Source organism: Marinifilum flexuosum (genome assembly GCF_003610555.1).
GTDB classification, from domain to species: Bacteria; Bacteroidota; Bacteroidia; order Bacteroidales; family Marinifilaceae; genus Marinifilum; species Marinifilum flexuosum.
Window position 1 is genome coordinate 634,384 of the sequence record NZ_RAPQ01000010.1, and the last position, 92,733, is coordinate 727,116.

74 protein-coding genes, 1 tRNA gene, 1 rRNA gene and 1 riboswitch (1 of these 77 only partly in view) are annotated in these 92,733 nt (G+C 35.2%); of the genes, 36 read left to right on the forward strand and 40 right to left on the reverse strand.

Annotated features, from left to right (window positions below; translation table 11 throughout):
* Both BXY64_RS15860 and BXY64_RS15865 read left to right on the forward strand, forming a co-directional pair.
* Positions 1-2,291 carry the end of a tandem-95 repeat protein gene (locus BXY64_RS15860; RefSeq protein ID WP_120240951.1) on the forward strand. Its footprint begins 2,728 nt before the window's first position, so only the last 2,291 of its 5,019 coding nucleotides appear in the window; its start codon lies beyond the left edge, outside the window; its stop codon occupies positions 2,289-2,291.
* Positions 2,292-2,423: 132 nt separating this feature from the next.
* Complete coding sequence (locus tag BXY64_RS15865; RefSeq protein ID WP_120240952.1) at positions 2,424-3,407, forward strand: LuxE/PaaK family acyltransferase; 984 nt, start codon at positions 2,424-2,426, stop codon at positions 3,405-3,407.
* A gap of 511 nt (positions 3,408-3,918) precedes the next feature.
* On the opposite strand, the gene BXY64_RS15875 is transcribed toward BXY64_RS15865, so the two are convergent.
* The 13 genes from BXY64_RS15875 to BXY64_RS15935 all read right to left on the reverse strand — a co-directional run bounded on the left by BXY64_RS15875 (position 3,919) and on the right by BXY64_RS15935 (position 20,883).
* The gene (locus BXY64_RS15875; protein ID WP_120240954.1) at positions 3,919-4,926 is read right to left on the reverse strand and encodes an aldose epimerase family protein; all 1,008 of its coding nucleotides are present in this window, start codon (positions 4,924-4,926) and stop codon (positions 3,919-3,921) included.
* Positions 4,927-4,951: 25 nt separating this feature from the next.
* On the reverse strand, positions 4,952-5,968 hold the full coding sequence (gene galE, locus BXY64_RS15880; RefSeq protein WP_120240955.1) for a UDP-glucose 4-epimerase GalE: 1,017 nt from the start codon (positions 5,966-5,968) through the stop codon (positions 4,952-4,954).
* Positions 5,969-6,046: 78 nt separating this feature from the next.
* Positions 6,047-7,708, reverse strand: a complete 1,662-nt coding sequence (locus BXY64_RS15885; protein WP_120240956.1) for a sodium/sugar symporter — start codon at positions 7,706-7,708, stop codon at positions 6,047-6,049.
* Positions 7,709-7,795: 87 nt separating this feature from the next.
* Complete coding sequence (locus BXY64_RS15890) at positions 7,796-8,842, reverse strand: UDP-glucose--hexose-1-phosphate uridylyltransferase (protein WP_120241041.1); 1,047 nt, start codon at positions 8,840-8,842, stop codon at positions 7,796-7,798.
* Between the two features lie 17 nt (positions 8,843-8,859).
* Positions 8,860-10,023: a galactokinase gene (locus BXY64_RS15895; RefSeq protein ID WP_120240957.1), complete on the reverse strand. Its 1,164-nt coding sequence runs from the start codon at positions 10,021-10,023 to the stop codon at positions 8,860-8,862.
* A 129-nt stretch (positions 10,024-10,152) separates the two neighbouring features.
* Positions 10,153-11,166, reverse strand: coding sequence for a GntR family transcriptional regulator (locus BXY64_RS15900; RefSeq protein ID WP_120240958.1), 1,014 nt, complete (start codon positions 11,164-11,166; stop codon positions 10,153-10,155).
* An 89-nt stretch (positions 11,167-11,255) separates the two neighbouring features.
* On the reverse strand, positions 11,256-12,164 hold the full coding sequence (locus BXY64_RS15905) for a substrate import-associated zinc metallohydrolase lipoprotein (RefSeq protein ID WP_120240959.1): 909 nt from the start codon (positions 12,162-12,164) through the stop codon (positions 11,256-11,258).
* A 2-nt stretch (positions 12,165-12,166) separates the two neighbouring features.
* A complete protein-coding gene (locus BXY64_RS15910; protein WP_120240960.1) occupies positions 12,167-13,588 on the reverse strand; it encodes a RagB/SusD family nutrient uptake outer membrane protein in 1,422 nt (473 codons plus the stop codon).
* A 21-nt stretch (positions 13,589-13,609) separates the two neighbouring features.
* Positions 13,610-17,239, reverse strand: a complete 3,630-nt coding sequence (locus tag BXY64_RS15915; RefSeq protein WP_120240961.1) for a SusC/RagA family TonB-linked outer membrane protein — start codon at positions 17,237-17,239, stop codon at positions 13,610-13,612.
* A gap of 122 nt (positions 17,240-17,361) precedes the next feature.
* Positions 17,362-18,522 carry a FecR family protein gene (locus tag BXY64_RS15920; protein ID WP_170150685.1) on the reverse strand — a complete coding sequence of 387 codons (1,161 nt, stop codon included), beginning with the start codon at positions 18,520-18,522 and terminating at the stop codon, positions 17,362-17,364.
* Between the two features lie 97 nt (positions 18,523-18,619).
* A complete protein-coding gene (locus BXY64_RS15925; RefSeq protein ID WP_120240963.1) occupies positions 18,620-19,174 on the reverse strand; it encodes an RNA polymerase sigma-70 factor in 555 nt (184 codons plus the stop codon).
* Between the two features lie 152 nt (positions 19,175-19,326).
* Complete coding sequence (locus BXY64_RS15930) at positions 19,327-20,499, reverse strand: C1 family peptidase (protein WP_120240964.1); 1,173 nt, start codon at positions 20,497-20,499, stop codon at positions 19,327-19,329.
* 30 nt (positions 20,500-20,529) lie between these two features.
* Complete coding sequence (locus tag BXY64_RS15935) at positions 20,530-20,883, reverse strand: MmcQ/YjbR family DNA-binding protein (RefSeq protein ID WP_120240965.1); 354 nt, start codon at positions 20,881-20,883, stop codon at positions 20,530-20,532.
* A gap of 432 nt (positions 20,884-21,315) precedes the next feature.
* On the opposite strand from BXY64_RS15935, the gene BXY64_RS15940 reads away from it, so the two are divergent.
* A complete protein-coding gene (locus tag BXY64_RS15940; RefSeq protein ID WP_120240966.1) occupies positions 21,316-21,717 on the forward strand; it encodes a response regulator in 402 nt (133 codons plus the stop codon).
* On the opposite strand, the gene BXY64_RS15945 is transcribed toward BXY64_RS15940, so the two are convergent.
* Together BXY64_RS15945 and BXY64_RS15950 are read right to left on the reverse strand one after the other, a co-directional pair.
* The gene (locus BXY64_RS15945) at positions 21,714-22,079 is read right to left on the reverse strand and encodes a YraN family protein (RefSeq protein WP_120240967.1); all 366 of its coding nucleotides are present in this window, start codon (positions 22,077-22,079) and stop codon (positions 21,714-21,716) included. The two genes, BXY64_RS15940 and BXY64_RS15945, sit on opposite strands and share 4 nt — an antisense overlap.
* 7 nt (positions 22,080-22,086) lie before the next feature.
* Positions 22,087-22,995, reverse strand: coding sequence for a S66 peptidase family protein (locus BXY64_RS15950; RefSeq protein WP_120240968.1), 909 nt, complete (start codon positions 22,993-22,995; stop codon positions 22,087-22,089).
* A gap of 193 nt (positions 22,996-23,188) precedes the next feature.
* Between BXY64_RS15950 and metG the strand changes: the two genes are divergently transcribed.
* Positions 23,189-25,219, forward strand: coding sequence for a methionine--tRNA ligase (gene metG / locus BXY64_RS15955; protein WP_120240969.1), 2,031 nt, complete (start codon positions 23,189-23,191; stop codon positions 25,217-25,219).
* Between the two features lie 69 nt (positions 25,220-25,288).
* Here the strand turns inward: metG and BXY64_RS15960 are convergent, their stop codons facing one another.
* Entirely contained in the window at positions 25,289-26,236 is a 948-nt protein-coding gene (locus BXY64_RS15960) for an HU domain-containing protein (RefSeq protein ID WP_120240970.1), read from the reverse strand.
* Positions 26,237-26,410: 174 nt separating this feature from the next.
* Between BXY64_RS15960 and galE (BXY64_RS15965) the strand changes: the two genes are divergently transcribed.
* Together galE (BXY64_RS15965) and rfbB are read left to right on the forward strand one after the other, a co-directional pair.
* Positions 26,411-27,445, forward strand: coding sequence for a UDP-glucose 4-epimerase GalE (gene galE / locus BXY64_RS15965; protein WP_120240971.1), 1,035 nt, complete (start codon positions 26,411-26,413; stop codon positions 27,443-27,445).
* A gap of 23 nt (positions 27,446-27,468) precedes the next feature.
* A complete protein-coding gene (gene rfbB / locus BXY64_RS15970) occupies positions 27,469-28,524 on the forward strand; it encodes a dTDP-glucose 4,6-dehydratase (RefSeq protein WP_120240972.1) in 1,056 nt (351 codons plus the stop codon).
* Between the two features lie 54 nt (positions 28,525-28,578).
* On the opposite strand, the gene glmS is transcribed toward rfbB, so the two are convergent.
* Both glmS and BXY64_RS15980 read right to left on the reverse strand, forming a co-directional pair.
* Positions 28,579-30,414, reverse strand: a complete 1,836-nt coding sequence (gene glmS, locus BXY64_RS15975) for a glutamine--fructose-6-phosphate transaminase (isomerizing) (protein ID WP_120240973.1) — start codon at positions 30,412-30,414, stop codon at positions 28,579-28,581.
* A gap of 259 nt (positions 30,415-30,673) precedes the next feature.
* Positions 30,674-31,483 (reverse strand): glycogen/starch synthase, encoded by an 810-nt coding sequence (locus tag BXY64_RS15980; protein WP_120240974.1) that lies wholly within the window; start codon positions 31,481-31,483, stop codon positions 30,674-30,676.
* A gap of 193 nt (positions 31,484-31,676) precedes the next feature.
* Here BXY64_RS15980 and panC point away from each other — a divergent pair, with 193 nt between their 5' ends.
* From panC to BXY64_RS16005, 5 genes are all read left to right on the forward strand, one after another.
* The gene (panC, locus tag BXY64_RS15985; protein WP_120240975.1) at positions 31,677-32,516 is read left to right on the forward strand and encodes a pantoate--beta-alanine ligase; all 840 of its coding nucleotides are present in this window, start codon (positions 31,677-31,679) and stop codon (positions 32,514-32,516) included.
* Positions 32,517-32,534: 18 nt separating this feature from the next.
* Entirely contained in the window at positions 32,535-32,885 is a 351-nt protein-coding gene (panD, locus tag BXY64_RS15990; protein WP_054723000.1) for an aspartate 1-decarboxylase, read from the forward strand.
* 144 nt (positions 32,886-33,029) lie between these two features.
* Positions 33,030-33,527 carry a D-glycero-beta-D-manno-heptose 1-phosphate adenylyltransferase gene (gene rfaE2 / locus BXY64_RS15995; protein ID WP_120240976.1) on the forward strand — a complete coding sequence of 166 codons (498 nt, stop codon included), beginning with the start codon at positions 33,030-33,032 and terminating at the stop codon, positions 33,525-33,527.
* A gap of 92 nt (positions 33,528-33,619) precedes the next feature.
* Positions 33,620-34,996, forward strand: a complete 1,377-nt coding sequence (gene radA, locus BXY64_RS16000; protein WP_120240977.1) for a DNA repair protein RadA — start codon at positions 33,620-33,622, stop codon at positions 34,994-34,996.
* Positions 34,997-35,216: 220 nt separating this feature from the next.
* Positions 35,217-35,612, forward strand: coding sequence for an HU family DNA-binding protein (locus tag BXY64_RS16005; protein WP_120240978.1), 396 nt, complete (start codon positions 35,217-35,219; stop codon positions 35,610-35,612).
* 200 nt (positions 35,613-35,812) lie between these two features.
* Positions 35,813-36,014: riboswitch (cobalamin riboswitch) on the reverse strand.
* Between the two features lie 148 nt (positions 36,015-36,162).
* On the opposite strand, the gene BXY64_RS16010 is transcribed toward BXY64_RS16005, so the two are convergent.
* On the reverse strand, positions 36,163-38,577 hold the full coding sequence (locus BXY64_RS16010) for a transglycosylase domain-containing protein (protein WP_120240979.1): 2,415 nt from the start codon (positions 38,575-38,577) through the stop codon (positions 36,163-36,165).
* Positions 38,578-38,780: 203 nt separating this feature from the next.
* Here BXY64_RS16010 and topA point away from each other — a divergent pair, with 203 nt between their 5' ends.
* The 6 genes from topA to porN all read left to right on the forward strand — a co-directional run bounded on the left by topA (position 38,781) and on the right by porN (position 47,328).
* Entirely contained in the window at positions 38,781-41,204 is a 2,424-nt protein-coding gene (gene topA, locus BXY64_RS16015; protein WP_120241042.1) for a type I DNA topoisomerase, read from the forward strand.
* Between the two features lie 375 nt (positions 41,205-41,579).
* Positions 41,580-42,512 carry a PorP/SprF family type IX secretion system membrane protein gene (locus BXY64_RS16020; RefSeq protein WP_120240980.1) on the forward strand — a complete coding sequence of 311 codons (933 nt, stop codon included), beginning with the start codon at positions 41,580-41,582 and terminating at the stop codon, positions 42,510-42,512.
* A gap of 45 nt (positions 42,513-42,557) precedes the next feature.
* The gene (porK, locus tag BXY64_RS16025) at positions 42,558-43,892 is read left to right on the forward strand and encodes a T9SS ring complex lipoprotein PorK/GldK (RefSeq protein ID WP_120240981.1); all 1,335 of its coding nucleotides are present in this window, start codon (positions 42,558-42,560) and stop codon (positions 43,890-43,892) included.
* A gap of 46 nt (positions 43,893-43,938) precedes the next feature.
* Positions 43,939-44,892, forward strand: coding sequence for a type IX secretion system motor protein PorL/GldL (gene porL / locus BXY64_RS16030; RefSeq protein ID WP_120240982.1), 954 nt, complete (start codon positions 43,939-43,941; stop codon positions 44,890-44,892).
* A 24-nt stretch (positions 44,893-44,916) separates the two neighbouring features.
* Positions 44,917-46,467, forward strand: coding sequence for a type IX secretion system motor protein PorM/GldM (gene porM, locus BXY64_RS16035; RefSeq protein ID WP_120240983.1), 1,551 nt, complete (start codon positions 44,917-44,919; stop codon positions 46,465-46,467).
* Positions 46,468-46,482: 15 nt separating this feature from the next.
* On the forward strand, positions 46,483-47,328 hold the full coding sequence (porN, locus tag BXY64_RS16040; protein WP_120240984.1) for a type IX secretion system ring subunit PorN/GldN: 846 nt from the start codon (positions 46,483-46,485) through the stop codon (positions 47,326-47,328).
* Positions 47,329-47,397: 69 nt separating this feature from the next.
* On the opposite strand, the gene BXY64_RS16045 is transcribed toward porN, so the two are convergent.
* Positions 47,398-48,486: a mannose-1-phosphate guanylyltransferase gene (locus BXY64_RS16045; protein ID WP_120240985.1), complete on the reverse strand. Its 1,089-nt coding sequence runs from the start codon at positions 48,484-48,486 to the stop codon at positions 47,398-47,400.
* A gap of 155 nt (positions 48,487-48,641) precedes the next feature.
* Here BXY64_RS16045 and BXY64_RS16050 point away from each other — a divergent pair, with 155 nt between their 5' ends.
* From BXY64_RS16050 to BXY64_RS16065, 4 genes are all read left to right on the forward strand, one after another.
* Positions 48,642-49,382: an MlaE family ABC transporter permease gene (locus BXY64_RS16050; protein WP_120240986.1), complete on the forward strand. Its 741-nt coding sequence runs from the start codon at positions 48,642-48,644 to the stop codon at positions 49,380-49,382.
* Positions 49,379-50,131, forward strand: coding sequence for an ABC transporter ATP-binding protein (locus BXY64_RS16055; RefSeq protein ID WP_120240987.1), 753 nt, complete (start codon positions 49,379-49,381; stop codon positions 50,129-50,131). Before BXY64_RS16050 ends, BXY64_RS16055 begins: the two co-directional genes overlap by 4 nt.
* A 67-nt stretch (positions 50,132-50,198) precedes the next feature.
* On the forward strand, positions 50,199-51,032 hold the full coding sequence (locus BXY64_RS16060) for a DUF4296 domain-containing protein (protein ID WP_120240988.1): 834 nt from the start codon (positions 50,199-50,201) through the stop codon (positions 51,030-51,032).
* Complete coding sequence (locus BXY64_RS16065) at positions 51,029-51,823, forward strand: amidohydrolase family protein (RefSeq protein ID WP_120240989.1); 795 nt, start codon at positions 51,029-51,031, stop codon at positions 51,821-51,823. Before BXY64_RS16060 ends, BXY64_RS16065 begins: the two co-directional genes overlap by 4 nt.
* On the opposite strand, the gene BXY64_RS16070 is transcribed toward BXY64_RS16065, so the two are convergent.
* Positions 51,820-53,109 carry a glycosyltransferase family 4 protein gene (locus BXY64_RS16070; RefSeq protein WP_120240990.1) on the reverse strand — a complete coding sequence of 430 codons (1,290 nt, stop codon included), beginning with the start codon at positions 53,107-53,109 and terminating at the stop codon, positions 51,820-51,822. The two genes, BXY64_RS16065 and BXY64_RS16070, sit on opposite strands and share 4 nt — an antisense overlap.
* 172 nt (positions 53,110-53,281) lie before the next feature.
* On the opposite strand from BXY64_RS16070, the gene BXY64_RS16075 reads away from it, so the two are divergent.
* Positions 53,282-54,178, forward strand: coding sequence for a hypothetical protein (locus BXY64_RS16075; RefSeq protein ID WP_120240991.1), 897 nt, complete (start codon positions 53,282-53,284; stop codon positions 54,176-54,178).
* A 22-nt stretch (positions 54,179-54,200) separates the two neighbouring features.
* Positions 54,201-54,659, forward strand: a complete 459-nt coding sequence (locus tag BXY64_RS16080) for a hypothetical protein (RefSeq protein ID WP_147376016.1) — start codon at positions 54,201-54,203, stop codon at positions 54,657-54,659.
* An 87-nt stretch (positions 54,660-54,746) separates the two neighbouring features.
* On the opposite strand, the gene BXY64_RS16085 is transcribed toward BXY64_RS16080, so the two are convergent.
* The 4 genes from BXY64_RS16085 to BXY64_RS16100 all read right to left on the reverse strand — a co-directional run bounded on the left by BXY64_RS16085 (position 54,747) and on the right by BXY64_RS16100 (position 60,242).
* The gene (locus tag BXY64_RS16085) at positions 54,747-55,622 is read right to left on the reverse strand and encodes a hypothetical protein (protein WP_120240993.1); all 876 of its coding nucleotides are present in this window, start codon (positions 55,620-55,622) and stop codon (positions 54,747-54,749) included.
* A gap of 248 nt (positions 55,623-55,870) precedes the next feature.
* Entirely contained in the window at positions 55,871-58,306 is a 2,436-nt protein-coding gene (locus tag BXY64_RS16090; RefSeq protein WP_120240994.1) for a TonB-dependent receptor, read from the reverse strand.
* 147 nt (positions 58,307-58,453) lie between these two features.
* Complete coding sequence (locus BXY64_RS16095; RefSeq protein ID WP_120240995.1) at positions 58,454-58,819, reverse strand: hypothetical protein; 366 nt, start codon at positions 58,817-58,819, stop codon at positions 58,454-58,456.
* 118 nt (positions 58,820-58,937) lie between these two features.
* Complete coding sequence (locus tag BXY64_RS16100) at positions 58,938-60,242, reverse strand: hypothetical protein (RefSeq protein ID WP_120240996.1); 1,305 nt, start codon at positions 60,240-60,242, stop codon at positions 58,938-58,940.
* Between the two features lie 76 nt (positions 60,243-60,318).
* Between BXY64_RS16100 and BXY64_RS16105 the strand changes: the two genes are divergently transcribed.
* The 4 genes from BXY64_RS16105 to BXY64_RS16120 all read left to right on the forward strand — a co-directional run bounded on the left by BXY64_RS16105 (position 60,319) and on the right by BXY64_RS16120 (position 64,948).
* Complete coding sequence (locus BXY64_RS16105) at positions 60,319-62,184, forward strand: Ig-like domain-containing domain (RefSeq protein WP_170150686.1); 1,866 nt, start codon at positions 60,319-60,321, stop codon at positions 62,182-62,184.
* Positions 62,185-62,295: 111 nt separating this feature from the next.
* Positions 62,296-62,607 (forward strand): MTH1187 family thiamine-binding protein, encoded by a 312-nt coding sequence (locus BXY64_RS16110; RefSeq protein ID WP_110362038.1) that lies wholly within the window; start codon positions 62,296-62,298, stop codon positions 62,605-62,607.
* Between the two features lie 467 nt (positions 62,608-63,074).
* Complete coding sequence (locus tag BXY64_RS16115; RefSeq protein WP_120240998.1) at positions 63,075-63,944, forward strand: DUF3108 domain-containing protein; 870 nt, start codon at positions 63,075-63,077, stop codon at positions 63,942-63,944.
* A gap of 440 nt (positions 63,945-64,384) precedes the next feature.
* Entirely contained in the window at positions 64,385-64,948 is a 564-nt protein-coding gene (locus tag BXY64_RS16120) for a hypothetical protein (RefSeq protein WP_120240999.1), read from the forward strand.
* A 44-nt stretch (positions 64,949-64,992) separates the two neighbouring features.
* On the opposite strand, the gene BXY64_RS16125 is transcribed toward BXY64_RS16120, so the two are convergent.
* Together BXY64_RS16125 and cysS are read right to left on the reverse strand one after the other, a co-directional pair.
* Positions 64,993-66,114 carry a glutaminyl-peptide cyclotransferase gene (locus BXY64_RS16125; protein WP_170150687.1) on the reverse strand — a complete coding sequence of 374 codons (1,122 nt, stop codon included), beginning with the start codon at positions 66,112-66,114 and terminating at the stop codon, positions 64,993-64,995.
* Between the two features lie 74 nt (positions 66,115-66,188).
* Entirely contained in the window at positions 66,189-67,664 is a 1,476-nt protein-coding gene (gene cysS / locus BXY64_RS16130; protein WP_120241001.1) for a cysteine--tRNA ligase, read from the reverse strand.
* 438 nt (positions 67,665-68,102) lie between these two features.
* Between cysS and rnr the strand changes: the two genes are divergently transcribed.
* Complete coding sequence (rnr, locus tag BXY64_RS16135; protein ID WP_120241002.1) at positions 68,103-70,256, forward strand: ribonuclease R; 2,154 nt, start codon at positions 68,103-68,105, stop codon at positions 70,254-70,256.
* A 153-nt stretch (positions 70,257-70,409) separates the two neighbouring features.
* Positions 70,410-71,762: a sigma-54-dependent transcriptional regulator gene (locus BXY64_RS16140; protein WP_120241003.1), complete on the forward strand. Its 1,353-nt coding sequence runs from the start codon at positions 70,410-70,412 to the stop codon at positions 71,760-71,762.
* 1 nt (position 71,763) lies between these two features.
* Here BXY64_RS16140 and BXY64_RS16145 read toward each other — a convergent pair whose 3' ends face one another.
* Positions 71,764-74,301, reverse strand: coding sequence for a hybrid sensor histidine kinase/response regulator (locus BXY64_RS16145; RefSeq protein WP_120241004.1), 2,538 nt, complete (start codon positions 74,299-74,301; stop codon positions 71,764-71,766).
* A 318-nt stretch (positions 74,302-74,619) separates the two neighbouring features.
* Between BXY64_RS16145 and BXY64_RS16150 the strand changes: the two genes are divergently transcribed.
* Together BXY64_RS16150 and BXY64_RS16155 are read left to right on the forward strand one after the other, a co-directional pair.
* Positions 74,620-75,483 carry a Cbp1 family collagen-binding glycoprotein adhesin gene (locus BXY64_RS16150; RefSeq protein ID WP_120241005.1) on the forward strand — a complete coding sequence of 288 codons (864 nt, stop codon included), beginning with the start codon at positions 74,620-74,622 and terminating at the stop codon, positions 75,481-75,483.
* Between the two features lie 276 nt (positions 75,484-75,759).
* On the forward strand, positions 75,760-76,146 hold the full coding sequence (locus BXY64_RS16155) for a hypothetical protein (protein ID WP_120241006.1): 387 nt from the start codon (positions 75,760-75,762) through the stop codon (positions 76,144-76,146).
* A gap of 43 nt (positions 76,147-76,189) precedes the next feature.
* Here the strand turns inward: BXY64_RS16155 and BXY64_RS16160 are convergent, their stop codons facing one another.
* The 4 genes from BXY64_RS16160 to BXY64_RS16175 form a co-directional block, all read right to left on the reverse strand.
* Entirely contained in the window at positions 76,190-76,804 is a 615-nt protein-coding gene (locus BXY64_RS16160) for a lipoprotein signal peptidase (protein ID WP_120241007.1), read from the reverse strand.
* Between the two features lie 126 nt (positions 76,805-76,930).
* A complete protein-coding gene (locus tag BXY64_RS16165; protein ID WP_120241008.1) occupies positions 76,931-77,305 on the reverse strand; it encodes a TraR/DksA family transcriptional regulator in 375 nt (124 codons plus the stop codon).
* Positions 77,306-77,350: 45 nt separating this feature from the next.
* Positions 77,351-80,791 (reverse strand): isoleucine--tRNA ligase, encoded by a 3,441-nt coding sequence (gene ileS, locus BXY64_RS16170; RefSeq protein ID WP_120241009.1) that lies wholly within the window; start codon positions 80,789-80,791, stop codon positions 77,351-77,353.
* A gap of 273 nt (positions 80,792-81,064) precedes the next feature.
* On the reverse strand, positions 81,065-81,265 hold the full coding sequence (locus BXY64_RS16175) for a hypothetical protein (protein WP_120241010.1): 201 nt from the start codon (positions 81,263-81,265) through the stop codon (positions 81,065-81,067).
* 158 nt (positions 81,266-81,423) lie between these two features.
* Here BXY64_RS16175 and BXY64_RS16180 point away from each other — a divergent pair, with 158 nt between their 5' ends.
* Both BXY64_RS16180 and BXY64_RS16185 read left to right on the forward strand, forming a co-directional pair.
* On the forward strand, positions 81,424-81,834 hold the full coding sequence (locus BXY64_RS16180) for an OsmC family protein (protein ID WP_120241011.1): 411 nt from the start codon (positions 81,424-81,426) through the stop codon (positions 81,832-81,834).
* Between the two features lie 124 nt (positions 81,835-81,958).
* On the forward strand, positions 81,959-82,981 hold the full coding sequence (locus BXY64_RS16185) for an NAD-dependent epimerase/dehydratase family protein (RefSeq protein WP_120241012.1): 1,023 nt from the start codon (positions 81,959-81,961) through the stop codon (positions 82,979-82,981).
* Between the two features lie 83 nt (positions 82,982-83,064).
* On the opposite strand, the gene BXY64_RS16190 is transcribed toward BXY64_RS16185, so the two are convergent.
* The 6 genes from BXY64_RS16190 to gldA form a co-directional block, all read right to left on the reverse strand.
* Positions 83,065-83,376 carry a helix-turn-helix domain-containing protein gene (locus BXY64_RS16190; RefSeq protein WP_120241013.1) on the reverse strand — a complete coding sequence of 104 codons (312 nt, stop codon included), beginning with the start codon at positions 83,374-83,376 and terminating at the stop codon, positions 83,065-83,067.
* A gap of 311 nt (positions 83,377-83,687) precedes the next feature.
* Complete coding sequence (locus BXY64_RS16195) at positions 83,688-84,263, reverse strand: hypothetical protein (protein ID WP_120241014.1); 576 nt, start codon at positions 84,261-84,263, stop codon at positions 83,688-83,690.
* An 11-nt stretch (positions 84,264-84,274) separates the two neighbouring features.
* Positions 84,275-84,772 (reverse strand): RNA polymerase sigma factor, encoded by a 498-nt coding sequence (locus BXY64_RS16200; RefSeq protein ID WP_120241015.1) that lies wholly within the window; start codon positions 84,770-84,772, stop codon positions 84,275-84,277.
* A complete protein-coding gene (locus BXY64_RS16205) occupies positions 84,772-85,608 on the reverse strand; it encodes an alpha/beta fold hydrolase (protein ID WP_120241016.1) in 837 nt (278 codons plus the stop codon). The genes BXY64_RS16200 and BXY64_RS16205 overlap by 1 nt, the downstream gene beginning before the upstream one ends.
* A 161-nt stretch (positions 85,609-85,769) precedes the next feature.
* Positions 85,770-87,026: a methionine adenosyltransferase gene (metK, locus tag BXY64_RS16210; protein ID WP_120241017.1), complete on the reverse strand. Its 1,257-nt coding sequence runs from the start codon at positions 87,024-87,026 to the stop codon at positions 85,770-85,772.
* Between the two features lie 448 nt (positions 87,027-87,474).
* The gene (gene gldA, locus BXY64_RS16215) at positions 87,475-88,386 is read right to left on the reverse strand and encodes a gliding motility-associated ABC transporter ATP-binding subunit GldA (protein WP_120241018.1); all 912 of its coding nucleotides are present in this window, start codon (positions 88,384-88,386) and stop codon (positions 87,475-87,477) included.
* Between the two features lie 178 nt (positions 88,387-88,564).
* On the opposite strand from gldA, the gene ispG reads away from it, so the two are divergent.
* Complete coding sequence (gene ispG / locus BXY64_RS16220) at positions 88,565-90,526, forward strand: (E)-4-hydroxy-3-methylbut-2-enyl-diphosphate synthase (protein ID WP_120241019.1); 1,962 nt, start codon at positions 88,565-88,567, stop codon at positions 90,524-90,526.
* Positions 90,527-90,598: 72 nt separating this feature from the next.
* Complete coding sequence (locus BXY64_RS16225) at positions 90,599-91,384, forward strand: hypothetical protein (protein ID WP_120241020.1); 786 nt, start codon at positions 90,599-90,601, stop codon at positions 91,382-91,384.
* Positions 91,385-91,386: 2 nt separating this feature from the next.
* On the opposite strand, the gene BXY64_RS16230 is transcribed toward BXY64_RS16225, so the two are convergent.
* Positions 91,387-92,016, reverse strand: a complete 630-nt coding sequence (locus tag BXY64_RS16230; RefSeq protein WP_120241021.1) for an HAD family hydrolase — start codon at positions 92,014-92,016, stop codon at positions 91,387-91,389.
* A gap of 100 nt (positions 92,017-92,116) precedes the next feature.
* On the opposite strand from BXY64_RS16230, the gene BXY64_RS16235 reads away from it, so the two are divergent.
* A tRNA-Ile gene (locus BXY64_RS16235) sits at positions 92,117-92,190 on the forward strand.
* 278 nt (positions 92,191-92,468) lie between these two features.
* Here the strand turns inward: BXY64_RS16235 and rrf are convergent.
* Positions 92,469-92,579: ribosomal RNA gene (rrf, locus tag BXY64_RS16240) — 5S ribosomal RNA — on the reverse strand.
* Positions 92,580-92,733: the final 154 nt, after the last annotated feature.

A 92,733-nucleotide genomic window follows, 5' to 3' on the forward strand; every position in this document is an offset into this window, starting at 1 on the left:
TAGGAAATACTTCGGCTACTGGAACAATACTAGATAATGAAGGAAACCCAACATTATCGATATCCGATGCATCAGCAACGGAAGGAAATTCAATCGATTTTACAATCACCGTAAGTCCGGTAAGAAGTACTAATATTAACTTTCAATATCGAACAATTAATGGAAGTGCTGCGTCACCTGGCGATTTTAATGGCACTGGATGGACTTCTATTACACTTCCAGCCAACCAAACTAATGTAAATCTTAGTATTAATACAGTTCAGGATACCGACGAAGAAGGCAATGAAGATTTTACAGTTGAAATCGGTAATCCTCCATCAAAAGTTGATATTGGAATTAGCTCAGCTACAGGAACCATTATTGATGATGATGATACTCCTGATGCAAGAGACGATAATTTTTCAGTAGATGAAGATGACTCTTTAAGTGAAAATGTGATGACAAATGATCTAGGACTTGGTGATCCACCTGTTACTGTTGTTAGTAATACAAATCCAGCAAATGGAAGTTTAACCATTAACAATGATGGTAGCTTTTCGTATACACCAAATCCAAATTTTAACGGCTCAGACACATTTAACTATACCATTCAGGATATTGATGGTGATCAATCAAACGCAACAGTTACAATTACTGTAAATCCAATTAACGACTTACCAATTGCTATCAATGATACATATTCAACTCCAGAAGACACTCAACTAGATGATGATGTAAGTTCTAATGACAATAACCTTTTCGATTTACCAATAGCATACAGCGTTGTGAGCGATGTAAGTAACGGAACATTAACTCTGAATGCTAACGGAACTTTTTCTTACATGCCAAATTCTGAATTTTTTGGAACTGATGGATTTACCTATGAAATTACAGATGGAAATGGCGATGCAGTTCAGGCAAGTGCAAGCATAACAGTTATTTTTAATAACGATGCAGCTCCTGTAGCTGTTGATGATAACACATCAACAAACGAAGATACAGCTGTTACCATAGATGTCTTGGCAAATGATTCCGACATTGATGGAAATCACACAATCGACAAGGCAAGTGTTCTAATCAAAACCAGTCCTTCGAATGGTACTCTATCACAAAACTTTATTACCGGTGAGGTTACCTACACTCCAAACAATAACTATACAGGAGCAGACAGTTTTACATACACAATCAAAGATAATTCTGGTGCAGAATCAAATCAGGCAACAGTTTCCATTAATATTACTGTTGATAATGATCCTCCGGTTGCAATTTGCAAGAGTGGTGTTACAGTTTTTTTGGATGCAACAGGGAATTACACACTTGATCCTACAGAAATTGACAATGGCTCAAACGATGATAATGATGGTGGAACCGTAAAATTATCGGTTGCTCCTAATACTTTTGATTGCTCGGATAAAGGAACTGTTTCCGTGACATTAACAGTAACAGATGAAGATTTATCGAGTACTACATGTTCAACAAATATTACTGTAGTTGATAACAGCGCACCTACTGTAAAAACCGCACAAGATAATATTATCATTACAGCAGAATCAGGAATTTGCGGTGCTAAAGTAAATTATACTGGTCCTGTTTTCACCGATAATTGTGATGGAGATCAAAGTGGAACTTTAATTTCTGGTTTGTCAAGCGGTTCGAATTTTCCGGTTGGAATTACTACGGTAACTTATGAATATACTGATGCTTCAGGAAATACTCCCGTTCAATCCAGTTTTTCAGTTACAGTAACAGATGATGAAAAGCCAGCTTTGAATAACACTTTAAATCGTAACTTAAATCCTAACACCACAGGATGTGAATATCTGGTTAGCGGTACAGCCTTTGATGTTACAGCAACAGATAATTGTGGAATTCAATCACTTACACACAACTACGATGGTGGAGGGACAAGCCTTAATGGAAAATCATTCCCCATAGGAATTACAAATGTAACTTGGACTGCTGAAGATATTCACAACAATATTACTACTCACATTGTACAAATAAGTGTCACATCAAATTTAAGTGCTACAATTTCAGGACCTTCGGGAAGTCAGGCATGTGAAGGAAACGAACTTATCTTTACTGCCAATGCATCAAATGGCAATCCAAATTACACCTACAAATTCTATGTAAACAATGTAGAACAAAGTTCAGGTGTTACAGGAAATACATTTACTATAAACACTCTTGTTAATGGTGATAAAGTAAAAGTTGAAGCATTTGATAATTTAGGTTGCTCTGCACAAAGTAGTGAAATTACAATGACAATATTTGCCACTCCACTTCCAATCGGAATATTTTTCCAGGAATAAATAACAAATATGCTTTTTTTGAGAAGTAATATTACTACTACTCGGAAAGAGCATATTAGTTTTGAATAAGAACAAAAAGCCAAATAAAAATGAATTAAATTTGCAGCTTTAACATTTTAGAAAAAAGATTAAATGAACTGGAAGAACAAGATATTTTCGATAAACAATGAACTTGAATTTAAACAAGTAGCACTGGAAATTTTTCGTTATCAAGCGGAAAATAATGAGGTGTATCGTGAATATCTTCAATATTTGAAAAAGGATTTTAATCAAATCACTAAGCTTACAGAGATTCCTTTTCTTCCCATAGAGTTTTTTAAATCGAGAAAGGTGGTTTCTTCCAACAATCCTGCTAAAGAAATCTTTACCAGTAGTGGAACAACTGGCAACTTAACCAGCAGACACTTTGTTCCAGATATCAGTATTTATGAAAAGAGCTTTAAGAAAGGTTTCGAGGATTTTTATGGGCCAATAACAGATTATTGTGTTCTAGCTTTGCTTCCTTCTTATTTGGAGCGCGAAGGTTCATCCTTAATCTACATGATGGAACACCTGATTAAAGATAGCAAGCATGCTAAAAGTGGATTCTACCTGCACAATCATGAAGAATTGATTGAATGCATTGCTGATTTGAAGAAATCAAATCAAAAAATTCTGCTTCTTGGGGTTAGCTTTGCTTTACTTGATTTGGCTGAAAAATATACCCTAGACCTTTCCGATGTAATCATCATGGAGACTGGTGGCATGAAAGGAAGAAGAAAAGAAATTACCCGTGAAGAGTTGCATGCATTTCTTTGTTCCCGATTAGGTGTGAATGAAATCCATTCTGAGTATGGAATGACAGAATTGCTTTCGCAGGCATACTCAAAAGGTCAGAGCCTATTCCAGACTCCCAATTGGATGAAAATCATGATTCGTGATGCTTACGATCCATTCAGCTATGAAAAAACAGGTAGAACTGGGGGTGTGAATGTGATCGATTTGGCCAATGTTCATTCTTGCTCGTTTATCGAAACTCAAGATCTTGGTAAAATCCACGAAGATGGAAAATTTGAAATTCTTGGTCGATTCGATCATTCTGATATTCGTGGTTGCAATCTTCTTGTAAACGAATAAATCAGATTTTCACACCACAGAAGACTTGATCTATTTTACTCAAAGATCGAAAAACAATACTTAAAGCTTGATCAGCATCCTTTTACCTATGATTTTCTCTCCTTTAGGATAGAATTTCACAGCTAAAAGCTCATTTTTCATGCTTCTAAGATTGAAAATCAAAGCTAAATTGATCAAATTCAAAACTAAAGGTTTGATTGTCGATGATAAACCCATCAAATTCAAACTTCAAGACTTGAAAATCAATATTAAACTCATGCTATTTTCCAAAAAAGGCATGAATTTCAATCCTCAACCCATTAAAAACTCAAAAATACCCCTTCCTAAAGCAAAAAATTATAGTTAATCTATTAACCCTTAAAATCAGTAAATAAAAAAACACCAAACAGAGGTTAAAATGAATGTAAACCAACTCTGTTTGATGTTAAAAGTATCCTTTACAAAAGGAATCTAGTCTGTTATAACTACTTTTTATCTTTAAGCAACATCAGATTTTATCTGATGCAAATCTTTAGCAAAACTTATAAATACATACATGCTTATACTTCTCCCCTGGCCTTAAAATTGCATTCGGGAAGTGCTCATAGTTTGGAGAATTTGGAAAAATCTGCGTTTCCATAGCAAGCCCTGCACACTGTATAATTGGTGCTCCTTTTTTACCTATTTCCGAGCCATCGAAATGAGCACCTGTGTAAATTTGAATACCTGGCTGATCGGTATAAACTTCCATTTTTCGTCCCGATTCCGGATCTGAAAGCACTCCTGCCAGCTTTATCGTTCCATCGAAATCATCCAAAACAAAATTGTGATCAATACCATCAAACATCCTGATTTGCTCATGATCTGTTTTGCATGCTGATTCTACTGTTTTTGTATTTGTAAAATCGAATGGCGTATCCTTTACCAATACGATATCTCCAGATGTAGTTCCCAATTCCGCAGAAATAGGTGTATAGTTTGAGGCATTTAATAGCAACTCATGATTCATTGCCGATCCATTGCCTGCACCATTCAAATTGAAATAAGGATGACTTGTTAAATTAATTACTGTTGACTTTGATGTTTGTGCTTCATAAGCAATAACGAATTGATTATCATCTGTCAATCCGTATATTACTGAAACCTCCAATTTGCCCGGATAATTCTGATCGCCATCTTCACTAACTAGGCTTAATTGATAGGCCTGTACATATCTATCAATTTCAACAGCACTTACCTTCCAATTTCTTCGATTGAATCCATCAACACCTCCATGCAAATGGTTGGTTTCATTATTACAATCCAATTGAAATTTTTCTCCCTCAATTTCAAATTCGCCATTTACAATGCGGTTGGCATAACGACCACAAAGGGCGCCAAAATACGCATCGCCATTAAGGGTTTCCTCAATGGTATCGTACCCCACCACAACATCGGCAACATTGCCTTTTGCATCAGGAACTTTAATTGAAATGATTTGACCGCCACGAGCAATAAAATCAATCTCTATACTTTTATTTTTGAGTGTATAAACCTGCATGATTATCTTTTAATATTGCGAAACCTTACAATGTTTTTTGCCAATTCCAGGCCGAAAGCAAAGTTTCATCAAGACTTTTTTCCGATTGCCATCCCAACTCTCTATTAGAATATGAAGTATCTGCATAAATCTGCTCTATATCTCCAGCTCTTCTTCCAACTATTTTATGAGGAACTTTCTCACCTGTTGATCTTTCGAATGATTCTATAATTTCAAGTACAGAAACACCAGATCCTGTTCCAACATTAAAATATTCGTAGTTCGATGTATTCTTATCTTGCAACAAACGCTCAATGGCTACCACATGTGCTTTAGCCAAATCTACCACATTAATGTAATCTCTTATGCACGATCCGTCAGTTGTGTTGTAATCATTTCCGAAAACACTAAGTTCTGGGCGAATGCCTGCCACTGTTTGTGTTAAGAAAGGAATAAGGTTATTAGGAACACCCAATGGCAATTCCCCAATTTTTGAGCTTGGATGTGCTCCAATTGGATTAAAATATCTTAGAGCAATTCCCTTCAGTTCAGGATGAGCTTTTGTTGTGTCTCGAATAATATCTTCACAAATTGACTTTGTATTTCCATAAGGAGACTCAGCCTCTTTTCGTGGAGTCGATTCAGTTACGGGCAGTTTATCAGGTTGTCCATAAACTGTACATGATGATGAGAAAACCAAATTTTGAATATTATTCTCTTTCATCCCTTCCAAAATATTCATCAACGAGTTAAGGTTGTTGCGATAATACAACAAAGGTTTTTCAACCGATTCGCCAACAGCTTTTGATGCTGCAAAGTGAATAATGGCATCAATTCCACTATGCTTTTTAAAGAACTCATTACATTCACTCTCTACACTTAAATCGATTTGCTCGAATACTGGACGAATGCCAGAAATAGCTTCGATTCCATCCAAAACTTCAATCTTTGAATTTGAGAGATTATCAGCAATTACAACTTCGAATCCGCTATTTTGCAATTCTACAACAGTGTGAGAACCTATATAACCAGTTCCTCCAGTAACTAAAACCTTTTTTTTCATCCTTATAGTTTGATACTTTACAACAATGACACACTTAATTGAGCAAGTGTGTCATCGCAATATTTTGTTTTATTTTCTCTACCAGAAGATTGCGTACAAAGCAACCAATAAAATGCAAATGGTGTAAGCAACAATATTAAATACCTTACCTGTTGCAAATGTTTTTCTGCTAATCTCTATACCTTTTTCATCATCAGCACCCTTATTCTGTAGGTGGCTAACCAAAATGATAACCAATGCTGAAAGAACTGCTGTATAACCCATTTGATCCATAAATGGAACATTAACAAATATAGATTCGAGACTTGTACCAGCTACCCATCCATTAGGAGCCACTTTAAAATACATGGCAATTGGAATAGATGCCAACACCCCTGCAATAGCACCTTTGTTTGTTGATTTTTTCCAGAATAATCCCAACATAAATACGGCCAGGATACCTGGACTAACTACTCCTGTGTATTCCTGAATAAATTGGAAAGCCTGATCCAAACCTGCTAATTGAGGAGCAATACATCCTGCAATTAATAATGCAACTGCCGCAGAAATTCTACCAGTATTTACCGTTTGTTTATCACTTGCATTAGGATTAAAATACGGTTTGTAAATATCCATTGTAAAAATGGTTGATGTAGAGTTTAGCATAGATGCTAATGACGATACAATAGCCGCTGCCAATGCTGCAAACGCCACACCTTTTAAACCTGTTGGTAAAAATTGCAACAACCATGGATACGCTTTATCTGCAGATTCCATTGTTGGAATATTATTTTGAGCTGCATCTCCTAAAGATGTCATAATTGTTCCATCATTCACCATTACATATGCAGCAATTCCAGGTATTACAACAATCAAAGGAATGATTAACTTCAAGAATCCGGCAAATACAATCCCTCTTTGAGATTCTTGCAATGACTTAGCTGCTAAAGTTCTTTGAATAATATACTGGTTGAAGCCCCAATAATAAAGGTTAGCAACCCACATTCCACCAACAATTACTCCAAGTCCCGGAAGGTTTTTATATTGATCGTGAGCTTTATCTAAAATCATATGGAAAGAATCTGGAGCAGCTTCATAGATGTGCTTAAACCCGGCAAGTACACCTTCTCCTCCTGAAACAGTATCTAATGCAAGATAAGTAGTTACCAATCCTCCTAAAATCAAGAAAACAACCTGAATTACATCAGTCCATGCAACTGCAGAAAGACCACCATAAAGCGAATAACTAGCTGCAAACAAAGCCAATCCTAATACACCATAAATCATTGGAATACCCATGATGGTTTCTAAAGCCAAAGCTCCCAAATACAATACGGAGGTAAGATTTACAAATACATACAATGCAATCCAGAAAACAGCCAAAATGGTTTTAAGGTTTTTTGAATAACGTTTCTCTACAAATTCAGGAATCGTATATAATCCTTTCTCAATGAAAATTGGCAGAAAGTATTTACCTACAATAATTAAAGTTAAAGCAGCCATCCACTCATAAGAAGCAATTGCCAACCCAATTGCAAAACCAGATCCGGACATTCCTATGAATTGCTCTGCGGAAATATTTGCAGCAATTAATGAAGCCCCAATTGCCCACCAAGGCAAAGATTTTGAAGCTAAAAAATAATCATCTGCATTTTTTTGATGCCCTTCTTTATCACGCGACACCCATAAACCTACTCCAACGATTACAATACCGTAAACGATAAAAATCACATAATCGAGAAAAGAAAATGTATTAGCCATTGTATTTGATTTTAGTTGAGGTTAAAGTTATTTGGAAGCTTTAGGCAGAGTAAATATTTTCTCCCTATATCCATTTCAACCTGATTATTACCTCAATTTATAATGTATTTTTGATAGTTCTCTCAATCTTTTCGCTGCACCTTCGGCAGTAATATCGCGTTGTGGCGTACCCAGCATTTCGTATCCTACCATAAATTTCTTAACACTAGCCGAGCGTAACAAAGGTGGATAGAAATGCATGTGTAAATGCCACTCAGGATGTTCTTCTCCATCTGTTGGAGCTTGATGTAATCCTGCAGAATATGCAAACGACACCTCAAACAAGTTGTCATACATAGTCGTTAATTTCTTGTAAACATCAGCCAAATCTGTTTTTTCCTCATCAGTCAATTCCAATAGATTCGACACCTCTCGTTTACTTATAATCATTGTTTCGAAAGGCCAAACTGCCCAAAACGGTACTAAAGCTACAAAAGAATTATTCTCAACCAAAATTCTTTCTTTTTTCTCGAGTTCCGATTTTAAATAATCAGACAACATGGTTCTTCCATGTTTTTCGAAATAGGCCAATTGATTTTCAGATTCTTTTGAAGTCTCCAGAGGCACCAGTTTAGAAGCCCAAATTTGCCCGTGAGGATGTGGATTAGAGCATCCCATAATGGAACCTTTGTTCTCAAATATCTGCACATAGCCAATATCCTCTCTGTCTCCCAATTCCTTATACTCCTTGCTCCAAAGATCAACTACCTTACGGATATTTTCTACTTTCATTTCAGGAACTGTAAGGCTATGGTTTGGACTAAAGCAAATTACCTTACAAATTCCGGATTCACTTTCGGCTTTAAACAAATCACCATCTGAGAATTCTCCCTCAGGAGTATCTTGCAATAAAGCACTAAAATCATTCTGAAATGAATAAACATCCTCATAGTTTGGATTCTTTTCTCCGCCAACTCTTTCGTTAGTCGGGCACAAATAACATTGTGAATCATATTCAGGTCTTTTCTCCTCAACTACTTTTTCAACCTGACCTTGCCATGGTCTTTTCGACCTGTGAGGTGATACTAATATCCACTCCCCCGTTAATGGATTATATCTACGATGTGGATTTTCAATGTAATCAAATTTCGCCATCTGGAACATTTTCTTGATTATTCTATTCTTTTTCCTCCGTCACCGATTTCAGCAACATAAAACTCTCCAACAATACCTGTCTTCTCGGTATATTCCTTTCCTACTCTCTCAATAAACTCTTCAACATACTCATCTTTTACCAGGCTAACAGTTGATCCTCCAAAACCACCTCCTGTCATTCTGGAACCAATAGTTCCTTCAATCTTTCTTGCTGCTTCAACCATAGTATCCAATTCATGACCTGTTACCTCATAATCATCACGAAGTGAATCGTGAGAACCATTCATTAACTGACCAAACTCTTTTAGGTTTCCTTTTTTAAGTTCTACTACAGCTTTCTTTGTTCTTTCAATTTCGCTAACCACATGATGCGCTCTTCTTCTGATCACCTTATCATCTATCAGGTTTTCTAATGAGTTGAATTCTGTCAGGCACAATTCACCTAAATTAGCAATCTTTCTGGAGGGGTTGATTGCCTCAACAGCTGCCTGACATTCAGCAACTCGTTCATTGTATTTTCCTTCATCCAAACTATGTGGACTATTGGTGTTTCCAATAACTATTTTAGTACCATCTAAATTTACAGGCACTAATTCGTACTCAAGATTATCACAATTCAAATATATGGCGTGATCTTTCTGTCCCATTCCAGATGCAAATTGATCCATTATACCACACATTACACCAGCAAATTCATGCTCAGCTTTTTGACTATATTTCACAATACTCAACTGATCTTTGCCAAAATTATATTCTTCGTTAATTGCTACTCCTGTAACAACCTCTAAAGAAGCCGAAGATGATAAACCTGCACCATTGGGCACATTTCCCCAAAAGAGAACATCGGCACCACAATTTGGTTCCAAACCGTCTTTTTTAAATTGAGCAATTACTCCTATTACGTAATTTACCCAATTGCCTTTTTCAAGAGGTTCTGTTAATTTATCAAATCCAATTTTGTAGACCTTATCCTGATTCAAAGATCTAAATTGAAAATAATTATTTTTTGATTTACGAATTAAACAATAGGTTCCAAATGATAATGCACATGGAAAAACAAATCCGCCATTATAATCTGTGTGCTCACCAATTAGGTTCACACGACCTGGAGAAAAATACACATGACAATCTCCCTTCCCGTAAAATTTCTCAAACGCTATTTTTAATTCATTAATTTGCATATTATTTTACTTACTGGTTGGTACTGGTCGGTAAAGTTATTCTTTTTTTATTTAAATGCAAAAGATCTAAAAAATAAAAGCTCTGACTCAATAGAATCAAAGCTTTAATTTTAAGTTATATCTTTTCTTTTACAGGGAGTTTCTCCTTATTAATTTTGACTGATTTTCAATCAGTTCTTTCTTAGAATGCAGTACCATATCTGCCAGAATCTGCCCCATTTCTTTAAAATCTGTACTAATTGTAGTAATCCCATCGGCGACTACTTCTTTTAATGGTGTATCATTATAAGAAATTATACCTAGATCTGAACCTATTTTTAATTTCTCAGATTTTGCTTCCTTTACAAGTGTAACCAAATCATTATCATTAGGAACTATATAAACCTCACCTTTTTTAATTTTATGACTTTCTAGAGTTTCAATTACTTCAAATTCCCACTGTTCCTGATAATGAGTAGCAAACTTTTTAAAACCTTTTAATTGTCCTATTGGTTCTTTTCCTCCAGGATAAACAAAATAGATTTTTTTATATTTTTCCAACAGGTTCAGTCCTGATTCCAATGCGCAAAATACATCCTCTTCAAAATTCTGATAAACAGCAGGGTAATGTTTTTTTAACGCAGCATTAGTCTGATCGAGTATATAAACTTCATTTTCAGGCAACTGTTGCAACACATTATACGCATCATTAAACTTTGCAGGCATAATTATATATGATGTGTACTTGCCATTATTATTATCAATTAATTCTTTAAAAACTTTACGATTAAAGTGATGGAAATAAATATCAACATTTGCCTTATCACCTAAATTCTCAATAAAGGAATTGTATAATATCTCTTTAAAGACATTAAATTCTTCGAAAAGAAGAAAGATGTTCTTTTTGAAACGAGTTGAAGTACTTGCCAGGTAGTAACCCTTACCAGGAACTGAAGATATAACACCACGAATTTTTAACTCATTATATGCAACAAGAACAGTATCTCTGGATAAACCAAATTCTTTACAAATTGCATTAATCGAAGGTATCTTATCCCCAACATTTACAAGCCCTTTATCAATAGATTGCAGCAATGAGTTAATAAGTTGTTTATATTTCGGAATGCCCGAATCAGTAGTTACATTAAATATTTTAGAAGGCATCTTAAGTGTATTTATTTACATGCGTATAAATACAAAGGTAACAAATTCCCAACTGATACGCACCAGTATGGTGACTGAAAGATTCTATATTAATTTTTGTAAGCTGACATTCTACTTTGAATTGTATCTCTTAACACATCAATATCAATACTAAAATCTTCTGAATAAAACTTCCTAATCAATTCCAACTTTCTTCTAATTAATTCCTTCCCATTATTTAATTCCATACATGAATTAGGATCGGAAAAATCCTCACAATTCCAATCTTTTAGGTAGGTTGAATTAAAATATACTGTATCCTGAACTAAAAAGTGAGAGGTTAGTTGAGCAAAATCTTCAAATTGATTTTTCGTACCGTAAGCACTCACCATCCCTCGCCTAATTGCATCTGATAATGATACTCCATTTCTCCAACCTTCTCCAATATATCCTAAAGGTGAAATGCTATTGAACCCATTGGGTAATCCTTTCTTTTGATGAACAATATGGGAAAATTCATGATGCATTGTTATCAATTGATTTTCTAACCAAATTCGATCATCCAAATCAAAAGCATTTAAATTTATTAAAATTACCCTGGCACCATTTTCGGCATACCCCAACATTCTTTCGCCTTCGCTTTCATAAATATATGATCCTATGTATACCAACTCTTTAGGCATATATTCCTGTATAAATAATTTTGATTCATCAGACAATACAAGAAAAGGTTTTACCCAAAGCTCATCTATCAATTTAGTAACTGGAATCACCAAATCTTCTTTAATCGGATCTGCATTTTGATCTTTATTTAAAAACCGCGGATCCCACTCCCACCTTATTGCAGTTCCATATTTTTCAAGAATATTCTCCCTGATATAAACATCATTTGGATGATCAGACAATTTTATATCAGGTCCTTTATATTCGACATCCTCTGATTTATTGCAGGCTATAATTAATATTGCCATTACAATACCAATTAAAAAAAGTGCAATATTAAAGTTCTTGTATTTCATCACTATCTTGGGTTAGGCTTTAAACCATTTACTATGGCAGATTGTGGTATTTGTATTGCAGTTCTTATATCATTTGGGATAAGTTGAAAAGTATTGCCCTGAATATCTTTATGCTTAATCGAAAGTTCGAATCTTTTAATATCAAACCATCTCAATCCTTCATCTAAAAACTCCTTTCTTCTTTCATCCAATAAAAAAAGTTTCATAGCATTTTGTGCATCAGACAAAGAATAATGCTCTTTAATCTTATTCAAATCCAATTTTCCTCCTTCCATATATCTCTTTGCCGCCAGGATATGATAATCATGTAATGCAATTTCATATTCTCCTTGCATAATGTAACACTCCATTCTATTCAAAAGCACCTCTTCTCCTTTTAGTTCACTTTGAATAAAATAGGGAAATCCTGTATTAGAAGTTGTATAGCGGAACAGTTCATGGTACTTTGGAACAACAATAGCTCCAGTTCTATAACTCCATCTCTGATCCCTAACATCTAATTCTTCCTGAATATTATCATTAAAAAGTTCAATAAAAATCTTTTTATCACTCCTGTAACCATAATTAGCCCTGGCATAGAATGATTCTTTTCTTATTGCAATTAAATTGGATTTTTCTTTTACATTGGAATTTTTAGCTGCCATTTCATCAAAAGTAGTCCCTTGATAAATTTTAAATAAGTCCCTCACATAATCATTGGGATTATCATCGAGAACCAAATTACAATACTTTAAACTATTTGAATAATCTTTCTTATAAAGATAAAATCTTGCAGCAAATGCATAAGCTGCTTTTCTTGTGAAATGATATTTTTTTGATCCAATAAAATAATCATCCTTTAACAATGAAAGTCCTGTAATTAAATCTCTTTCGATTTTATCGTAAACCTGTTTAACCGATCCCCTTGAGTAATTCTCAAACAGTCCATCCTCTACTACTTCTACATACGGAATACCAAGATCATCTTCCGATGTTTCACCTCTATAATGTTTTGAAAAAACATTCACGAGTAAAAAATGATTATAAGCTCTAGAAATTAATGCTTCAGCTCTCACAACAGATCTATGATCATCATCTCCTGAAACTTTATCTATAACAGCCAATGCTTCATTGCAATGAGCTATTGCATAATATGTATTTTCCCAAAAATAAGTGGTAGACTCCTGAGCTTCATAAGAATCCATTGAAATCCATTGAAAAGCTTCAGTCATATGGTCTTTTTGGGTATTATCAGGAATGGCCGACACATTGTCCGTCATCCATTCAATAAAAAGATATGTGCTCTCATTATACGAATTAGCAACTAACTTGGCAATATCTTTAACTGTTTGCAACTCCTTTCTATCATCTGGGTTTTCATCGAGATAGGAATCACAAGAAATCGAAAGTACAGTTATAAGTAATATGCCAAAAAGTCTGTTCATGATAGAGCAATCAGTTTAAACTTAGAAAGCTAAGTTAACAGAAAAACTATAAGTTCTGGACATTGGAAGTGAAATTCCTCCTGATTGAAAAAACTCAGGATCAACTCCATTTAACTTTTTATCCGAATAAAGCAAGGCAATATTATAGGCCTGAAATTTTAAACTTGCCGAACTCAAATTCATTGAATTTAACCAAGTTTGAGGCAATTGGTATACTACGCCAATATTTTTAAGTCTTACAAAACTTCCATCTGCAACACGAGCAGTACTTTTATTATAAAGTTGATATGGATTTAATCCATTATCATTTAATTCTTCAGATTTCCATCTTGTTAATATTACCGGAATATTAGTTCTATTCTCATCACCGGCTTTTTTCCAACGATTCTTAAGCCTTCCTGGTAGGCTTGAATAATCATCATATCTGTCACTGAATGCATCTTCAAGCCTGATTTTATTTCCAAATCGATAATTTAAGCCAATTGAAAATGTCCAATTTTTGTAATGAAAAATGTTCTCCAAACCTCCAAAACCTTTAGGTGTCGTTGGTCCTTCATATTTCAGATATTTTAAAATATCTATTCTCTTCTGTAAATTAAGCTTTTGAATATTTTTACCATTGGGCCCAAAAAACTGAGGAACTCCATTGTCATCTAATCCTGCAAATGGGATAGAAAATAAACTATTGGAAGAATAACCTTCAAAATTTGTTCCCAGCGATTGAATGGCATCAGCAATTCTAGGTTCATCATAGTATTTGGTAATTTTATCCTTGGCATAACTAAAAGTAAAACGTGTATCCCAATTGAAGTTTTTAGTTTTAACATTTTGAGAGCTAAGTGTAAATTCAATTCCATTAATTCTCATTTCGCCAACATTACCATACTTCTTTCTTATTCCTCCAACACCAGTTGTTGTCACAAAACCAAGTAAATCTTTAGATCTTCTTCTGAAATACTCGATATCAGTATAAAATCTTCCATTTAATACTTCTAACTCAATACCTAAATTAAATTCATATAGTTTTTCCCAGGTAAGGTTTTTATTGGCCAGCTCATCTATATATAACACACCTTCTCCATCCTCATCATTCGGTCTCAATGGTTCTCCTGCTTTTAAAATTAGAGAGGGACTCGCTCCAATTCCATTATCTCCAGACAATCCATATGTTGCCTTTAACTTTAAGCGATCTACAAAACCAATTGACTTCATAAAATTCTCACCATGAACATTCCAAGCCCCACTAACATTCCATGTAGGCAGATACCTTGAATCACTATTTTTCCCTTGTCGATTATCTCCATCGAACCTAAAAGTAGAGTTCAAAATGTATTTCCCTTTGAAAGAATATGCTCCAGTTAAAAATACTCCTGCAAACCTGTACTTTTCTTTCCTTCTGTAATAATCTGTTTGATCACGAAATTTTAGATATTTTACAACCATTGGATCGGTAATACTAATCCCTCCCTTATCGTATAAATACCCCCAAATCTCATGGTGGGTTTCCTTTCTATTTGTATATCTTATTTCTTGTCCAAACAACAAGTTAACAATATGATCCTGGTCTGATTTTAAATTCCAATCCACTATATTTCTGATAAAATAACCTGTTAATGAATTTTTAGTGGTGTTATAAAACCCTCCCTGCTTTAAAACCGAATACGGCTCTTTTTCCGGATGATCAGGATCATCAAAAAGAAAACTATTTCTATTTACAAACAAGGGAGCATCAGCTCTATATGCTTCAGCATGATTTGATGTTTCATGAATCTTTTGCTCACGTAAGGTATTTACCCAGCGCCCTTGAAAAGTAGATCTAAATCTCAATTTAGAAGTAATTGCAAACTGCACCTCGCCCTGAAATAAAATATCATCCACATCTACATTCACATAATTGTGATCCAACTCATACAAAATATTGAAAGGGGCATAATTCCTTCTAAAATACTCTAAATTACCATTCTCATTATAAGGCCTAATACTTCTACTGGTATATAGTGCATAGTTATAGGGGTTTACATCAAAATTACGCTCATAAAGTCCATCAATTGGTTCAAATTTTCTATCCTGAGATCCTGGCAATTTTTGATCTCTAATATTCCCTGATACTTTAAATCCCAATTTCAGTCGCTTCGAAACATCAAAATCTCCTTTTACCAATGTAGTATAGTTCTTAACCTCATCAGCTAAAGTTTGTCCTTCATCATTATAATATCCGATAGAGGTATAAAACCTTGATTTATCTGATCCTCCAGAAATACTAAATGAATGTTGTTGCGATAAGGAATTTCGAAACAAAACATCAAACCAATCGGTATTTGAATTGGCATACTTTGATAAAAACTGATAATTCAACCCCCCATCGGGTCCCCAGCTTACATTATTGTTAGCAATCTCATAAAACATTTTACTCATGGCTCCATGATTTGCTGCTGATGAAGCTTTGGCAATATCAATCCAACCTTTATCATACAACTCTTCATAAACTTCCATTTCCTCATCAGAAGATAATATATCGAATTGTGAATAATTAGGCTTTTGTCTTATAATAGCACTTCCTGAATATGTAACTTTTAATTTTCCTGTTTTTCCTTTTTTGGTAGTGATTACAATTACTCCATTCATTGCTTTTGCACCATACAATGCTGTAGCCGAAGCATCTTTCAATATCTGAAATGATTCAATATCATCAGGATTTAAACCTACAACACCTGAACTCAAAACCGTAGAAAGATTACCTGAAGTTAAGTCATTATTGGTCAACTCTATAATATCTTCCTGAACTACACCATCAACAACCCAAAGAGGCTTGTTACTACCATTAATGGAGGCTTTTCCTCTAATTCGAACAATAGGAGATATCCCAAAGGTTCCAGAAATATTATCTACTTGCACTCCAGATATATGCCCCTGCAGAGATCGGCTAACATCTGAAATTCCATTTAAAGCAATATCAATTTGATTTAATTTATTGGCAGATCCGGTAAATAAATTTCTGTCAATTTTCTGAAAACCTGTAGTAACCAACACTTCTCTAAGTCTTTCATCAGACGGAAACAACTCAACATTGATTTTTTCCAATTCACCAACACTTACCTCCTTGGTTTTCATCCCAATAAACGAAAATACCAATATTATATTAGGATCATTAGCTATAATAAGAGAGTAATTACCATTAATATCAGTCGATGTACCAAAATAAGTTCCTTTTATCAGAACAGATACTCCTGGTAACATCGTTCCCTTATTATCGGTAACATACCCATAAAGGTTTTTTACTTTTTTAATCGTTTTATGAAGTTCAGAATCCGCACCATTTACATTGGGATCAGGCTTAATTATAATTACCTTATCGCGTATTTCATATGCCAACCCAGATCCGATTAGACATTCTTGTAGAATTTCCCTTACACTTTTAGGAATGCCAGTAAGATTAATATTGCGAACTTTCTTAATATCATCAACATTATACAAAAATGTATAATTTGTTTTTTCTTTGATCTCAGACATTACTTCAATCAAACTTACACCTTTCATTCGCAACTCTAACCTTTCCTCTTGTGGAAATGCTTTAGATTTTAGTCCAAAACACACAAATAGAAAGAAGAAAAACAGGAGTCTTATTGCAAAAAACTCTTTTCTTTTCTGCATAAACCTCTAATTCCGATTTTTTTTAATATTTTTGAGTTGTGATTTGGTTAGTATTACACTTCTAGCGATAGTGGTGTTTATTGGCTTTAACCGAGATTTGTAGCAGCAAATCTCGGTTTTTTTTACACTTCTTCAACCCAAAGGGCTCTATCCTTAATTGTGAACTTCACTTTTTGTGTAACCTCAATTAACTCTAATATTTGATCGATATTATCGTATCTTGTCAGATCTCCCGAAAATCTTAATTCTTTAACAGATTCGTTTAAAAAGGACACCTCTACATTGTACCACCTTGAAAGTCTAATCATTATATCTTCCAAACTTTCATTTTCAAAAACAAACCTACCATCTTTCCAAGCAGTATAAATTTCAGTATCAACTACCTGCTTTAATGTTTTCCCATTCGATTTATTAAAGCGATATTGTTCGTTTGGCAACAATTTCACCTTGTTTCCAAATAAAGTATCACTAACTTCAACTTTACCTTCAACTAAAGTGGTTACAATTTCATTTAAATCTAAATAGGCGTTAACATTAAATGATGTACCAAGTACTTTAACCTGTGCTTTATTAGCGTTGACGACAAATGGATGAACAGAATCCTTAGCAACTTCAAAGAAGGCTTCCCCTTTAAGCTCAACTTTTCTTATCCCCGATCCAAATTCTGATGGAAACCGTAGTTTCGAATTGGAATTAAGCCATATTCTGGTTCCATCCATTAGTGTCAACTTATATTCCCCCCCTTTGGGAATAATAATTGTATTATAGGTTAATTGTGATTTGGTAATATTTGATTTTTTCTGATAAATTAATTCCTGAGTTTTATTTGAAATAAATACATCACCTTCTTTAATTATAACTTCTTCATCCAGCTGATATCTTTCACCATCACTAGTTATCAATATAGCTTGTTGTTTTCCCGGGTTTATAACACTTGAAACGTTATTATCCAATAAATTTGAAAAGAAGAGAGTAGAACCTATTGTAAGAATAAGTACTGCAGCAATTTTTAGAAAGTTCATATTTAACTTTCTAACTTTTCCTTTTTTAATTTTAGCCTGAATTTTATCCCAATTTGCTTTTTTATTGGATTTCTCCAATTTTGATTCTCTTTCCAAATATTGCTTTTCGGGATTCATTGAAAGCTTTTGGAATAGAATCGAATTTTCTTCATTAGCTTGCTTCCATTCCTCCAGGTACTGACATTCCTCATCAGTTAATCGATCCTCCAACCGTTTAACGATTAAATCAGCAATTTTAAATCCTGAATTTAAATCCTTCATCTTCATTTTTGCATTTACATGTACTATAACAGTTTCTCTCAAAAAAAGGGTGACAAACATTTTAAATTTTGTCACCGTCGTAATTACTAGATATATTTTACAAAAACATCAGTATCGTAAATAAATCTTTTAAATTTTCTTTCAAAAACTTACTAGCTCTTTGTTTTTGAGTTTTCACCGTATTTATAGAAATATTCAGGTCTTCTGCAATTTCTGCATTTTTAAGCCCTTTTAAACCCAATAAGTAAATAGCTCTCGCCGATTCTGGAAGTTTTCCAACTGTATCTGCAATGATTCTTTTCACTTCCTCTTCAATAACATTGTTTAAAAAATAATCCTCACTCAAAACATCAGTCTTCGTCTGAGCTTCATAATTTCTTTCAACTTTCTGGTGATCTAGATAGTTTAAACAAGAATTACGAACTGTTTTATATAAAAAGGCTTTGAGTGGTGCTTCATGATAAAAGGAAGATTTTTTTTCCCATACCTTTATAAAACTCTCTTGGACTAAATCTTCAACAACATCGCTATTGGTCACATATTTCTGACCAAATAAAAATAATGCCTCATAATATTTATCGTACAAATTCTTAAAAGCAGATTGGCTTCCACTCCTGAATTTTTCGATGGATATGTTGGCAGTTGTTGGCATAGGTTCTTTTTACAAATGGACAGACAATATTATAAAATAATTTCAGATTTCAATAATTGTATATTTTAGATTAGATAAATCAATTAAATAGCATGTTATACAATGAAAAAAGGGTGTCTAAAACAGACACCCTTTTAACGATAAGACATCTTTTATAAGTTTAATTTTTTCTTTAAATGCTTTGGTAAAGCATCTTTATGTACCATAATAGCAACTGTTTTCAATTTAACGTATGCTTCACTCATGTTCAAATATCCGCCAAATTTATTACTATCATCGGCCCAAGAATTTTTTGTCTTATAATAAAGCGTTCCATTTTGATCCTTTACAATACCCGTTAAATGCATCAAATGATCATCAGTTGTCTGGAAATTATCAAAAGTTTTCTGGCGCAACCCTTGCGTTACTTTAGGCTCATTGGTGTTTCCTTTAGGCTTTTCAGTATTATTCTCAACTCCATCTTCCCATTTTGCTATTTCAGAATTACTCATATCAGTTTCTTTAACAGCAGGCAAAACAGCATATCCTTTTCTATGTGAAAATCCTTTTTCACTCACATCACCATCCCAACAAACAGAATATCCATTCTCTAAGGCGTGATTCATAACCTCCATCAATTCACCGATTGGCAGATTATAATATAAATCATCTGACCAATTGTCTGGAATTTCAAGATTAATTTTTGAATAAAAAGGATGGTGATTGTAAGATGTAAGCTCTACATAATCCGAAGAGTTAAATCCAACTTCTTTGGCAAATTCTTGCGGAGTATACTCTTTTCCGTTGTACTCGAAAGACTCCGGTAGTTTTCCCATATAAGTATCCAAAACCCCATTTACCGTTGCAAACCAAACCGGTGTTATTTTTTTATTAGGGTTCTTTACAATTTCATCCAACATTGCCTTTGTAGATTTTACCATTTCTCTATGAATGTGAAAATCTCCCTCATATTGATTGCCTGAATAGATTGTTTCCGGTACAAATCCATGAGTTTTTACAACATTAATTACATCATGAGCTTGTCCACCCTCACTAAAGTTACCTTTTCCATGCAATCTAAAATATCGTTTTGCTTTTTTTGAATAAGCTTCACGTACAATATACATTTCAGATAAATCCATTTCGGGAGCTCCCATTCTTAACAATTCCGTTTCAATAAACGAAGTAGTTGCAAAGCTCCAACAAGTACCAGTACTTTGTTGGTTTTTAACTGGTGTCGTTTTTACTTCTGCAACAGTAGTAAATTTCTTTTCATCTTGTTGCTCCTGTGCATTTGTCACATGCAAACCACTAACCAACAATAGTGTAAGAAGTAATTTATTCATTTGTTTGTGTTTAAGTTTAAAGGTGTATTTTTACAAATTCTCTAATTCTGACTGTTTCTTTTTTGGCATTTTTTCAACAACCAACTTATACGATTTATCAATCCATTCTTTTAATAAATCATCGCATACACTTCCATCAATCCTAACAGTATTCCAATACCTCTTATTCATATGGTAGCCTGGTAAAACTGCAGCATATCTTTCTCTTAATTCAATTGCCAGATCTTCTTCACACTTTACATTCATGCTCAGTTCATTATTGATATTCGTAAGCAAGAACATCTTATCTAAAACCTTAAATACCAAAGTTTCTTCATCAAAAGGGAAACTCTCAGTAACTGCTTTTTTCGACAGACAATACAGTCTTAGTTCTTCAATATTCATGATTTAATCGTTTATTAAAATCTTAGCAAATGAAGATTCAAATATAAAGAGTTTTAAAGATATCTTTGATTGTAAGTAAAAATTATAATGGCAAAATTCATTCTATTTATTAGTGAGTTACTTTCCAAAACGGAAAATATCTATTCCAATTCCTTCAATTTTGACAAAACATTAACATTTAGATACAAAGAAATGATATTTGTTTATCAACATAAAACAAAGCTCCACTCAAACTCTTTTTTTATTTACATTATGATTCATTAACTCTTATTTAAGAATTCATATACCAAAGCACAAAACCTCCCAATTTACTGAGTTTTACCACATACCACTACAATTACGAATAAGAGCTCTGAAAATGATTTTTTTTTAACTAGTCTTGATTTCGTATATTTATAGCACCAAAAACGCTTTTAAAAAGTAGATTTAGTTATGAATCAAGTTAGCTATACTCAAAAATATAACTGGAAGGACAAACGAATCCTCATTGTTGAAGACGAGGAAATTAATAACATGTTCTTTGATGCTGCATTAAGCAGAACCGAGTCTGAATTGCTTTGGGCCAAAAATGGCAAAGAGGCTGTGGATATTGTAGATGTTACCGAGGATGTTGATGTGATATTAATGGATATTCGCTTACCAATAATGGATGGTTGTGAAGCAACCAGAAGAATTAAAAAACGTCATAGCGAAATTCCTATTATTGCTCAAACTGCTTATGCATTGGAAGGTGATCGTGAACGAATTTTAGATGCAGGATGTGACGATTATCTTGCTAAACCAATTCGTTTTGAAGAGTTACTAGCTACAATCGATAAATATCTTGCCGACTAATCTACTGGCGCAATAAATGCATCTTCGATGTGTTCTATTACGTACTTCTCTCCTTTTTTAATTACGCTAACAACATCAAATCTGACTTCTTGTTTAATTTCTTTTAAATCTACATATGCCTGTGTAGCCTTTACCAGAAGTTTAATTTTGGATAAAGTTATTGCATCAGCCGGATGTTCAAAATAATCTGTTGATCGGGATTTTACTTCAACAACAACCAAAAAGTCGTCTTTTAAGGCAACAACATCCAGCTCTTTTTTTTGATAAATCCAATTCCTATTCAAGATCTGGTAACCTAATCCGATCAGGTGTTTTACAGCCAAATCTTCTCCTAATTTACCTAATTCGTTGTGCTTTGCCATTATTGAATTATCGTTTGTCCCAATTAAAACTAACCTCCTTCTCGTCTACCGACATTTTTACATACCTTCCCAAGGGCAGTGTCCAATTATCATTAATATGACCAGCTGGGAAATTATAAACAACCGGGTAAGTATAGCTTTCCACAGCTTCATTAATGATTTCATAAGCCGCTTTTCCAAATTTAGGATCTCCTTCTTTCATGCCACTAAAACCACCAACCACAAGAGCTTGAAGTTCAGATAATTTCCCTCCCATTCTTAAATTATACATCATTCTATCTAAATGATATAACTCCTCGCCAACATCCTCTATGAATAAAACTTTACCATGAGTTTCAAAATCCATATTAGTACCACGCAAGCTATACAAAATAGATAGATTACCTCCAATCAATTCACCTTCAGCAATCCCTAAACGATTCAATTCATGAGCTTGAATCTTATAATCCACAAACCTTCCCATCATCGCACCAAACAATGTTTCAACCGATTTTCCTGTATGATCATCTGTAAAATTAATGGGCATTACTGAATGCAAACTTTCAACTTCCAAAATATTATTAAGATAGCTATGAAATACTGTTATATCGCTATATCCAATAATCCATTTAGGCTTGCGAAGAAATAAATCAAAATCTACATGTTCTAATATTCGCACACTGCCATATCCTCCTCTGGCACAAAGAATTGCTTTTATATCCGGATCATCCAGCATTTGCTGAAAATCTTTTAACCTATTTAAATCCCTACCTGCGAATTGGTGATACTCATCAAATACATGCTTACCCAAAACCACCTTTAAGCCTAAACGTTCAAGCATGTCAACTGCAATTCCCACTTTTTCCGGTTCTATCTTTCCTGCTGGTGAAATGATCCCAATTTTATCTCCTTTTTCTAAAGCAGTAGGCTGATACATATTTATTTAGTTTTTATTGTAAACTGTGTTCAAATTAAGAATAAAATACAAAGCAAGAACAATATTTTTGATAATTCTATCTTATCTTTGCCAACGATTTGCTAAATAAGGTGCTAATCAACAAAAAAAGTAACCAAAATAATAGTTGGAACAGATATTATAATTTTTGTTCCATGTGTAAAAAATATCTCAAATGAAGAAATTTAACAGAACTCTTGTAACTACAGCTCTTCCATATGCCAATGGTCCTGTTCATATTGGACACCTGGCAGGTGTATATGTTCCAGCCGATATCTATGTAAGATACCTAAGGATGAAAGGCGAGGATGTTCTTTTAATTGGAGGTTCCGATGAGCATGGTGTACCTATCACTATAAAGGCTCAAAAAGAAGGAATTACCCCTCAAGATGTTGTTGATAAGTATCACAATATCATTAAAGATTCATTCGAGAAATTTGGTATTTCTTTCGATGTTTACTCAAGAACAAGTAACAAAGTTCATCATGAAACGGCTTCTGAATTCTTTAAAACTTTGCATGAAAAAGGTGAGTTTATTGAGAAAACCAGTGAGCAATATTACGATGCAGAAGCAAATCAATTTCTTGCTGACCGCTATATAACCGGAACTTGCCCTCATTGTAAAAGTGAAGGAGCATATGGAGATCAGTGTGAAAGCTGTGGAACATCATTAAATGCAACTGATCTTATCGATCCTAGATCATCAATCACAGGAAATAAGCCTGAATTAAAAGAAACAAAGCACTGGTATTTACCACTTGACAAATATGAGCCATATTTAAAACAGTGGATTCTTGAAGAACACAAAGAATGGAAGCCAAATGTGTATGGTCAGTGTAAATCATGGTTGGACAATGGACTTCATCCACGTGCTGTTACACGTGATTTAAACTGGGGAGTTCCAGTTCCTGTAGATGGAGGAGAAGGAAAAGTATTGTACGTTTGGTTCGATGCTCCTATCGGATATATTTCAGCAACTAAAGAACATACACCTGATTGGGAAAAATATTGGAAAGCTGAAGATTCTAAAATGGTTCATTTCATTGGAAAAGACAATATTGTTTTCCATTGTATCATTTTTCCATCAATGCTAAAAGCCGAAGGTTCATACATTCTTCCAGAAAATGTTCCTTCTAACGAATTCTTGAATTTAGAAGGAGATAAAATTTCCACATCAAGAAACTGGGCAGTTTGGTTGCACGAATACCTTGAAGAATTTCCAGAGAAGCAAGATGTATTGCGTTATGTACTTACAGCCAATGCGCCTGAAACTAAAGACAATGACTTCACCTGGAAAGATTACCAGGCAAGAAATAACAATGAGTTGGTTGCAATTCTTGGAAACTTCGTGAACCGTGCATTGGTATTAACACACAAATATTTCGATGGAAAAGTTCCTGCTGCTGGCGAACTAAATGATTTCGATAAAGAAACATTAGCTGAAATTCCAACAATCAAAGCACAAGTAGAGAAAAACCTTGAAACTTACCATTTCCGTGAAGCTTTAAAAGAAGCAATGAATTTGGCTCGTTTAGGAAATAAATACCTGGCAGATACAGAGCCTTGGAAAGTGATAAAAACAGATGAAGAAAGAGTTAAGACGATCATGAACATTTGTCTTCAGATCTCTACCAACCTTTCTACTTTAATGGAACCATTCTTGCCATTCACTGTTAACAAATTAAGAGAGTTCTTAAACATTGAACCTCTAGCTTGGGAGAATATTGGTGAAAATGTAATTGAAGTTGGTCATCAAATTAACAAGGCTTCCTTATTGTTCGAAAAAATTGAAGATACAACCATTCAAGCTCAGGTTGATAAATTATTAGCAACCAAAGCTGCAAACGAAGCTGCAAACAAACCAGTTGCTCCAGCAAAAGAAAACATCAATTTTGATGATTTCATGAAAATGGATGTTAGAGTTGGTACCATTACTGAAGCTGAAAAAGTTGCAAAGACTAAGAAATTATTAAAGTTAACTGTTGATACGGGTATTGATCAACGTACTGTAGTTTCTGGTATTGCAGAGCATTATAAGCCAGAAGAAATTATTGGCAAACAGGTAAGCATATTGGTTAACCTTGAACCTAAAAAACTAAAAGGAATAGAATCGCAAGGAATGATTCTAATGGCTGAAGATGCTGATGGAAAACTATCATTTGTTTCTCCTGATCAAACAGTAAAACCTGGTTCCGAAATTAGATAAGAAACAGGATATAAAAAGAAAAGCGCTTCCCAAAAGGAAGCGCTTTTTTTATATCGATAATTTTGTTTCTTATTGTTTCAACACCCAATATGATGATTTAGGATTAGCTGCAATTGCTTTTTTCTTAAATTGGTCTACCGCTTTTCTGGTATTGAATTGATTAATTGCAACAGAAAACAAATTTTTATTTTTAATAATCATTGCAGGATAAGATTTAGAAATTAACTCTTCTTGCAAAATCTTAGCGTTTTCAACAGTTGTAAAACTGCCAGCAATCAAATAAAATTTCCCTTTACTAGTTTTTGAAATCTTAACAGCAACTTTATTTTTTTCAACTTTTGGCTCAAACTTCACCAACTCTTCTGGTGGAGAAATTTGAGGTTTTAATTGTACATGATTCTCTGTTAAAGAATTTTTATCTCCGGTAAATCCCATCGAAGCTGAATCTAACACAGAATTACGCTCCGAATTTAAAGGAAGTAAAGCTACCACTAACAAAACTGCAGCAGCGGCAGAAGCATACCAAATTCTTTTTGTGGTAAAAAATCCTTTTACCTGATGATCAACAATTGAAGGAATTCTTTCTTCAACTGGTTTATGCAGTTTTGGAAGTTCAAATTGTTCCAACCCCAAACTATCAACCAAATAATTCAGGTTTGCCACTGGTTCAAATTGTAAATTATGCTTTCTGTCCTTACAAAATGAACCGATGCCATCGATCACAACTTTTTCTCCACGCTGAATTTTCACTCGAATGTCTTCTACAAAAAACATAACAGCCTTCTCAGCTTCAGCATAACTTAAATTCTCCAAGTCTGCCAAATGATTTATCAAAAGACCATCGTTTTGTGTTAGATTACGATTGAATCCCAAATCTTTCGATGGAGGAAAAAACATTTGTTGATTTTCATCGATTCTGGCAGAACGATAATTCGCTACAAACCCACCAAAACCAGGTAAAATCACACAATCGTGCACAAACAATAAATCTTGTATGTATTTTGATATCTCATGCATAATAGACAAATATAATTAAAAATAAATGTCACTCAAATGGATAATTTACGTATAAGAACCAATCGATTAAAAATCAACACATTCCATGTTTAATTTTTAATTAATTCAATTACTCAAACCTTTCGCAAAAAAGTACTTAATTCTACTTGTTAAATAGATAGACGAATAATAATTATGAAAAAACAAATTTTAGTTGCAGGTGGTGCAGGATATATTGGATCTCACACTACAGTTGAATTACAAAACAGCGGATTCGAAGTTATTATTGCTGATAATCTCTCAAATTCAAAAATTGAAGTTTTGGATGGAATCGAAGCCATAACAGGAGTTCGCCCAATCTTCGAAAAAATCGACCTTAGTAAGGAAGATCAAACTGCTGAGTTTTTCAAAAAGTATCCAAACTTATCTGCTATAATACATTTTGCCGCCAATAAAGCTGTAGGCGAATCAGTTGCAAAACCATTAATGTATTATCGCAACAATTTAAATTCGTTGATGAATATTTTAGAAGCCATGAAGGAACACAATATTCCAAACTTGGTTTTTTCGTCATCTTGTACGGTTTACGGTCAACCAGATAAACTTCCTGTAACAGAAGCTACACCACGAAAAGAAGCTGAATCTCCATATGGAAATACAAAATCAATAAGCGAAGATATCATTCGCGATACAGTTAAAGCTCATTCAAACCTAAAAGGAATAGCGTTAAGATATTTCAACCCAATTGGTGCTCACCCAAGTTCTAAAATTGGTGAATTGCCATTGGGAGTTCCTAACAACTTAATTCCTTTCCTTACACAAACTGTAGCTGGCATCCGCCCTGAGCTTAGTGTATTTGGAAATGATTACAATACGCCTGACGGTTCATGCATTAGAGATTACATCAATGTAGTAGATTTGGCGAAAGCACATGTTATCGCAATTGAACGTTTGTTGCTAGATCAAAACGCTTCGAACTACGAATATTTTAATGTTGGTACCGGAGAAGGCGTTTCCGTTCTTGAAATTATTGAAGGTTTTGAAAGAGCTACAGGAGAAAAAGTACCGCATAAAATTGTGGACAGAAGACCTGGTGATGTTGAGCAAATTTATGCCGATACATCTTTCGCAAATAAAACATTGGGTTGGAAATCGGAAAGTACGCTTGATGACACACTACTTTCTGCATGGAATTGGCAAGTAAATATCATGGCACAAGAAGAAAAATAAACTATATACTTATATTTATACCCATGAAAAAGAAAATATTAATAACAGGTGGGGCAGGTTTCATTGGTTCTCATGTTGTTCGTTTATTTGTAAACAAATATCCTGAATATCAAATCGTAAACCTGGATGCGCTAACCTATGCCGGCAATCTCGAAAACCTTAAGGATATTGATTCAAAACCAAATTACACCTTTGTAAAAGGCGATATTACCAATTTGGAATTTGTAACTGAGTTGTTCAAGGATTTTCAATTCGATGGAGTTTTACATTTGGCAGCAGAGTCTCATGTAGACCGTTCCATTTCTGATCCTTTGGCATTTATTACTACCAACATTGTTGGAACAGTTAACCTTCTGAATGCTGCAAAAGAAATTTGGAAAGATAATATGGAGGGGAAGAGATTCTATCATATATCAACCGATGAAGTTTACGGTTCATTAGGTGAAACTGGTAAGTTTTTGGAAACGACTCCATACGATCCAAGAAGTCCATACTCTGCATCAAAAGCCAGCTCTGATCATTTGGTGAGAGCATATTTCCACACATACAATATGCCTGTAGTTCTATCAAATTGTTCGAATAACTATGGGGCAAATCAATTTCCTGAAAAATTGATTCCTCTGGTAATCAACAACATTAAAAACTCTAAGCCTCTTCCTATTTATGGCAAAGGCGAAAATGTTAGAGACTGGTTATTTGTAGAGGATCATGCCTTAGCAATTGACATGATTTATCACAAAGGAAAAACTGGAGAAACCTACAATATTGGTGGAAACAACGAGTGGACAAATATTGATTTGGTAAGAAAGCTTTGCGATATCATGGACAAGAAATTAAACCAGAAAATCGGGACTTCTCAAAAGCTAATTACCTTCGTAAAAGATCGTGCCGGCCATGATTTGCGTTATGCAATTGATGCTACCAAAATTAAAAATGAATTGGGTTGGGAACCTAGTATTCAATTCGAAGAAGGTTTTGAACAAACCATCGACTGGTATCTTGAAAATACAAATTGGTTGGAAAATATTCTTTCCGGAGATTACGAAAAGTACTACGAACAACAGTACGATAAAAGATAAAAACAAAGAGCGATGCCAATTGACATCGCTCTTTTTATATCTGATACTTTTGATTTATTCTACAGTAACCGATTTTGCAAGATTTCGCGGTTGATCTACATTACATCCGCGTAATACAGCAATGTAATAAGAAATCAACTGGAACGGAACTACAGTCAATAAAGGAGCCAAAGCTTCCAATGTTTCCGGAATTTCAATCACATAATCTGCCATATCAGCAATTACAGTATCACCTTCGGTAACAATAGCAATAACATGACCTTTACGAGCTTTTACTTCCTGAATATTACTTACAATCTTTTCGTAAGATTTATCCTTGGTTGCTGCCACAAATACTGGCATGTGCTCATCAATTAAGGCAATTGGTCCATGTTTCATTTCAGCTGCAGGATAACCTTCTGCATGGATATAAGAAATCTCTTTTAACTTTAAAGCTCCTTCCAAAGCAACTGGGAACAAGAATCCACGACCTAAATAAAGTGCATTTGTAGATTCAATATATCTCTTCGATAATTCTTTAATATCCTGATCTTTCTCTAAAATCTTAGCTATTTTCTCTGGAAGATGCGAAAACTCTTCGATTAGCTTGTGATATTCTTCCTTTTCCAAAGTTCCTTTTCTGTAACCTACCAACATAGCCATCATGGTAAGTACAGTAACCTGAGCTGTAAATGCTTTTGTTGAAGCTACTCCAATCTCTGGACCAGCATGAGTATAAACACCCGCATCAGTTTCTCTTGGAATACTTGACCCAACAACATTACAAATACCCAAAACAGTAGCTCCTGCTTCTTTTGCCAACTTAATTGCAGCTAAAGTATCTGCAGTTTCACCACTCTGACTGATTGCCAATACAATATCATCTTCAAAAATTACAGGATTTCTGTAACGGAACTCAGAAGCATATTCTACTTCAACCGGAATTCTGGCAAATTCTTCGAATAAATATTCACCAACCATACCAGCATGCCACGAAGTACCACAACCAATAATTAAAATTCGTCGTGCATTTACCAGTTTTGGAATTACATCGTTAATCCCACCAAGGAAAACTTCTTTATTTTGAGGGGATACTCTACCACGAATGGTATCATGAATCGAACTGGTTTGCTCAAAAATTTCCTTAAGCATGAAATGCTCATATCCACCTTTTTCAATCTGCTCGATATCCAAATCCAATTGCTGAACATGAGGAGTTAACTTATCGTTCTGCAAAGTTTTCAATACCAATTCATCTCGATTAATGATAGCTACATCATCATCGTTAAGGTAGATAACACTTTGAGTATACTCGATAATTGGAGTTGCATCTGAAGCAAGGAAATACTCACCATTTCCAACACCAACAACAAGCGGACTACCTTTTCGTGCTGCAATTAACTGATTTGGCTCATCTTCACAAATTACAACCAATCCATATGCACCAACTACTTTTGTTAGAGCTAAGCGTACTGCTATTTCGGCAGTAACTTCACCTTTTAGATAGATATATTCAATAAGGTTTGCCAATACCTCAGTGTCCGTTTCACTTTGGAAAGTATAACCTCTTTTTACCAGTTTTTCTTTTAAGAAAGCATAGTTTTCAATAATACCATTGTGAATAATTACAAACTTATTATTCATTGAACGGTGAGGGTGAGCATTTTCATCATTTGGTTCTCCGTGAGTTGCCCAACGAGTATGCCCTATACCTATGGAACCTGAAATATCGTGTCCCTTTACATGATCTTCTAAATCTTTTACCTTACCCTTGCACTTAAATACTTGAGTTTGGTTTGTTCGAAGTGCAATACCTGCAGAATCATATCCGCGATATTCTAATCTTTTTAAGCCATTGACCAATATAGGATAAGCATCCTTATCGCCAATATAACCAACTATTCCACACATAAATACATAAATTTCAATCTCGGTACCACTCAAGATTGGTTTATAATTCCAAATTAAAAATCACACTATAAGTCTAATTTAATACAAGTTAGCCTTAAACCTATAACTTCATTTCAATTATCAATAAATTTCTCCTAAAAATATAATAAGTTAGCTTACTCACCAAACTTAACCGCAATTTATATCCAACTTACTTTATATAAAAAAAGTGCATCAAAACCGAAGTTTAAATGCACTTTCTAATATATTTTAAGTCGTACTATTCAGCCACTAACTCATCGTAAAATTCTGAGTAAGCAGTAACGTATTCTTCTTTGTTTTTATAAGGCATAAATGGCTTTCCTGAAGCTTCAGCATAAGCTTTAATTTCCTCATTAATATTTTCACTCCCCATGATAATTGCATCAGACTGGTCGATTGCCAATTTGTGAAGTGCCACATAATTTGCATCTTCCAAAACTTTCACATCATCTTCTTCTACTCCTTCAATAATCGCTTTTGCTTTGAACTCAGAGCTAAATGGCGTTGAGAATTCATCATCATAAACAGAGAAAACCACTTTAGTCTCAGTAAACAACGGATCTTCATTAAATGCCTTTTTCAAATACAGTGGTGTTAACCCTGTAAACCATCCTTGACAGTGAACTACATCTGGAGCCCAACGTAATTTTTTAACAGTTTCCAGAACACCACGAGCAAAGAAAATAGCTCTTTCATCGTTATCTGCAAAACCATCACCGTTCTCGTCCGTCAAAATTTGTTTTCTGTGGAAGTAGTCTTCGTTATCAATGAAATATACCTGCATCCTTGCTGCCTGAATAGAAGCAACTTTGATAATCAACGGATGATCCGTATCATCAATAATCAAATTCATACCAGACAAGCGGATTACCTCATGCAACTGATTTCTTCTTTCATTAATACAACCGTAACGAGGCATGAAAGTTCTAATTTCTTTTCCTTTTTCTTGGATTCCTTGTGGAAGATATCTTCCGATTTCAGACATTTCAGTTTCAGGAAGGTAAGGGGTAATTTCTTGTGAAACAAACAATACTTTTGTCTTTTCCATATAGTCGCTAAATATTAATACAGATTATCTGCGCAAAATTAATAAAAATATTTAACAAACATCATCTTTATTAAGGGTTAAAGCACCTACAATACAATTATATGCACTTATTATTTCTCAAGTATTAATTATTTATTTTATTTGCAGTCTTAACCAAAAACCGAAAAGGTTTTGTAAGATTTTTTGAAACGGGATGGAAATAGTAAAACTTGTTGCTGAAACAAAATCAAAAATCAGCAAGTTTATAGAGGAAGGAAAAAGCATAGGATTCGTACCAACCATGGGGGCTTTACACGATGGTCACTTGTCTCTTACAGCAGAATCTGTAAAGAAAAATGACATTACAATTGTAAGTGTTTTTGTGAATCCAACACAGTTCAATAATCCGAACGATTTAAAAACTTACCCAAGATGTATTGAACAGGATCTTGAGAAACTTTCAAAATACAATCCTGATTTGATTTTTATTCCGGAAGTTGAAGAAATGTATCCTGAACCAGATACCCGAGTATTTGATTTTGGACACCTGGATAATGTGATGGAAGGAAAAAACCGACCAGGACACTTTAACGGAGTTGCCCAGGTAGTGAGTAAACTTTTCGACATTGTAACGCCACACAATGCCTATTTTGGTCAAAAAGATTTTCAACAAGTAGCTGTTATTAAGCAGATGGTGAAAGATCTTAAGTTAAACGTGAATGTTGTTCCATGCCCTATAATCAGGGAGGAAGATGGTTTAGCAATGAGTTCCAGAAATTTACTACTTACAGAGGTACAAAGAAAAAATGCTTCTAAAATATCTGAAACTTTATTTAAAGCTTGTAACTTAGCAGCCGATTTAAGTGTAAACGAATTGAAAGCTTGGGTAGTTGATGAAATCAATAAAAACCCATATCTTTCGGTCGAATATTTTGAAATTGTTGATGATACATACTTGCAGCCTATTAACAGCTGGGAAGAAAACAAGGTAAAAGTTGGATGTATCACCGTTCAGGTAGGAAAGATTCGATTAATTGATAATATAACTTTTTAAATATTAGTTAAAATTAAAATGTACATTGAAGTTTGTAAATCGAAGATTCACAAGGCATCGGTAACTGGTGCAGATCTTCAGTATGTTGGTAGCGTAACCATTGATGAAGATTTGATGGATGCAGCAAACCTAATTGAAAATGAGAAGGTTCAGATTGTGAATATTAACAATGGTGAACGCTTAGAGACCTATGTGATTCGTGGCGAAAGAGGTTCAGGTACAATTTGCTTGAACGGGGCTGCTGCCAGAAAATGTGCTGTTGGTGATGTAATTATCATCATCTCATATGCATCTATGGATTTTGAGGAAGCTAAAAACTGGGAACCAAGTTTGGTATTTCCTGACACAGCAACTAATAAATTGATCTAAATTTAATTAGAATACATGCAAAGGCTGTTCTTTCGAGATCAGCCTTTTTTTTGTGAATTAATGTAAGAATCTTCTAGATCCTCATTCACTAATTCTTTTGCTACTCTCTTACCGATAAATTACCTTTAAGCAAAATCTTTAAAAATGGATAAGCTAAAATTGATAAAAGATAAGATCATCTTCAAGAAAGAAGATGCCTTTAACCTATTGCAAACCTGGCGTTTTAGAGACGAGAAAATCGTATTTTCAAATGGATGTTTCGACATTGTTCACCGCGGTCACCTTGAGTATTTGGCTTCGGCAGCATCTATGGGAAATAAAATGATTATCGGTTTAAATACCGATTCATCAACCCAAAGGTTAAAAGGTCCTAATCGTCCAATTACCGATGAATATTCACGTGCACTTCTATTGGCTTCTCTTGGATTTGTGGACATGGTAATTCTTTTCGAAGAAGATACGCCATACAATTTAATTGATTTCATTCAGCCAGATGTACTGGTAAAAGGAAGCGATTACAAAGCTGAAGATATTGTGGGATATGATATCGTTAAAGCAAAAGGTGGAGAAATTAAAACCCTTGACTTTATCGAAGGATTCTCATCAACAGGAATCATCAAAAAAATACAACGAGAAGGATAATTTAAAGCTACAAGCCATAAGTATCAAACTTCAAGTAAGGCTTTGAAACATTTATTATTCACTGCTAATTATTAATTGTTAATTGTAAAAACGTGGTTGCTAAAGCAAAAACAAAAAGTGCCTGGTTCTGCCAGAATTGTGGAGTAGAATCTGCCAAATGGGTAGGCAAATGTCCTTCATGCGGTGAATGGAACACATTTGTAGAAGAGATTGTTGTAAAATCGAAAAACGTAAATGTGGTTGGTTCAAATGGCGATTCCAAAAACAAACCTTTAAAGATTTCCGAAATTTCATCCTCCGAAGAAAAAAGATACAACACCCAAAATATGGAGTTGAATCGTGTACTTGGAGGCGGATTGGTTCCAGGCTCATTAATCCTGATTGGTGGTGAACCAGGAATTGGAAAATCAACATTGGCACTTCAAATTGCTTTACATCTTAAAAACTACAAAACACTTTACGTTTCGGGAGAAGAGAGCGCACAGCAAATTAAACTGAGGGGAAACCGAATAAATGCCGATAACGACAATTGCTTAATTGTAAGCGAAACCTCGATGGAGAACATCTTCTCTCACGTTAAAAATACCAACCCTAATATTGTGGTAATCGATTCTATTCAAACTCTGGCAACAGAAAGAATCGAGGCAGGTCCGGGAAGCGTTTCTCAAATCAGGGAATGTACTTCGCAACTGCTACAGTATGCCAAACAATCGGCAGTTCCGGTTCTTTTAATTGGTCACATTACCAAAGATGGAAGTTTGGCAGGACCAAAAATTCTAGAGCATATGGTCGATACCGTTCTTCAGTTCGAAGGCGATCAGAACCACATGTACCGTATTTTAAGAGCTACCAAAAACCGTTTCGGATCAACATCGGAAATGGGAATTTACGAAATGCAGCATACAGGTTTGAGAGAAGTTTCCAATCCTTCGGAGTTGTTGCTTTCGCAGGAAGACGAAAGCCTGAGTGGAACGGCTATTTCTGCTTCAATAGAAGGCATGCGTCCATTCCTAATCGAGATTCAGGCATTGGTAAGTTCTGCTGCCTACGGTACGCCGCAACGTTCATCAACAGGTTTCGACTTGCGCCGCTTAAATATGCTTTTGGCAGTTTTGGAGAAACGTGCAGGTTTCCGACTTTCCACCAAAGATGTTTTCCTAAACATTGCCGGAGGGATTAAAGTTAACGACCCCGCCATCGATTTGGCTGTGATTATTGCCGTACTTTCTTCAAGCACCGATATATCGATCCCAAAGGAAGTTTGCTTTGCAGGAGAAATTGGTTTGTCTGGAGAAATTCGTCCGGTTAACCGAATCGATCAACGAATTAGCGAAGCAGAGAAATTAGGTTTCAAGCAAATCTTTGTTCCAAAACACAACTTAAAAGGATTGGATATCTCCAAGTTTAAAATCAAAGTGCATTTGGTAAGCAAGGTGGGTCAGGTATTCCAAACCTTATTCAGACAGTAGGAATTCATACAAACTACTCTTACAAATCCACAAGCTTAACTGTGAACTTGTAAATTCTCAAACTACGGCTTCATTTTTTAACACATGTTATAGTAACTTTTAACACGTATTAAATTTATTTTTTACACCTGTTATAATTTAATAACTTAGGGTATCCAGTTTTTGTACCTAAGCAAAGGCTCATTAAAACGAAACTACAAATTACCCTAAACCAATTGTTATGAGCGTAGAATATAAAGTTGTAAAATATGCAAGTCCGGGTGTTAAAGGTGGTGGAGAATACAAGTATTATCCACGAATTACCAATCGAAAAACCGTTAAAATGGAGGAGCTATGCGAACACATTTCCTTAGTGTCAACTTTTAGCGAAGGAGATGTTATGGGTGTACTGCATACATTCATAACTGAAATTCCTGATTTATTAAAAAAAAATTGCAGTATCGATTTGGAAGGCTTAGGCATTTTCTCACTTCATGCATCGGGAGAAGGATGCGATACAGAGGAGGAAGTTACTGCGCGAAAAATTACAAATACTAAAATTGCCTTTCGTCCAAGTAAAAGATTAAAAACAGAAGTGTCAGGTACTAAGTTTATAAAGGCAAGGAATTTTAAATGATGATTACATAAACTATTTGACCATTCGACCATTTGATTTTTCCAGACTTTTAGGCAAAAAAAAAGAGGATGCCTTGGCGAGACATCCTCAATAGTAAAACAGTTACTATGAATTTTTTCGAATCGGTTTGGCGTACCGAATCTGCTAGCATCGGAATAGAAAGGATAAACTGAACCTTTTCTGCTTTTCATGCCCGAAAGCTAAAATCCATAACCCAGGCAGGTCTTCTGGCTTGTTCCGGTTTTCAACTCCTTCCCATCCCGAAGTATCGGAACAGTGGAACACTTGTTAAAAACACAGATTCATAAATGAATCGGAACTTACAGCTGCGGGGACAGCTCCTGCTTTAAACAGGATTCCCTATTATTCTCCTATCGGAGAACCTGAATTGCAGTACAATTTTAAAAAAAATTACTTGATCTTGCAACAGATTTTAAATCTGATTTTTATACCGATTTGTTTCTAAAATGTCGCACAGTTTCGCTACTCTCACAGTACTCCTATAGAAATCTATTGGCATAATACATACAAGCATCTATTTAAAATTGTACTAAAAGAAATCTTCATCATCAAAATCCTCAGTGGTGCTGTTCGAATTATCATTGCTAACAGCTTCACAATCCAGGTTTATATTAACACCTCGAGGTTTTTCGAAATCTCCTTGCTTCATTCCCAAAGTTTTATCGGCATATACTTTTTGCATGTACAATCCCCAAATTGGAAGTGCCATATTTGCTCCCTGCCCTAATCTAATTCCTTCAAAGCGAATTGCTCTATCTTCGGCACCAACCCAAACTCCTGAAACCAACTCGGGGGTAATTCCCATAAACCAACCATCGGAGTGGTTTTGTGTTGTTCCGGTTTTTCCTCCAATTGGATTGTATAAATGATATTTAAATCTTAGTCTTCTACCAGTCCCTTCTCGAACAACACCCTGTAACAAATTAGCCATTAGGTATGCAGTTCTTTCATTCATTACCTCGTTTTTTTGTGGAACCGACTGAGCTAATAAGTTGCCTTTGCTATCCTCAATCTTGGTAATAAAACGAGGTTTAATGTACACCCCTTTATTGGCAAAGGAACCATACGCACCAACCATTTCATAAACCGAAATATCAGAAGTTCCTAGATATATAGAAGGTACAGCCTCAATTTTACTAACCACTCCCATTTTACGAGCCATTGAAACCACCGCTTCCGGATTGGTTTGTTTCAACACCCATCCCGAAATGTTATTTACCGAATGAGCCAATCCCCATTTTAGGGTTACCATTTCACCACTATGAGCTTCCGTCGAGTTTCTGGATGTCCAGGGTGTACCATCAGGCAAAATAAAAGTTTGTGGGATATTTGGCACCTTATCGCAAGGTGTTAAACCTTCCTGCATGGCCAAGGTATATAAAAATGGCTTGATTGTAGAGCCCACCTGGCGTTTACCAAGCGTAACCATATCGTACATGAAGTGCTTGTAATTTGGGCCACCAACATAAGCTCTTACCTCGCCGGTTTGTGGCACCATCGACATGAAACCTGCACGTAAAAATCCTTTATAATACAACATGGAATCCATTGGCGAAATAATGGTATCGCGCTCCCCTTTCCATGTAAATATTTTCATTTTAACAGGCTTTTTAAAGTTTTCTTTGATCTGCTCAAATGACAAGCCTTTCTTTTTCAGAACACGATGTCTTTCACTTCTGCGAATCGAAAGATCCATCTGATGTTCGAAGGCTTCATCACTCAAATCATCAGAAAAAGGTGGGTTTCTATGATGTTCCTTTTCCCTGTCGAATCCTTTCTGCAAATCGAGTCCCAAGTGTTCCTCTACAGCTTGCTCTGCATACTTCTGCATTCTCGAATCGAGAGTGGTGTAAATCTTCAAACCATCCTTATATATATTGTATGGTGTTCCATCTGCTTTCTGATTTTTATTACACCATCCATAGAAAGGATTGATTTCCCATTCCAAAGAATCTTGCTTGAACTTTTGCATATTCCATGAAGGATAATTTTTTCTTTCCGGCTTATTGGCAGTAAGAGACATTCTCAAATACTCTCTAAAATATGGAGCCATACCTCTTTTGTGATCCACTTTTTGGTAATCGATTCCCAATGGCAACTGTTTTAATGAATCGGCAAGCTGATTTTCCAAATAACCATACTTCACCATTTGAGAAAGAACCGTATTACGTCGTCCTTTGGTTAGCTCTGGTCTTCTAAGCGGATTAAAATATGAAGAGTTCTTCGCCATACCAACCAGCATTGCTGCCTGTTCCAATTTTAAAGAATCAGGAGTTGTATTGAAATAAACATTTGCTGCAGACTTAATACCCACTGCAAGATTTAAGAAATCATACTTATTAAAATACATGGTCATGATTTCTTCTTTGGTATAGCTTCTTTCCAACTTTACAGCTATAATCCACTCTCTGAATTTTCTAAATACGATATCTAATTTATTCTTGAATTCCTCACGAGGGAAAAGCATTTTAGCCAACTGCTGAGAAATGGTACTACCTCCTCCTGCACTGCTATCACCTGTAATCAAACCTTTAAAAACACGTCCCAATCCTCGAAGGTCAATCCCCGAGTGACTCTCGAACCTCACATCCTCTGTTGCAATTAACGCATCAATTAAATAGGTTGACAATTCATCATGATCAATAAACGAACGGTTTTGGAAATAAAACTTTCCTAACAATTCTCCATCTGCAGTATAAACTTCGGTAGCCAAACTACTTTTAGGATTCTCCAACTCTTCAAATGTTGGCATAAATCCAAAAGTACCATTGGATACTCCTGCAAAAAACAAAACAACACACACAATCCCTACAATAAAGATCGACCAAAATATAAGCAATGGCTTTTTGTAAATCTTTATTTTTGATTCACTGCTTACCTCTTCATTTCCAGGATTCAATTCTGCATTAGGATCTATTTCCAAATTTGGATTGATTTCAGACATACTACGGTATTTTTTATGAGCTGTAAAAATAGCAAATTAAATTCTAACATATAAGACGTATTTTTCGGCATTTTATTGGATTTTTGAACTACATTATAATAAGGTAATATCAAAATAATTACAACAAAATTTTGAACTTAGGTACCTTATTGTTTTACTTTGCAAAAAATTTTAACCTAAACTTCCCAAAGAACAGATTCGATATGGTAGAGAATTTAGTAATAGTTGAGTCCCCCGCAAAAGCAAAAACAATCGAGAAATTTTTAGGTAAAGATTTCTTGGTTAAGTCTAGTTTTGGGCATATTCGGGATTTGGAAAAAAAGGATTTTGGGATTGACATCAAAAACAATTTCACACCTAAATATATTGTATCTACTGACAAGAAGAAGGTAGTTACTGAATTAAAAAAACTTGCAAAGGAAGCCAAAACGGTTTGGATCGCATCCGATGAAGACCGCGAAGGAGAAGCTATTGCATGGCACTTGTTTGAAGTGTTGAAATTGAAAAAAGAAAACACCAAACGAATTGTTTTTCATGAAATTACCAAGCCTGCAATTCTAAAAGCAATCGAAAATCCTCGCGACATTGATGATAATCTTGTTAACGCACAGCAAGCAAGAAGAATATTAGATCGCTTAGTAGGTTTTGAGATTTCGCCAGTATTGTGGAAAAAAGTAAAACCTCAACTTTCAGCAGGTCGTGTACAGTCGGTTTCTGTTCGACTTTTAGTTGAAAGAGAAAGAGAAATTATTGCATTTAAACCTGAAGCTTACTACAAAGTAGTTGCCAACTTCTTTATAACTGAAGAAAATGGAAATCAGAAAACTTTAAAAGCTGAATATCCAAAGCGCTTCGCAACAAAAGAAGAAGTTCTTCAGTTTTTAGAAAGTTGTAAAAACGCAGAATATAAGGTTAGCGATATTGAAAAGAAACCTTCAACTCGTAAACCTGCAGCTCCTTTTACCACTTCAACCTTACAACAGGAGGCAAGTAGAAAATTAGGATTTTCGGTAGCACAAACCATGGCCGTTGCCCAGCGTTTGTACGAAGCTGGTAATATCACATATATGAGAACTGACTCGGTAAATCTTGCTGATACTGCATTGGCTGCAGCTAAAGAAGAAATTACCAAGCGTCATGGCGAAGAGTATGTAAAAATCAGAAAATATCAAACCAAAAATAAAGGTGCGCAAGAGGCTCACGAAGCCATCCGTCCTACCTATTTAAATAAAGAAGTTATTTCTGGTGAATCAAATGAGATTCGTTTGTACAATTTGATTTGGAAAAGAACGATTGCTTCTCAGATGAGTGATGCAAAATTGGAGAAAACCAATATTAAAATTGCTGCATCAACCAATGGCGAAGAATTTATCGCTACCGGAGAAATGATCAAATTCGATGGTTTCCTAAAAGTATACATGGAATCTACCGATGATGAAAATGGAAAACAGGAGGAAACTTTATTACCAACGGTAAAAGTTAACGATCCTGTTACAGAAGATTTCTTGAATGCAACTCAAAACTTCACCTATCGTCCACCAAGATTTACCGAAGCTAGTTTGGTGAAAAAGTTAGAAGAACTTGGAATTGGTCGTCCGTCTACTTATGCTCCAACCATTACTACTGTCCAGAATCGTGGATATGTAGTTAAAGAATCGAGAGATGGTGTTGAGAGAAAGTATGAGGTAGTTAACTTGAAAGAAAACAATATTTCTGAGGAAGTAAAAACTCAGATCACTGGTGCTGAGAAAAGAAAACTTTTCCCAACCGATATAGGAATGGTGGTTACCGATTTCTTGAATGAACACTTCCCGAATGTAATGAATTACAACTTTACTGCTGATGTAGAGAAAGAATTCGATGATATTGCTTTAGGTAAGTTGATTTGGCATGAAATGATTGGAAAGTTCTACAACCCTTTCCACGAAAATGTAGAAAAGACACTTGAACACTCAGAAAGATCAACTGGTGAAAGAATTTTAGGTGAAGATCCTAAAACTGGCAAGGTGATTTTGGTTCGAATCGGAAGATATGGTCCTATGGCTCAATTGGGAGAAACTCCAGAAGATAAAGAAGCTGAAGCTCCTAAATTTGCAAGCTTACGACCAGGACAACATTTGGAAACCATTACGCTTGAAGAGGCCATTGATTTATTTAAACTACCTAGAGATCTTGGTTTATATGAAGATAAAAAGGTAGTTGTAGCAATTGGACGATTTGGTCCATACGTGCGACACGATGGTAAATTCGCATCTCTTAAAAAGGATATAGATGATCCTATGGAGATCGATCTTCCGAGAGCTATTGAATTAATTGAAGAAAAGAGAAAGAAGGATAGAGAAAAATTCATCAAAGCTTTCGATGAAGATCCTGATTTACAAATATTAAATGGTCGATGGGGACCTTACATTTCATACAAAAAGGAAAATTTCCGATTGGCTAAAGATATCGAAGATCCTAAAGCTTTAAGCTTTGAAGATTGTATGAAAATTATAAAAGAAGGTCCTAAAAAGAAAACCACAAAAAAGGCAGCGAGTAAAAAGACGACTGCAAAAAAAACTGTGACCAAAAAGAAAACTACTACGACGAAGAAAAAAACTACAACTACCAAAAAGGCAAAAAAATAAATTTCTAAAAAAAATAATCAGGGCTGTTCTAATCAACGAACAGCCCTTTTTTATTACTATTCTAGAAACTCCTCCCTTATAATACGCCTACTATATTGTTAACCTCAAATTAAAAAATTAAAAATCCATTAACAAAATAATAAAATCATCGTAAATAAAGATTACGTAATTTACATACGTCAATCAGGTTTATAATGAGTTATACATTTTATTTGTTTAATTTAATATTTTGGTAGCTAAATATTTTTCAAAAATAGACATCTGAAAATTGTTGATAAAAGCACTTGAACCTCTGATAAAACTTGTAAGGAAGATTTATTTTTATTTACTTTACTCCTCACAGTTTTTGAAAATTACTGAACTATATAAAGTTCCATGAAAAGAATATTTTTCGTCATAATATTTATTTGTTGCACTCTGATTTTGAGGGCACAACAGGATCCACAGTTCAGTCAAAATATGTTTAATATCCTTTCCGTAAACCCAGCATATGCTGGTGCCGAGAAGGATATTGTTGTCTCAGCAATTAATCGACAACAATGGGTTGGGTTCGAAAATGCGCCCGTTACAACGGTGGTAAACCTTAGTGCTCCTGTTCAATTTGGTGGCAGAACCCATGGTATAGGATTAAGTATTGTTAGAGACGAATTGGGTTTTGAAAAAAATACGGGTTTTAGACTAAGTTACTCCTATGAGAAAAAACTTAGCAAAGGTTCTTTGTTCTTTGGAGCAAGTCTTGGACTGCAAAACAATGCATTAAAAGGAGAATGGTTTGTTCCCGAAGGAGATGACTATGTTTCAGCTCAAGATGATTTAGGAGATGGAACAATTGATGAAGGTAAAATGGTTTTTGATCCTGGATTAGGAATTTTTTACCAAACACATAACTTTTATGCCGGAGTTTCCGTATTGCATGTCACGGAGCCTTCTGTTGCATATAGTGAATCAGTAGAAATCTATTTGGCAAGACATTATTATGCGACTGCCGGATATACCTTTAAGCTTGATGAAAGCTGGGAAGTTATCCCATCTGTGTTTTATAAAACAGATGCTGTTGTTTCTCAAATTGATATAAACAGTTTGTTACGATACAATAAAAAGATTTGGGGAGGCGTTTCATATAGAGTTGATGATGCAATTGTAGGAATGGTAGGTATATTATTCAACAATGGAATTCAAGTTGGATATGCATACGATATTTCAACATCGAAAATTGCAAAAGCATCTCACGAGTTTCTGTTAACGTACAGATTCAACACTAAATTGGAAAGCCGAAATCAAAAATATAAGAGTATTCGATTTTTATAAAAAATATTAAAAATCTGTGCTTTTAGCACAATTTACAAAACCACTATGAATAAACTACTTACAACACTAGGTGTAATTGTTTTATTGTTCTTATCATCGTGTGGAAGCCGCACAGGAAATGGAGAACTTGTTGGTGTCGGTCAGAGAGGAAAATGGTTTGAGCCGAAACCTTACGGTATGGTACAAATTCCGAGAGGAAGCTTTACTATGGGGCCAAACGACCAAGACGTAGCTTGGGCACTGAACGCGACAACAAAAACTGTTTCTGTTGAATCATTTTGGATGGACGAAACAGAAATTACCAATAATGAATACCGTCAGTTCGTATACTGGGTACGTGACTCTATTGCACGTCAGTTATTAGGACAGCAATTTGAGGAATTTCTTATTGCAGAAGATGACAATGGTAATCCTATCGATCCTCCTTTCATTAACTGGGACGAAAGATTAGATTGGAATGATGAAGAGTACGTTGAAATTCTTGAAGAAATGTACCTTCCTGAACACGAAAGATTTTTCCGTAACAAAGAAATAGATACCAGAAAACTGAAATATCAGTATGAATGGGTTGACCTTCAACAAGCGGCTAAAAAATCGAACCGTTACAATTACGAAACGGGTGAGTATGAAGGTATGGTAGATGACTACAAAGGTGGTAGAAAACAAATTGAAGACAGATCTTCTTTTATCATGAAAGAAGCATTAAATATTTACCCAGATACTCTGTGCTGGATTCAAGATTTTACTTATTCGTATAATGATCCTTGGACAAAAAGATATTTCTGGCATCCAGGATATGATGATTATCCAGTAGTTGGTGTATCATGGAAACAAGCAACGGCTTTCTCTATTTGGAGAACTCGTTTCCACAATTCAGCACTAAAAGCTGAAGGAGATTATCCAGTTCAGGATTACCGCTTACCAACCGAATCGGAATGGGAATATGCAGCTCGTGGTGGAATTGCACAAAACATGTACCCTTGGGGTGGTAATTACACCAGAAACGATCAAGGTTGTTTCTTGGCAAATTTCAAGCCATTGCGAGGTAATTATGTAGACGATGGTGGTTTGGTTACTCTTCCTGTAGGAAGCTACGAACCCAACGAGTATGGTCTTTACGATATGGCAGGTAATGTTGCAGAATGGACTTCTGGAGCTTACGATGAATCAGCCTATTCTTTTACACACGATATGAATCCGAATTATGAATACAATGCACTTCCTGATGATCCTCCAGCATTGAAGAGAAAAGTGATTAGAGGTGGATCATGGAAAGACATTGGATATTACATGCAATGCGCAACCAGAACATACGAATATCAGGATACTGCAAAATCGTATATCGGTTTCCGCTGTGTAAGAACTCATTTAGGTAGATAATCTACTCATTTACTATTTATTTTTAGACCTATTCAATAAATCCGACATGAATATTACAGAACTGGTACAATCTCCGAGATGGAAAAAATTTATGGGCTACGTGTATGGTTGGGGAGCTTCCGTCGTACTAATTGGTGCCTTGTTTAAAATTATGCATTACCCTTATGCAGGCTTACTTTTATCAGTAGGTATGTCTGTTGAGGCAATTATTTTCTTCTTTTCAGCATTTGAACCACCACACGAACAACCAGATTGGAGTTTGGTATATCCTGAGCTAATTGGTTTGGAACCACGCGAACAAATGGTAAAAGGTGGCGGCGTTCAAGTTGAAGGCTTAGAACAGTTGCAACAATTACTTGAAAAAATTAGTGTTGAGCCAGATAAATTGTCACACCTAAGTCAAGGTTTAGCTAAGCTTACCAATGCTGCTGATAATTTGTCAAATCTTTCGGATGCTGCTACAGCTACTGATGGATACATTCAAACCATGCAAAAAGCTTCAGAATCTGTTGGAGAATTTTCGGGTAAATATGCCGATAGCACACAACAACTTTCTGATTCTGCAAATCAACTAAGTGCTTCATACCAAAATGCAGCTTCTTCTGTTGAAAATTCAGGAAAAGAATTTGCGGATAAAGTAAACGAGTCAGGTAATAACCTATTGAATTCATATCAGAAAATCGATCAATCCTTACAGAATGACTTTGGTAAAATTTCTGAGAACAGTGGCAATTTCAATACCTCTATGGAGGCGATGAATAATAATCTTTCATCATTGAATGCGATTTACGAATTGCAATTAAAGCAAGGTAATCAGCAGATGGAAAATGCCAAAAATGTACATCAGGATTTAGATAAGGTGCTTCAAACTCTTACTGCAACATTAGAGAATGCACAAACTTATCGCAAAGAAACTGAACAATTGAATCAAAATCTATCTGCACTGAATACCATTTATGGTAACATGTTAAGTGCAATGGATCATTCTAAGAAGAACTAGTATTAACAATCAAGCTAAGCTGAAATGGGAGCAAGTAATTGTAAAGAAACGCCACGGCAACGGATGATTGGGATGATGTATTTATTTCTGACAGCAATGTTGGCGATAAATGTATCAAACGAAGTACTGGACGCTTTTACAACAATTGATAATGGTTTATCAAAAACCATATCGACTTTTGAAGAAAAAACTGCCGTTACCTACGGAGAATTCAAAACTGCTTACGAAGCAAATGAAAATAAAGTAAAAGAATCTTGGGAATACGCTCAAAATATTAGAATACAATCTGATAGTCTATTCAACTATATTCAAATGTTAAAAGAAAAAATAGTTGAGAAAGCTGATGGCCCAGAGTATGACATGAAGAATATCAAAAGTAGAGATAATATTGATATTCCTGGTGAAGTAATGATAGTAGGAAGACATGGTAAAGATTTAAGGCAAGCCATTTCTAATTATCGAGAATTAGTTTTGAATCATGTTGATGAAAATGATGAAAGACTTCGTCATGCAATTCAAGAAACATTAGATACTTCAAAACCTGAGAAAAGTAAAAAAGGAGATCCAAATTATTCATGGGAATCCAAACTGTTTAATCATACTCCTTTGGTAGGAGCAGTTACACTTCTATCAAAAATGCAGTCTGATATCAGGAATACAGAATCTGATATCGTAAACTATCTGTTCAACCAAATTGAAGCAGAATCTTTTAGTTTTAACAAATTGAAGGCTGAAGTATTTGCCCCTTCAAGTTATATTTTAAAGGGTGAAACTTATAAAGCTCAGGTATTTTTAGCTGCTGTAGATACCACTCAGTATCCTACCGTTGTAGTTGATAGAAGAGGTGCTTTAACAGAGTATGACAATGATGGAAGAGCAACTTACACTGCTAAAGCAGATAAAGTTGGACCTGTAAAATGGGGAGGAATCCTTACATACACAACTCCTTCCGGAATTGAAAAAGAACTTGAATTTTCATCTGAATACATCGTAGCCGAGCCAAACGTAGTGGTTTCTCCTACCAAAATGAATGTATTCTATGTTGGAGTTGATAATCCAGTTAGTATTTCTGCACCAGGTTTCTCTTCAGACAAGATTCGAGCAACAATGACCAATGGAAAACTAATTCAACGAGGTGATGATTACATTGCAAAACCTCAGGTTGTTGGAAGAGAGGCTAAAGTAAAAGTCGAAGCTAATTTTGATGGAGAATGGAGACCTTTAAGAACAGTTGATTTTAGAATAAAACCAATTCCAGATCCTGTTGCCAAAATTGCTGACAAGAGTGGTGGTAAAATCAAGAAAAACCTGTTAATGGCTCAACAGGGAGTTGATGCTGTAATGGACAATTTTGATTTTGATCTTGAATTTAAAATCACTGGATTTACCGTATCAACCATCCAAAAAGGATTTACTGTTGACGAAGTCTCAAGAACGGATACCTTCACTCCTGAACAAATTAAAATGTTCAGAAATTTGAGAAGAAATAACAAAGTTTATATCGAAGATATTAGGGCGGTAGGTCCCGATGGTGTTACCAGAAATCTACCAGCTATTGTATTTAGAATAGAGTAATAAAATTTACATACGATGAAAAAAAGCTTATTACTATTAATTGGTCTGGCACTATTCTGTTCTGCGAATGTAATGTCGCAAACAAAAGCAACCAGTGTGTACAGTAAAAATCACATTAAGAATCGTAAACCAATTCCTTTCTCAAACATTCGCGAATCGGATGTAATGTGGTCGAAATTGGTTTGGAGAATTGTTGATTTAAGGGAGAAAATGAACCTTCCTATGTATTATCCAACTACTCCACAAGACGATCGTTACAGCTTAATTGATTTATTAATGTACGGCATCGAGAATGAAGGTTTAACTGCTTATTCAACAACCGATGATGAATTTAAAGAGCCAATGACATTGGACGAAATTCATGCAAAATTCGATGCACAAGCCGATACCATTATGCAACGCAACAGATTAACTGGTGAATTGGAACCAGTAATCATTCCTGGAGAAATGCACACCGATGATGTGAAGCGTTATATGGTAAAAGAGCAATGGTTCTTTGATAAGCAAACTTCAACCATGCAAGTTCGAATTATTGGTATTTGTCCAATTCGTGAGTATGTAAAAGATGGCGATACAGCAATGGATGGTGTTCAAAAGAAACAGCTATTTTGGATTTATTTCCCAGAAGCAAGACCATTGTTAGCTACACACGAGGTATTTAATCCTTTTAATGATGCAGCTCGTTATTCTTTCGATGATTTATTCATGAAAAGAAGATTTTCAAGCTATATCACTCAGATTTCTAACGTACACAACAACCGAGGAATTAGCGAATATACAGTTGGTATTAATTCGATGCTAGAAGCTGAAAAAATTAAGAACGATATTTTCGAATATGAGCATGACCTTTGGGAATGGTAGAATTTAATAAGCATTCAAATAAAAAAGGACCTCAAATTGAGGTCCTTTTCTTTTGCTGAAATATTGAGTTTAAATGTACTCCTCTCCTTTTGTTATTTTCACATCGTTCACAAATTTTCGAATCTCCTGTTCATCACGCTTTCGGCAAATCAGCAGAGTCTTATCGGTATCAACAACAATGTAATCCTTTAAGCCTTGCACAACAACCAACTTTTCGTTTGGTGCATTTACCAAGCAATCTTTCGATTCGTACAACATTACATTTTCTCCTTGAATGGCATTTTGATTGTCATCTTTTGTAGAGTGTTCATACATTGACCCCCAGGTTCCTAAATCAGACCAACCAAATTCAGTACAATATACATATACATTATCCGATTTTTCAAGAATACCATAGTCGATAGAGATATTCTGACATTCAGGATAAATCTTATCAATTGCATCTTGTTCTTTTGCTGTATCAATATCCTCAAGGATTGAATCAAATAATGCATTTACATCAGGCAAGAATTTATTAAATGCATCATGAATGGCTTGCAATGACCACAAGAATATTCCAGAATTCCAGAAAAATTCTCCCGACTCATAAAATATCTTTGCCAAATCTAAATGTGGCTTCTCGGTAAATGTCTTTACCGGATAAATATCAGAAGATTTGTCTACCGATTTTTTCCCAACCTGAATGTAACCGTATCCAGTCTCAGGTCTGCTTGGCTGCATTCCTAATGTTAGTAGTTTATCCTCATTATTTACAAAATCGATTCCCTCTTTTAAAACCTCCAAGAATTTTACTTCGTTCAGAATTAAATGATCCGCTGGAGTAACCACTACTGAAGCATTGGGATTTCTTTTTAAAATCTTATAATTTGCGTAAGCAATACAAGGCGCTGTATTTCTTCTTAAAGGTTCCAACAAAACCTGATCTTCTTTCATTTCAGGAATCTGCTCCAATACCAAATCCTTATATATGGCATTGGTAACCACAAAAAAGTTTTCAACCGGGCAAACCGAAGCAAACCTTTCAAAGGTGTGTCGAATTAAAGTTTTACCGGTTCCAAGAATATCAAGAAATTGTTTCGGTCGCAAATTTTTACTCAATGGCCAGAATCTAGAGCCGACTCCTCCTGCCATAATTACGCAGTAGTTATTTGGATTCATATTTGATTATTAATAATATGCATATAAATATTAGATATCCTAAAATACAGAAAACTCAATTCAAATCAAAAATAGTTTTGGTATTACTGAACACGAGTTACGCAAGCAATTCAATAAGTAAATTATTTGTACTTTTATCGTAAACAAGTTAAGTTATGAATCTGTTTGAACACGTTGGTAAATTCTCTAGATTCCTTCTTTTGGTACTTTCCAAACCAGAAAAGGGTAAAATATTTTTCTCACAAATTGTGAGGGAAATTCATAAGCTTGGAATCAATTCAATTGGGATTGTTGTAATTATTTCTCTGTTCATGGGAGCTGTTATTACATTGCAAACGGCATACAATATGCTTAACCCACTTTTGCCCGATTATTTGGTAGGCTATACAACCAGGGAGTCCATGCTTCTTGAATTTTCATCAACCATTGTAGGTTTGATTCTTGCAGGTAAAGTTGGTTCAAATATCGCATCTGAAATTGGATCTATGAGAGTTACAGAACAAATTGATGCTTTGGAAATAATGGGTATTAACTCTGCAAATCACTTAATTCTTCCCAAAATAGTAGCGGCTATTTTTATTAATCCATTCTTGTATGTTTTAAGTGTATTTGTAGGAATATTAGGTGGATTAGCAGCAGGATACTTAACCAGTACGGTAGCAGTATCAGAATTCATTTATGGCATTCAATATGGTTTTATTCCCTACTATATCACTTATTCATTAATAAAAACAGCTGTTTTTGCCTTTATTATTACAGCCGTTCCATCCTACTATGGTTATTACGTAAAAGGCGGAGCTCTCGAAGTGGGTAAAGCCAGCACAAAAGCGGTTGTAAACAGCAGTATCTTAATACTATTGGCTAACGTGATACTTACACAAATTCTCTTAAAATGATCAGACTGGAAAACGTAAATAAAGCATTTGGCGATTTAAAAGTCTTAAACGATATCTCCATTACCTTCGAATCAGGTAAAACGAATTTAATCATCGGTCAAAGTGGATCAGGTAAAACTGTTTTGCTTAAATCGATTATTGGTTTACATGATGTGGATAATGGTGCAATTTATTACAACGACAGAAATTTTACTGAGCTAAATCACAAAGGCAAAAAAGAAATCCGCAAGGAAATGGGAATGGTTTTTCAGGGCGGAGCATTATTCGATTCTTTAAATGTAAAAGAAAATGTGAAATTTCCTTTGGACATGTTCTCAACCATGTCGGAAAAAGAGAAAAACAAAAGGGTAGAGTTTTGTTTGGATAGAGTAAACATTAAAAATGCCAATCACCTTTTTCCCGCCGAAATAAGTGGTGGAATGCAAAAACGTGTGGCAATTGCAAGGGCAATCGCTTTAAATCCCAAGTATTTATTTTGCGATGAGCCGAACTCTGGTTTAGATCCAGTAACAGCAATTGTTATTGATAATTTGATTCAAGAAATTACCAAAGAGTTTAACATGACAACCATTATTAATACTCACGACATGAATTCAGTTATGGAAATTGGTGAGAAAATACTTTTCATTAGTAAGGGATATAAGGCATGGGAAGGAAATAAAGATCAAATCTTCAATACCAAAAATCAGGCTTTAAATGATTTTGTATTTGCTTCCGATTTGTTTAAAAACATTAAAAAATCAACCTGATTGCTTCTAAATCCATAGATTACGCAAGCAATTGTTATCTTTGCCCAACAAACAAGTTAAGTTTTCGATGAATAAAGTATTGATAATTACCATAGCCACCATTTCGATTTTTCTATTTTCTTGCTCTAAGGAAAAAAAGAATCCTCCTAAATTAAATCAGGAAGAATTTACAAAAATGCTAATTGATATTCACATTGCAGATGGTACTATGTCTGCACAGAATATTTACCGAGCTGGCAAAAATTATCGACCAAGTTATTATTACAATTCCATTTACGAAAAGTATAAATTACAACCTGCTGAATTCGATTCATGCGTAGCATACTATGCTGAAAATACAGCCAACTTTACGAAAATTTACGATAAGGTGATTGACTCTCTAAACCGATTAGAAACTAAATATCGTATTGATATAAAAAATGCAAAACTTGAACAGGATACCATAAACCTGTGGAAAAGAAAAAAACACTGGATTGTTCCAAAGCAAGGTAAACCAACTTTTAGTTTTAGAATTCCTATCACAGAAACGGGTATTTATACAGTATCTGCTGACATCAGAATATTTCAAAAAGACCAAACAGAAAATCCAACAATGGAAGCCTATTTCTGGAAAAAAGATACAACTAACGGTCCGCAAAAAATACATTTCGATCCTATTAAAATTGAAAAAGATTCCATTTTTAAAACTTATTCTATTCAATTAGAATATCCTGATACCACATATACTCATTTGGTAGGTGATTTGTTTAGTTGGGATAACGATCTTAGAATATTTACTCAGGAATATGAGATTAAGAATATTAAAATTTATAATCCTGAAATGAAACCTGACACAACTGAAATTGAAAGGGAAATAAAAAGACACATGGATCGAGAAGAATTTATTCCTGATATAAGATGAGAAAAATAACTGCCAATTATATTTTTCCAGTCAGCTCAGCTCCTTTAAAAAATGGCATAATTGTTCTTGATGATACCAATAGAATTGTGGATATTATTGACACGAAGAACAATTTTAAAGAGATTGAGAACCTAGAGTTTTATGGTGGAACCATAGTACCCGGCTTTGTTGATGCCTTTACTTTGCTTTCATACAGTAATTTTACAGCTAAAGATTTAAATGATTGCCTTGCTGGTGATTTTAATGCCAAGCTTAAGTCGAAAGTAAATTCATTACCAACCGATTTACCATCTTTACAAAGAGGCATTAACCATTTGGAAGCTTTTGGAACAAAAGCAGCAGCTGATCTGTTTCCTCATCAAGATTCACAATCGAAGAAAGAGAAGTCAAAAGTTCATTTTGTTACTCCGCATGAGAATTTAATCTATCAACTTGCGGGAAACGAAGAAGCATACACCAATTCCATTGCTTTAATAAATCATTTAGTAATGGACGTATGCGAAATGGAAATCAGAAATAATAATCAATTTTGCATTGGAACAGGATCGCTTGGTACACACCAAAAGCTTTCCATTTTTGAAGAAATGAAGCTGATTCAGCAAAAATTCCCTAAACTATCTGTTTGGGAAATCATAAAATGGGCAAGTTTAAATCCTGCTCAAAATTTAAAAATTGAGAATGATTTTGGATCTTTAGAAATCGGTAAAAAACCAGGATTAAATCTAATTTCAGGAATTGATTACACCAACAATCAGCTAACAAGTCAAGCCGAGCTAAAAATTTTGATTTAAGAAGAGAATCTTGCAGCTTTATCCAAAAGCTCAACCAACTTTTCTTCCAAAGTATCAAAAGAGAAATATTTCTTTCCCAATTGATAATTGTATTCACTGATTTCCCGATTTAACGTTTCATTATGAATCACTTCTTTCATATCCGTTAATGCTTTATCGGTAATAATATTATCCTCAAGCATAACTGTTTTAAATCCCTTACTTCCTATATCAGGCCAATAAACCGGCTTGTAATTGTTCACAAAAATTGGGCATTTTCCTAATACCGATTCAATAAATGCATTCCCAAAACCTTCATAAGTACTAAAATAGGTACTTGCTTTGGCATGAGCATAGGCATCGGAAAGAGCATAGGATTTGCTTCCAGGAGTTTGTCTTCTATTGTTCTTGATAATATGCGAAGCAAACATCACTTGTCCTTCCAACTTCAACTCATGAATTTGTTCAATCAATTCATTGTAGTACACGTTTCCCTCATCATCGGAATGACTTCCGGTAATTACCAGTTTTGCATTTGAATCTTCAAGCATATGAATTAGCTGAATGGCTGTTTCAATTCCTTTGCGACGCACAATCCGGGTAACCTGAGCCAGTATGTAATCATTCTCCTTAAAACCTAAATTTTGCTTTAAATTGATATTGGTTTCATTAATCTCACCAAAAGGCAGGTCAAAATTCATAACATTGGGCACAACAACAGATTTCCTATCGAATCTTGTTTGCAATGTATCTTTACCGTAAGTATTAATTACTGCATGAAAAACATTAGGCAATCGCAATGGAAAATTATCGGCTACAATTTGATTAATTTCCGGATATGGAGAAAGATACCTATCCCCTCTTTCCCAATAAAAATCATGATCGTGAGTAATGCTAGGTAATCCTAGCTCAACTATTGCTTTCTTAATACCCAAGCCCATTTCCAGATGTGCAGGCAAAGCTGAAGCATTCTCAGAAACAAAAACATCAATTTTCTTTTCTCTTGCCCAATCAACAATCTTATTTCCAATTAAATCGGAATAGAAATGGATATGCTCCAAAAGTTCTGGTAAATTATTATCCGGAAAGTGAAATGCTTTCTTTTGTCCCCAAAAACCTTCAGGCGAGAAAAAAGACATTTCAGGTACCAATGTTTCAAACTGAGGATCTAATTTTCTTTCCTCGAACTGTCCGGATAATGTGAACACTTCGTGTCCCATTTTTCGAAATACTTTAATCCATTTTTCAGTTTCCAAAGCAACTCCATCAACACCTCCAATTCTTCCGATAAGTATCCCGATTCTCATATCAAATTCTTTTTTGCAACTTTTTATTTACGACAGTATTTCCCAATTGTTTCTACAATTTAAGTGTTTTTTATGGAAGGTGCGATATATTATTTTTTTGCTTGCTTATTGGCGGTAAAAGTATAACTTTAAGTTTATTACCATTACAAAACTCAGAGTAAACACATAAACTATGTTAAAATTTACGATCAGAGCAATCTGTTTTTTACTGATTTTCACAAATACATTACTGTGCTTTTCGTGCAACAACAGTACTAGTTCAAAAGAAAGTAAACTGGAAAATAATCTCGCACAACCACAGAAGTTTGGTCCGGTAAAAAAACTCTTCTACAATGTTCCAAGTCCTATACAGGTAACTGAATTAATGAAGAAAATGGACCTTCCTTATCAACCAGATTTAATGAACTCTGTGAACAATGCCGATAACTATTTATCGCAAGCCGATATTGCAATCAATATTGGAATTTATGGTGCTGACTTAAGCTATATCCGTATTTACAATCAATTTCAGGATGCTGCCCGATATCTTGCTGTAATTAAGAAATTCACACGTGAATTAGGCATCCCTGAAGAGCAGGAAAAAATTACAGCCAAAAGGGTAGAGGAAAATATTGCGAATCAGGATTCCTTATTAAATATTATATCCGAAACATTCACCAAATCGGATAGTTATTTGAAAGAGAATCAACGTGGAGGAACTGCAGCACTAATAGTATTTGGCGGTTGGATAGAAACCCTATACCTGGCCACAAACATTATTGATTTAGATAAACCTCAAAAAGAGTTGGTAAGCTTAATTGCACAACAAAAACATTCTGTTAAAAATTTAATTGGTTTGCTGAATCAATATCGAAATGATGAAAAAGTTAATGAGATATTACCTGATTTAAAAAAGCTAGATGCCAAGTTCAGAGAAATTGAACAGGTTAAAAAAACACCATCAAGCTTAAAATCGAAAAATGGAAAAACTATAATTCAAAATAAGGTTACATTAACCGCTTCGAACGAAACGATTAAAAGCATTCACGAAATTAACAATCGAATAAGAGCCAAGCTTACCGAATTATAATTTCTGTTTAAACTCACTACATATGAAGATATTATTAAAACTCATCATATTCTCAATTTGCATTTTGGCTTTACCTAAATTCACTTTAGCCCAATGTAATGAATACACAAAAAAGGAATGTATTCCACAATTGAATCCTTACACCTTTAATGGGCAATTAAATAATGCAGTACTTTCTCAAGGAGAAACTGCTGAACTGCAATTGACTTTCTACAAAGACCAGGAATATAGAATTCTTGTAAAAGGGGAAGAGCAATTGGGAAAAATACAGTTCCAACTGTTCGATACTGAATACAACCTACTCTACGATAACGCAGATGAAGATCATACCAACCTATGGGATTTTATGGTTGAAAGTACCGATGATTTTATCATTCGTGTGTTGGTTCCCGAAAATATGACCAAAGAGGAAATTGAAAGTGGATGCGTTTCGATTCTAATTGGATTTAGAGCATTTGGATCAAGAACGATATTTAAGTAGCCATTTGCTTCTTGACAAAAGTTTATAATAAAAAACAAGCTTGCCAAATTTGGCAAGCTTGTTTTTTATCTTGTATCGTAGAGTAATCTATTTCAGTAAAAATTTCGCGTTTCCGATATGATTTCCTTCCGCAAATACATCAACTTTGTATTCTCCAGAAATTAAACTTCCATCATTGTCCCAAAAAATTGCAACTTCCAATTCGTCTCCTTCATAATCGATTTCGCGCTTTGCAGAGTAAACCAGCTTGGTATTTTCAAAGTCGAATAACAAATTCTGCGGATTCCCAAGAACCACCTCATCAGGACGAGTTAAACGAACAAAAATTTCTTTAGCTCCTGTAGATGCTGTAATATTTTTGCGTAAGGTAAAACTGGTTTTCAATTTTACTGTTTTAGAGATTTTTTTAACCGTTTTACCCTTTTTATTGATTGGATAACAAGTAAGTCCGGCAACATCAAGAGTAGCAGCCTTACTAATTACTTCTTTCATATTCTCGGTTGATTCCTCAAGCTTTTGGTTTCTCTCTTTTACCCAGTTAATTTGTTTTTTAACTCTTACATTTTCAGCAGTCAACAATTGGTTTCGAGTATTTAGGGAGTCGATCTGAACGATGTAATCTCTAAGAACTTCTTTCAATGTTCCTAACTCACGCTTGTATTTGTTAATCTCTGCATACGAATTGTTTCGAAATATTCTCATTCTTTCCAGAAGTTCTGAGATTTTTTCTTGCTCCATTTTTAACTGAACATTTAGAGTATCGTTGCTTGTTTGCAATGAATCATAGTCAGCAGAAAGCAATTCTAATTCACTTTGCAAGCTTAGTTTTTCAGCAGTAATTTCCCCAATATATCTTTTGTTTTCGCGATGTTCCGAGTAGTACATTACTGCAATAACAACCAATACTATTCCCAATCCTATTAGAACGCCTTTGTAAATCTTATCTTTCTTCTCGTTTTCCATATCTCCCGTGGTAATTCAGTCTTTTTAATGTTTCGTGCAAATTTACTTATCTTTTTTAAAAAATCCCTGTATCCATCATGTTATCAGATCATAATTTCTGATTTATAATGAATATACAATAAAGCTTTAGTCAATTATTGTACCAAGTCAAAAATTAAAGCACAAAAAAACGGAACTATCATTAAATGAAACAGTCCCGTTAAAACTAACCCACAGTTTTTACTATTATAGTATGTAGAATTTTTCTACTAAAAGTTGCCAATTTTCACACCCAAGTATATGGTTCTTGGATTTAATGGCCCGTAAACATATCCTGCATCACGGCTTGGACCTCTGTCAAAATCATCTTGGAATGAATTAAAAATGTTCTTTACACCAAAATCAAATTGTAGCTTTACCTCTCTACCCAAATCAAAGTGGTAAGCAAAATTGATTCCCATATCCATAAAATCATCAGATTTTACAATGCTCTCTGTTGTAATTTCCTTTTCGTTTGGATCTAAACCTCCTGCAAGATGAAGAACATCCATAGAACCTGTGTATGAGCCGCTAAATGTTGCAGTAAACTCGTGAATTGGTTTCCAGTTCATTGCGAAATATCCATAACGCTCTGGAGTTCTTAAAATATTTTTGCTCGAACTATCTGATGCATCATCATCATCACCATGATCGATTACCTCATCGTACTTGCTTGATTGAAGCGTCATCCCCATCTGGAAGTCAAGCTTGTATGATGGAGCCAATTTGAATTCAATATTTGCTCCTTTTACAACAGCTCCTTCGGCATTTTTTCTTAGAGATACCACATTTCCATCTGCATCAGGATCGCTAAATTCATTCACGAATGGGTCTTTTAAATCTGTGTAAAAACCTTCAACCAAGAAATAGGTCTGAGTTTTTCCAATGGTCTTGGTAAAGTCTAATGATGCAGTAAAACTATTCGAAGTTTCCTCTTTCAAGTTAGGATCATTTTCATGAATGATTCTTCTGGCTCCTGAAGCTTCGATATGCAAATCTTCGTTAAAAATTTGTGGAGCTCTAAATCCTCTTGCATAGCTAAAGCGAAGCTGAGTTGGCTCCGATAATTTGAACAATACATTGGCACGAGGGCTAATTACAACATTCGAATCATCGCTTCCATTCTCGTCGTTGGTAATGTTGTACGAATCCATTCTAACTCCCAAAAGGAAATTCATAAATCCTAAATCCCATTTACTTTGAGCAAATGCTCCAATGGTGTTCGATTTTTGATCAGCAATGTTGGTAGTTGGAACAAATTTCGAAGTTTCAATATCGTAATATCCCAACTTATCATCTTTCAATTTGTTGTATACATTCTCAACACCAAAAGTCAAATCAGCAGGAGAAAGTAAGAAGTTATCAAGCTTAGTATGCAATTGTGCTCCCACAGAAATCGCCAAATCATCGGTTTTACCATAAGAGCTATAGTCTGGAATATAACGCGACAATATTTTAGAATGCTTTTCTGCTCCATAATAAGCATCTCTATCGATGTGTTGAGCCGATGCAAAAACAGACAATTTTGTGTGTCTATCCTGATTAAAGAATTGATCCCAAACAACTCCTCCTGAGTTAATTCTATGCTCTACTTGTTCTGCAACTTTTGCTTGATGAGCTGGCAAGTTCAACTGATCACCACCTCTACGAAACTCATCAACAATATGGTATTCAAGAGTAAGTTTGCTTAAATCACTAAATCTGTGGTAAGCTCTTAAACCTGCACTTAAATTTTCGATCTTCACCAAGTCAGAATATCCATCATCATTGGCATCCCAATCATCACGCTGGCGGTTCATTCCAAAAATAAAGATTCCACTCTTATTATCCTCTGAAACAACCGAAGCATTAAAGTCAGCAGTAAAATCATTTCCTACACTTCCTGCTCCATCAGCACCTACTCCTACAGCACCATACTTAAATCCTGCTTTAAATGAATTGCTAACAGGATCTTTTGTGATGATGTTAATAGTACCTGCAATGGCATTACCACCAAAAAGAGCAGATCCACCACCACGTACAACTTCCACGCGCTGTATCATATTAGATGGAATATGTTCTAATCCATAAACTGCAGCCAAACCACTAAAAATTGGACGGCTATTAATCAATATTTGAGTGTATGGACCTTCCAAACCATTCATTCTAACCTGCGAAAAACCACAGTTGTTACAATCATTTTCAACACGCAAACCTGGTGAAAACACCAAACCATCAGCCAAGTTGGCTGCAGATGTTTGCTCCAATAATTTTGTCGAAATTGAGTTTACAACAACCGGCGCATCTTTTCGCTGTATATTATTTCTATCGGCAGTTACAACCACCTGATCCAAACCGATAAAGTCTTCTGCTATAGTAAATTCAATAGAGACTCCCTTTCCTTCTTTCAAGTCACATTCCTTTGACTTGATCTGATATCCTACACAGCTTGCCACTACATGGTAATGCCCCATAGGAACATCTTCAATAACAAATTCTCCTTCGAAATTGGTTACTGCACCAACAGAAGAACCTTCTAGTGCAACTGTAGCGTAAGGGATAGGTTCTTTGCTATTTACATCAATAACTTTTCCTTTAATGCTAGCGGTAAGTTTTTCTGCATTTGCAGAAAACGAGAAACCAATCAGCATGCAAATGCCGACAAGTAGATGAGTTAATATTCTCATTTCTTAGTATTTATAGTTTATGTAAATGTTTGTCAGAATTGACATGTGCAAAAAGATCAACTGAGCCATGAATGCAATGTATCATCAATTTTACACCAATAAATAATAGAGTTCTGTACTCAAGCCTTTGAATACAGCAATGAATTACTATGCCAAAACAGGAGGAGCCCTATTGGGTAGAAGGGTGGCAAGTAAATTTTTCTTTACATGGTAATGATAAACTTTCGATACATCAACCGATTTACCTCTCAACATAGCTACAATAAATACCGCAGCCAGTATAAAAAAGAAACTTGTTAGTTGATTAATCGAAAAACAATCCTGAGCGGAATGTGAATGACCATTAGCTCCCTGAGAACTTCCAGAACTTTGAAAAGGGTGAGCGTGAACAATTAATTGTCCCTGATCATTTTTATGAACGTGCCAGTTGAATACAGCATTGCCCGCCAGCATCAACATAGCTGGTAAAAGGATGCAGACAATTGCCTTTTTGTATTTTTCAAACAAATTCACGTTCTATTCTTATCATTACGTTAATAAGCAACAAAAATAGACCAGCTATGTTCAGCAAACAATACCTAATTGTAGGTATATTTCATAAACAGTATGTTCTACAACATTTTTTGAGTAATTATACGAAAAGGCACTTATTCATAACCTCTTCATCGATAGATAAACTCGATGGATTTGTCTTATCTATAGAATTTATTCGTGCATAATAATCATCCATGCTACAAATCATTTCATGCTTGTACAAGTACCACAATTGTACATTTTGCCACAATTTTTCGCCAGGACCGTATTTTGCTCGCCACTCGTAAGCCTGTTCGGTTAATTGTTCAGATTCTGAACCAAATCGGTAGAAAACATTTTTAAAAGAAATGGGATCAATTCCTGTTTGTTTCGCCTCATCATACTTAAAGTCTGCAAATTCTATCAACTCCTGTATTTCCTTGCGACCTTCGAAATGCGAGTCGACAACAGAAAATTTGTGCAAGCGATCTACAAATCCCGCCCCCGATACATTCAGATACTTCTTGCAATACTTCTCTAATTCAGAAAGTTGATCTTTTAATTTGGCATTGCCATCAACCGAAACAATTTGAGAAGAAATAATATCATCCTCGTTAAAGGAAATTTCGTGTACAAACATCGAACTCAGTTCATCCAATACCTTCTTTACAAAATCAAGATTCATGTTATCGCTTTCACAAATCAACAAGAAATGATCTTGATACCGAATCAATCGAACCAATTTATTTTCTACATGAAACTTTAAACTTCTTTTTAAAAACAGGCCTTTCCTATTCAAATAAATGTACAATTCAGTGCTTTGTTCATTATCCAAATTTGAAAACTGAATCAACTTGTCGTAATGAATCGAATAAGAATCCTCAATCAAATTCAAACGATCCGACACAATCAATTCCCCTTCACTTCCCGGCTCACAATTCACATGATTCAAAATACACACCCCATTATCAACTGCCGATTTAATGATCGAAATCAACAATCGATTGGCATTTATTTTGAATTCACTTTCAAGGCAAACAAAAGCACCTGCGCTTAATTGCAGGCTCGATTCATATCGAGGCAAATCCTTTTCTTTGATGGTATTGGAAAATAATCCGGCAAAACGCTTCTTCTCTTTCTCCACATGAAGGTATTCATCCGGAAGAATCAAATGAGGAAAACGCTCGCGCAAACTTATAATGGATTTCTTCCCTGCATCTTTGGTATCTACTACGGTGTGAAGCACATTTTCAAAATCATTCTCACAAAACAATGCACAACGGAATCCCAAGCCCGAAGCAATTAGGCAGAACAAAGCCTCTTTGAAACCACAGCTTGTAAATACAAAATCAAACTTGTCGCCAGTAGCTTCCTCTAAAAATTTTTGCCTGTTTTCTATCGAAAATGCAGATGAATCAACCATTTTACTTTTATTAACTTATTTTTGTACTTAAACTTTGTAATTTTGTTGCGAATATCAATTATCAAAACCAATCAATTTGAAAAAGATAGCTTTAAATATCCTTCTGGGATTATCAGTTTCGTTATTTATATATTCTTGCGCTAATCAGGGTTACCCAACCGGTGGACCTGAAGATAAGACACCTCCAAAAGTTACGGAAACTAAACCTGAAAATTACGCCCTTAACTTTAAAGGTGGCAAAGTAGAGATTTTCTTCGACGAATTTGTCAGACTTGAAAATATCAATGAAAAGTTTGTGGTTTCGCCTCCTTTTAAGAAAAATCCGATCGTAAAGTTAAAAGGAAGATCGATATATGTAAAATTAGAAGAAGAATTAAAAGAAAATACCACTTATACTCTTGATTTTGGTGATGGTATTGTGGACAACAACGAAGGAAATCCTCTGGGCGAATACCAGTTTGTATTTTCAACAGGCGAAACAATCGACTCTTTAAGTATTAAAGGGAAAATTGACAATGCCTTTGACGAATTGCCAGTTGAAAAATCGATGGTAATGGCATACCTGAATACTCAGGATTCGGTGCCATTAACCACCATTCCCGATTACATTGCTTTAACCGACTCGGCAGGATATTTTCAATTGAATAACCTACGCGAAGGAACTTACAAGCTATTTGCCATTGTTGATGGCAACAAAGACTATTTGTACAATGGTCCCGGCGAAATGATTGGTTATTTCGATGAGCTGATTGTTCCTTCAGCTCACCGCTTTGAGCAATTGGATTCTATTGGTGGCGATTCTGTTATGATTAAAAAAGCAACAGCTTTGGAACCCAATAACATCCACATTAGAATGTTTGATGAAGAAGATCCGTTGCAATACCTTACCGGATACAAAAGACCAAGAAGAGAGAAGCTAGAATTTGAATTCAATGCAAAAAGAACAGATAGTTTAAAAATTGATTTTGTAGGATTTGAAGAGAATCCAAATTGGTTTTTGGCTGAAATTAATCCAACAAAAGACACGCTTGCTTTTTGGATTACAGATTCGACCATTTACAAACGCGATACTTTATTGGCAGCATTGCAGTACCTAAAAACGGATACTACAAATCAGCTTAGCTTATTTCAAGATACCGTAAAGCTGAACTTTAAAGACAAGAAAAAAGCAAAACAAGCGAAGAAGAAAAAGAAACAAGTAAAAATTAAAAAGCCTAAATACCAGTTTAGCTTTAAAACCAGTTCGACACAAGATTTGCACAAGAACATCGCGATGCGTTTCGATGAACCTTTGGCTAAAATTAATTACGACAGCATTCATTTTTACCAATTGAAAGATACCTTGGAAATTCCTGCTGATTTTAAGATCGAGAAAGATCCAAAAAATCTGTTGCAATACAATTTCATTGTTGACTGGCAGCCTGAAACCAAATATAAAATCGATATCGACTCAACTGCATTCCAAAACATTTACGGTATTTACAGCGACTCTTTCGAAGGAAAAATTACCACTCGCGAGTTGGAACATTACGGCAAGTTGTTCATGAATGTATCTGGTGTAAAAATGCCTACTTTGGTACAATTGCTCGAAAGTGGAAAAGAGGAGAAAATAATTCAAACCAAGAAAATAAAATCCGATCAAACGATAATTTTCGATTACCTGGAACCTAAAACTTACATTGTAAAAATAATTGAAGATCGTAACGAAAATGGAGTTTGGGATACTGGTAACTACAATGAAAAAGTTCAGCCAGAACAGGTATACTATTTCTATAAAGAATTAAAAGTACGATCGAATTGGGAGGTTGAAGACAGAATCATGATTCCTGCAAGCAAAGAAGTCATGTTCCAATCGCATGAGCACGATCATGACCACGATCATGAGGCAGAAGAGATGCAAAAGGCGATCGACAAAAAGGCAAAGAAAAACAAACGTAAATAATGATACCGATTCTTTAATGAAGAAAGTATTTAGTTCTTTTCACTCCTAAATACTTCTCATTAATAGATCGGCATTATATCAATCAATAATTTCATATATAAACGATATAAAATGTCAGTTTTAGTTGAATTTGCAATATTTCCAACCGATAAGGGCGATAGCGTTAGTTCGGAAGTTAGTAAGGTAATCGACCTGATCCGCGAAAGCGGGTACAATTACCAACTTACTGCCATGGGTACTTTATTGGAGACCGACACCATGGCACAGGCTTTAGAGGTGGTGAACCAATCGCACGATATCTTGGCCGAAAACTCGAATCGCATTTATTGCACAATGAATATCGACAGCCAAAAAGGCAAAGACAATCGCCTAAAAACAAAGGTTGAAGCCATTGAGGAGAAGATTGGTAAGGTTAGTAGGTAATGCGAGGTTAATTAAGAGTAAGAGAATGTAATCATGTTTTTCTCCTTTTTAATCTATTGTTTATACACAAACATGAAGTAACTATTGATTAGGAACAAATAAATATTATACAGTATTTTCATACTGAGTTTTTCCCTTTTAGGGAACCGTAGCGAAGCGGAGCTCGTGAACACATTAGTATGAAAATTGTTTGTGAACCAAATCCCGACAGGGAAAAGGGTGAAATGAGAAATATAATCAAAAATACACCCTTCTGGCTGTCGCCATCTCCCCTAGGAGGGGAGAACTTGAAAATTAAACGATTGTCTCTTTATTGGTTCGTCGAATTATTTATACGAAAATAATGTGTAAGCAAGAGTATCATTAAATAGAAAAACTCATTTCGTAAATGAAGAGATAAATTAATAAACCAACAGCCTTTCTTAAAAGCTGTCAGAGTCTATTTTCCAATTGTAAATCATCAATTAATGCCCTTATCCTCATCAGTAATTAAGTGTACAAAAACACTACTTGTATTTTTACTCTTGTATTGTGCATTTGGCAACAATGCTTCAGCACAATGCCTCGAAAAGAATTTTGCCTTCGAGGCTGGAGAGAAGTTAACCTATCGTGGTTATTACAACTGGGGATTTATATGGGTTGCTGCCGGCGAGGTAAACCTTAGCGTTGAGCAGAGCAAATACAAGGAAAAGGATGCCTACAAATTTTATGGTACAGGTAAAAACCTAAAGGCTTTCGATTGGTTTTTCCACTTGCGTGATACCCTTACTGCCTATACCGAAAGAGAGAACCTAAGACCATTGTATTTCGATAGACGAACCCATGAGGCAAAGTATCATGCCCATCACGAGTATTGGTTCAACTACTCCGACAGCACTATACTTTCAAAAATTCAGAAGCGTGAAAAGCCTGAAAAATTAGATACTCTGGCCAACAAACCATGTACATACGATATTCTATCGGTGGCCTACTATGTGCGTAATCTGGATTTTAGCAAATACAAAAAGGGCGATAAAATTCCCCTGTCGATGCTGGTTGACAACGAAATTCATTCGCTATACATTCGCTACAAAGGGGTGGAAGTTATTAAAACCAAATCGGGCGAAAGGTTCGAATGCCTAAAATTTTCTCCCTTATTGGTGAAGGGAACCATGTTTAAAGGCGGAGAAGACATGACCGTTTGGCTGAGCAACGACGACAACCGAATTCCCATACAGGTTGAAGCCAAAGTTTTGGTAGGAAGTGTAAAAGGAATTCTGGATTCCTACGAGGGATTGAGAAACTCCAAAAATTCCTTCTTTAAAAAGCGAAATGGCAAGCTTGAGATTGAGGAATAGTGTAATTCTTTCTGTATAAAAACATCTTCCGCACATCCTCTAAGTGTTGCCACACCCTTTTTTGTTACATCCACACCTATTTTTATTTGCTCCACACCTTTAATCACTACTGCCACACATCCACTTATTTACTCCACACCATTAATTAAGCTTTCCACCCATTCTCTCATGTCGTCCACATAGTGTGGACATGTTCGTTATTAGTGTGGACGCTCTGATATAGAGTGTGGAGATAGTCATCCGATATGTGGCCCTATTATTTTTATATGTGGATGTGTTTGGAAACTATGTGGTCGTAACAGTTTTGTATGTGGCGTTATTAAACTATGTAACGGAATAGTTCTCCATAATCATTGAGCCAACTTTAAAGAACAGACTCTATTTAAGGCTTCTAACGCAACCATTAACTCATAATAACATCTACTAAAAAAGCCGTTACTATGAAAGCATACAAATTCATTTTAATTATTGTTTTGATCTCGGTATTAGCTTGTGAGCAAAATACTGACAACGATATAGAGAAACCAGATTATGAGTTTGTACCTACGGATGTTTTAGTAAAAATTAAAGGATCCTTTACAATCAATAAAGTCTTTGATTTTATAAATAGCTTAGATCTTGATGTTGAAAACATACACTCACAAGTTTATACATCAAATCTTCCTTCAGATAGTTTGCAGTATGTCCTGAACTATTTAAATGAAAAGCCATATACCAATGATGGCAACACTTGGTTCGTTAATGGATACTTACATTATCAAACAAAAGTGATAACTATATTTCCTAGGTTTTTTGATATTAAGAACAAACCCTATCAGTTAGATTGGCTCGATTCTATGAAAATCTTAAAACTAAAAGAACAAACAGAAGGTGAAACCGCTGGTTGTATAATTTTCTTTCATGTTCCCGAGGGAAAGGAAATGGAATGGAAAAAGAAATTTGAAAAATATGATTTTGTAGAGTGGGCAGAATTAAATCATATTATTGATATAGAGCTGCACTAATTCATAACAAGTATGAATTTCTTTCTACGCCAAGTTTATAAAACCTACTTCTTCTCAATCTTAATTTCGAACAGCTTAGGCCAGCGTTTGCCAGTTACAAACATTCTTTGTGTAGCCTCATCCCAGGCAATTCCGTTTAGAACATCGTCGTTTTTGTCTAGGTTAATTCTATCCTTTTTCTTTAGAATTGTTCCCAAGTGAATGCTACCTTCTACTCTACCCGTTTCAGGATTGATGATTACAATTCGCTCGGTTAACCATACATTGGCATAAATTTTACCATTAATGTACTCCAGCTCGTTTAGGTTGGTAACAGCGCCGTTGTTGTCATACACTTCAATGGTACGTTTCTTTCCGTAATTGGTATCATCAAGAAGGGTAAGTACATTCGAGCCATCAGAAACTACCAATTCATTATTCATGGCAGTAATTCCCCATCCTTCGCCATTGGTAGTCTGTACTTCGAAGAAATCAATCTGTTCGAAAGTTTCAGGATCAACCACAAATGCTTTTCGTGCATGCCAGGTTAGCTGTATAATTCTGTTTTTGCTATAGGTAATTCCTTCTCCGAAATATTCCTGCTCCAAATTTTTAATGGAAATGGCTTCACCATTTTCCAAGCGCACTTTTCTTAAAGACGATTCGCCATGCTGGCCTGTTCCTTCGTACAAAAATCCATCATGAAAAAACAATCCTTGTGTGTAAGCGCGTCTATCGTGAGGAAATGAATTTACAATTTCGTAAGCATAATCAGCAGGAACTTGATTCGACTTTAAGTTGATGTAAGTGCTTACCAAACCAACTGTTCCATTTTCATGATAAGCCATCAACTTCATATTGTGCTTACCCATTTTATCCTTTGTTGGCCTCCATTTTAAATTCCATGGTTTCGAAGTAATGGTTTGTACCAATTCGCCATCGCCCCACAATTGCAAAGAATCAATATCGCCAGCTTTTTTCTTCGGATGAACCAAAATTTCAATCTCTTCGCCATAAGCAAATACATCTCCTCTTTTAGGTGCTTTTAATCGCATGCTATTTACAAACTCGATGGTTTTAGCAGCAGGAGCAACTTCCTTTTTCTCAGTTTCAGGTTTTGTAGCACCATTGTTACCACAGCCTGATAGAATAAAAAATAGAGAAGAGAAGAGAATTTGAAATTTCATTGTTGTATTTGGTTTAGTGTTTGGTTTGATAAAAATAAAAAAACTGTCCCGATTACTCAGGACAGTTTCAATGTTTATTTTGTGATTTCCCATTCAAAACCATCTTTGGTATCTTTCACCACGATGCCTAAATTGGTCAATTCATCTCGTATTTTGTCGGCCGTAGCCCAATCTTTGTTCTTTTTGGCCTCGTTTCTGGTTTCAAGCAAAAAGGCAATTACTTTATCAAGCAATTCATTGTTGCCCCCATCATCCGATCCTTCTATCTGCAAACCTAAAACATCAAACACCAAAGTATTGTATAGTGTTTTCAGGCTTTCCAAATCTTCAGCAGTAATACTTTCTGTTCCTGCTGCCAACGAGTTAATCATTTTCACACCATCAAAAAGGTGAGCGATTAATATTGGCGTGTTCAAGTCATCGTTCAATGCCTCGTAACATTTGGTTTTCAAATCAGCAACATTAATGCTCGAAGAAGCTGATGCCTGGATTTTATCTAAAGTAGCAATTGCAGCCATCATTCTGTTGAATCCTTTCTCCGCAGCTCTTAATGCATCGTTCGAGAAATCAAGCGGACTGCGATAATGTGCTTGCAACATGAAGAAACGAACGGTCATTGGGCTATAAGCCTGATCTAACACATCGTTTTCGCCCGAAAACATGTTCGAAAGTGTAATAAAGTTGCCCAAGGATTTACCCATTTTCTGACCATTAATGGTAATCATGTTGTTGTGCATCCAATATTTTACAGCTTCCTTGCCGTTTGCTCCAGTTGATTGCGCAATTTCACATTCGTGGTGAGGGAATTGTAAATCTAATCCACCTCCGTGAATATCGAACTGTTCACCTAAATATTTCTCTCCCATAGCAGTACATTCCAAGTGCCATCCTGGGAAACCATCACTCCATTTCGATGGCCAACGCATGATATGCTCTGGTGCAGCTTTCTTCCATAGAGCAAAGTCAAATGAGTTTTTCTTCTCGCTCTGACCATCCAATTCACGAGTATTCGAGATCAACTCCTCAATCTTACGACCTGACAATTTTCCGTACTCATGTTTTTTGCTGTAAGCTTCTACATCAAAATAGATAGAACCATTGCTTTCGTATGCAAAACCATTGTCCAGTAATTTGTCAATCACTTCCATTTGCTCAATGATATGACCCGATGCACGTGGCTCGATACTTGGCTTACGTACATTCAAATCGTCCATATCCTTGTGGTAACGATCGGTAAAATATTGAACAACTTCCATTGGTTCAAGCTGCTCTAAACGAGCTTTCTTAGCAATTTTATCTTCTCCCTCATCGGCATCGTTCACCAAGTGACCAACATCGGTAATGTTACGAACGTAGCGAACTTTATACTCTAAATGAGTAAGATATCTAAAAAGTAAATCGAAAGTAATTGCAGGACGAGCATGACCTAAATGAGCATCGCCATAAACTGTAGGACCACAAACATACAAACCAACAAATGGTGCGTTAAGTGGTTCGAACAATTCTTTCTTTCGCTTTAGTGTATTATAAATGAACAACTTGTTTTCCATATCCGTAATGTAATTCGAATTTTTGTTTGGGGCTGTAAAATTATAAAAAATTATGGCTCTTGTGGCTTATTCTTGTCAATATCTTTAGATTCCTGATAGATAGCTAAGCATAGTTTAATAATTATTTTACCTAAGTTTTTGCTGAAATAGATTTGTACTTCTATCTTTGTCACAGCAATACCGCACTTGAACATCTTGTTTGGTAGTAATTTCGACAAGATTGATAATTCCGGATTTACCTCTCGAACGGAATTTTATCAGAACTCAACAAAACGTACTACAAATATGATTTTTAGTACAATTCTGCATTTGTATTTTATGCAGATAATAAAAAGTAAAAGAGAAGTAATGAGTTCAATACCCATTTTTAAGATTATTATCACTACATTAATAATTGGGTAAAAGCTCACAAAATCTTATGGCTAAGATTTAAAAGATATGACTAGAAAAAAAAGAAAACAATCAGGTCAAAGATATAATCGCAAAAGCTTAGAAAATCTAATTGTAGGGATTTTCAGCAACAATCCTGAGAAAACATTTAACTACAAGCAAGTTTCCAGACAATTGGAAATTAAGGAAATAGGAGTAAAACAATTGGTGGTAGGCATTCTGTATGACCTTACCGATTTGGATTTCCTTCACGAAGTTTCAACTGGCAAGTTTAAACTAAAATCGAAAATTGGTCACATCACCGGAACTGTGGATATGACCGCAAGAGGCGCTGCCTTTATTGTTTCTGATGATTTGGAAGAAGATGTATTTGTATCGCAGGCCAATTTGAATCGTGCACTTCATGGCGATGTGGTAAAAGTATACCTATACGCCAGAAGAAAAAGTAAACAACCTGAAGGCGAAGTGGTGGAAATCGTAAAGAGAAAGAAAACCACTTTTGTGGGGATCATCGAAATTTCGAAGAACTATGCCTTCCTGATTTCCGATAGCAGACAAATGCCTTACGATATCTTTTTACCACTTACCAAACTAAATGGTGCACAAGATGGTGAAAAAGCAATTGTACAAATCACCGAATGGCCGAGGAAATCGAAAAACCCGGTTGGACAGGTGGTAAATGTTCTTGGTAAACCAGGTGAAAATGATACGGAAATGCATGCAATTTTGGCTGAGTACGATTTGCCTTACCAGTTTCCTGAGAAAGTAAACGAAGCAGCTGAATTGATCTCTGATAAGATTACAGAGGAAGAAATTGCCTTGCGAAGAGATTTCAGAGAGATTACCACTTTCACCATCGATCCACATGATGCCAAAGACTTTGATGATGCATTATCATTGAGAAAATTGGAGAATGGAAATTGGGAAGTGGGTGTTCACATTGCTGATGTTACCCACTATGTGAAAAAAGGAAGCATTATTGAGAAGGAAGCATTCGATAGAGCAACTTCGGTGTATTTGGTTGACCGAGTAGTACCAATGTTGCCGGAACGACTTTCCAATGGTGTCTGTTCTCTACGACCAAATGAAGAAAAACTAACCTTCTCTGCTGTTTTTGAAATGAATGACAAAGCAGAGGTATTGGATACCTGGATTGGTAGAACCGTTATCAATTCGGACAGAAGGTTTACCTACGAAGAAGCACAGCAAGTAATCGAAACAGGCGAAGGTGACTTTAAAGAAGAGGTTCTTTGCTTAGATCGATTGGCTAAAATTCTTCGCGAAAAACGTTTCAAAAAAGGAGCTATCGACTTTGATCGATATGAAGTAAAGTTCGATATTGATGAGAAAGGAAAACCTACACGTGTATTCTTTAAAGAATCAAAAGATTCAAACAAACTGATTGAAGAGTTCATGTTGCTTGCAAATAAGAAGGTTGCCGAATCGGTTGGTAGAGTAGCAAAAGGTATAAAAGCAAAAACATTTATATACAGAACCCATGATCAACCAAATCCTGATAAGTTGAATTCGTTCAACCAATTCATTCGCAAGTTTGGATATGGAATCAAAACTGCCAATGCTAAAGCAATCTCAACTTCTTTGAATAACCTATTGCATGATGTAAAAGGTGAAAACATTCAGAATTTGGTGGAAACTTTGGCAATCCGATCGATGGCAAAAGCAGAATATTCTACTGTAAATATTGGTCATTATGGTTTGCATTTCGATCACTACTCACACTTTACCTCGCCAATTCGTCGTTACCCTGATATGATGGCGCATCGACTATTGGAAAAATATGCGAATGGCAGCAAATCGGTAAATGCAGACAAGTACGAAGAATTTTGTCAGCACTGCAGCGAAATGGAACAAAAGGCAGCAAATGCCGAACGTTCTTCCATCAAGTACAAGCAGGTTGAATTTATGCAAGATCACCTGGGCCAAGAATTCGAAGGAACCATTTCTGGTGTTACCGAATGGGGATTCTATGTAGAAATCGATGAAAACAAGTGCGAAGGAATGGTTTCTATCCGAGAGCTGGAGGATGATTTCTATGAATTCGACGAAGACAACTACTGCATTGTTGGTCGTCATCATCGTAAGATCTACCAATTGGGAGATAAGATTAACATACGCGTTGCCAAGGCCAATCTGGTTGCAAAACAATTGGATTTTGTTCTGGCAGACAAGGCAGAATTTTAAAAGGAAAGTTAATATCTTAATAAATCATAAAAGAAAGCTCGGGATTTCATACATCCGAGCTTTTTGTGTAATTTTGGTTGTAGAGCTTAATATTTGTGCTACCACAAAAGCTACACTGATTAAGATCTGATAAACAAAACACTACTGTTCCGCATGAAGAGAATACTAATTATAGACGATGATGCTACCATATGCCTGATGCTTCAGGGATTGCTTAAACGTAAAGGATTTGATGCCGACACTGTTTTCTCGGCAGGTGAGGCCATTAAAAAGCTAGAAATTGAAACTTTTGATCTGGTTTTAAGCGATTTTCGATTACCTGATTTTGATGGTTTGGAACTTTTGCAGAAAATCAAAGCCATGCATCCATCGGTTCCTGTAATTATCATGACTTCATATGCAGATATTCGCACAGCGGTGAGTGCCATAAAAATGGGAGCATTCGAGTATGTTACCAAACCTTTAAATCCTGATGAGATTTTATTGCTGATCAACTCAGCATTGGAAAAAGCTCAGGAAAAACAGGAAGCTCCTAAGAAGAAGGAAAAAAAGAAGAAACCAGCTGTTGATTTTGTTCGTGGTGAAAGTTCAAGCTCTCTTCAAATCGATCAATACATCCGCTTGGTAGCTCCTACCGACATGTCGGTAATTATAGAAGGTGAAAGTGGAACAGGGAAAGAGATTGCAGCCAGAAGAATTCACGCTGAAAGCAATCGAAAAGGAAAAACTTTTGTAGCTGTAGATTGTGGTGCATTATCAACAGATTTGGCAGGAAGTGAATTGTTTGGTCATGTAAAAGGATCGTTTACAGGAGCAATTACCGATAAGGAAGGTCAGTTTGAAGCTGCCAAAGGTGGTACACTTTTTCTGGATGAAATCGGAAATCTATCATACGAAATTCAGGTGAAGTTACTTCGTGCTCTGCAAGAAAGAAAAGTTCGCAGAATTGGCAGTAACAAAGACATTGATGTGGATGTAAGAATTGTGGTTGCAACCAATGAAGATTTGGCTTTATCGGTAAACAAAGGTGATTTTAGAGAAGATTTGTATCACAGGTTAAACGAGTTTAAAATTACAGTTCCTGCACTAAGAAATCGTGATGAAGACATTGTTTTGTTTGCCAATTACTTTTTGGATTTATCGAACAATGAACTCAAAAAGGAGGTTGACAAATTCTCTGATGAAGTTTTGGATAAATTCAGAACCTATTCCTGGCCAGGTAACCTCCGTGAACTTCGTAATGTAGTGCGTCGTTCAGTACTATTAAGTCAGGGAGATCAGGTTGAAATCATCAGTTTGCCAACCGAAATTCTGAACGATCAACCAAAAAATGATGTTGTAATCGAAGGGTCGAACTTGAAGTTGATTCAGGCAGCAAACGAAAAAGAGTTGATCATCTCAACTTTACGCAAAGTTAATTTCAACAAATCTAAAGCTGCTCGTTTATTAAATATCGACAGAAAAACACTTTATAATAAGATTAAACAATACGGGATTGAGGTATAAATCATACCACCATTTCATCTGCAATGGATGAAATTACAATTTGAGAGTTTTGCTCTACCTCATCAACCAACTCATTGATATAATCCGGAGATTCAACAACTTCGGATTTTTTATGCAATAAATCTTCCAATTCCTTAAGCAATGGCGCAACGCTCACCACTTTTAACTGATTAAAAGAGCTCAACATTTTATGCGCAATGGATCCTATTTCCAGATAATTTTTTTCATCAGTTGCTTCACGAAGGGCATTTAAATTTTCCTTTGCTGAATCTATAAACTGATTTAAAATTTGGTTAATTAATTCAGGATCATCCGAAGTAAACTGCTTAATTTGAGAAAGGTCAAAAAGTGGTTCATCTTCTATAACAGTGATATCAATGTCATTAATCTTTGGTTGTGCTTCGTACTCTCCTAATAAAAGTTCGCTTATCATCGAACGCAGAAGTTCTTCATCAAAAGGTTTTACCAAACATTCAGTCATTCCTGACGAAATGTATTGCTTTAAATCTGATTCCAACACGTTTGCAGTTAGTGCAACAATGGGAATATCCTTATAGCTATTATTCAGTTCTCGCACCTTACGACATAGTTCAATTCCTCCCATTTTGGGCATATGAATATCAGTCAGAATCATATCGTAATGGTTCTTCTGAATCAAATTCCAAGCTTTCTCTCCATTGTCAACAAATTCTGCTTTTAAATTCCATGTATTAAAAATGGTTTGCAGCAATAGCAAACTGTAATCATCATCATCGGCAATCAAGAAATGTTTATCCTTAAGCTCTTCAGAGATCGATATTTTTTGCTGGATAATTGTTTCCTCAACTGATTTTATAGCCTCTTTTAATGGCAATCGTAATGTAAAAGTTGATCCATTCTTCAATTCACTGTCAACAAATAAATCTCCACCCAATAAAACAGCCAATCGTCTACTAATTGCTAAACCTAAACCTGTTCCACCATATTTTCTCGCCGAAAAAGAATCAGCCTGACTAAAATCTTCGAATATACTTTCCTGCTTGTCTTCAGCAATTCCAATTCCCGTATCTTCAACATCAACCTCAAACAAAAAAGAATCACCTTCAGATATTACGGATGCTCTTATCATCACTTGTCCTTCCTCTGTAAATTTTATTGCATTCGAACCTAAATTCAAAAGAATTTGCTTGATACGGAATGGATCACTCAACAAGCGAATGTTATTTTCTCCGGTATATTCAATTTCGAAATCAAGATTCTTGTTAGTGGCATTAACTTTCAAAAGGTCATATACCTCATACACCAAAGCCTGAGGATTAAAATTGATACTTTCCACATGTAGTTTACCAGCCTCTATTTTAGAAAGATCAAGTATTTCATTTACCAATCCAAGCAAATGTTTGGATGAACTCTTCAAAACACTTACAAAATTCTTTTGCTTCTTTTCCAAATTGGTTTTATTCAACTGATTGGTAAAACCAATAATAGCATTCAAAGGAGTTCTAATTTCATGACTCATGGTTGCCAGAAAATCTTCCTTCACCTTCGCCAATTTTTCAGCTTTTCCTTTAGCAATAATTAACTCAGAACGATAATAATTACTCTTAGATATATCGGTTAGAATAAAAATGATGAACAAAACACCTAAGACCAATCCAACAATAATGATAATAGAGATAATCGAAATGGTATTGCTTGCAATTTGTTTTGCCTTATCGGATTCTTTCTGTAGTTGATTAAATCGTTCGGATTCCAACTGCCTTAACAGCAATTTAATTTTATCCCAAATAATTGTATTTTCTTCTACCAGGCGAAGTTCCTCTCTGTATACAATCTCTCTATTTAATTTTTCTATTTCCTGAGCTCTTTCCAACTGATCCTGTAAGCTCATCAACAAACTATCTGACTGAGGCAAATAACTTGTATCCACCTGCACTTCGGTTCGTTGGATCACGGTTTCTAAAGTATCTACCTTTTCTTTTTTTCCCAATAATCGATTAAAGAAATTGTTTTTCTTGGGTTTTACCTTTTTAGCTGTTTTTACTGTATCTAGAATGGTAGTTTTAGTTGTTGTAGTTTTAATTTGTGTTTTTGCTGAATCGGTAGCCTCACTCAATTGCCTCATTGCATTTTGCGAAAGGTTTACGCGCTCTTTAGACTGCTTCAACTTCACAAATTTTTCCAATTTTTCAGCTCTTTCCTCCAATAAATAATTCATTGAATCTATCAATACAATCGCTCTTCCTGAATCTGGACTAAATTTTCTTAGCGAATCCAAATCATTCTGAATCTCAATAATATTCTCGTAGAAGTTAGCCAGAAACTTTTCCTCCCTGGTTAAAGAATACACTCTGATCTTATTTTCTGCCTCCGACAAATTTGTAAGCACCCGATTCATTCTGGTAATTTCAGCATCAGGTTTTGATAGTATGGCTACTGAATGAAGTAGTTTATTATATGCTTTGTTTGCGATAAATAATGAAGCCACAATGGCCAGGAATACTAAAATGTATCCTAGAACAACTTTTATTTTAATGTTACTTCTTTTCTCTGGACTCATAGGTTTGCTTTCTTATTTTCCTCAACCTAGTAAAGTTAAAAAAGATTTTTCTAAGTAAAACTGGTTGTGCAGAACAATCACACTGTTTCCACACTTGTGGAATATTTACACGAAAAGTGTAGAATAATTCCCCAATACGATTTCCCAAATTGTTTGTTCAATAAAGCAAGCAATTTCAATACCACAATTAAATACAGCTGATTTTATGATACTTACAGATAAAAGTTTGTTTTTTATTAAACATTAGTTCATTTCGGCACGATATTCACATATGTAGTATGAATACATTGCGAAACCTAATCTCTAAAATATATTTATATGAAACGTCTAGTATTAGTATTGTTGATTTTACCATTCTTCGTGGCCTGTAACCAAAAAGAATTAAAACAGTTAAGAGAGCAGAATCAGCAACTAACAGCAATGGCAAAACAAAAAGATTCTACAATTAATGATTTTATTGAGTCTTTAAATACCATTGAAGAGAATCTTGAAATAATTAAAGAAAAAGAAACAATTATATCAGTAAACTCTGAGAATCCTAATAAATCACAAAAGCAAAAGATTGCTAGCGATCTTACTTCAATCAATAACTTATTGGAGCAAAATAGAGAAAAAATTGCTGATTTAGAGAAGAAATTAAATAACAGCTGGTATCAAAACTCGAAGCTTCGTAAGCTTACCGATCGTTTAAAAACGAAATTGGAAGCAAAAGAAACTGAGATTATCGCTTTAAACGATAAAGTTGCTAAACTAAACATCGAGGTTGAAAACTTAAATGGACAAGTAACTGAATTAAACGGTACTGTTTTAGCACTTAATACCGAGAACGAAACCAAAAACCAAGAGATTGCAGAAAAAACAGCTGCTCTTAATACAGGTTATTACGTTTATGGTACTAGCAAAGAATTAAAAGAAAAGCAGGTAATTACTAAAGATGGTGGATTTATCGGAATTGGTAAAACTGCAGTTCTTAACAAAGATTTTAAAGAAAGTGAATTTAAAAAAATTGATATCACGCAAACTACTACAATTCCTGTAACAGGAAAGAAGATTAGTTTGGTAACAAGTCATCCAACAGGTTCTTATAAGGTTGAGGGAACTGATACGGTTGAAGGAATTACCATACTTGATCCAGCTGAATTCTGGAAGTCTTCAAAGTATTTAGTAATTGCGGTACGATAATCAATTCATGGTTGAGTTTTAAGGTTGTCCAAGAAAGGCTGTCCAGTAGGGCGGCCTTTCTTATTATTGCCCAATAGTGTTTTAAAGAAAAACTTTATTGAAATTTAAAACTACCTTGGTTTGCCGATAGAGAATTAATAAGACTTTGGGAGTATACGAAACAAAGGCTCAATTTAATTCCTAATCGGTATTTTAATGAATTGGCAAGTTCATTTTGAATGTTCCTGACTTTTTGTATTTTAGTATTTAGATTTTTTCTAAATAAAAATAACAAATATGAAAGAAGCATATCAAATTAACAAAGTATACTCATTGGTATTGATTTTAGCAGGAGCATTCGGTTTTATTGCCAGGTACTACGAAATTGGAGATTGGCAATTCACAGCTCTTATTCCACTATTCTTTGGTGTAATCTTATTCTTTTGTACACCCGGAATCAGAAAAGAAAATGCAGCCATAGGTCATGTTGCGGCTCTGCTAACAAGTTTATTGGTAATTACAGCAGTTGTAATGCTCTCGAAAGGAATTTTTGGAGATGCAGGTTGGGGACGTAAACAATGGATATTCCTTATAGTTATTCTTGGTGGAATATGGAGTTTACGAAGTCAGATTAATTATTTTAGAGCACAACGTAGAAGAAAAGCTGCACAAGCTAAGTCATAAAAAAAGCCCTTTAAAGGGCTTTTTTATTTATTATATCTTTACGTTAGTTATTTTCTTCTTTTACGAAATAGTTTCGTTGAAACAACAAAATGAATGCAACTCCAATTGTGATGTAAGAGTCCGCAATATTAAATACCGGACGAAAGAAAACAAAATGTTCGCCTTTCCAAATTGGAAACCAATCAGGGAAATTACCTTCTACCAATGGGAAATATAGCATGTCAACAACTTTCCCATGCAGAAAACTTGAATATCCACCACCTTCAGGCAAAAATTGAGCAACTTGGTAATAGCTATCATTAAATATCAAACCATAGAAAGCACTATCGATAATATTCCCCATAGCTCCTGCAAAAATCAGAGAAATGGCAATAATCAATCCCATAGGTGCTTTTTTCTTACAAATATCAAGCAAGTACCAGCCAATTCCACATACAGCTATGATGCGAAACAAACTTAATAGCATTTTTCCCCATTCACCTTCTAATTCCATTCCAAAGGCCATTCCATTGTTCTCAATAAAATAGATTTGAAACCAATCACCAAAAATGTGATAAGATTCTCCCAACATCATATTGGTTTTGATCCAAATTTTCAGTGCCTGATCCAAGATCAGAAGTAATACAATAAATGCTACCGATTTTTTAAATAGCGACATATCTTAACGTTAAATGTTTTATTCGTTTGTTTTCAGTTTTTAAAGAAATGAAAACCTTTACTTCTAAACAAAAATGATTGGAAGAATATACTCTTCCAATCATTTTCTATATTCAAGTTGAATAGTTTACTGCTTCTTTTTAGCTTCGATACTTAAAGTTGCATGTGGTACTGCACGTAATCTTTCAGGTGAGATTAACTTTCCTGTTTCACGACAAATACCATACGTTTTATTCTCGATTCGAATCAAAGCGGCTTCCAGATGAGAAATAAACTTTGCCTGACGCTGTGCCAAACGGCCAGCTTCCTCTTTTGAAAGAACAGATGCACCTTCTTCCAACACTTTAAAAGTTGGAGATGTATCTTCAATATCGTTACCAGAACTGTTAGAAATAACAGCCTTTAATGTATCGAAATCCTTCTTTGCTTTTGCAAGTTTCGAGTTAATTAATTCTTTGAATCCTTGTAACTCCTCGTCTGTATATCGCTTCTTTTCTGTCATTGCCTCAATAGTTTTATTCGTTCTCTAAAGATAACAAAAAATCGATTATTCACTAACTTTTTCAATCTTAATGAAGCTTTCTACACCTTGTTCTATCTCTACTGCCTTAGCTTCGTTTTCTGCTAATTTTTCCACCAACTCAACACTTACTGCCAAAGTTTGACTTCCAATGTATTCTTTATGAGCAAGTACCGCATCGTTGATAGAATCATGCATCATTATTTCAAGTTTGATTTTATCAGTAACATCGAAATCGCTATCCTTTCTCAAATTCTGGATTCTGTTGATAAATTCACGTGCAATACCTTCTTGTTTTAACTCTTCGGTAATGTTTACGTCCATAGCCACTGTAAGTTTCCCTTCATTAGCAACTAACCATCCTGGAATATCTTCTGAGATGATTTCAACATCCTCTAAAGTAAGATCTACATTCTCGTCATTTACATTGATTGCGAAGTTTCCAGCCTTTTCAAATGCCACGATATCTTCCTGAGTCATTTGACCAATAGCTGCCGCAATTTGTTTCATGATTTTACCATGCTTAGGACCTAATGTCTTAAAGTTTGGCTTGATTTTCTTCACCAATACACCAGAAGTATCAGTAATGAATTCCATTTCTTTCACATTAATTTCTGAAAGAATAATATTCTTCACAGCTTCCAACTGAGGAACCATGCTTTCATCCAAAATAGGAATCATGATCTTCTGTAGTGGCTGACGAACACGGATTTTTACCTTACGACGCAATCCTAGTGACATAGAAGAAATTTTCTGTGCCATGTCCATTCTTTCCTCTAGTGCTTTGTCAATTTCTTCTTCATTGTATTTAGGGAAATCAACCAAGTGAACTGATTCTTCAGTGAAACATCCAGTTACAGAATTCAAATCCTTGAACAATTGATCCATATAGAATGGGGCAATTGGAGATGCAAGAACTGAAATGGTTTCCAAACACTTGTAAAGAGTCTGGTAAGCCGAAATCTTATCAGCATCATACTCACCACCCCAATATCTCTTACGACACAATCGAACGTACCAGTTAGAAAGATTTTCATTTACAAAATTCTGAATTGCTCTACCTGCACGAGTTGGCTCGTAAGCTTCGTAACACTCTTCAACTTCTTTTATCAATGAGTTTAGAAGAGAAAGAATCCACCGGTCAATTTCAGGACGCTCTTCCATCTTGATATCAGCATCTGAATAATTAAATCCATCGATGTTAGCGTAAAGCTGGAAGAATGAGTATGTATTATATAGCGTACCGAAGAACTTACGACGAACTTCTTCAACACCACCTAAATCAAATTTCAAGTTATCCCAAGGCTGAGCATTGGTAATCATGTACCAACGCAATGGGTCTGAACCGTACTTTTCAATAGTAGTAAATGGATCAACAGCATTTCCAAGACGCTTAGACATCTTGTTTCCTTTTGCATCCAATACCAAACCATTAGAAATGATATTTTCGAAAGCAACACCATCGAAACACATCGTTGCAATTGCGTGAAGTGTAAAGAACCAACCACGAGTCTGGTCAACACCTTCGGCAATAAACTGTGCAGGGAATAACTTATCGAAATTCTCCTTGTTTTCGAATGGATAGTGCTGCTGTGCATATGGCATAGCACCTGAATCGAACCAAACATCGATCAAGTCTAATTCACGAACCAATTTCTTTCCTGAATCAGATACAAGGAATACTCCATCAACATACGGACGGTGCAAGTCGAACTTCTCGTAATTCGCTTTGCTGTTATCTCCTTCAACGTAATCAGCAAGGATGTTTTCAGTCATAAAACCTGCTTCGATTGATTTTTCAATCTCAGCTTTTAACTCAGCTACCGAACCAATACATTTTATTTCTGTACGATCTTCGCTTACCCAAATTGGTAACGGAGTTCCCCAGTAACGTGAACGAGAAAGGTTCCAGTCCTGTAGGTTTTCCAACCATTTTCCGAAACGACCTTCACCTGTTGATTGAGGTTTCCAGTTAATGGTTTTATTTAGTTCGATCATGCGATCGCGAACTTTTGTAGTTTTAATAAACCAAGAATCCAATGGATAGTACAATACTGGCTTATCAGTTCTCCAACAGTGTGGGTAGTTGTGAACGTGCTTTTCCACTTTGAATGCAAGACTGTCCTTCTTCAATGCAACAGCAATATCAACATCTAAAGTTGCATCCTTTTCGGTTAAAGTAGGATCGTAAGCATTCTTCACAAAACGACCTGCGTATTCGCCATAAGCTTCAACATTCACATAGTTCTTCACAAACTCAGGATCCAAATCTTCAATCTTGAAGAATTTACCAGTACGATCAACCATTGGTTGCATCTTACCTTCCTTATCGCGAAGAATTAATGGAGAAATGTCAGCTGCTTTCGCTACTCTATCATCATCCGCACCAAAAGTAGGAGCAATGTGTACAATACCAGTACCATCTTCGGTGGTTACGAAATCACCTAGGATTACACGGAAAGCATCGCCTTCTGGCTTCACCAATGGCATCAATTGCTCATAACGAATTCCTTCCAAGTCGGTTCCTTTATGCTCCGAAAGAGTTTTATAAGTCAAACGCTTGTCACCAGCTTTGTATTCACCTAACTCTAGTCCTTCATATTTCTTATCGAAGAAATTGTAGAACAAGTCTTTTGCAAGAATCACCACACATGGTATTCCTGTATATGGATTGAAAGTGCGAACTCTTACATAGTCAACCTTAGGACCAACAGCCAAAGCAGTATTCGATGGAAGTGTCCATGGAGTAGTTGTCCATGCAATAAAGTATGCATCGCAATCAATACCTTCGTATAAAAATTCACTCTTCTCATCACGAGCTACTTTAAACATACCCACTGCAGTGGTATCCTTAACATCGCGGTAGCAACCTGGTTGGTTCAACTCGTGAGTTGATAAACCAGTACCTGCAGCAGGAGAGAATGGCTGGATAGTATATCCTTTGTAAAGTAAATCCTTCTCGAACATTTGCTTTAACAACCACCAAAGCGTTTCGATATAACGGTTATCGTAAGTGATATATGGATCTTCCATATTCACCCAGTAACCCATTTTAGAAGTCAAATCCTCCCACTCACGAGTGTACTTCATTACATTGGTTCTACAAGCTTCATTGTATTCATCAACCGAAATCTTGGTACCAATATCTTCTTTTGTAATTCCCAGTTCTTTTTCTACACCAAGTTCAACAGGCAGACCGTGTGTGTCCCAACCTGCTTTACGATTCACCTGAAAGCCCTTAAGAGTTTTGTAACGACATACAATATCCTTAAGTGCACGAGCCATTACGTGGTGAATACCTGGCATTCCGTTTGCCGAAGGAGGTCCTTCGTAGAAAACAAACGATGGATGACCTTCACGGGTCTCCAAACTCTTCTCAAAAGTCTTGTTTTCTTCCCAATCTTTTAAGATATCCTTATTAATCTGCGATAGATTAAAATTCTTGTATTCTGGAAATTTCGTGCTCATTTATATTAATTTAATCTAGTATTTTCTAAAAAGTTTACAAATATAGAAAAAATACAAAAGCGAATGAGCATATTTCCACTATAATCAGAGAGCTAACAGTTTTTTAATCAGCATCTCACTGTTTGATTTTTTAGAAAATGATCTGAGTGCTTATAAATCGAAATAATAACTCAATTATTACTTTAGATTTTAAAGTCTAAATATGAAAATACCTCCAAACAATCATTGTCTGAAGGTATCCAAGTAAATTAATATTTTAATAGAATCTCATCTTTAATCTTGCTTCTTCTTTTTTACTTTTAACCAGCCAAAAATATCCATAAGAAACAATATGACTGTAATTACAATAGTACGAGTCACATTATCCCATATATCAAACTCGTCTTTAATAAGATAGTTTAATATCGAAATGGTGATGAAAATTACAATTAAATTCACACCTATAAAAATTAAGTGTTTGTATGGCTTTTCCATTTTATAAAAAATTTAAATTTATATTAAGTCATACAATTATTAATTGAAAGTGGGTGGGTGCAATTTGAAAAATAGCCATAAACAGTGTCTTCCCAATTGAGTGCATATAATTCGAAATTAATAGATATATTTAGCTTTAAATTTTAAATCAAAATACCATGACTACTATAAAATCCAAATATTTGGGTGATTTAAGAACCGAATGTGTTCACTTACAATCAGGAAATAAAATTTTTACCGATGCACCAACCGATAATCAAGGTAAAGGAGAAGCTTTTTCACCAACCGATTTATTGGCAACTTCATTAGGCTCATGTATCATGACCATTATGGGCATTGTAGCTCGCGATAATGATATCGATATTGTAGGTACAGAATTGGACATTACCAAAATCATGGCAAGTGATCCAAGAAGAGTAGCTGAGGTGATTGTAGAATTCAATTTCCCAGATAAAGAATATACCGATGAAGAGAAAAAAACTATTGAATCGGTAGCCGGCACTAGTCCTGTACCTTTAAGTGTGCATGACAATATGAAACAGACAATTAAAATGAATTGGGCAAGATAAGAGTTTAGTAAACTAAACAAAGAAAAAATAAAACGCGAAGACACTAAGGCCCTAAGAAATATTTCCTTACTAGCGTCTTAGCGACTTTGCGTTTCAACTCTCATTAACACATTCACAAAACACAATGATTCTAGTAACAGGCGGCACAGGATTAGTTGGCTCACATTTATTGTACGATTTACTGAAAAATGACAATAAAGTTCGTGCTTTAAAACGATCGAGCAGCAATATCGATTTGGTTCGTAAAACCTTTTCGTTTTACTCAAAAGATGCTAATCAACTTTTCGAATCAATTGAATGGTTTGATGGAGATATGTTGGATCCTGATTCTTTGGAAGAGGCCTTGGAAGGTATAAAAGATGTTTACCACTGTGCAGCTTTGGTTTCTTTCAAAAAAGAAGACAAAAAGAACCTTCTCGACATTAATGTAGAAGGAACCCGCAACCTGATAAATACTTGTATCGACAAGAAGATCCGTAAGTTTTGTATGGTAAGTTCCATTGCTGCATTGGGAACTCCCGAAGAAGGCGAAGATACTGTAAACGAATCTACTCCGTGGAGTCCTGAAGATAAAAGGTCGGGCTATTCGCTTAGTAAATTTCAATCGGAATTAGAAGTTTGGAGAGGAATTGAGGAAGGGCTGAATGCCGTAATAGTAAATCCATCTATCATTTTGGGTCCGGGACAATGGGACAAAGGCAGCTCGCTATTGTTTAGTACGGTTGCCAATGGTTTAAAGTATTTCACCAGGGGAATAACTGGCTATGTTGATGTTAGAGATGTGAGCAAAGCCATGCTTCAGTTGATGGAAAGTGATATTGTAAACGAACGCTTTGTTTTAAACGGCGACGACTGTACTTATGAATTCATATTTAAGGCCATCGCAAAACATATTGGGCTAGAAGGGCCTACAAAATATGCTTCGCCAAAAATGACCGAAATAGGATGGCGTTTGGCGTCTTTGCAAAAGGTATTTTTGTTTAAACAGCCAAGTTTCACCAAAGAAACTGCGCGAGCTTCGCACAACATCAGGAAGTATTCGAATCAAAAAATTAAAAATGCTCTAAACTTTGAGTTTATTGATATTGAAAAAAGTATAAAAGATACGGTGCAGCATTATCCATTGCAGGCTAAAGTGAAGAGTTAATGAGATTAACCACGAAGTACACTAAGGTTTTTCTCAAAGATCGCAAAGTTTGAAAATAATTCTTTGCGTTCTTTGCGTAGAAATCACTTTCCCCCCAACATTCTAATTACACTCTTTAAAGTCTCATTCTCGGCTTTTAATGCCTCTTTTTCTTCATCTTTAAAGGCATCCGAATCATTATCCATATTCATCTGATCGGCCAATATTTGAAAGAAGTTTGTATTCAAAATCCTACAAATCTGGCGCAGTCGATCCACCTGTATGGTATTTCTGCTCAATAAATAATAGGTTGTTGATACACTTAAACCAAGTCTACGAGCCAAATCGGGTGGTCGCATCCCATGTCTCTTCATTTCTTTTAAGATTAGCTCGTTTATAGGATACTTTTTACTCATTTTAGGCTTGATTTTAATGGTTTTAGGTATGATTTTCTTCTAAATTTACGATACTTTATACTAATTTTTAGTAGATTTTAATGATTATTTGTTGATTTTTAATGAATTAATATTGATTCATAATTAATAACTCATGATTTTCATAGTTATATTAGCTTATTTCCCTAATTTTTAGAATACTATCACGAATTCATCAATCAATTTTTCTAAATAATCATCAGAAATCATGCTTCCAGCTTAGCTTATCAAACTTATAGGCAAGAAAAAGAGCCATCCCCAAAGGAATGGCTCATCTTTAGAATATCTGATTATTAAATTTCATACAATTCTATCATTTCATTTAATGTATTGATTTCTTTTTTGATTTTCTTCCTGATGAAAAATATCAACACCACAATGATTACTACAAACTCAACAAGGAAAAAATTAAACCAGAAGGCAGACAAATACTTGTAAAACTCTATAAATAGTAATCCTACACCAATTACATAAAGCGAAAAGGTCAGATAAGTTGGGTATTTATGAATCTTCTTGCGCCATTGATAAAAAGCTTTCAAATCGGAAATGAATTGATCGGATTGACAAAGTATATTCAAGTTCTTTTTTCTTCGATAACTAAACAGCTCAATTGTAATTCGAATGGCCAAAGCCATAATCATGGTAATAATTCCAACTTCGAATAATACACTTGTTGTTGTGAAGTAGAATAGATCAATTCCTACAATGGCCAATGCTGTGATTGATAGAATGATTATATTTTTAATGTGACTATTGTTGACCAAACGATCGGCTTTTTTGATTCGTTTTTTAAGTTCCTTTGGCACTTTTGTTGGCTCCGGGGACTTCTGGTTATCGTATATTGATTTTATATCTTTAAAATTATTCATTGTTTTAGGCTTTAAGCGTTTTGCATTTCTTTACTAGTCATACATTTGAAGAGTTTTCCTTTGTTACGATGAATTTGAACTCTTACATTCTCGTTTGATAAACCCACTGCTTCGGAAATTTCCTTTTGTGGGACCTCTTCCAGGACTAGTGAAATTAATATCTTACCCATTTCGTTTAGTTTCTTTATGCAAGCACGCAGCATTTTTAATCTTTCATCCCTATCATCTTCCTGATCATCGCATAAACTTTCAGGTACTTGATCGGTAATTTTTTCCTGCGATTTCTTAATCTTGCGCAAATGCATTAAGCAGGTATTCACTGTTATTCGATATATCCATGTACTTACTTGCGACTCATTTCTGAATTGATCCAGGTTTTGCCAAATTTTTACAAACACCTCCTGTGATAAATCATCAGCCAAAGCTTTATTTCCTGATACATAGGTCAAACACAAGCGGTAAACTTTGGTGTAGTTTTCTTTGTAAAGCGTATTAAATGATTGGTTCATTAGTTTAAAAGTTGTTTCAATTCATTCATATAGGTTTCGAACTGATCGAACATGATAAAGTGTGCTGAATTTTCTATGTAAATAATCTCTTTGCTTTTAAGTGCAGCAAACTGATTGTTGTAAACACCTTCAACCATACTTTTGCTTGGGTTAGCTGCAGCTAATATAACAACTTGCGATTCAATATTCTTAATATCTTCTCTCAAATCCAATTTCAATAAATCGGTATAACCATATACATAAGTTTTGCGATCTGCTTTCATCATCCAATCCACAATTTGTTGATGTTTTGAGGTAGATTTGCTCATAAACACTGCAAAATTCATTGCCATTCCTCTGAACTCTTCATCACTCATTTTAAGCAAGTTGTTATTATATTCGGTATTGTAGCTTATTTTATCGCTTGAATAATTTGGTATCATCATCGCTCCCATACATGGCAATGCATCAACGATTAATAATTTTTTAATATCAAATTGCTTTTCCGAAGCCAACCACAAAGCCAAGGTTCCACCCATACTATGTCCTACAATGGATAATTTTAAAAACTTATTTTCCTGAATATATTGATCGATATCCTTTTTAACGGTCTGCAACCACGAGCTGTCAATTGCAGGCACATTACCAAATCCTGCATAGCTAACAAGATGACATTCGTGATTCTGGGAGATTTTCTCAACAGTTTCAGACCAAACTTCTCCCGGACAAGTAAAACCAGGTAGTAATAAAACCGGATCTCCCTGCCCAACAACTTCAACTTGAATTGAACTGATTTGAGCTAAAAGAGAAAAATTGGCAATAAATACTAAGGCTAATGATACAATAAATGATTTCATGATTCTAAAATTTTAATTTGTTTGTTTGCCCTTTTGATGCACATCTTTTTCAAATGTTACACTTGTCGAAAAATTTTTCTCATTTTTTTCTAATCAATTTAAAGCATAAAAAAAAAGCCACTCCCGTAAGGAATGGCTTTTCAATATATTTTGTGATTATCTTATAAGTTGAAAGCTTCTTTTACTTTCTCTAGATAGTCTAATTTCTCCCATGTAAACAATTCAACTTCTTTTTCGATATTTCCGAAATATGGAGATTCGAATTTCTTGGTAACTGTTCTTGGTGTACGTCCCATGTGGCCATATGCTGCAGACTCTTCGTAAATTGGATTACGTAATTTCAAACGCTGTTCAATTGCTGCCGGACGAAGATCGAAAAGTTCTTTAACCTTTTCAGCAATTTCACCATCGCTTAATTCCACGTTCGATTTTCCGTAAGTATCAACGTAGATACCTACTGGCTCAGCAACACCAATTGCATATGAAAGTTGAACCAAAATTTCATCGGTAACACCAGCTGCAACCATGTTTTTAGCAATATGACGTGAAGCATAAGCTGCCGAACGGTCTACTTTCGAAGGATCTTTTCCTGAGAAAGCACCACCACCGTGAGCACCTTTACCTCCGTAAGTATCAACAATAATCTTACGACCAGTTAATCCCGTATCACCGTGAGGACCACCAATCACAAATTTACCCGTTGGGTTAACGTGCAAAATAAACTCATCATCGAAAAGAGCCTGAACTCTCTCTGGCAATTGCTTAATTACACGAGGGATAAGAATGTTACGAACATCTTTCTTGATTTTTTGTAACATCAACTCGTCGTTTGGACCAAAGTCGTCGTGCTGAGTAGAAACTACAATTGTATGCACTCTTTCAGGAGCATCCTGATCGTTGTACTGAATGGTTACCTGCGATTTTGAATCAGGACGAAGGTAAGTCATCTCTCTTCCTTCGCGACGAATGGCAGCCATTTCAATCAACAAACGGTGCGACAATTCAAGTGACAATGGCATGTAATCATCGGTTTCTTTAGAAGCATAACCGAACATCATACCCTGGTCGCCAGCACCTTGAGTCATTGGATCTTCACGATCAACACCACGATTGATATCATCTGATTGTTCGTGAAGTGCATTTAAAACACCACAAGATGATCCATCGAACATGTACTCGCTTTTTGTGTAACCAATACGGTTAATCACCTTACGAGCAGTTTCCTGAATATCAATATAAGTTTTTGTTTTTACCTCACCGGCAATTACTACCTGACCAGTAGTAACCAAAGTTTCAACTGCAACTTTCGAATTAGGATCAAAAGCCAGTAATTTATCCAAAATGGCATCTGAAATCTGATCAGATACTTTATCTGGATGTCCTTCAGAAACAGATTCTGATGTAAATAAATATCCCATAATTTTTAAAGTTTTGAGCACAGTAAAGCCTTCTTAATCAAATAAGTCCCCCAGACTTTAAGCACTTTATAAATAAAATTTACGGGAAAGCAATTGGTTGTTGTATTAACGCAGAAAAAGGATAATAACACCATTTAGCATTTTTTTCTGTGGTTGCAAGCAGCCAAATCTTTCCACTTAATTCTCGGCAAAGGAAAACATTATTTTGGAAAGAAACAATATTGCAACAGGTGTTTTTAATGCTTTTTAACAATTCGTAGTCCTGAAAAACAGGTGGTTTCAGGCTAAAAAAGACTGCAAAGTCTTATTAGTATTGATTTAACCACGAATTACACAGATCTCATTAATTGATTCGCAAATTGTGTATTTCTTTGTATACTTTGTGAAAAACCTTTGTGTACTTTGTGGTTAAGATTATTTAGAATCTAAATCTCAAACAAATAACTGATTACTGATCATTGTTAACTGTTAACTGATGAAACAAGTCTTCCAACCTTTGAGTTTGGCTCTTCATTTCAAGAATTTCCCAGTTGTTTTTCACTGCCATTTGGAATATTTCCTTACGGATATCATCAGAACTTGAGATACTAAATTTATTATCTCCCAAAGAAATTACCTCTTTAATTCCCTCATGTTGATTCAGGATATCCAATGAAATATCATTGGCGAATTCCACTTCAATCATCTTTGAAGACAATTCGGAACTGAGGTTTTCAATCTTTTTATCGGCCACCAAATTTCCCTTGTTGATAATTAAAGCCCGCTCGCAACAAGCCTCCACTTCCTGCATGATATGCGTAGAAAGCATAACGGTCTTCTGCTTGCCAATTTCCTGAATCAGATTTCTGATTTCGACCAGTTGGTTGGGGTCTAAACCAGTGGTTGGTTCGTCAAGAATCACCACTTTTGGATCGTGAATTAAAGCCTGTGCAATTCCAACTCTTTGACGATATCCTTTCGAAAGTGCACCAATTTTTTTGTTCTGTTCCAAACCAAGTCCAGTAAGGTCAATCATCTCAGCAATTCTCGACTTTTTTGCTTTTCCCAATTTGTATATGGAAGCAACATGATCGAGGTATTCTTTCACATACATTTCCAGGTAAAGCGGATTATGCTCTGGCAGATATCCAATTTGCCTTCGCACCTCCAATGAATGCTCTTCTATATTCAATCCATTTACTTCAACCAAACCAGAAGATTGTGGAACAAAACCAGTAATAATCTTCATCATTGTTGATTTTCCCGCACCATTGGGGCCTAAAAATCCTACAACTTCACCCTGGTTAATTTCAAAGCTAACATTGTCAAGTGCTTTTTGTTTTCCATATAGCTTGCTTACTTCCTGAACTTTAATCGACATAAAACTGGATTTGAACTATTACCTTAAATACTTCGTGTTATTAAAACTTAAAGTTAAAAAAATCTTATTTGCTGTGAATTTAATCATTCTCTCCTTGTTTCCCTTGCAATTCATAATTGATCACTCATAATTGATAATTGAATTACTTACCTTTGTCGTTCAATTCAAATCAATAACAATGAGTTTTTCACAGCATAATAATTTCTGTAAAGATCTTTTCAATTATTCTCGTCGCGAATCAAGCGAATCAAATATTGGCAATACCCCAATGGGTAACAATAATCCTATTCGAATACAATCGATGACCAACACCGATACCAATGATATCGAAGCGAGTGTTGAGCAGGCAATCAGAATGATAGAGTCGGGAGCAGAATATGTTCGTTTAACTACACAGGGTACAAAAGAAGCTGAGAATTTAAAATTCATTAAAGAGGAATTGGTAAAAAGAGGGTATGAAACACCTTTGGTTGCCGACATTCATTTTAATCCCAAGGCTGCTACAATTGCTGCAAAATATGTCGACAAGGTCCGAATTAATCCTGGAAACTTTGTTGACAAACGTGCCGATTTTAAAAACAGCGATTACGGAGATTTAAAATACCAGGAAGATTTAGAAAAGATTCGTGAGAAATTTATTCCCCTAATTCGCATTTGCAAGGAACACAATACCGCTCTTCGAATTGGTACCAATCACGGGTCATTGTCAGATCGAATCATGAGTCGCTACGGCGATACACCAAGAGGAATGGTTGAAGCTACTTTGGAGTTTCTTCGCATTTGTAAAGAGCAAAACTTTACGGATGTTGCCATTTCAATAAAATCTAGCAATACAGTAATGATGGTTAAAACCGTTCGTTTACTGGTTTGCGAAATGGAAAAGGAACATATGCATTTTCCATTACATTTGGGGGTAACAGAAGCTGGCGAAGGAGAAGATGGAAGAATTAAATCGGCCGTTGGAACAGGGGCTTTATTAAATGATGGAATTGGTGATACGGTTAGAATTTCTCTTACCGAAGATCCGGAAATAGAATCTCCAGTAGGAAAAAAACTGGTTGATTATGTGTTGGCAAAAGAAAATCACACACCAATTACTCAGATTGAAAACACAGAGGTTGATTTGATTAATTTTTACAAGCGATCAACAAACTTGGTAAAAAATATAGGCAGTTCAAAAGTTCCTGTGGTTATCTGCGATTTATCGCACGAAAGATATTTGACTGCTGATTTACCTGAAAAATCAGGATTCAAACAAGATCAGGATACATTGGAATGGGAAAAAGGAAACTTGGCTGCTGATTTTATCTACGTAAGTGGTTACGATCCTGTTTTCACCGATTATCCTAAAGATTTGGGGATTATCGTGGATCAAGAATGTTGGGAGCTGGCCGATCAATATACCGATAAATCCTATCCTCTATTTCAAAGCGAGGAATTTCTTCACGACAATCTAACAGCTTTTGCCAGCAGCATTCATTTTGTAGAATGTGAATATAAAGACCTAAGCGAGGAATTTATCTCCAAAGTAAAAGAGAATAACAAGATTGTTTTGATTTGTAAATCGAATCACCAAAATGCCTTTGCCGAACAACGAGCTTTTGTTTTCAAATTGGTTCAAACAAAATGCAAGGCACCGGTAATTTTTAAACGTGAATTTACTGATGCAAACCTAGAAGATCTTCACTTAAAATCGTCTTGTGATTTAGGTAGTTTATTTTTCGATGGATTGGGCAATGGTATCAGCATTGCAAACCAAGGAAATCTTCCACAAAACGAAGTTTTATCTACCGAATTTGGGATTTTGCAAGCGGCAAGAGTTAGAACTACGAAAACTGAGTTTGTATCCTGTCCAGGATGTGGTAGAACTCTATTTCAATTGCAAGAGGTAGTTGCTGAAGTGAAAATGGCATTTTCTCACCTTACTCACCTAAAAATTGGTGTTATGGGCTGTATTGTTAATGGTCCGGGTGAAATGGGTGATGTTGATTACGGATATGTAGGAGCTGGACCTGGAAAAGTTTCATTGTATAAAGGTCACGATGTTTTAATCAAAAACATCCCAAGTGAAACTGCCATTGAAGAATTAAAGAACATCATTAAGAATAATGGCGATTGGATTGACGATAATATCAATTAATTTGATCAATGTTTTTTTTTAATACACATTGTTTTATATCTTGCAGATAGATGTATCCACTAATCTATCAGCGTGAAGAAGAATCTTTTACTTATATTTTTCATTTTTCTGTTTTCATTTGCTTATGCCGATAAACTTGAGCTAAGTGGAATTTATCTTGGGAAAAATGTATATGTTATGAATCCATTTTCAGATTCAGGGGTGGGATATTGTGTTTACCAGGTTACTGTAAACGGCCAAACCTCTTCTGATGAAATAGGTAGTAGTGCATTCGAGATTGATCTTTCGCAATTTGGCTTTGATATAGGCGAAAAGGTGAACATCGTTCTACATTATAAAGGTGGATGTTTGCCACGTATTACAAATCCGGAAGCCATTAAACCAAAATCAACATTTGAAATTCAGACTGCCGAAGTTGATAAAAATGGCATTTTACATTGGACTACTAGAGAAGAAAGTGGTTCAATACCTTTTGTTGTGCAACAATACAGATGGAACAAATGGGTCATTGTGGGCGAAGTTGAAGGCAATGGCCTGCCAACCATCAACAAGTACAAGTTAAACGTAAGAACTCATACTGGAAAAAATATTTTTAGATTATCTCAAACCGATTATACCAGAAATGCTAATTATTCTCCAAGAATAACCCATGAGTCGCAAAAGCCAAAAGTTGAATTTGGACCAGAAAAGGTAAAAGATGAACTTTTATTTACCTCCGAAACCCTTTACGAGATTTATGACCAATATGGAAATATCATTTTTAAAGGTTTCGGAAATAAAGTGAATCTTGAAAATCTTCAATCAGGTTTATATTACATCAACTACGACAACACCATGGGAAGTTTTCGAAAGAAGTAATTCTATTCTGAAAATAGATCCAATACTGTTTCGCCTTCCTCAATTTTTAAATGGTGCGCAATCATACCAACAGATCTTGCAGCTTCGGCATTTGCAAGCATATCATCAACAAATAAAGTTTCGCTTGCTATTAAACCTTCCGCATCCAAAACCTTAGTATATATTTTTTGATCCGGCTTTCTTAAACCCATATTGTGCGAGTAATAATCCTTTTCGAAAAAATCTGATAAGCAAACTCCGTGTACATCCTGAATCATGCTCATATAAGCTTCCCAGTGGATGATATTGGTATTACTAAGAAGAAATACCCTATGATTCTTTTTTAGTCGATTTAAAAGCTCTAAACGCTCAAAAGGTAAATCCAAAAGCATCGAGTTCCAAGCTGTGTCAATTTCAGCGTCAGTAACGCCATTTGAAATAAACTTCCTGATTTTGGTCCTAAATTCCTCTGGCGACACAATTCCTTTTTCCAAATTGTCAAATAATCCATTCTCTGAATATTCTCTTTTAATTAATTCCACATCATGTAATCCAATCTGCTTAAAACTGTTAACTGCATTTTGTGGATCGATATTTAAAAGCACACCTCCGAAGTCGAAGATAATATTAGGTATTGAATCGTATTTTTGCATAATTTTTTTCCTTCAATTATTGAATTATTCGATACAAATATGTAATATTGCACACCGAAAACAAAGATAAAACATTGCTTTTATTTTATAAGTTTTTCGAGGGCCTATAGCTCAGCTGGTTAGAGCACCTGACTCATAATCAGGGGGTCCCTGGTTCAAGCCCAGGTGGGCCCACCCTCTGAATCAAGCAGTTACAACGATGTTGTGGCTGCTTTTTTTGTTTCTACTGGCTTTGTCTAACAAATTCTCTCCCATAAAAATACATATCTAAAAGCGATTGTACTATATAAGGATCAATTCAATATTTAATAAAGATTGTTATTTACTATTAAGAGAAATATGCATCATACAATTCTATAATAAATGGAAATTGCCTTCTCCAACTACCCATTAAATGAAAATTTAATGTATAAAAAAAGGATAGTAAATCCGTAGACTTACTATCCTTTAAAGGTTGGCGTCGACCTACTCTCCCACATCTCTGCAGTACCATCGGCGCTAACAAGCTTAACTACTCTGTTCGGAATGGGAAGAGGTGGAACCTTGTTGCAATAAACACCTAAAATCGTTTTGTTTAATCAAACTGATTAAAGCTATATATCTTATTTATAAATATCTCATAAAAAAAGAGTCTCACTCCTTAATGGAATAAGACTCTTTAAAGGTTGGCGTCGACCTACTCTCCCACATCTCTGCAGTACCATCGGCGCTAACGGG

Excerpts from the sequence above, each read along its gene's own strand:
- BXY64_RS15865 (WP_120240952.1), top strand. The coding sequence starts at position 2,424 with ATGAACTGGAAGAACAAGATATTTTCGATAAACAATGAACTTGAATTT.
- BXY64_RS15875 (WP_120240954.1), bottom strand. The coding sequence starts at position 4,926 with ATGCAGGTTTATACACTCAAAAATAAAAGTATAGAGATTGATTTTATT.
- galE (WP_120240955.1), bottom strand. The coding sequence starts at position 5,968 with ATGAAAAAAAAGGTTTTAGTTACTGGAGGAACTGGTTATATAGGTTCT.
- BXY64_RS15885 (WP_120240956.1), bottom strand. The coding sequence starts at position 7,708 with ATGGCTAATACATTTTCTTTTCTCGATTATGTGATTTTTATCGTTTAC.
- BXY64_RS15890 (WP_120241041.1), bottom strand. The coding sequence starts at position 8,842 with ATGGCGAAATTTGATTACATTGAAAATCCACATCGTAGATATAATCCA.
- BXY64_RS15895 (WP_120240957.1), bottom strand. The coding sequence starts at position 10,023 with ATGCAAATTAATGAATTAAAAATAGCGTTTGAGAAATTTTACGGGAAG.
- BXY64_RS15900 (WP_120240958.1), bottom strand. The coding sequence starts at position 11,166 with ATGCCTTCTAAAATATTTAATGTAACTACTGATTCGGGCATTCCGAAA.
- BXY64_RS15905 (WP_120240959.1), bottom strand. The coding sequence starts at position 12,164 with ATGAAATACAAGAACTTTAATATTGCACTTTTTTTAATTGGTATTGTA.
- BXY64_RS15910 (WP_120240960.1), bottom strand. The coding sequence starts at position 13,588 with ATGAACAGACTTTTTGGCATATTACTTATAACTGTACTTTCGATTTCT.
- BXY64_RS15915 (WP_120240961.1), bottom strand. The coding sequence starts at position 17,239 with ATGCAGAAAAGAAAAGAGTTTTTTGCAATAAGACTCCTGTTTTTCTTC.
- BXY64_RS15920 (WP_170150685.1), bottom strand. The coding sequence starts at position 18,522 with ATGAAGGATTTAAATTCAGGATTTAAAATTGCTGATTTAATCGTTAAA.
- BXY64_RS15925 (WP_120240963.1), bottom strand. The coding sequence starts at position 19,174 with ATGCCAACAACTGCCAACATATCCATCGAAAAATTCAGGAGTGGAAGC.
- BXY64_RS15930 (WP_120240964.1), bottom strand. The coding sequence starts at position 20,499 with ATGAATAAATTACTTCTTACACTATTGTTGGTTAGTGGTTTGCATGTG.
- BXY64_RS15935 (WP_120240965.1), bottom strand. The coding sequence starts at position 20,883 with ATGAATATTGAAGAACTAAGACTGTATTGTCTGTCGAAAAAAGCAGTT.
- BXY64_RS15940 (WP_120240966.1), top strand. The coding sequence starts at position 21,316 with ATGAATCAAGTTAGCTATACTCAAAAATATAACTGGAAGGACAAACGA.
- BXY64_RS15945 (WP_120240967.1), bottom strand. The coding sequence starts at position 22,079 with ATGGCAAAGCACAACGAATTAGGTAAATTAGGAGAAGATTTGGCTGTA.
- BXY64_RS15950 (WP_120240968.1), bottom strand. The coding sequence starts at position 22,995 with ATGTATCAGCCTACTGCTTTAGAAAAAGGAGATAAAATTGGGATCATT.
- metG (WP_120240969.1), top strand. The coding sequence starts at position 23,189 with ATGAAGAAATTTAACAGAACTCTTGTAACTACAGCTCTTCCATATGCC.
- BXY64_RS15960 (WP_120240970.1), bottom strand. The coding sequence starts at position 26,236 with ATGCATGAGATATCAAAATACATACAAGATTTATTGTTTGTGCACGAT.
- galE (WP_120240971.1), top strand. The coding sequence starts at position 26,411 with ATGAAAAAACAAATTTTAGTTGCAGGTGGTGCAGGATATATTGGATCT.
- rfbB (WP_120240972.1), top strand. The coding sequence starts at position 27,469 with ATGAAAAAGAAAATATTAATAACAGGTGGGGCAGGTTTCATTGGTTCT.
- glmS (WP_120240973.1), bottom strand. The coding sequence starts at position 30,414 with ATGTGTGGAATAGTTGGTTATATTGGCGATAAGGATGCTTATCCTATA.
- BXY64_RS15980 (WP_120240974.1), bottom strand. The coding sequence starts at position 31,483 with ATGGAAAAGACAAAAGTATTGTTTGTTTCACAAGAAATTACCCCTTAC.
- panC (WP_120240975.1), top strand. The coding sequence starts at position 31,677 with ATGGAAATAGTAAAACTTGTTGCTGAAACAAAATCAAAAATCAGCAAG.
- panD (WP_054723000.1), top strand. The coding sequence starts at position 32,535 with ATGTACATTGAAGTTTGTAAATCGAAGATTCACAAGGCATCGGTAACT.
- rfaE2 (WP_120240976.1), top strand. The coding sequence starts at position 33,030 with ATGGATAAGCTAAAATTGATAAAAGATAAGATCATCTTCAAGAAAGAA.
- BXY64_RS16005 (WP_120240978.1), top strand. The coding sequence starts at position 35,217 with ATGAGCGTAGAATATAAAGTTGTAAAATATGCAAGTCCGGGTGTTAAA.
- BXY64_RS16010 (WP_120240979.1), bottom strand. The coding sequence starts at position 38,577 with ATGTCTGAAATCAATCCAAATTTGGAAATAGATCCTAATGCAGAATTG.
- topA (WP_120241042.1), top strand. The coding sequence starts at position 38,781 with ATGGTAGAGAATTTAGTAATAGTTGAGTCCCCCGCAAAAGCAAAAACA.
- BXY64_RS16020 (WP_120240980.1), top strand. The coding sequence starts at position 41,580 with ATGAAAAGAATATTTTTCGTCATAATATTTATTTGTTGCACTCTGATT.
- porK (WP_120240981.1), top strand. The coding sequence starts at position 42,558 with ATGAATAAACTACTTACAACACTAGGTGTAATTGTTTTATTGTTCTTA.
- porL (WP_120240982.1), top strand. The coding sequence starts at position 43,939 with ATGAATATTACAGAACTGGTACAATCTCCGAGATGGAAAAAATTTATG.
- porM (WP_120240983.1), top strand. The coding sequence starts at position 44,917 with ATGGGAGCAAGTAATTGTAAAGAAACGCCACGGCAACGGATGATTGGG.
- porN (WP_120240984.1), top strand. The coding sequence starts at position 46,483 with ATGAAAAAAAGCTTATTACTATTAATTGGTCTGGCACTATTCTGTTCT.
- BXY64_RS16045 (WP_120240985.1), bottom strand. The coding sequence starts at position 48,486 with ATGAATCCAAATAACTACTGCGTAATTATGGCAGGAGGAGTCGGCTCT.
- BXY64_RS16050 (WP_120240986.1), top strand. The coding sequence starts at position 48,642 with ATGAATCTGTTTGAACACGTTGGTAAATTCTCTAGATTCCTTCTTTTG.
- BXY64_RS16055 (WP_120240987.1), top strand. The coding sequence starts at position 49,379 with ATGATCAGACTGGAAAACGTAAATAAAGCATTTGGCGATTTAAAAGTC.
- BXY64_RS16060 (WP_120240988.1), top strand. The coding sequence starts at position 50,199 with ATGAATAAAGTATTGATAATTACCATAGCCACCATTTCGATTTTTCTA.
- BXY64_RS16065 (WP_120240989.1), top strand. The coding sequence starts at position 51,029 with ATGAGAAAAATAACTGCCAATTATATTTTTCCAGTCAGCTCAGCTCCT.
- BXY64_RS16070 (WP_120240990.1), bottom strand. The coding sequence starts at position 53,109 with ATGAGAATCGGGATACTTATCGGAAGAATTGGAGGTGTTGATGGAGTT.
- BXY64_RS16075 (WP_120240991.1), top strand. The coding sequence starts at position 53,282 with ATGTTAAAATTTACGATCAGAGCAATCTGTTTTTTACTGATTTTCACA.
- BXY64_RS16080 (WP_147376016.1), top strand. The coding sequence starts at position 54,201 with ATGAAGATATTATTAAAACTCATCATATTCTCAATTTGCATTTTGGCT.
- BXY64_RS16085 (WP_120240993.1), bottom strand. The coding sequence starts at position 55,622 with ATGGAAAACGAGAAGAAAGATAAGATTTACAAAGGCGTTCTAATAGGA.
- BXY64_RS16090 (WP_120240994.1), bottom strand. The coding sequence starts at position 58,306 with ATGAGAATATTAACTCATCTACTTGTCGGCATTTGCATGCTGATTGGT.
- BXY64_RS16100 (WP_120240996.1), bottom strand. The coding sequence starts at position 60,242 with ATGGTTGATTCATCTGCATTTTCGATAGAAAACAGGCAAAAATTTTTA.
- BXY64_RS16110 (WP_110362038.1), top strand. The coding sequence starts at position 62,296 with ATGTCAGTTTTAGTTGAATTTGCAATATTTCCAACCGATAAGGGCGAT.
- BXY64_RS16115 (WP_120240998.1), top strand. The coding sequence starts at position 63,075 with ATGCCCTTATCCTCATCAGTAATTAAGTGTACAAAAACACTACTTGTA.
- BXY64_RS16120 (WP_120240999.1), top strand. The coding sequence starts at position 64,385 with ATGAAAGCATACAAATTCATTTTAATTATTGTTTTGATCTCGGTATTA.
- BXY64_RS16125 (WP_170150687.1), bottom strand. The coding sequence starts at position 66,114 with ATGAAATTTCAAATTCTCTTCTCTTCTCTATTTTTTATTCTATCAGGC.
- cysS (WP_120241001.1), bottom strand. The coding sequence starts at position 67,664 with ATGGAAAACAAGTTGTTCATTTATAATACACTAAAGCGAAAGAAAGAA.
- rnr (WP_120241002.1), top strand. The coding sequence starts at position 68,103 with ATGACTAGAAAAAAAAGAAAACAATCAGGTCAAAGATATAATCGCAAA.
- BXY64_RS16140 (WP_120241003.1), top strand. The coding sequence starts at position 70,410 with ATGAAGAGAATACTAATTATAGACGATGATGCTACCATATGCCTGATG.
- BXY64_RS16145 (WP_120241004.1), bottom strand. The coding sequence starts at position 74,301 with ATGAGTCCAGAGAAAAGAAGTAACATTAAAATAAAAGTTGTTCTAGGA.
- BXY64_RS16150 (WP_120241005.1), top strand. The coding sequence starts at position 74,620 with ATGAAACGTCTAGTATTAGTATTGTTGATTTTACCATTCTTCGTGGCC.
- BXY64_RS16155 (WP_120241006.1), top strand. The coding sequence starts at position 75,760 with ATGAAAGAAGCATATCAAATTAACAAAGTATACTCATTGGTATTGATT.
- BXY64_RS16160 (WP_120241007.1), bottom strand. The coding sequence starts at position 76,804 with ATGTCGCTATTTAAAAAATCGGTAGCATTTATTGTATTACTTCTGATC.
- BXY64_RS16165 (WP_120241008.1), bottom strand. The coding sequence starts at position 77,305 with ATGACAGAAAAGAAGCGATATACAGACGAGGAGTTACAAGGATTCAAA.
- ileS (WP_120241009.1), bottom strand. The coding sequence starts at position 80,791 with ATGAGCACGAAATTTCCAGAATACAAGAATTTTAATCTATCGCAGATT.
- BXY64_RS16175 (WP_120241010.1), bottom strand. The coding sequence starts at position 81,265 with ATGGAAAAGCCATACAAACACTTAATTTTTATAGGTGTGAATTTAATT.
- BXY64_RS16180 (WP_120241011.1), top strand. The coding sequence starts at position 81,424 with ATGACTACTATAAAATCCAAATATTTGGGTGATTTAAGAACCGAATGT.
- BXY64_RS16185 (WP_120241012.1), top strand. The coding sequence starts at position 81,959 with ATGATTCTAGTAACAGGCGGCACAGGATTAGTTGGCTCACATTTATTG.
- BXY64_RS16190 (WP_120241013.1), bottom strand. The coding sequence starts at position 83,376 with ATGAGTAAAAAGTATCCTATAAACGAGCTAATCTTAAAAGAAATGAAG.
- BXY64_RS16195 (WP_120241014.1), bottom strand. The coding sequence starts at position 84,263 with ATGAATAATTTTAAAGATATAAAATCAATATACGATAACCAGAAGTCC.
- BXY64_RS16200 (WP_120241015.1), bottom strand. The coding sequence starts at position 84,772 with ATGAACCAATCATTTAATACGCTTTACAAAGAAAACTACACCAAAGTT.
- BXY64_RS16205 (WP_120241016.1), bottom strand. The coding sequence starts at position 85,608 with ATGAAATCATTTATTGTATCATTAGCCTTAGTATTTATTGCCAATTTT.
- metK (WP_120241017.1), bottom strand. The coding sequence starts at position 87,026 with ATGGGATATTTATTTACATCAGAATCTGTTTCTGAAGGACATCCAGAT.
- gldA (WP_120241018.1), bottom strand. The coding sequence starts at position 88,386 with ATGTCGATTAAAGTTCAGGAAGTAAGCAAGCTATATGGAAAACAAAAA.
- ispG (WP_120241019.1), top strand. The coding sequence starts at position 88,565 with ATGAGTTTTTCACAGCATAATAATTTCTGTAAAGATCTTTTCAATTAT.
- BXY64_RS16230 (WP_120241021.1), bottom strand. The coding sequence starts at position 92,016 with ATGCAAAAATACGATTCAATACCTAATATTATCTTCGACTTCGGAGGT.